Here is a 115343-nt window from a genome sequence, read left to right as displayed (position 1 = left end):
TGCCCTGAATATAGCCCAGAATGTCGCTACCAAAACGAATGAAAACATTGCGATTTTCAGTCTTGAGATGGGTGCAGAGCAGCTTGTCATGCGTATGCTCTGCGCTGAAGGCAATATTGACGCCCAAAGGCTCCGGACCGGCTCCCTGACAGATGATGACTGGGGCAAGCTGACGATGGCGATGGGAAGCCTCTCCAACGCAGGAATCTTCATCGATGACACGCCGGGTGTAAGGATCACCGAAATCCGTTCCAAGTGCCGCCGCCTGAAGCAGGAGCATGGCCTTGGCATGATCCTGATCGACTATTTGCAGCTGATCTTAGGAAGCGGCCGCTCCGGCGAGAACCGCCAGCAGGAAGTATCGGAAATCTCCCGTTCCCTGAAGGCGCTCGCGCGTGAGCTCCAGGTTCCCGTCATCGCCCTGTCCCAGCTCTCCCGTGGAGTGGAGCAGCGCCAGGACAAGCGCCCGATGATGTCCGACATCCGTGAATCCGGAAGCATCGAGCAGGATGCCGATATCGTGGCATTCCTGTACCGTGACGATTATTATGATAAAGAATCAGAAGACAAGAACATCATTGAAATTATCATCGCCAAGCAGCGTAACGGCCCGGTCGGGACCGTCCAGCTGGCGTTCGTGAAGGAATATAATAAATTCGTCAATCTCGAGAAAAGATTTGATGACTCAGGCATGCCGCCTGGTGCATAAAGCCGCAGTTCTGTACTGCGGCTTTTTTCTGTGGAAAAAAGAGTAGGACCTTCCCCGATCTGAATAAGGGAATCAGTGACAGGCTGAAAAATAAGCGGAAAAATTCCCCCTAACTTCGAAAAAACCCAAAAAATAGCTCAAATAAACGGAGAAATTCCGACTATCGACTCAAAAAATCGGAAAATGGGCGACTTTGTTCCACTTTACCGGAAATTCTCCGCTTATTTTTACCCACCCGTGCCATATTCAGCAGCCTAACCGGAAAAGCTCCGCTTATTTTTGGGCGTGCTGGTCACTCAGTTAAGGACAAGACTTCCTGTTTCTTTAAACCATCATTATTCTGCACCGTTAGCTGAATCAGCCTCTCGTTTGAAATACCATAAGAGTTGTATTAATTAAAAGCAATAATCTTTACGAAAAGAGCCTCTGAAAAAAGAATAGGACCTTCCTCATAAGCAGAAACTAAGTAAAGATTTCTTTGGTTTGTTTTACGAACATATTTTTATGTTTTCTTTAAAAATGTTCGTGTTTTATTGACTTTTATCGCTTTCCCTTGGTAAAATTAGAGTTGTTTGAAGAACGGATACATATTTAACACTCTTTGGAGGTGCTTTGTAAATGTCATCAGTCGTTGTAGTTGGAACTCAATGGGGAGATGAAGGAAAAGGAAAGATTACAGACTTCCTTTCAGAAAATGCTGAAGTGATTGCCCGCTACCAGGGAGGAAATAATGCCGGCCATACAATTAAGTTTGGCGGCGAGACATATAAGCTTCATTTGATTCCGTCCGGAATTTTTTATAAAGAGAAAGTTTGTGTCATCGGAAACGGCATGGTTGTGGATCCGAAGGCTTTGCTCAAGGAGCTTGCGTATCTGCATGAGAGAAATGTCACAACCGATAATCTGCGCATCTCAAACCGAGCGCATGTGATCCTGCCTTACCATCTGAAGCTTGATGAAGTGGAAGAGGAAAGAAAAGGCGCCAACAAGATCGGTACCACCAAGAAGGGCATCGGGCCTGCGTACATGGATAAGGCTGCCCGCAACGGCATCCGCATCGCCGATCTTCTTGACCGCGAAGTGTTCGAAGAGAAGCTGCAGCGCAATCTTGAAGAAAAGAACCGCCTGCTGGAGCGCTTCTACGAAACAGATGGCTTCAAGCTTGAGGATATTCTTGAAGAGTATTATGAGTATGGACAGCAGATCAAGCAGTATGTGTGCGACACGTCTGTCGTGCTGAACGATGCGCTTGATGAAGGCCGCCGTGTCCTGTTTGAAGGTGCACAGGGCGTTATGCTAGACATCGACCAGGGGACATACCCGTTTGTTACTTCTTCCAACCCGGTTGCGGGCGGCGTAACGATCGGTTCAGGCGTCGGCCCTACGAAAATCAAGCATGTTGTCGGTGTTTCAAAGGCCTATACAACGCGTGTCGGCGACGGCCCGTTCCCGACTGAGCTTGATAATGAGATCGGCAGCCAGATCCGTGAGGTCGGCCGTGAGTATGGCACAACCACAGGCCGTGCACGCCGCGTCGGCTGGTTCGACAGCGTTGTTGTCCGCCACGCCCGCAGGGTCAGCGGCATCACAGACCTGTCACTGAATTCTATTGATGTTCTGACAGGGATTGAATCGCTGAAAATCTGTGTTGCTTACCGCTACAAAGGCGAAGTGATTGAAGAGTTCCCGGCGAGCCTGAAGGTGCTTGCTGAATGTGAGCCTGTGTATGAAGAGCTCCCAGGCTGGACTGAGGATATCACTGGCTGCAAGTCGCTGGATGAGCTTCCGGCCAATGCCCGCCATTACCTTGAAAGAGTTGCCCAGCTGACAGGCATTCCATTGTCCATCTTCTCTGTCGGCCCGGACCGCTCACAGACAAATGTTGTCATGAGCCCTTGGCGCCAGAATTAATAGGTTGAAGCCCTCGCTATGGGGGCTTTTTTTATTTGAAAAATTTCACAAGGATTGGGCGGCATTATGGGCTGTTAATTTCCGTTCCAGGCACTTCGCTTTCCGCGGGGTGGCGCTGAGCCTCCTCCGAGCAAGCTCTTGCGGGGTCTCAGCATTGCCGCTGCTTTCCCGCAGGAGTCTACGTGCCTTGCACTCCAATTAACAGGGTTTTTATACACTATGGGGCTTGGGATCATTCACAGAACTCACATATAGCCCCTTAATATCTATCCCTTTTGACGAACCAATCCATTTTCCCCTATGATTAGCATACATAAGGAGATTTTTGTCAGGGGGGATAGTATGAACATTCTGGTTGTGGAGGATGACCGGACGATTGCGGCGGGACTGGAATATTCTTTGCAGAATGAAAAGTACGGTACATTTGTATGCCATGATGCCGCAGGGGCGCGGGAATTGATTCGGACGAAGCTGGATGAGATTGACCTTTGCCTGTTTGATCTGGGGCTGCCTGATGGAAGCGGGTATGATTTGTGCTCGCTTGTGAAAAAGCAGAGCGATCTGCCTGTCATTTTCCTGACGGCCATGGACGAGGAAGTGAATGTCGTGATGGGGCTGGATATGGGGGCGGATGATTATATCACGAAGCCATTCCGTGTCCGTGAGCTGCTGTCGCGCATCCGGTCAGTGCTGCGCCGCTATGATAAACAGGACAGGCAGATTGTCACCTTCCAGTCCATCACGGTCCATACCGGCGAAGGGAAGGTCTATAAGCACGGGGAAGAGATTCAGCTGACAGCCCTGGAGTACCGCCTCCTCCTGATTTTTGCGAACCATAAGGGACAGGTGCTGACGAGGAGCCAGCTGCTGGATAAAATCTGGGACGTTGCAGGAGATTTTGTGAACGATAATACACTTACGGTCTACATAAAGCGCCTAAGGGAAAAACTCGAGGACGATCCGCAGAAGCCTTCCATCATCAAGACTGTCCGCGGACTCGGCTACAAGGCAGGCGACTGATATGCTGCGGAATAAAGAATACCTGACTTTTTTGTTGATAGCCGTCGGTCTTGCAGTACTATGTGTGATGCTATCCTTCCTTTTATCCTGGCAGGCAGCCCTGGCAGCTGGAACAGCTTCTATCCTTCTTTTAGCTGCCTTCCTGATTTTCACCTCCTGGCGCTACCGTGAAATTGAAAAGCTATCACGCTATTTAAGGAAGATAAGCAGCGGGGATTATATGCTCGATGTCCGGGATAATCATGAGGGAGAACTCAGCATCCTGAAATCGGAAATTTATAAGGTCACCATCAGGCTCTCAGAGCAAAGCGCCCTCCTTCAGGAAGATAAAACGAAGCTGACAGACGCCATCTCGGATATTTCCCACCAATTGAAGACGCCTCTTACTTCCATGATGGTCATGTCTGACTTATTGAGCGACCAGTCACTGGAGGTTGGTAAGCGGAAGGAATTCAACCGCCGCATTCAGGTGCAGCTTGAACGGATTGAATGGCTTGTTTCCTCCCTCCTGAAGCTTTCTAAGATCGACGCAGGAACAGCTCTTTTTAAAACCGAAAAGGTAGATGTACAGCAGCTGATCAAGGAGGCCGCTGAGCCTTTGCTGATTCCGATGGAGCTTAAAGAACTGGAACTCAATGTCAGAGGCGGGGAAGGGACATTTTTTACAGGGGACCATAATTGGACGAAGGAAGCATTGATCAATATCATCAAAAACAGCGTTGAGCATTCCAGTGAAAAAGGAAGTATCAGCATCAGCTGCAGCCAAAATCCGCTCCTCACTGAAATTATCATTGAAGATGATGGCAAGGGGATCCCTAAAGAAGAACTCCCCTATATTTTCAAGCGCTTTTACCGTGGAAAAAATGCCTCGGAGGATAGCGTCGGCATCGGCCTCGCCATGGCATACGGAATCATGAAAAGGCAGGGCGGAGATATTGAAGTGGCCAGTAAACAGGGGATCGGGACAAGATTCACACTGAAGTTTTATCACCAGGTCATTTAGCAGATGACTAAATTGTCACTTTGGAGTCACGCTAGAGTCATTTTCGCCAGATATACTGAACCTATCAAAACATTGGAGGCTCTAGCATGGAAATCTTGAAGATCGAGAATCTGTCTAAAGTGTACGGAAGCGGAGATACCGCTGTTAAGGCATTGGATGATGTATCTTTTACTGTCAATAAAGGAGAATTTGTTGCCATCATCGGCCCATCAGGATCCGGGAAATCGACTCTCCTGCATATGCTTGGCGGGGTGGACCGCCCTACCGGCGGGCGTGTGCTGGTCGATAACACTGATATTTACAAACTGAATGAAACGCAGCTGGCCATCTTCAGGAGAAGGCAGATCGGGCTGATCTACCAATTTTACAATCTGATCCCGATTTTGAGCGTAGAGGAAAATATTACGCTCCCGATGCTGCTTGACGGGCAGAAGGTCGACCAGGGGCAGCTTAATGAAATTGTCGGGATTCTTGGACTGCAGAACCGCCTGTCCCATCTGCCAAACCAGCTGTCAGGCGGGCAGCAGCAGCGCGTATCCATCGGCCGTGCTCTCGTCAGCCGTCCCGCCATCATGCTTGCTGACGAACCGACCGGGAATCTGGACAGCCGCAATAGCGGTGAAATCATGGAGCTTTTGAAAATGTTCAATAAAACCTATAAGCAGACACTGATTGTCATCACCCATGATGAGCGGATCGCGATGCAGGCTGACCGGGTCATTTCCATAGAAGACGGTAAGGTTGCTAAGAATGAGGTCATCCGGCCATGAATATCATGAACAAGCTGACATTGCGGCATTTGAAAAAGAACAGAAGAAGGACGCTTGTCACGATTATTGGTGTCATCATATCGGTCGCCATGGTTTCAGCGGTTTCGACACTGTTTGTCTCATTCCTGGGGATGATGAAGCAGGATGCGGTCCAGTATTCGGGGGATTGGCATGTCATCTATCATGATGTTTCAGAAAGCCAGATGGATGCGATCAGGAAGGATGAGCAGACGGAAACGCTGTTTCTCACAAAGGACAGGGGATATGCACCGATTGAAAGCCCCTCTAATAAAAGCAGGCCATACTTGTTCATAAAGGAATTCGATGCACAGGGGTTTGAGCAGTTCCCGGTTGAATTAATCGAAGGGCGCCTTCCGAAAAAAGAAAGCGAAGTCCTTTTTCCAAAAGAAGTTTTGGATAAGCAGAACCGCCAAATAGGCGATGAAATCACCCTTGAAATTGGGGAGCGGCATGTCCCCGATGATGACCGCTCTTTTGGCCAGGGAGATTCATTGTTCCTGCTTATGGAAGATGATGAAACAAAGGTCATTGAAACATTAAACAAAAAAGAGGAAGCCGCCTTTACAATCGTTGGGTCGATCAAGCGTCCGGAATGGGAGCCATATTCCGCACCCGGCTATACGATGATCAGCTTAATGGAACAGGATATTTTTGATAGCGGTGCTGCTGACATAGGCGTAACGGTGAAAAAGGTGAACCGGTCCCTCTACGAGCATGCTGAGGAGCTTGCCGAAAAGAATGGGATCGAAAAAGTCAGCTTTAATAATGAGCTATTGCGGTACTATGGGGTGACCAATGATGATAACTTGAATGTTACGCTGTATTCCCTTGCAGCCATCATTATGCTGGTCATCATGATTGGATCTGTATCCCTGATCTATAATGCCTTTGCAATCAGCGTGTCCGAGCGGGCCCGGCACCTCGGCATGCTTTCAAGTGTTGGTGCAACTAAAACACAGAAACGCAATTCAGTCTTTTTTGAAGGGACGGTAGTCGGGTTAATATCGATTCCAATTGGCCTGCTGGCAGGAATCGGCGGCATCCTGGCAACCTTTTGGGTGATGAATAGGACGTTTGAAGATGTGCTCGGGATAGACACGGGGCTGGCTTTAACAGTGACGCCGATGTCCGTCCTGCTCTCTTGTGCAATTTCAATTCTTACCATCTTCATCTCCACCTATATGCCGGCACGGAAGGCATCAAAGGTCTCTGCCATTGATGCCATCAGGCAAAGCCAGGATGTGAAGCTGACAGGCAAAGCGGTTAAGACATCCAAACTGGTCAGGAAGATCTTCGGCCTCGAGGCTGAAATCGGCTTGAAGAATCTGAAACGGAATAAAAGGAGATACCAGGTGACGGTATTCTCGCTGGTCATCACGATTGTTCTTTTTCTGGCAGTGTCCTATTTTACTGCAAACCTGAAGCAGTCGATTACGATGACACAGGTGAACTATAATTATGATGTACAGATATACAGTTTAGATGATAATCCTGCAGATCTTGAGCCTTTAAGGAATCTCGACCATGTGAGTGAAGCATCTTTAATGGAGCAGGCACATTATTCGACATGGATAGCTGAATCAAAGCTGCCGGATGATGTGAAGGCACAGAATGGTTATGAAGAAATGATCCAGGATGGAAAGCACCCTTATTCTTTAAGCCTTCATGGAATGGATGATAAAAGTTTCAAAAGATATGCAGATCAAATCGGAGCCAATGTAAATGAGCTTCAGGATAAAGCGATTATCCTCAATAAATTCATGTATGAAGATGGACAGACTCGCAAAAAGATAGAAACGAATGGAATCAATGGAAAGCCGGGGGATATGCTTGAGCTCTATCTCTCAGAAAATGAGAGTCCAATCGGGTCTGTTGAAATTGGTTATGCTTCTGAAGAGGCGCCGATGGGCGTAATGCCGCTCGGCAATTATGAGGTCCATCTTTTGATGCCGCAGAAAATGATCGATCAGCTAAAGCAGGATGGAGTGGAAACATCTTACAATTTATTCTTGGACAGCTCAAAGCCTGAAGCTATCCAAGAACAGCTTGATAAGATTGAATCGGAAAATCTCATGATATATAATGTTCAACAAATCCGGGAACGGGATGAGCAGATGGTTGCATTCATGTCTGTCTTTACTTATGGCTTCATTGCACTGATTTCCGCCATTTCAATCGCCAATATCTTTAACACCATATCAACCAGCATTGCACTCCGGGGCCGTGAATTCGCTATGCTGAGATCAATCGGGATGACACCGAAGGGCTTTAATAAAATGATTAACTATGAAAGCATTTTTTATGGAATCAAGGCCCTGCTGTACGGACTTCCTATCTCGCTCGGCGTCATGCTGCTCATGTACTGGTCATTGCAGAATACATTCCAATATTCATTTGCCGTACCATGGATAAGCGTTCTGATCGCCATCGCTGCGATTTTCATTATCGTGAGCGCCGCCATGCTTTATTCCATTCAAAAGGTGAAAAAGCAGAACATCATTGATGGCCTGAAGCAGGAAAATATCTAAAAAACATAGGCCTCTCCAGTGCAAAAAGGAGAGGCATATGTTTGCTTTTAGCTGAGGATGGTATACAGATAGAGGCAGCATTCTAGCTTGCAAAATATTTTTTGAAAAATAAGTTGCAATAGTTTTAGAATCTATGATATTATAAAAAGCGTCGTCACAAGAGACAACATAATGCGAGCCATTAGCTCAGTCGGTAGAGCATCTGACTTTTAATCAGAGGGTCGAAGGTTCGAGTCCTTCATGGCTCACCATTTTACTCCAATGGCCCCTTGGTCAAGCGGTTAAGACACCGCCCTTTCACGGCGGTAACACGGGTTCGAATCCCGTAGGGGTCATCGGCATTTGGCTGGTCGGCAAATAGCTGGCAAGGACGGCTTCCTTGCTGACTGCCATATACATATTTTTGTTTTTTTTCTTGAAATAGTAATTTCCTTTTTAGAGTGGTCCCGTGGTGTAGCGACGAGCGAAGCTTCTGTGAAAAATCAGCGAGTTGTCTCGACGCATCAGCTTCTCTGCCTAAGCTTTCAGAGGAAGAGACAGGACAGCGCAAACAACGAGCATAGATAATTTCCTTTTTAGAGTGGTCCCGTGGTGTAGCGGTTAACATGCCTGCCTGTCACGCAGGAGATCGCGGGTTCGATTCCCGTCGGGACCGCCATTTATATAGATTCTTTTTAAAATTTAATATGGCTCAGTAGCTCAGTCGGTAGAGCAAAGGACTGAAAATCCTTGTGTCGGCGGTTCGATTCCGTCCTGAGCCATCCCTGGAAGAGAGAGTATACCTGGTATACTCTCTCTTCTTTTTTGTTACGGTTTTGTAATATACCCCGCCCCCTTTTATAGTAGGAAAAAGACAAACAGCGGACAGAAAGCTTGAGAATATAGGGAAATTTGCTCATTTGCGGAAAAAAGGTGATTTTGTAATAAACTGTAAGATTTTATACAGTTTTATTACAATGTTAAGACAAGTCCAGGCCCCGGCGCGTTTTATGGTACATTATAGTGGCGTCAAAAATAGTACAAAACGAACAATGGTAGATACATAGAACTATGAATATAGATTTGTTTGTTTCCGAAGTCTAGGGGGATCCATTTTACGATGAAGAACTGGGGAAATAGGTTAACAGCATTATCAGGTGCTATGAAAGCCAAAGTGAATAAAGGCAGAAAGTCAGCAATTGCATTGACAGCAGCAGCCGTTTTGGCCGCAGGAGGCACACATCCTGCCGCTGCAAACAATGAGCAGCTGACGACGGTCTATTATGTATATATCGACGGGAACTACGCCGGCACGGTCCTGGATAAGGAGAGTATTCAATCCAAGGTCACTCAGCAGGTGGAGAAAGCCCAGGAATCTTATGACTATGAATTGTCTGCAGGGGCTGATATTAGCTACATCCCTGAACAGGTATTCAATACAAATATCAAGACAGAAGAAAGCCAGGTGCTTGCGGAAGTGGCGGAAGTCGGCGTCAGCACAGAGGCGGCGGGCATCGTGATTGATGGAGAGACAGCCGTTTATCTGGAAACGAAGGAAGAAGCAGAAGCTGTCCTTGAGAAATTCAAACTTCAATATGCCAGCGAGAAAGAGCTGGATGGATTAGAAGCTTATAAACAAGCAGAAGCAAGCAAAGAAACCCTTCCTCCGCTTGAGAAGAATGAAGAGCGGCTGACAATGGCCGGCATGGCTGAAGAAGTGAAGGCAGAGGAAATGAAGGCTGATCCGAAGCTGATCCTGTCAGAAGAAGAGGCACTGAAGCTTTTAAATAAAGGAACACTTGAAGAGAAGAAATATACAGTCCAGGAAGGCGATGTGCTCGGCAAGATTGCGGCGAAGCATGATTTAGATCTCGATAAGCTTCTTGCATTGAACCCGGGGATGAAAGAAGACAGCATCGTCAAAGTCGGACAGGAAGTCAATGTAACGGTCCTTGAGCCGATGATCCACGCGGTTGTGGTGAAAGAGCTCTATAAGAAGGAAAAGATTGCTTTCGAAAAAGAGGTCATTGAAGACAGCTCGATGTTCAAGGGTGATACCAAGTTGAAGCAGGAAGGCAAAGGTGGCGTTAAAGGAGTCACATACAAGATCACCGAGAAAAACGGTGTGCCTGTCCAAAAGGCGGCGGTTTCTGAAAAGGTGCTTGAAGAGCCTGTTAAAGAGATTGTCATCAAGGGCACGAAGGTGATTCCATCCCGCGGCGACGGCAGCTTTGCGTGGCCTGCGGACGGCGGCTATATTTCCAGCAAGCTCGGCTACCGCTGGGGCAAGATGCACAAAGGAATCGATATTGCGCGGCCGAGCAGCCGGACGATCAGTGCAGCCGACAACGGAAAAGTCGTATCAGCCGGCAACAGCGGAGATGGGTATGGGAACAAAGTCATCATCGACCACCAAAATGGATACAGGACGCTATATGCCCACCTTAATTCAATCGATGTGAAGGCAGGGCAGACTGTCCCTAAAGGCACTAAGATTGGCATGATGGGTTCAACTGGCGATTCTACCGGCGTGCATCTTCATTTTGAAGTATATAAGAACGGAAGCCTGCTGGATCCATTAAAGTATGTGAACCGGTAAGAGGAAAGTCTCTAGTGCGATGCTAGAGACTTTTTCTATAGGGGAGCAGCAACTTCCAAAAATTGCATAACCTAGGAACAACCCATCCATCGCTATTAGATGAATTCCGGCGCATAACATGGTAAAGTAAAATAGAGAACTTATGTTTTGATGAACAGTGAAAAATATTAGATATATGATAGATAATCTGCTTCTTAAAGGAGAATGGGTATGGATAAGAAGATATTGGTTGTAGACGATGAAAAACCGATTGCGGATATACTGCAGTTCAATTTGAAAAAGGAAGGCTATGAGGTGCATTGCGCTTATGACGGCAATGAGGCGCTGGAGAAGGTGGAAGAAGTGAAGCCTGACCTGATACTGCTTGACATCATGCTGCCGCAGCGCGACGGCATGGAGGTCTGCCGCGAGGTGCGGAAGAAATATGAGATGCCGATCATTATGCTGACGGCGAAGGATTCAGAGATCGATAAAGTACTCGGCCTGGAGCTTGGCGCAGATGATTATGTGACAAAGCCATTTTCGAACCGCGAGCTTATTGCCCGGGTGAAGGCTAACTTGAGAAGGCATCAGCAGATTGCAGCGAAAGCAGGCGAAGAGGAAGAGACAAATGAAATCGCGATCGGGTCCCTTGTCATCCACCCGGATGCCTATGTGGTTTCAAAGCGCGGAGATACGATCGAGCTGACGCACCGTGAGTTTGAACTGCTGCACTACCTGGCCAAGCATATTGGACAGGTCATGACACGTGAGCATCTGCTCCAGACCGTATGGGGCTATGACTATTATGGGGATGTGCGTACAGTCGACGTTACGGTGAGGCGCCTGCGCGAAAAGATTGAAGACAACCCGAGCCATCCGACCTGGATTGTGACAAGAAGGGGAGTAGGCTATTATTTGAGGAATCCGGAACAGGAGTAATCAGCGAATATGAAAAAAGTCGGTTTTTTCCGCTCGATCCATCTGAAGTTTGTTTTAATTTATGTGCTGCTGATCATCATTGCCATGCAGATCATCGGAGTGTATTTTGTCGGCCAGCTTGAGAAGACGCTGCGAAGCAATTTCCAGACAGCGATCGAGGAAAGAGTCGACCTGCTATCAGTCTATTTGGAAGAAATCATCACCAAGGACCGTCCTGCCGGCGAGGACCTGCCGACGAAGGAAGAAGAGGTCCAGCGCATTCTGCGTGACTACACATCCAAGGATATCATCGAGATCCGGGTCATTGACGGTGAAACGCAGAAAGTCCTTGGTTCCAATAAAGATGGATATGTAAATCAGAAGGCTGTAGATGCACTCACGACTTCAGCCTTGGCCACTCGGGCCCCCAAAAGCGATGAGTTTACAGATGTGAGCCTTGGGAACCGCAGGGTCTGGATCCTTGCTTCGCCGGTAAAATCGGCCAATGAAGAAGTCGTCGGTGTGGTATATGTAAAGGCAGACATTGAAAATGTCTTTGAACAGAAGAACCAGATCAACAGCATTTTTGCATCCGGCATCATCATCGCCCTTGCGATCACGGCTTTGCTCGGCATCCTGCTGGCACAGACGATCACAAGGCCGCTTTCCGATATGAGGAGGCAGGCTCTGGCGATGGCAAAGGGTAACTTTTCCCGCAAAGTAAAAGTATATGGCTATGATGAGATCGGCCAGCTGGCCATCACATTCAACAGCCTGACGAAGAAGCTGCAGGAAGCCCAGGCTACGACAGAAGGCGAGCGGCGCAAGCTGTCTTCAGTCCTTTCCTATATGACCGACGGCGTTATTGCGACCGATAGGCGGGGGAGGGTCATTCTGATCAATGAACCTGCTGCAAAGATGCTCAATGTTCCACGTGAAACAGTGCTGTCGAGCCCGATTGTGAATCTGCTCGGCCTTGAGGAAGATTATACATTTGAAGAGCTGCTTGCCGAAAGGGATTCCGTCATCCTGGATTATAGTACAGACACAACTCCTTACGTGCTCCGCGCCAATTTTTCTGTCATACAAAAAGAGACAGGCTTTGTTAATGGACTTATTACCGTTTTGCATGATATTACCGAACAGGAAAAAATTGATTTGGAGCGCCGGGAGTTTGTGGCAAACGTTTCCCATGAATTGCGGACACCGCTGACGACGATGAGGAGCTATCTTGAAGCACTGGCGGACGGGGCTATGTATGATGAAGATATCGCACCCCAATTCCTTAATGTGACAAGGACAGAAACAGAACGGATGATCCGGATGGTCAACGATCTCCTTCAGCTTTCAAAGCTTGACAGCAAGGATTACCGCATGAAGAAGGAATGGATCAATTTCGTCGATTTCTTTAACCGGATTATCGACAGGTTCGATTTTTCGAAAGAGCAAAATGTGACTTTCCGGCGCAATCTGCCGGAACATGCAGCATTTGTGGAAATCGATGAGGACAAGCTTACACAGGTGGTCGATAACATCATTTCCAATGCGCTGAAATATTCTCCTGAGGGCGGCAGGGTCTCTTTTGACATTGTCGAGCAGGAGGAGCAGCTGCTCATCAGGATTTCCGACCAGGGAGTCGGGATTCCGAAGGACAATCTTGATAAAGTGTTCGAGCGTTTTTACAGAGTGGATAAAGCAAGAACGAGAAAGCTTGGCGGCACCGGCCTCGGGCTTGCCATCGCCAAAGAAGTGGTGGAAGCCCATGACGGCAAGATATGGGCAGAAAGTACAGAAGGAAAAGGCACAACCATTTCCTTTACGCTTCCTTTCGTTCGTTCTGATGAGGATGATTGGGAATGACCTATGAAGATATTAAATCAATAATATTGGCAGTTCTTGTGTCAGGGAGCATCCTGCTGACATGGAGCCTCTGGACATATCAGCCCACTTCCGAGCAGCTTGGCGAGGACAATACCGTCCAGGAAGTCGAGCTGGAGGCAAAGAAGGATGTCGGCGATCTTATCGAGCCAGATATGGCTCTGTTCCATTATGATGACAGCCAGCATCTTGGCACGGTTTCCACAGAGGAAACGGAAAGGCTTCTTACTGATATTAAAAAGTGGAGCTTTGACGATTTTTCAGATATAACAGACGAAGTCGAAAATATTGGCCTCTTTGTGCAGGAAGCGGGCCATGCTGAAATCATGTACCCTGGAATAACGCCGATGAATCTATATAAAGAAATCCTTCAGATCAAGGACAGGCGGCTGGAGAACATCTATTTCAATAAGATGGTCATAAATATGCAAACTGAACAAAAAAGCGGAATCGTCTACTTTGTCAACACGGAAAGCGGAAGGGTGTACAAGACGAGTGTCGGGCTTTCGAATATCCAGAATTTCAACAGTAAATTCTACAGGCTGCCGATTTCCTCAACCAATCCTGATTATGCCCGCTATACTTCATTTGACACCGGGAAGAATTTGATTTTCATCCCGCAGAACGGAGTGAAGATGCCGAGATACAGCTTCTTATCGGAAGAATATGATTCCGAAAGGTTTAAAGAGGCATTGTTTCAGGACCTGGATTCTGTCCAGAAAAGCTATCTCGGGACCGGTGAGGAGTTCACGAATGAATCCAGCCTGCTAAGGATCGACCAGAATAAGGTTGAATTCAAGAACCCTGCCCCTGAGGACAATATAAGCCTCAGCCCGGACGAACTCCTGAAGAAAAGCATCAATTATGTGAATGCCCATGGCGGCTGGACTGATAATTACCGCTATGTCCGGATGGACGAAAATAAACACCAGGTGTTTTTCCGGATTTACCGCAATAATTATCCGGTTTTCAGCGAGGATCTGAATCTGTCAGAAATCCAGCTCCGCTGGGGAGGCAGTGAAATCCTGGCCTATTTCCGCAATAACTTCAAACTGGCAAATCTGATAAGCTCTGCTGATGTGTCTCTGAGATCGGGCACGGAAATCCTCGACTATCTGCAGAAGAAAGAGGATTTTGAAGCCGGGAAGCTGGAGGAAATCACGCTCGGCTATCAGCTTGATAAGAAGTCTAAAACGGAGCTGATCCAGCTGGAGCCTTCCTGGTATTATAAATACGAAGGAAAGTGGCAGCAGATCAGCACATTTGAACCAGGGGGGAAAGAGTATGGATTGGAGCAGAATTAAAACGATCTTTATCCTGACCTTCCTCATCCTGGATATTTACCTGGTCTATGAATACTCCCAGCTTCGCATGGATGGCAGCCAGACGCTTCCGCAGGAAAAGCTGGAGAACAGCTTCAAGAGCGCGAGCATCAAAGTTGAAGCAGACATGCCCAAGGGAGAAGTGCGGGACGGAAACCTGACCGCAGTTTCGAAGAATTTTGCGGAAGAGAATCTGGAAAAGCTGAAGGAAACAACACTGAAGGACCAGGATATTTCCACCCTTGAGGAAAATGCCCTGAATTCCACCTTGAATAAGCCTTTTAAGGTAGGCAAAGATTTCAATCAGGCTGAGCTTGATAAATTTGTCAGGCAAAACATCTATGAAGGCGATCAGTACGGCTTCTGGGAAAAAAGTGATGACAGCAATAAGATTACCTATTACCAAAAGTTTGAGGGGAAATTCCTCTACAAGAATGTGAATGGGGAGCTCACCTTTTATTTGAATGCCGATCAGGAAATCGTTTCCTACAGACAGACGCTGTTTGAAAAAGTACAGTATCTGAAGGGCGATAAAAAGAAGCTGATCGATCCGACAGAAGCGATTGAATACCTTTATAGAAATGAAAGTTTAAAAGAAGGCAGCAGGATCACAGACGTGGAACAAGGATATTATTCCAATATCCAGGATGACTCTTCCACCTGGGTGCTGAGCCCTGCCTGGAGAGTTGTCGTGGATGACAAGGAGAACTTGTTCGTCAATGCCTTTAAAGGCCAGGTCCTCAGTCTCGACAGCGAGAAGAAAGACCTGGGAGAAGATTCGGAAGAAAAAACTGAAATAGTGGAGTGATAATATGTCTTTGCATTTTAGTGTTCTCGCCAGTGGGAGTACGGGAAATGCGATTTATGTCGAAGCGGGCGGGCAGTCCTTTATCGTGGATGCAGGCCTGAGCGGCAAGCAGATGGAGGCACTGATCAAGCAGATCGACCGCAGCCTCGGCAATCTGTCCGGAATATTGGTCACCCATGAGCACAGCGACCATATCAAGGGCGTCGGCATTGTCGCCCGAAAATACGGCCTTCCTGTCTATGCGAATGAAAAGACATGGCAGGCGATGAACGGCCTGATCGGGGAAGTGCCGCTCGACCAGAAATTCACCTTTGATATGGAAACGGTGAAAAGCTTCGGCTCGCTTGATATAGAATCATTCGGCGTGTCCCATGATGCGGCAGAGCCGATGTTCTATATTTTCCATCATGAAGGCAAGAAGCTTGCCCTCATCACCGACACAGGGTATGTGAGCGACCGGATGAAGGGAATCATCAGGAATGCCGATGCCTTTGTATTCGAAAGCAACCATGATGTCCAGATGCTCCGCATGGGGCGCTATCCGTGGAATATCAAGCGGAGGATACTCGGCGATTTCGGACACGTTTCCAATGAAGATGCGGCGCTCGCGATGAGTGAGGTGGCCGGCGACAATACAAAGAGCATTTACCTGGCCCACTTAAGCCAGGATAACAATATAAAAGATCTGGCGCGGATGTCTGTCAGCCAGACGCTGGAATCGCGCGGAATCCTTGTCGGGGAACAGTTCAGCCTGTACGATACCGACCCGAAGGCTCCGACCCCGCTGACAGCGGTGTAAGGTTTACCAGCGGAATAAATAGGAAAAAAGAATGGTACAAGCATGCTGCCATTCTTTTTTTTGCGCTTTTTTCGAAGCCTTCGGCAACGCTCCAGCCTCACTTTTTGATCAGTATCAGACGAAATTATGAACAAAATCGTAAGATTCCTGCAGGCAGTTTGTTTTGCTTAGAAATTCCCGGCCCGGCGAGTATAATATTGGATAGAAGGAAGAATAACTCTTAGCAGCTTTGAGAGAAAGGATTGGTCGAACTTGGGTTATTATGATCAGGATTATGAAAACCGCTATAAAAAGCAAAAAGGAAACAAGGGCGGCTATTTCTTGGCCAGCCTTATCGGCATCATCCTTGGCGCCATACTGGTCATTGTCGCGGTCCCTAAACTGATTGACTATGATGTGCTCCCTTATTCAGCAGATGAGGATGCAGGACAGGCGAATACAGGCGGCAGCAATAATAATGTCGCCACCAGTAATGTCTCGCTCAATGTCGAGTCAGATATAACGAAGGCTGTCGATAAGGCCGGTGATGCGGTTGTCGGCATCGATAACATCCAGAATGCGAGCATGTGGTCAGGCGGCGGTGCAGAGGGTGAGGGTGACGGCCAGACAGCCGGAACAGGCTCAGGCGTCATTTATAAAAAAGAAGGCGGCAAAGCCTATGTCGTTACGAACCATCACGTGGTTGAGGGAGCTTCACGGATTGAAGTGACACTTGCAGACGGGACAAAAATCCCGGCCAAGCTGCGCGGCAGCGATATTTGGACGGACCTTGCCGTGTTGGAGGTCGACGGGGAAAAAATTGAAAAGGTCGCAGAATTCGGTGATTCAGATGCATTGAAGATCGGCGAGCCGGTCATCGCCATCGGGAATCCGCTCGGTCCGACCTTCTCAGGCTCGGTTACCCAGGGCATTGTCTCAGGGCTTGAGCGCGCCATCCCGGTCGATATCAACCAGGACGGAACAGTAGACTGGCAGGCAGAAGTCCTGCAGACAGATGCCGCCATCAACCCGGGGAACAGCGGCGGCGCCCTCATCAATATCAGTGGACAGGTCATCGGTATCAACTCCATGAAGATCGCCCAGGAAACGGTTGAAGGAATCGGGTTATCAATCCCGGTCAACTCAGCCCAGCCGGTCATCAGCGACCTGGAGAAGTTCGGAGAAGTAAAAAGACCATACATGGGCGTCGAGCTCCGCTCTGTCAATGAAATCCCGGCCTACTACCAGCAGGAAGCCCTGAAGCTGCCGGAGGATGTGACAAACGGTGTTGCAGTCATCCGTGTATCACCTAACTCACCGGCCGACCAGGCAGGATTGCAGGAATTCGACGTTATCGTCGAAATGGACGGCGAACAGATCAATGATGTCATCGATCTCAGAAAGCATCTGTACAATAATAAGCAGGTAGGAGATCAGATGAAAGTGAAATTTTACCGAGGCGGCAAGGTACAGGAAACAACCTTGAAGCTTTCAGGTGAAACCATCTAATCAAAGGATCAAAACAGGAAGGCCAAGAGGCTTTCCTGTTTTTTCTTTTGGTGTTACGATGGAATGTGGATAAGTATTTCGACAAATGCAAGAATGAAATTTATCCACAATTCTTATAATAAAAAGAAAAACTGATAGGAGTGCCAAAATGATCTACAGCTGCGAAGAACACATTGATATAGCCATTGACACCGTGGTGGACGAGTATGAAACGTTCCCTGTTATGAATAAAATCGAAGACAGCGAGTTATCAACAACCTGTGAATATTGTCGAAATAAGGCAGTATATATGGTGGCGAACAAGTGATTCCATACAAGATGTGGATATAAATTGTGGATATGTGGATAACTTTTGTGGATATCTTGTTTGTAAGCTGTTTGTAATTAAATTGTAAAGGATTGTGAATAGTGAATATCTCAATCATCACCGTCGGAAAGCTAAAAGAAAAGTACTTAAAACAGGGCATCGACGAATACCTCAAGCGCCTGTCCGCCTATGCCAAAATGGACATCATCGAAGTCCCGGACGAAAAAGCCCCCGAAGAACTGAGCGACATCGAAATGATCCAGGTCAAACAAAAAGAAGGCGAAAGAATCCTCGCCAAAATTCACCCGGATGCCCATGTCATCGCCCTGGCCATCGAAGGAAAGATGAAATCATCAGAGGAACTTGCTGATACGATCGATAAATTGGCTACGTACGGAAAAAGTAAAATTGCCTTTGTTATTGGAGGATCACTTGGCTTGAGCCAGGAAGTTTTGCAGCGGGCGGATGAGAAGCTGTCGTTTTCGAAGATGACATTTCCGCATCAGTTGATGAAATTGGTTTTGCTGGAGCAGGTTTATCGGGCGTTTAGGATAAATCGGGGGGAACCTTATCATAAGTGAGTGAGGTTTTAGAGTCCTTGCTGCAAAAGTAGAGATTTTTTAAAGTGCCGTGAGGTTCAGTGCATATTATGCTATGAAATAAATGATTAATAAATCAATGCAAAAAGGATGCCTCGTAACTGGCATCCTTTTATAGTTTTAAAAATGTTGAAGCTCACGGACTGAGCAGGTTTCCCGACTCTGATTTAGTACTTATAGAACAGTTTTAATCATATTCTTATAAAAGAATAGACCAGGAGGAGGCCAAGGTGGTTGAAAAATGTAAAAGTTAGATTACAGCCTATTGTGAGCAGGATCAATTTACCCTCTGTTTTGAAAACAACGATCCTTCCAGGAGACTCAATGGAAAGGTTATTTATGGCAACCCAGGCAGGGGAGATCTTTTATATAGGAAACGGAAAAATCAGGACTTTTTTAGATATTCGTTCACGGATCATAAAACTGGGCACTTCAAATGGCGGGTATGATGAACGGGGATTGCTGGGACTGGCTTTTCACCCCAGCTTTTATTATAACGGTCTTTTCTATCTTCATTATTCAGCAGCTGGAACACAAGGTCCGGGTGCTTATTCTGAGAATTTTAAACCTGACCCATGTAATCCTGAAACTTTAAACCTGAAGTGGATGAACAGGGAAACTCAATATGATCATATTGATACAGTTGAAGAGTGGACTCTGCAATCGAATGGACAGACTCAAAGACTGCGGACATTACTTAACTTAAGAAGACCATTTTCAAATCATAATGGTGTAAACAGTTTAAACTTTTCGCCTGAAACAGGAAAACTTGTATTATCAACCGGAGATGGCGGGGCAGGCTATGATCCGTTTAACTTAAGCCAGGATGATTTAGAAATCGCCGGTAAAATAATTGAAATTGATGTAAGCAGGAATACATCCATCAATAATCCACCCATTGTCACCCGTTTTAATGAACTGCCTTCAACTATCCAGGATACACTCACAGTAATGGCCAAAGGGGTTCGCAATATACCGGGCATTTCATTTCAAAGGCTCAATCATCAGTATATTAAATATGCGGGAAGTGTCGGACAGGATTTGGTCGAATCGATTTTTTCATTCGTTCGTTATAAACCCATACCGGTTAAACAGCTTGTCCAAGCTTCTGTGATGAAATCTGAGCTTGACCAGGAAAGATTTATTAACTTTGGCTGGCGGGGTTGGGAAGGTGCTTTTCCTACTTCGGTCATTGGCGGCTGCACTAATAATCCGGATTTAGATGAGAAAACCATTGCTTATTACAATGAAGCAGCAGCCCTTACAGGGAGCCGTCTTCAGCCATTAACCAGCTATTTTCATAGTGATGCCAGACCCGATAAGTTTGAAGGAACGGCACTTACAGGAGTTCAGCCATATATGGGAGGTGGAATCCCTGGTTTAACAGGAAGCGTTGTGTTTACCGATCTTGCCCGGAAAGGATCTCAGCCTCAGGCTAGAGGGGCTTTAGCTTATACACGTATGAAACAAAACGGTAAACAGAATGATTTTGGCCTGATTCAAATCGATTATGATTTTGGACCTCAATCAGCCTATTATGTCAGTTTGGGAACAAATCTGAATCAGACCAGATTATATTTAGGGGTTTATGGATCAACGAAAGTGACTGATTTTAATCAGGGCACTGTTTTTGAAGTTGTTCAATGAATGTGAAATAGATGCCAGGCTTATTGCAGTACAATCCTTAAGTGTTAAATAGAATTTTGTGTAATGTAATCCGTTACATTTCATACAATATATTAATCACTAGATTAAATGGAATATAGGCAATGTAAAATAACAGATTGTCACAACTACATGAATGTAATCGATTTCATTGGGGGTTTGCAATGATATCTATTAAGAAAGCAGGAAAGTAAAAATGGCAAACATCCAACAGGTAGCTATACAAGCAGGAGTTTCTGTTGCCACAGTTTCAAGAGTCCTTAACGGGCAAAACACTGTATCCTCGGAAACAAGAAGGAAAGTCGAAGAGACGATAAAAAAATTAAATTATGAACCTAGTATGCTGGGGAGGAATTTAAGAAATTCTGAAAGCCGGCTTCTTTTGATTCTGATCCCCACGATTTCAAATCCTTTTTATCTGGAGATTATTAAAGGGATTGAAACGTTTGCGATTAGTCAGAGCTATAATATTCTCTTGTGTGAAACCGATTCTGACCCGAATAAAGAGAATATTTACTTCGATTTGGTCAGAAAAAAGATGGCTGATGGAATTATTTCGATGGATCCTGCAGTCAATGCAGAAACACTGAAAAAGCTTTCGGAGAAATATGCAATCATTCAATGCAGCGAATATGAAGCAGGCAATGGAATCCCTTATGTGACGATTGATAATGAAGAAGCTTCCTACCGGGCCGTTAAGCATCTGATCCAAATCGGCCACAGAAAAATAGCCCTAATGAATTCCGACGACAAATATCTGTATGCAAGGCAGCGGAAAATGGGCTATAAACGGGCTCTGGAAGAGAACGGAATTGCTGTTAATGAAGATTATGTTATTCATACCCAGCATTTAGGATTCGAGAATGGCCAGTATGCAATGAGAAAAATATTGAATTTACAAGACCGGCCGACTGCAGTATTCGCTGTATCCGATCTTCTGGCTATCGGCGCCCTCAAAGAAATAAATGCTTCCGGATTGGATGTACCCAATGATCTGGCGGTAGTAGGCTTTGATAAGATTGATTTTTCAAATATGACAAACCCGACTCTTACTACGATTGCCCAGCCTATGAATAAGATGGGTACCACTGCAGCGAGAATGTTAATTAAAAAGATTAAAGGTGAAGACGTAGAGAGTATAGTTTTAGATCACGAATTAGTGATACGTGAGTCCACATCAGGGTGATCATCTAAGGTCAGCGCTCTGTTATTAAAATATGTTTGATAAGTTAATAGCGGATCGCTGACCTTAGGTGTAAATGTAATCGTTTACAGTGAGGGAGAGCCTTATACAAAAAAGGGGTGAATGGTTTTGAAGAAATTTCTGGTCTTAATTTTATCATTAGTGACAGTGTTTAGTTTGGCAGCATGCAGCAGTGACACAGGAAGTTCCGATGGCAAAAAAGACGATGATACGCTGAAGATCGGCATTTCCCTGCCTTCTGCCACACATGGCTGGATGGGGGCTTTAATTGATAGCGCGGAAGAGCAGGCAAAGGACCTTAAGAGTGAGGGCATAGAATATGTCATGACGAATGCTGCTGATCCAAACAAGCAGGCGAACGATGTCGATGATTTAATTGCCCAAGGTGTGGATGTCATTGTCATGCTTCCAATTGAATCTGCGGCGCTTTCTCCTGTCGGGCAAAAAATTAAAGATGCAGGCATCCCTTTAGTCATTGTGGACCGTGAGCTTGAAAACGATGCAGCGACTGTCGTCGTAAAAGGCGACAATGAAGGCATCGGTGTGAATGCCGGAAAATACTTTGTAGAAAAGTTAAATGGAAAAGGCAAGGTCGTTGAAATCACCGGACCGCCAAGCTCTGTTACGGAGCAGCGCGGGGCAGGCTTCAAAGAAGCAATGGAGAGCTCGGATATTGAAGTGATTGCTTCACAAAGCGGTGATTTCTCAACTGAAAAGTCATTAGAAGTTATGCAGAATATCTTGCAGGCACACCCAGAAATCGATGCTGTGTTCACACAGGATGATGGGATGGCTCTAGGTGTACTGCAGGCTATCAAGGAAGCGGGCCGGACAGATATTCAATTCGTAACTGGCGCTGGCGGCGGCAAGGCTGTGTTTGACGACATTAAGGCAGATGGCTTAATTACTGCCACCTTCTTATACTCTCCGACAATGGTCAAGGATGCAGTCAAAATTGCGGCAGATATCGCAAAGGGCAATGACCCGGCTGAAGCAATGGTAGTCAAGGAAGCTACCCAGGTCACAAAAGATAATGTGGATGAGTTCTATGATCCAGAGTCGAAGTTCTAAATGATTTTTAGGGGATGCAATAGTTGTTTTAACAGTTATTGCATCCCCTTCCTATTGAGGAGGGATGATAAGCGCCATGACTGCCAATCCTATAATGACGATGGACAATATTGAAAAATCCTTCAACGGTGTGCCTATCTTGAAAAAGGCTTCTCTAAATGTTGAACAGGGGGAAATCCATGCTCTGTTAGGTGAAAATGGCGCCGGGAAATCTACTTTAATGAACATTTTAGGCGGCATCCATCAGCCTGATAACGGCTCGATTCACATAAATGGCATGGAAGTCAAAATGACCAATCCAAGAGTGTCGCAGGAGCAGGGAATCAGCTTTATCCATCAGGAACTTAATGTAGTTTCCGACCTCAGAGTCTACGAAAACATGTTTCTGGGGTCTGAACTGCGAAATAAATTTGGATTCTTGAAAATAGAAGAAATGTGCCGACAAACAAATGAAATATTAGCGCAGCTTGGCGTTGATATCAATCCGAAGGAATATGTCAGAAATCTAGAAACCTCCTACAAGCAATTAATTGAAATATCTAAAGCACTGCTGCATAAATCCAAGCTCATCATTATGGATGAACCCACTACATCTTTAGCTGAACATGAAGTTAAACGATTGTTTGAACTCATGAGAAACCTGCAGAAATCAGGCGTGTCCATTATTTACATCTCTCATAAGCTAAAGGAGATCAAGGAAATCTGCAGCCGTTATACGGTGCTGCGCGATGGAGAAGTTGTCGGGACCGGGAGTGCTGAACAAGAGGACTTAGAGACAATCACCAGGCTGATGGTCGGTAAATCTATTTCTCAAGATCGATTAGCCCATAACCATACACTTGGTCCAGTGGTATTGGATGTAACCAGCCTATCATGCCCGGGATTGTATAAAGACATTAGCTTCACCCTTAGAAAAGGTGAAATAGCAGGATTTACCGGCTTAGCCGGCGATGGCAGAACAGAGCTGTTTGAGAGCTTATTTGGTTATCGGAAACAGCACAGCGGTGAAGTCAGAATTAATAACCGGCTGGTAAAGATAAATCATCCCCGAAAAGCGTTAAAGTCAGGATTAGGACTTGTTCCAAAGGACCGAAAAGAGAATGCCATCATTAAAGATTTAAGCGTTATTCATAATATGAGTTTGTCTTCTATCGGGCATTTCGAGAAAGCTGGATTGATCCGTGAAAAAAAGGAAAAGGAGAAGTTTGAATTTTATAAGGAACAGCTGAATATCAAAGTACACAACCCCAGCATTACCATCGACAAATTAAGCGGAGGCAATCAGCAGAAAGTTATTATTGCCAAATGGCTTGAGGCAGATACTGATATCATTGTGTTTGATAATCCAACGCAAGGGATTGATGTTGGAGCGAAGCAGGAGATTTATCATCAGATTGTATCATTAGCACAACAAGGAAAAGCCGTGATTGTTTTATCCTCAGAAGCGCCGGAAGTGCTTAAGGTCTGTCATCATATTTATGTGATGTACCAGGGAGAGATTACAGCATGCTTTGAGGGAGAAGAAGTATCGGAGGATGAGATTATGAGCTATGCAACCGGCTCAAAAAGGGAGGGTGAAAAAATTGGCTGATATCAATGTCATGAAAGAGAAGAATCCGCAAAATTCAGCTCTAAAAAGCCGCCTCTCCTGGCTATGGTCGGAGTACAGCGTCATCATTGCCTTCTTAATTATTTTTATTGCAGCCTCCTTTATGAGCCCCAGATTCCTGGATCTCAATAACCAGCTCAATATCATGATGCAGGTCTCCATTATAGGGATTGTGGCTTTAGGTATGACCGTGGTCATGCTGTCAGGCGGCATTGACCTTTCCGTTGGTTCTGTCCTCGCCTTTGTCGGCGTCATGACGGTTTTGGTTTTAAACGCAACTGGAAGCATGATTGCAGCCATTTTAGCTGCCTTATTAGTTGGTTCTTTTACAGGATTATTAAATGGATTGATGGTTGCGAAAGGAAGGATCGCCTCCTTTATTGCTACTTTAGGAATGATGGCAGCGGCGCGTTCCATGGCACTTTATATAGCAGAAGGCGGAAGCATTTCAGGAGAGGTACAGGGATTCACAGCTATTGCGAATAGTGATTTATGGATTTTCGATTTTCCAGTTATCATTTTCTTCGTTATGACAGCACTTGTTTTTATACTCATGCATAAAACTCGTTTTGGACGTTATGTATATGCACTGGGAAGCAATGAAAAAGCCGCCCTGCTTTCAGCGATTCGGGTGGATCGGGTAAAAATTGCTGTCTACAGCTTGGCCGGCCTGCTGGTCAGTGTGGCAGCGATCATTGAAACATCCCGACTGAATTCTATTTCTTCATCAAGTTCAGGTGTTCAATATGAACTGGATGCAATTGCTGCAGTCATCATTGGCGGTACGAGAATGACGGGAGGCCGCGGTAAAATCATAGGAACATTTTTTGGTGTACTGATCTTAGGGATTTTGAATAACATGATGAACTTAATGAATGTTTCTCCACACCTCCAGGGATTTGTTAAGGGATTAATCATTATTATTGCAGTCGTATTCCAAAAGAGAGAGTAGGGGGAATTCTTTGGTGATAAAAGTGGGAATTATCGGCTGTGGTTCGATCACTAAATTAAGGCATGCACCAGAATATAAAGCCAATCCATATGTGGATGGGATTGTTTTTTATGACAGGAATCCAGAACGGGCAGCAGAATTAGCAAATATGTTTGGCGGCAGTACAGCCCGTACCGCTGATGAGCTGATGGAGGATCCTGAAATCCAGGTGATCAGCGATTGCTCATCAAATGAATATCATCATATCTTTTCTAGGAAGGCATTATTAAGCGGAAAACATGTCTTATGTGAAAAGCCTATTTCTCTTACCGTTGAACATGCGAAAGAAATAGTTGATGCCCAAAGGCAGTCCGGGAAAAAATTAATGGTCGATCATAATCAGCGGTTTACTGCTGCTCATCAAAAAGCAAAAGAAATCATAGAGAACAAAGAACTTGGAAAAGTGCTAACCTTTAAAACGGCGTTTGGACACTCAGGTCCAGAACAGTGGGGCGTCAATAAATCGAATTCGACCTGGTTTTTTAAAAAGGAACGCTCAGGTCTTGGTGTTGCCGGAGATTTGGGGATTCACAAAGTGGATTTGATCCATTACTTATTAGATGACGAAATTGAGCAGGTCAGCGCATTCCAGGGGACCCTCGATAAAACCAATGAAAAGGGCGAGCCGATTGAAGTGCCCGATAACATCGTATGCAATTTAAAAACGAGAAAAGGACGTCTGGGCACTGCTTCTTTTTCCTGGACCTATTACGGAGAAGAAGATAACAGTACAATCATTTATTGTGAAAAGGGCATTCTAAAAATCTATCATAGCGATCAGTGCCAATTAGAAGTAATCACAAAGGATGGCATGAATGTCCGTTACAGGCTTGGAAGCATCCAAACGAATGATAACCAGACGAATAGCGGTGTTATTGATGCCTTTATTGACTGTGTGCGTCTGGATCAGTCTCCGCCAGTTACAGGGGAGGATGCGATCTCTTCTCTTAAAGTTATATTGGGAATTATGGAGGCGGCGGAGGCGGGCAGGGTTGTGAGTATTCTCTGAGGTGGGTGTTAATTGAAAAACAGGTGCCTGATCCACATGTGTGTGGGGTCGGGCACTATTCTATGAAAAGGCAAATTTGTATCTACCCTGATGATTATACGCTCTTAATTACCAATTAGAAGCAATTATTGGATATTTTGTTATATACTATGAGTGGATTAATCAAGTGATAAGAAATTTATTAGTTACTTTATAGAATTGGGTGCGGTATGGATATACAAAAATTGGAATCACTACAACAACAGGTAAATTTACTTAGAGCCGAGGGAAAATACAAGGAAGCAATCGAGGAAAGCTATAATCTCCTTCATCATGGAATGGAACTAAATGACCATAAATCTTTGTTGATAGCAAACTTAGTAATGGCCGCCTCCTTCTATTGTATCGGAGATATTGAAGAAGCCTTTCATAGCATCGATGCTTACAGTGAAGTTTGTAATCAATATGGGGATGAAGCAGATTGGGTAAACTTATATAATGTATTGTTTTTACTTTATGAGTTTAAAAAGGATTTTGAAAAAGCGAAAGAAACACTTAGACTCAGCATTGAATTAGGAAAAAAGACTAATAAGTACAATATTGTTAGCAATGGTTATAGCAACCTTAGTCATATATATTTAGAAGAGGAAAACTTTGAAAAGGCTTTGCAAATGGCTGAATATGGTCTTGAAATGGCTAAATTACATAAACCTGAAAGTTTGATTTTAGAAATAAGAGTTAAATTGAACCTGGCAAAATCTTACATAGCTCTTGAAGATTTTGATTCATCCAAAACCTTAATGAATGAAATAGAAAATGCACCAATTTTAGATTCGTTTATAAGAGAAAAATCTCAGTACTTCGATTTATTAGGAGCATGGTATGCTAAACAGAATATATTTAGGGAAGCATATGAATCCTTTACTATTGCAAAACAACTAGTAGAAACCTATAACGATGTGTATTTATTAAAAACAATACAAGAAGAACGGATGAGATTGTGTGATCTAACGAATGATATTCATTTAGGATATATTGTTCAAAAAGAATATATAGCACTACTGAAAGATATTAACGATCGAGAATTATCATTAACAGCTTTAAAGCTAGAAATTAAGCATAGTATTTCAGCTATTGAAAAGAAAGCAAATATTGACTTTTTAACAGGGGCATACAATAGAAACTATTTTGAAAAGGCTATTAATGACTGGTTAAACCAAGCTTCAGCAATAGAAGAAAATATTGTATGTATTGTATTTGATATTGATAATTTTAAATATTTTAATGATGAACATGGTCATTTATTTGGCGATGAAGTGATAAAACAAGTAAGTAAAGCTTGTTTAAGTATTCTTCAAGAAGGCGAAATAATTGGACGTTTTGGTGGAGATGAATTTATTGTTACCTTAAGAGGCGTGCCAATGGAAATTGGACGAAAAAGAGCCAAACAAATTGAAGAAGCCATAGGTAACTTAAAGATTAATAAAGATGAAAATTTAGTTTCAATACAAGTAAGTATTGGAGTTGCAGATAATAAATGTGGTACAGTGACGTCATTTCTAGATTTGTTTCATCTTGCAGATGCTGCACTTTATAAAGCGAAAAAGAGTGGGAAAAATCAAATTTGTGTAAATCACTGAATAGCCTTTAAATAGGTGCCTGACTCCACATTGGTTTAAGTGTGTGAGGTCAGGCACCTGTTTTTGTTCTAATTAAAAATGAGAGGAAAAGTAAATGCAACGAAAGCTGCCCAAAGGCCGTAGACCGGTAAATACTTAGTAACGGCATCCTGGATGGTGGAAGATCCGGTTTTGTTTTTTAGAAAACGCATATAGGAGACCATAATCCAAATCAGATTTCCCCAGATAAGTATATTTACTCCTAAAACAGCAAGTCTGTTTGGCGTGATCCCATAAGAAGAAAGCCTGAACACTATGGCTGACAGAGCCACACTATCAATGATAAGAGCAAGAACAATCAGGGCAAAATTTATATAGTCAGAAATGGTCTTTTTCTTGTCTGTGCTGCTTTCTGTTATTGAAAAAATGGTAACAGCCAATACCACAAGCAGTATTCCGTTAAAGACGATCAGGAAATTTCTGTCCAGGAATGGATTTTTTCCGACCGAGATAACCGTCATCAGATAAGTCAATAATGTGGCCAGGACAAGAGGGCTAAAAATTTTGGCTATATAGGGTGTAATATTTTTGGCAAGTTTAAGATTCATTGATACAAGGTAGGCAGCCACAATAGCGAGAGCGGCAGCGCCAAATAATACGACATTTCTAAAATAGAAGTCCTCTATATCCAAGTCAACAAAGCTGAATAATTGCATAGTTAATGCTGCCAGCAGCATTCCGCTAATGGCCATACTGGCATAAAGTATGCAAAATTCTACATTAAATTTTAGATATGCCAATCTTGTGCAGCCTTTTGAATATTCATTTCCAGTAAATGCAAGACCGCTCAATCCCCATAAGAATATGGGAAGGTGTAAATAAACAAGAATAATACTGTCATTATTATTTAATGGCAGCAAATTAAGATAAACCACCGAGATTAGGAACAACGATGCAAGGGTGTAAAGAATACTTTTCTTGGGCGTATTATTATAGACAAAATAGGCGGCAATAAAGGGAAGAATGCCGAAAGCAAGATTAATGGGAGCAATTGCTTGCTGTTCGACATAATGGAATATGATCCTGGTGCTGAGCCCGGCCAGAACGGCTAAAATGCCCATGAATAAGAAACCTTTCTGAAGCAAGGGAGCTTTTTCTATGTGTGCCGTCTCCTTGAAATGCAATCTCTCATACCAAACGGCAAGAACCTGGGAATCATTATTTTGTTCCCTTGCATGTAAGAGTGACTCTTTGAAAGCTTTGGGATCTTTTCTATATAGTCTCTCCAGCTCATGGGGGTCAGCGATGTTTTCAATAATCAAATTTTCATTTTCCATGGTTATACCTCCCTTAATCATTGTCATCTTTACATCACAATGTTAAAACTAAATTTTATAATCTAAATGTCTTTATTATTTATTAGATAATAACACCTTATTTATTGATTAACAATAAATTTTTATTAATTATAGAAGTATTTTTGTTGTTTTATTTCTTTCAATATGAGCCCTGAAAAGGACATATTGGTGTATGTCCCCAGTATGGTAAAGTATATTAACGTAATGGAGGTCAGCCGCCTTTCAAAGTATGGTATGGTCCATTTAGAGAGGTATACATCAACCACAAAGCCAAATCAATAGCTTTGTGTTTTTTCTTCCCCTAAAATAGCATTATCCTCAACTTTCCAACAAATAATGATAAGAATACAAAATACCTCATCTATTTCATGAATTTATTTATAAGTACTTTTGCACCAAGGAGGCCACACACCATTATGTACGCTTCATCTGAGTTAGAAATGCTCATTCGGCTGATCGAGCGGGCGGCGCTTTTGCTGATTACGTTGTTTTTTATGGCAAGGGTGCCGAAGTTTAAGGAGATTTTGCAGAGGGATCATCATTCCCCGGTAGAGCTGTCGCTGCTGACGGGGATTTTCTGTGTGTTTGCCCTTTTTGGGACGTATTCGGGGATTGAAGTGGAAGGCTCGATTATTAATATCCGGACGATTGCAATTGTCTCCGGGGGAATTCTGTTTGGGCCGTGGGTCGGCATTGTAACAGGGATTATTTCCGGGGTGCACCGCTATTTGATTGATATTGGCGGAGCCACGTCTGTTCCGTGTTTGATTACGAGTATCCTGGCAGGGTTTATCGCTGGCTATATACATGTTTATATGAAAAAAAGCAGGCGGTGGATTTATGGGATTATCGCCGGGATGTTCTGCGAGACCCTGACAATGATTCTTATTTTAGCAATGGCTGATTCCTTTGAACTGGGCGTGGCAATTGTATCGAAGATCGGAATTCCAATGATTTTGGGGCAGGTCAGCATCGGTTTGATCATCCTGATGATTGCAAGTGTGGAAGGAGAGAAAGAGCGGATTGCGGCACAGCAGTCCCAACTGGCTCTTAATATCGCCAATAAGACTTTGCCATATTTCCGATCCATTAACGGAGAATCTCTGCGGACGATTTGCAGGATCATCCAAGAGGATATCAAGGCAGATGCCGTTGCGATCACGGATACAAAGGATGTTCTTGCTTATGTCGGGTATGGGGAAGAGAAGTACAGGATTGGGCAGGAGATCATCAGTGATTTGACCAAAGAAACGATTCGCAATGGGCAGATTACGATCAGGAACAATATTGCCGATCATCATACACCGCAGATTCATTGCCTGCTGATTATTCCCCTGTCGGAGCGGGGCATTATAACAGGGACATTGAAGATATACTACCGCAAGGCTTATACGATCACAAATACGCTGCAGACGATGGCTATTGGATTGGCGCAGATCATCTCTACCTTGATGGAAGTTTCAAGAGTGGAGCAGATTAAGGAAGAAGCCAATAAAGCGGAGATAAGGGCTTTGCAGTCAAAAATCAATCCTCACTTCTTGTTCAACGCCCTTAACGCGATTGCTTCAACGACAAGGCGTGACCCTGAGAAAGCAAGGGAACTGATCATCAGTCTGTCTGGATATATGCGCTATAATTTGGAAGTCGGCGAAGAACTGATTGATGTTCAAACGGCACTTGAGCAGGTGAGAAATTATATTAAAATAGAAAAAGCGAGGTTTGGTGAACGTCTTCAGGTTGTTTATGATATAGACGATCTCCATTTGAAACTGCCGAGCCTGCTGATCCAGCCTTTAGTGGAAAATGCCGTGGTCCATGGCATTTTAAAACAGAAAGGGCCTGGCAGTGTGACGATTTCCATTAAAGAATTTGAAGATAAAATTCGAGTGAGTGTCCGGGATACAGGAAAGGGAATTGACCAGGAAGTGATTGACCGATTGCATAAAGGGGAGGTTTCTTCCAAGCAGATTGGCCTTTTTAATGTGCATCAGCGGGTGAAATTAATTTATGGGACCGAGCTGGTGATTCACAGGCTGAATCCGGGCACGGAGGTTTATTTTGATATAAGTAAGGAGCCATCATGAGAGCGATCATAGTAGAAGATGAAATTCCGGCGAAGGAAGAGCTGGAATATTTAGTGGATACTCATAGCAATATCGAGATTGTGGCCACTTTTGAAGATGGACTGGATGTGCTGAAGTTTCTTCAGGAGGAAGAGGTGGATGCCATCTTCCTGGATATCAATATTCCCTCATTGGATGGGATGCTGCTGGCGGGAAGCATCAGCAAGTTTGCGAAGAAGCCATATATCATTTTTACGACAGCTTATAAGGAGCATGCGGCACAGGCATTCGAGCTGGAGGCTTTTGATTATATTTTAAAGCCTTATGAGGAAAAAAGGATTGCGGCTATGCTGTCAAAACTGGAAGCGGCTTTCCAGAAGGGCAGACAAACGCAGGAAGAGATTCCGCAGGACCGCAATCGCCGTATTAATCTCAGGAAAAATGAAAATATCATCGTGACGGATGTAAATGAGATTTATTATGCAGAAGCAAGTGAGAAAATCACCCTTGTTTACACAGAATCGGAAGAGTATACGATGCCGATGTCGATTACAGAATTCCATGACAGCCTGCCTCAGGATCTCTTTTTCAGATGCCACCGCTCTTACAGTGTGAATCTATCCAAGATCCATGAGATTGTGCCATGGTTCAATAATACGTATGTGCTGAAGCTGAAGGGTGTAAAGGCGGAAATACCGGTCAGCAGAAGCAAGTCCAAAGCGTTCCGGCAGATTATGAATTTGTAGATGCCGTTTATTCCGAATATCAGGCATTTCGTTCTGAAAGCGATTTAATTCTCTTTTTCAGCGGTAGAATTCAAGTATAGAAACCACTACTTAAGATTTTGAAACCGCTTAGAAAAGAGGAGATTCGAATGAAAGAACGTAATCCCAATCGACTTCTTATCATCATTGGTACGATTATCGTACAGATGGGTTTAGGAACTATTTATACTTGGAGCCTGTTCAATCAGCCTCTAGTTGACAAATTTGGCTGGGAATTGAGTGCAACAGCCGTTACTTTTTCCATAACAAGCTTTGCTTTAGCATTTGCGACCCTGTTCTCAGGGAAGCTGCAGGATAGATGGGGCCTTCGCCGTTTGGTGGCCGCAGCGGGTATTTTACTCGGCGTAGGGTTAATCCTCAGCTCACAGGTATCCTCATTATGGATGCTGTACGCCGTAGCAGGAGTGATTGTAGGATTCGCAGATGGTACAGCTTATATCACAACATTAAGCAATCTGATCAAATGGTTCCCGGAGAAAAAAGGCTTGATCTCAGGGATTTCCGTTGGGGCATTTGGGACAGGCAGCCTCATCTTTAAATATGTGAATGCCAGCTTTATTGCATCATTCGGTGTTTCCACTGCCTTCCTCTTATGGGGAACGATTGTCCTGGTCATGGTCGTTGGCGGGTCATTTTTACTGAAAGAAGCTAAAGACACGGCAGACAGCACTGCGAAGGCAACATCAAAGCAAAAAGATTATACAGTAAAAGAAATGCTGAAAACGAAGCAGGCATACATGCTGTTTGTGATCTTCTTCACAGCATGTATGAGCGGGTTATACCTGGTCGGGATTGTCAAAGACATTGGAGTCAGTCTAGCCGGGCTTAATGCAGCTACAGCAGCGAATGCAGTCGCGCTGGTGGCGATCTTTAATACAACAGGCCGAATCGTTCTGGGTGCACTGTCAGATAAAATTGGCCGGATGGAAGTCATTTCCGGAACACTTCTGGTCACTGCCATTGCAGTCGCAGTCTTAAGCTTTGTTCCATTGAACTTCCCAATCTTCTTCGCCTGTGTGGCAGCAATCGCCTTCTGCTTTGGCGGAAACATCACCGTATTCCCAGCCATCGTGGCAGACTTCTTCGGACTGAAGAACCAAAGCAAGAACTATGGCGTGATCTACCAGGGCTTCGGAATCGGTGCTTTGGCGGGCTCGATCGTAGCCGCTGTACTTGGTGGATTCCAGGCAACGTTTACGGTTATTGGAGCGCTATGCATCGTCTCCCTGGTGATCGCATTGACCATTAAGCCGCCTAGTGAGGGCAAGAAGCGTAAGGAACAGGGGAAAATGAAGTTGGAGGCTCATTCTAGAGTTGGATAAAATAGTGTCAAAATCGGTGCCTGATTCACAATACGTTAGTGTATTAATGTGCTGTGGTTGGGTATCATTCTAAAAAAGAGCCAAGGGACCTGTCCCCTTGGCTTTTTTGTTTTACAGAAGCCGTTTTAGGGCAAAAGCAATAAAAAAGCACTTAAGAAAGGGGGAGGGGATTGTTTAAGCAGTTCTTATTTAAGATTAAGGAAGGTACATGGTTCATTCCCGCTGTTTATACGATTGCGGCTTTGGTTCTTGCAATTGTTGTCGTATATGTTGATTACTATTTGAACGCATTTTATCCAGAGATCTTTCTGGTGGGGCTGGATTTGGGAAAAACGATTCTTGGGACTATTGCCGGTTCGTTATTGACCATGACCACCATTACTTTTTCTACCACCATGGTTGTGTTAACTACATATTCTTCTCAATTTTCGCCAAGGACGCTGGAAAACTTTATTCAGGACCCGGTGACGATGAGGGTGCTGGGGGTCTTTATTGGCGGATTTGTTTATTGTATATTTACGCTGCTGTTTATAAGGGAATCTGTTGGGAATTCGGTGGCATCTGCTTCTATTGGTGTAATCATTGCATTTATATGCCTCGCCTTCTTCGCCTATTTCATCTACCATGTTGCCACATCCATCCAGGTCGGCAAGCTGATTAAAAGGCTTGCGGATGATGCATTGGATATGATCAAGCAGGAAAAAGAAAATTTTGAGGAAGATGACCATATTTCCCTCCTGCAGGTCCGTCCGTCGGTTGTCATTGAAGCAAAAGCTGTAAAGGCCAAACGATTTGGCTATATTCAGTATATTGATGAAGACAAGCTGATGCAGCATGCTGCTGAACAGGGCAGTGTCATTGAAGTCCTCAAGCCAATCGGCCATTTTGTCACGGAAAAGCATGATCTGCTTTGTGTCCACAATCAGGGGAAAATTCCGGAAGGCCTTGAGGATGCTGTTATTGTAGGGACAGAGAGGACCACCTATAGTGATGTGGAATTTGGTCTGCAGAAGATTGCTGAGGTGGCCTTGAGGGCGGTATCTCCGGGAATCAATGATCCCAATACAGCCATCCAGTGCATCAATTACTTAAGTGTATGCCTGTCTGCAGCCAGCCGTTTAAATGGGGAAGTTAAAGCCATTTCTGATGATGAAGGAAGAATGAAGGTCATCATTCCGCATTGGTCATTTGAAAACCTTTTGAATACTTCCTTCAGACAGATCAGCCACTACGCGAAAGATGATTTTTCAGTCATGCATGCGATTTTCAAGGCGCTTGAAGAAATTGGCACAGGCAGCGGCCCGGCAATACGCAAGAGCCTTGATAAGTTCGCAGATTATCTGAAAGAACAAGTAGAAACTGCTGCACTTACCGTATCCGAAAAGGATGAATTGGATAAAGCCTCCCTTGTTGAAGAATGAGGGAGGATAAAGTAAAGAACCCCGCTTATAAGGCCGGGTTCTTTACTTGTTACTTTTTTTCCGAAGCTCCATTGCTGCTGTATTTTTCCCCGATATCTTTTTCATATATAAAAAGTTCCGTACTTTCTTTATAGTAGCCCTTTTTAATATGGAAAAAAAAGGTGGCTGCTACATTCATTTGATATAATTGAGTGTATAGCATTTTTTATGCCAGATTACCTGGTCCGCCAGATAGTTTTATAGTAAATAGCAAAAAAAGTTAGATTATCAATGCATTTATGAGAAGGGTTGGTTTATATGAATTCATTGCTTCAGATGGGAGCAAATGCCGTTTTGAGTTCTCCAAAGGGGACTGTTACTGTCAGCTGCGAAATGTCCAATACGATAGATGTTTCCTTAACTGCTTTTCTGTTGACTGATTCAGACAAGGTACAAGGAGACAGCGGGATTATATTTTATAATCAGCCAAAAAGTATTTCCGGAGCGGCTGAGCTGCTGCCGCCTGTGAATATGGGCCATACAAAGGTACATAAAATTGATTTTGACATGAGTAAACTCCCGGCAGGCATTACTAAAATAGCGATTACGCTTACCGAGGATCATCATACCGGCTTTTCTAATGTAAAGAATTTAAGAGCAGAGATCAGTGCAGGTGCTGATGTGATTCAATTTGTCCCATCTGTTTTTAAAAATGAAAATGGAATAGTAGTACTAGAATTATATGTAAGGAATGGCCAGACAAAGGCAAAATCAGTGTGGCGGGGATTTGATTCCGGCCTTGAAGGTTTATGCAAAAATTACGGTGTTGAGGTTGATCCTGAGGAGCAAGTACAGCCTGCTGAACCTAAAGCAATTAATAAACAAGCTCTAAAAGAACCTGCTACAACACAATCAGTCCCTGAAAAGAAAAGCAGCTCAAATTCCCTGCCGCCGGTAAGCCTTGAAAAAGCTAAAGGGAAAATAAATCTGGATAAAGGCCAAAAGCCGGTTTTAATTGAGAAAACACCGGAAATTACGGCGACAGTATCCTGGAAGACAGGGACAGATTATGATATATATGCTTTAGTTTATACAAGGAATGGCAAGCAGGTAGATGTAGCTATGTTTGGGGCTCAGGGAACACCGCCTCTAAGCCGGTTTGGCAATGGAGCAGTGGAACATATGGGGGATGTCGGGAGATTCAGCGGATCCACAAAGAAAGAAATCATTAAACTAAGGCTGACGAATGATATCCTGGCAGTGGTGCCTGTTGTTTACTCTGCTCAGTCAAACGGGACAGGGTCATTCTACAGATACAAGGTATCCATGAGTATTGATAATCACAGCGGAACTTCAGTTACCATTTCCTCCAAGAATGCGAATAATAATGATACTATTTATACCTGTGTACCAGGAATACTCCATAATACCGAAGATGGAGTGATGATAAGTCCCTTAGAGCTTTATAGTGCACCCAACTCAGAGTTCAGACCTAAACTTAAGATGGGGCCTTCAAATATGGTAGAGGTACTGATGGATCAGGGACCGATCAATGATTACAAATAGAGATAGCTGCTGAATACACAAAAGAGCCAAGGGGTCTGTCCCCTTGGCTCTTATTTAATCGCCTTGCTGACCTTCAATTTCTTCCCCTTAACCGTCGCATTCTCCATAGCCTGCAGAACAAGCGAGCCTTTTCCATTCAGGATATCAACATAAGACATCTGATCATGGATAGTGATGATGCCGATATCGTCTGCTGTGACGCCAGGAATTTTGGCGATGGTTCCGACAAAATCGACGGCGCGGATTTTCTTCTTTTTACCGCCGCTGAAATGAAGCTTTATGATATCCTGGTTGATTCGGGCTGTTTTATTGTTTCTGACGACCTGTCTGCCATTGATTTTTTCTTCGAAGGCAGCTTTCCCGGCAGCCACATCCTGCTGGCTGGGCGCTTCTATGACAGGAATTTCGAAGCCGATGTACCTTTCAATCGCACTTATGAATTTACCTTCAAAAGGTGTTGCAAACGTAATGGCTTTTCCTTTGTTGCCGGCACGGCCGGTTCTCCCGGTGCGGTGGACATAGCTTTCTTTTTCCATCGGAACATCATAGTTGATGACAAGGCTCACATTGTCAATGTCGATTCCTCTGGCAGCTACATCGGTGGCAACCAGGTAGCGGAAGTTCCCCATTTTAAAGCCTTCCATAACAGAGAAACGGTCTTCCTGCTCCAGTCCGCCATGGAGCCTCTCACAAGAATAGCCTGCAGCATCCAGTTCAGTGTACACTGTATCAACATGTTCTTTGGTCCGGCAGAAAATGAGGCAGCTGTCCGGATTCTCTGTAACCGTGATGTCTTTAAGGAGTGAAATCTTATCTTCCTGTTTCACTTCTATTAAAGAATGTTCAATGGTATCGGCCGTTACCCCGGTTGATTCAATCTCAATATGCTTAGGATCATTCATATATTTATGGCAAAGAGCCTCAACATCTTTAGGCAGGGTAGCAGAAAACACCATGGTCACACGGTCTGAAGGGAGCTCTTTAATGATGGCTTCCACTTCATCGATGAACCCTCGGTTAAGCATCTCATCCGCTTCATCAATGATCAGATACTCTATTTTATCCAATACGAGCGTTTCCCGATCGATATGGTCCATGACCCGTCCAGGCGTACCAACGACAACATGCGTTTTTTGCTTCAATTCTTCTTTTTGCTTAGAAAAAGGTTCTTTTCCGTAGACGGCCGCAGCTTTAATGCGTTTGAACCGTCCGATATTCGTGATATCTTCCCGGACCTGAACGGCGAGCTCCCTTGTTGGGGTAAGAATCAAGGCCTGCGGGCTTTTTTCCTCCCATTCCAGCATATCGCAGACCGGGATGCCGAAGGAGGCAGTCTTCCCGCTTCCGGTTTGAGCCTTCACCACAAGATCCTGCTTTTCCATCGCCAATGGAATGACCTTGCTTTGTACCTCTGTTGGAGTTTCGTATTTTAACACACCCAGTGCCCTTTGTATTTCTTCGCTTAAATGATACTCCGCAAAACTTTTACTCATTATTTAACCCCGTTTTTTTGTTTTTTCGTCATATGGATAGAATTCTCTTTAAGAAATATTGTATGCATGATCTGATATGGTTCATTATACTTGAAAATGGCTGGACAAGATATAAGAGTCCAGCCCCCTCACCTTTTCATCTGTATCCGCTGTGCAGATCATCATTGGTTAAAGACTATAAAATTAGGATCTTATGCATTATTAACTTCTTGGATTACTCCTTTAAGGTTAAAACCGAAAATTACATTTAAAAACCGCTGATGGTTGGAGCGGAAGACACGCAGACTCCTGCGGGATCGCAGCGGAAGTGTTGAGACCCCACAGCGCGCAAGCGCGAGGAGGCTCAACTCCGCCCCGCGGAAAGCGAAGTGTCTGGAGCAGAAACCATCAGCCCTCAACGAATAGAGGAACCAGCAGAGTCATCGTTTACCTAAAGATACTTTAAAGACAGTATCCCCTGTAAAAAAGTTCAAGAACTATTCGCAAATCGAAGAATCTATGATAAAATTAAAAAGTTATAGAGGATGAAAAGTTCATTGATGTTAGTTAATTAACATTGACTGTACATCCTGATCTTTCATTGCGTATGAAGCGGGAAGGTTTGCTGGTATTACATAATGCTGAGCTTTCAGCCCACTGTAAAATGGTACATGCAAAAGCATGGGGCCTTTTTATAGTGGGCTTTTTTTGTGTTCCCGGTCATATGCCTTTTAAAACGGCAGGCTGATTCTAGAGAGATGGTCCTAAGAGACAGCCTTATTGCCTTTTGTATTGTGGACCATAAAGACAATAATTGGGGGAAGAAATATGGCATTTCATAGTTCACAGCAGATCGCCGAAATGGCGGTTGAAGCTGGGGTGAAGAAGGCTGCCATGCGGCCGGCGCACACACTCATTTTAGGATTTTTAGGTGGAGCTTTTATTTCTTTAGGTTTCTTATTATATATCCGGGTTGTTGCCGACCTGCCGCATGAATGGGGCACTTTAAGCTCGCTGATTGGCGGGGCTGTGTTCCCGGTCGGCTTGATGCTGATCATTATTGCCGGCGGAGAATTGCTGACAGGCAATATGATGGCACTGCCGCTGGCTGTACTGGCAAAGCGTGCGACGTTCAAGCAGCTGGGCAAAAACTGGCTGCTGGTTTTATTGAGTAATTTCATTGGGGCAATCTTTGTTGCTTATTTATTTGGGCATGTAGTTGGAATGACGGAAACAGGTGCATTTCTGACTAAAACGGTTGCTGTTGCGGGAGCGAAAATAGACCAGGCATTCTGGCCGACTCTAATTTCCGCTGTAGGCTGTAACTGGCTCGTTTGTTTAGGCATCTGGCTTGCTTTTGGAGCAGATGATATCGGCGGCAAGATTCTTGCGATCTGGTTCCCGATCATGGCGTTTGTTGCCATCGGCTTCCAGCACGTTGTAGCCAATATGTTCATCATTCCTGCAGCCATCTTTGCAGGGAGTTTCACATGGGCTGATTATGCAGCCAACTTTGTTCCGGTTGCCATTGGAAACGCAATTGGCGGAGGAGTCTTTGTAGCCCTGGCTTATTGGATGGTTCACAAGGATTCTCTTTCAGCAGTGACAGCAAGATCAAGTATTAAGAAAGCCAGCTGACCATTACTCTTGTTTTTTGGATAGATTTGATTTTTTTAGGGAGGCTTTACGGTGGGAGAAAAAGTGAATGTTCTGATTAACGGAACAGCACATCAGGTTGAAGAAGGAACCCGTATTTTAGATTATTTGATGCAGCAGGAAATCGAACATCCGCATATATGCTATTCCGAGGTTCTCGGTCCGGTGCAGAGCTGTGATACATGTATGTGTGAAGTGAATGGCAATCTGATGCGTGCGTGCTCTACAGTGGTGGAAGACGGCATGGACATTGCCACCTCTTCTGAAATCGCCAAAGGCGCCCAAGAGGAAGCAATGGACCGCATTTTAGAAAATCATCTCCTATACTGCACGGTTTGTGATAACAACAATGGCAATTGCCGTGTACATAATACAGCAGAAATGATGGGGATTGAACACCAGACACGGCCGCATCGCTCTAAGGGCTATGAAGTCGATATGTCCCATCCGTTTTACCGCTATGATCCTGACCAATGCATCCTGTGCGGCCGCTGTGTGGAAACCTGCCAGGATCTCCAGGTGAATGAAACGCTGACCATTGATTGGGAAACAGGGCAGCCGCGCGTATTATGGGACGGAGGAAAAAGCATCAACGAATCCTCTTGTGTATCCTGCGGACAATGTGTATCCGTATGCCCATGCAATGCTTTGATGGAAAAATCAATGCTTGGCAACGCAGGCTTCATGACAAGCATGTCTGATGACCTGCTTACACCAATGATCGACCTTGTTAAAGCAGTTGAACCGGATTATCAAACCATCATGGCCGTTTCAGAAGTAGAAGCAGCGATGCGTGAAACGAAAATCGAGAAAACGAAAACAGTTTGTACTTTCTGCGGTGTCGGCTGTTCATTTGAAGTTTGGACAAAAGACCGTGAAATCCTTAAAATTGAACCATCAGAGAATGCGCCGGTCAACAGCGTTTCTACTTGTGTAAAAGGCAAGTTTGGCTGGGACTTTGTCAATTCCCAGGAACGCATCACTACACCATTGATCCGTAAAGGCGATGTCTTTGTTGAAGCAAGCTGGGATGAAGCTCTTTCTCATGTGGCCAAGAATCTTGGAGAGATCAAAGATACTTACGGAAGTGATGCATTAGGTTTCATTTCATCTTCTAAAATCACGAATGAAGAAAACTATCTGATCCAGAAGCTGGCCCGCCAGGTGTTCGGCACACATAATGTCGACAACTGCTCCCGCTACTGCCAGTCGCCTGCATCATGGGGACTGCAGCAAACAGGAGGCATCGGCGGCGACTCTGGAACAATCAAGGATATTGCAGGTGCAGGGCTTGTCATCCTGGTAGGCTGTGCTCCGGCAGAAGGACATCCAGTCCTTGCAACACGCATCAAGCGTGCGCAGAAGCTTCACGGCCAGAAATTGATCACCGTGGATGTGCGCAGGCATGAAATGGGTGACCGTGCAGACTTGTTTGTACGTCCAAAGCAAGGTACTGACTTTGTATGGCTTTCTGCTATCACAAAGTATATGATTGACCAGGGCTGGCATGATGCGAAATTCATTACAGAACATGTGAATCAGTATGATGAGTTCTTGAGCATGATTGAGTCTTATACGCTTGAAGAAGCTGAAAGCATTACAGGCATTTCTGTTGCAACATTAAAAGAAATGGCTGAAATGATCCGTGACGCAGACGGAACAGTCGTCTGCTGGGGAATGGGCGTTACACAGAATATCGCTGGCTCCCACACTTCAGTTGCGATTGCGAACATGCTTCTTGCCACTGGAAACATGATGCGTCCGAACGCCGGCGCTTACCCGCTGCGCGGACATAATAATGTTCAGGGTGCTGCCGATATGGGAACGATGCCTAATATCTTCCCGGGCTATCAGTCTGTGACAAATAAAGAATTACGTGAAAAATTCGAGAAAGCCTGGGGCGTAGAACTGCCTGAAAACCCAGGGCTTGATAATATTGAAATGCTTGGAGAAGTAGATAAAGGCAATCTGAAGGCGATGTTTGTTGCCGGTGAGGATATGGCATGGGTGGATGCTGACTCGAACCATACACAGGCCATGCTTGAGAAGCTGGATTTCCTTGTAGTGCAGGAAATTTTCTTAACTACAACCGCCCAATTTGCTGATGTCATTCTGCCAGGTGCTCCTTCTCTTGAAAAAGATGGGACATTTACAAATACAGAACGCCGCGTTCAGCGCTTATACAAAGCATTAGAGCCGCTGGGCAACAGCAAACCGGACTGGTGGATTCTTACTCAGCTGGCTAAAAAGATGGGCTATGAGTGGAATTACAGTCATCCAAGCGAGATTTTTGATGAAATGGCAAACCTGACACCGTTCTTCAGCCAGTGCAGCTATGATGTTCTTGAAGGCTGGAACAGCTTCCACTGGGGATCACAGGATGGCTCGAACACACCGCTTCTTTTCCAGGACGGCTTTAATTTCCCTGATAAAAAAGCACGCTTCGGATTGTTCGATTATGTACCGCCAATGGTGTTCCCGGATGAATTTGATCTATCATTGGATAATGGACGATTGCTTGAACATTTCCATGAAGGAAACATGACTCATAAATCAGAGGGGCTGAACTATAAATTCCCTAAAGTGTTCGTGGAGGTATCTCCGGAGCTTGCAAAAGAACGCGGCGTAGAGGATGGTTCACTTGTCCGCCTGATCTCGCCATATGGTGCGATCAAGCTGCCGGTCCTTGTAACCGATCGCGTTGTTGGAAAAACGGTCTATGTGCCGATGCACTCCTCAAGCCATGAAAGTGCAGTCAACCTCCTGACTGGCGGTGCGGTTGACGTTGTCACACATACACCTGCCTACAAGCAAGTGAAGGTGCGGATGGAGATCCTCCAGCTGAATGGAGAGAATCCTCTTCCGAAGTACAATCCCCGCTATGCGGAACGCACACCGCAAATGGGTCTTGAAATTTACCGCAAGTGGGAACGCGGAGATTATGTTCCGATTGCGAGTGTCAACGAACATATCAGTCCTGGTACCTATGACAGGAGGAATGCCTGATGGCAAAACCGATAAGCGTCATTCAAAAGACAGAACTGACAGAAGAACAATTGAAGCAGCAATCCCTGGAGAATCTTCTCTCAGGGATTGCGGAAAATAAAGATTCGCTGCTTGAGACATTGGCTCTCCTGCAGGAATTGCATGACAGCGGGATCCTGGATGCTGCAGGAAGCCTTTTAAAAGCAAAAGAGAAAGCAGCACATGCTGCAATCGGCCAGCTGACACGCGAGCCTGTTACGAACATGATCAATAACGCGATGGCAGCAGGAGGCATCCTCACCCAGCTTGATCCAGAGACAACAGCCAAGCTGTCAAAAAGCTTGATAGCAGGAATGAAAAAGGCTGAGCAGGGATTAAAAGAGGATAGCAAAATCGGAGTCTTTGACTTAATGAAGGCCTTGAAAGATCCTGATATCAATCGTGTGGTAGGGTTTGGATTCAATCTATTAAAAGGTATGGGAGAAGGCTTAAAAGACTAAGCCTGGATCCTGGCCCATTCATTATAAAAAATGAATGGGTTTCCTTTTTTAAAACAAACTAATGTGCATCAATAGGAGGGGCAGATCATGGCAAAGAATCTGGAACATCAATTCAGTATGCTTGTCCGTGAAATCCGAAAAGAATACGTTGGGAATGGACCCAAAGAAATCAGTACCAAGTTCATTGGTTCCTGGGCTGTCAGTGAAATGAGAGGAAATTTGACCAATGTCGAGAAATTCATGATCACTTCGGCACAAGGGGAAGATATGGTCCATGAAACAAGGACAAGATTTGTAAAGGAAATCTATAAAAAGCCGGAAGTGCTTTTGAAATTCGAAAACCTGATGGATGCCAGAGTGATCAGGCTGTTTTCCGATATCAATATTAAAGAAGACATTGCGATGACTGTATTTGTATTTGACCGGCCGATTGAGGGGAAACAGCTGTAAGAGAAAAATCAGGTCATGCCGCCTTCGGATAGATGATAAACAGGAAGCCGCTTCTCTGGGGATTCACTGGATACAAGGTATTAAAATTAAGTTTATACAGAGGTTTTTGGATGAAAATAAAAAGAAGATGCAAAGCTTAGAGGCTTTCCTATTGTTGAGCAGACATTGGGGAAGCCTCTTTTTATTATGCTGTTTTGGGTTATATCGGGGTCTTGGCTGCATTATTTTTTGAAAATGTGATTGATTATTATATCGACAGCTGATATATTTATATCAACAGCTGATATAACGTTTGCCGATAGGTGGTGTCATGATGGACGATCAATCTCCTTTGACAGAAGGTGTTTATTATATTCTTCTATCCCTGTATGAGCCAAGACATGGATATGGAATAATGCAATTTGTTTCAGATCTTAGCAATGGCCGTGTGGAACTCGGGCCGGGAACGATTTATGGCGCGATTAAAACATTGGTGAAGCGCAAGTGGATCGTTTCTGTAGAGGAAGATGGACGGAAAAAGGAATATGTGATTACAGATGCCGGGAAAAAGATGGTTGAATCTGAAATGAACCGGCTTAATGAACTGCATCAAAATGGGTTACTCATTGTGAAGGGAGAGAACTGACTGTGAAGAAAGCAAGATACCGCTTTTATTTGGATGCTGAAAAAGAAGAAAAGTGGATCAATGAGATGGCTCAAGGTGGCTGGAACCTTAAGAGCTTCACGCTGGGCTGGTTCACCTTTACAAAGGGAGAGCCGGGTGCATTTATCTACCGCAATGAATTTATCACAGGATTATCCGGGGATGAAAAGGAAGAGTACTTTGAAATCCTTAAGGACAGCGGTGTCACAATTGTTCATGAATTTGGCGGCTGGGTATATATGCAAAAGGCAGCAGCTGAAGGGCCATTTGAAATCTATACAGATACATCATCGAAGATCGACTATTACAAACGCATGCTGAATATGTTTCTTTTGCTCTTCTTTATCAATGCATGGATGGGGATTATGAATGTCAGCGTTTTTGGCGACAAAGCAATGACAGAAATCATAACTTCAGCTGCTGGCATTTTGAATATAGCAGCTGCTTTGCTTATAGCTGTCCCGATTATAAAAATCATCAGGCAGATAAGGGATAAAAAGGGGAAACAGCAGTTTTTTGAATAAAGCAGCACCATGAGAGGACATCCAAAAGCCGGTTAAGGGCCAGAGGGAATGCCTCTTTTTTTGAAATTTTATGATAGAGCTGTAATTTAGGATATTCTTATCTCTTTCTTAAAAAAATCTTTAATTCTCCCGGATACAATCGACCCGTAAGCAAAAGTTTGCTTGCGAAAAACGATAGGAGCGGAGAGGATGTTGAAAATGGGCAGAAACAAAGCAGGCACGAAGGTTTTCAGGGGCATGGGAAAAAGGATTATGGCTGGTGCCGTCATTTTAGTGATCGGTACTTCAACGACTGTGGCTGCGTCTCAGGAAAAAGGTTATTTCAGCGATTTTTTTGGATATGCAGCAAATAGCTTTGGAGCAGATGCAGATAACCAGGCGGTTGTGAAATCCGGGGTAAAAATGAGAGTAGAAGAAAGTATGAGCGGCGGAAAAAGTTCGCTCATCATTGTATCTTTTGAAAAAGAAGATGGAACCGGATTCCCTGAGGGAGCTGCCATTTCAAATCTGGAGCTGGATGTACGCCATGGAGCAAGCTTTATGGTTGAACAGAAATTGACAGAAGACCGCAAGAAGATGATTGCCATGTTTGATGTAGATACATCAAGCAGCCTGGAAGGCAAAATCGTACGGATTAAAGCTGATGATATTGTGAGTGGCGATACAGGAAAGATCCTCGCTGAGGGCCCTTTTAAAACTAAGTTTACAGCACATGACCGCTCGGATAAAATTGATGTTGATTTAACCCTCAAGCAGCAAAACGAAGAAGTTGAGCTGAAAACACTGTACGTTTCGGCTATTGGACTGGGGATTGAAGGCAGCAGGATAGATGGCCAGTCAGAATACTTACCAGCAATCAGCCCTAACGTTAAGGTAATGACAAATGACGGTAAAACCATTGAATTAAATGCAGGCTCAACAAGTACAACCAGCATGGGATTCAAATGGCAATATAGCCTGGATTCAGAAGGAAACCGGGTATTTTTAGATAAGTCTTCAATTACAAGCATCCTCATCAATGATCAAACGATTATGATAAATTAAGCAGGAATAGCTGCAGGCGGGGATCATCCTATCACTCGCCTGTTTTTGTTTTATTTTAAAGAATAATTGTGCAGAATTCGGCCTGATAATGGGGGTGGATGGTAAAATGGAGCTATGCAGAATCATATCTGGGAAGGAAGTGCGAAAGATGGATTTCGAAACAGTCATGCAGGAGCTTGAAGCCCTTGGCAAGGAACGGACAAAGAAAATATACCTATCCAATGGCGCCCATGAGCCTCTTTTTGGCGTCGCAACTGGTGCCATGAAGCCGATGGCGAAGAAAATAAAGATCGATCAAGTTTTAGCTGAGCAGCTCTATGCGACAGGCAATTATGATGCCATGTATTTTGCCGGCATCATTGCAGATCCGAATGGTATGTCGGAGGCTGATTATGACCGCTGGATCGAATCTGCGTACTTTTATATGATCTCAGACTATGTAGTGGCAGTCACTTTGTCAGAGTCAGATATCGCTCAGGAGGTTGCAGACAAATGGATTGCCAGCGGTGACGAGCTGAAGATGTCGGCAGGCTGGAGCTGCTACTGCTGGCTGCTCGGGAACCGGAAGGACCATGAATTTGAGGAAGAGAAGATCTCCGGTATGCTTGATCTTGCGAAAAAGTCTATCCATAACGCGCCGGAAAGAACGAAATCTTCTATGAGCAACTTCATATACACTGTCGGGCTTTCCTATTTGCCGAAGCATGAAAAGGCGCTCGGGACCGCACAGGAAGTTGGTGTGGTAGAGATGAAGCGGGAAAATAAAAAGAACAGTCTGCTGAATCCATACGAAAATCTGCAGAAAGAAGTAGATAGAGGCCGGCTTGGTTTTAAGAGGAGATATGTCAGGTGTTAGGCTATTGCTAAATCCTGCCCAAACCCGCAGAATGTACCTAACAGACTTCTACTAACACAAACTGGATGTGATCGATTGTTAACTGGCATAATCCCGGCTATTCGGAATATGAAGGATTTTGAGCATGTATTGAAGAGGGATCATGAGCATATCATTCTTCTGGAGACGCGCCTGTCGCAGATTGAAAGTGTGGTCAGGTATGCGAAGCAGAGCGGGAAAAAGGTGTTTGTGCATGCCGATCTCGTTCAAGGGCTGAAGGTGGACGAGTATGGGATTGAATATCTGATCAATAATGTGAAGGTGGATGGCATTGTATCTACAAGAGTCAATGTGATTTCCTTGGCGAAAAAGCATCATGTGATTGCGATTCAAAGGCTGTTTGCCCTGGACAGCCATGTGCTGGAGCATAATGTCAGGATCAGCCGGAAGGTCAAACCGGATTATATTGAGGTTCTGCCGGGCATCATCCCGGGCATCATGGAAGAAATCCACGAGAAAACAGATATTCCGCTGATTGCAGGGGGACTCATCCGTACTGAAGAGGATATTCAAAGCGCATTGAATAATGGCGCTTCTGCTGTCACGACCTCGAATCGGGATTTATGGTGACAGGGCCTGTTCCATATTTTAAAATAGAACACTCTTCAGAAAATTGTCGATTTATGTTGACAACGTTTTCATTTGAATTTACACTATGGATAAGTTAATAGCCCGTGACGAGATGAGGAGACACATTAAATGCCTTGAATTCAGGATTTCAGGGGTATTTAATGTGTCTTTTTTGTCTTCTGATCTGGTTATTTAGGCAATATATCTTGAATAACAATAGGTTAAAAGGGGGATATGAGATGAATAGAGTAAAGAAGCCGGTCGTCTTGTTAGTAATTTCTTTGCTGTTAATTCTAGCTGGAAGCTTTGGGGCTTCCCGGTTTAATAGTTCGAGCGGGGATGTGGATGTCTCACGCATTTATTTTGATACACCAAGAGGGGAGCTTTCAGGCCTCTTGTATAAGCCGGATGGCGCTGACCAGGAAGCAAGACCAACGATCGTGGCCACACACGGCTACCTGAACTCTGCAGAAATGCAGGATGCCCAGGCCATCGAAATGTCAAAGAGAGGATATGTTGTGCTCGCCTTGGACCAGTATGACCATGGCCACTCAACAGGAACGATGGAAAAGCCTGTTCCGTTCTTCTCCTTCTGGCCGCATGCGATTTATGATGCTGTCCAGTATATGTATGACCAGGATTATGTTCTGAAAGATGAAAACGGCAATGGGATCATTGCGGTTTCCGGCCATAGTATGGGCGGTTTCTCTTCTACCCATGCTGTTATGCTCGATGAAGCAGATTTCCAGGAAAGCGGCGTCAGGAAGATCTACAGCTCCCTGACAATGGGATCTGACTATCAATGGCTGAAGTCTCTCGGCTATAGTATTGAAGATATCAACAACTCATACGGGCCAAGGCCTTCCGGAAAAATCGCCGGACAATATGATGAATTCTTCTTTGATGCAGAAGCATCTGCTGCGGGAACACCTGTTGTGAAGAAAAACTATGCTGGCACCGAAGAAGGCCAAAGCTTCCTGGGCAATCCGGAGAAAGCTGAAGCCGGCAAGGTGTATGAAGTGAATGGCGGAGAAAGAATCATTTATCAGCCAAATGAGACACACCCTTGGAATCATTTCTCCAAAACGTCTACAGGAGATGCCATCGATTTTTACGATATGGCATTTGCAGACTATAATGGTTCATTAACAGTGGATAGTGATGGGCAGACATGGATGTTTAAAGAGTGGTTCTCTTTTGTTGCCCTGATCGGTTTCTTCCTGCTGTTTGTACCAGTTGTGTCATTATTATCGAGGCTGCCTTTCCTTAACAGCATTTACACAGGAAGGCCTGAGCCGCTTCCTGCTCCAAAGACAAACGGCGCGAAGCTGGCAGGCTTGATCTTGATTGTTGTTGGCGGGCTCTTCCCTGCCTTGTTCTTCTCCGCACTATATGGAGGAGATGTCTACGGAATGAGATTACTGAGGCAGATCAGCATGATCTTCATTGCCCTGTCTGCCATTGTCCTGATTTCTTCTTTTGTGAAAAAGTCAGAACGCAGCATCAAAACTGTTTCGTCTATCATGCTCGTTTTAAGTGTGATTCAATATATCTATCTGAGGGTGCAGGATAAAATGCTTGCCACAACAGAGCTTTTTGGCGCCCCGACTGTGAATCCAGTTCTTTATTGGGCGATCAATGTGGCAATCATCACACTAATGATGATGGTCGGTTACCATTATGTTGCGAAAAAGCCTGAAGGTGCTACGATTAAGAACTATGGCGTGAAAGCAAGCGTTAAGTCGGTCATTGCATCACTTGTAACTGCTGTTGCAGCCGTTGCGATCGGCTATGGAGTCCTTTATCTGATGGATGCTCTGTTCCAGGTCGACTTCCGCATCTGGACGGTCGCTGTGAAAACATTTGAAGGCCAGCATCTTGTGGCATTGCTGAAATATGCACCATTATTCCTGATCTATTACTTTATTGTCGGACTGTCTGTCAATATGAATACAGCGACTGTGAAGTATGATGGATTCAAGGGCTATCTGATTTCTGTCTTCCACTTCGTAGGAGGCCTTGTGCTTTACCTTGGCTATCATTATGGCCTATTGTTTACGACTGGAACTGCCGGCTATCCTGGAGAATCGCTTTCTTCCATCATCGTGATCGGCCTTGTGCCATCACTTCTCGTAGCGGCGCTGTTTAACCGCTACTTCTATAGAAAAACAGGAAACGTCTATGTGGGTGCATTCATCAATACTTTGCTGATGACACTGATCACACTGGCAAACACAGCGCTTTACACGATCTTTTAATAGTCTGCAAAACGCATAGAGAGCAAGGGGGCCAGTTCGGCCTCCAGCTCTTTTTTATCTAGTGAGGGGAGGAAGATTTATGGGAAAATATATCTTGGCACTTGATCAGGGCACAACCAGCTCCCGTGCTATCCTGTTCAATAAAAGCGGGGAAATCGTAGAAACCGCCCAGCAGGAATTTGAGCAGTTTTTTCCGAAGCCGGGCTGGGTTGAGCATGATGCCAGTGAAATCTGGACTTCGATTCTTGCCTGTATGGCATCTGTTCTGCGGAAGGCTGATGTGGAACCGGAAGAAATAGCAGGCATAGGCATCACGAATCAGCGTGAAACCGCGGTTGTGTGGGATAAAAACACCGGCAAGCCCGTTTACCATGCCATCGTCTGGCAGTCACGCCAAACCGAAGCTATTTGCCGCGATTTGCGGGAAAAAGGATATAATGACCTGTTCAACAGCAAAACCGGCCTTCTGCTGGATCCTTATTTTTCAGGCACGAAGGTGAAATGGATCCTTGATAATGTGGAAGGTGCAAGAGAGAAGGCAGAAAACGGCGATCTGCTGTTTGGCACCATTGATACCTGGCTGGTGTATAAGCTTTCCGGCGGGAAGGTCCATGTGACCGATTACTCCAATGCCTCCCGGACCTTGATGTACAATATATATGATTTGAAGTGGGATGATGAGCTTCTTGAACTTCTAACAGTGCCAAAAAGCATGCTTCCTGAAGTCCGTCCATCTTCTGAAGTCTACGCCCATACGGTGGATTATCACTTCTTCGGCCATAATGTCCCGATTGCGGGCATTGCCGGCGACCAGCAGGCAGCTCTTTTCGGCCAGGCATGCTTTGAAGAAGGGATGGCGAAGAACACTTACGGAACCGGCTGCTTTATGCTGATGAATACCGGTGAAGAACCTGTCAAATCGAGCCATGGGCTGCTTACGACGCTTGCCTGGGGTGTGGACGGGAAGGTTGAATATGCACTTGAAGGCAGCATCTTTGTAGCAGGTTCGGCCATTCAATGGCTGCGCGATGGCATGAGGATGATCGACAATGCTTCAGCAAGTGAGCAGTATGCACTGAGAGTTGATTCTACAGATGGCGTCTATGTGGTCCCTGCCTTTGTCGGGCTGGGTACGCCGTATTGGGACAGCGATGCCCGCGGAGCGGTTTTCGGCCTTACCCGGGGGACAACAAAAGAGCATTTTATCCGGGCGACCCTTGAATCGCTTGCTTACCAGACAAGAGATGTGCTGGACAGCATGGCGGCAGATTCCGGTATAGAGGTGAAATCTCTGCGCGTAGACGGCGGCGTGGTCAAAAACAACTTCCTGATGCAATTCCAGAGCGATATTCTCGGTGTCCCAGTTGACCGTCCGGTTGTCAATGAAACGACTGCACTGGGCGCCGCTTTCCTCGCCGGCCTGGCTGTCGGCTACTGGTCAAAAAAAGAGGAAATCACACAGCAATGGAAAAAAGATCTCACATTTACGGCTGATATGGCAGAAGAGAAGCGGGAAGAGCTTTATAAAGGCTGGAAAAAAGCTGTGAATGCAACACGTGAATACAAATGAGGATGAATTCCATAAAGTGGAATAGACCGGGTAAAAATCTTTCAATGCCAACGGTATCATGATATACTAATTACAAGTTAATATATTTGGATGGAGAACTCGAGAGACCGCATCGCTCTATTTTTCGGCAACGAAAAGCAGGGCTGATTTGTGGTCTCTTTTTTTGTTTTTCGGGTATGGACATATAGGATGCAAGAAAAACAAGGCAGCTCCTCATAGCTGGAGCCGGGATGATACATGAATATGATGATCGCGAAGGGACTGATCTTATGAAATTCACCAACACATTAAGACATGATATAAAAGGAAAAATCCAGAAGGGGCCATTGGACCTTCTTGTCATCGGCGGCGGGATTACAGGCGCCGGAATCGCGCTGGACGCTGCCCTGAGAGGGATGAAGGTGGCTGTTGTTGAGATGCAGGACTTTGCTGCCGGTACATCCAGCAGAAGCACAAAGCTTGTCCACGGCGGACTGCGCTACCTGAAGCAATTTGAAGTCGGAGTCGTCGCGGAAGTCGGCAAAGAGCGGGCCATCGTTTATGAAAACGGGCCGCATGTCACTACGCCGGAATGGATGCTGCTTCCGTTCTACAAAGGAGGCACATTCGGCCCCTTCACGACGAATATCGGCCTGAGGGTTTATGACTTCCTGGCCGGTGTCAAAAAGGACGAAAGAAGAAAAATGATGAAGCCGGAAGAAGCCCTGAAGCGGGAGCCTTTGTTAAAGCGCGAGGGGATGAACGGCGCCGGCTATTATGTTGAATACAAAACCGATGATGCCCGCCTGACCCTTGAAGTGATGAAAAAGGCTGTTGAAAAAGGGGCGCTTGCACTCAATTATATAAAAGTCACTGATCTTGTCTATGAAAACAGCATGATTGCAGGTGTGAAAGCGGAAGACCTGACCGATGGAACGGTGCAGGAAATACGGGCGAAGAAAATCGTCAATGCGGCAGGCCCCTGGGTCGACACACTGCGGGAAATCGACCACAGCAAAAAAGGCAAATCGCTGCAGCTGACAAAGGGGATCCACCTTGTGTTCGACGGCAAAAGATTCCCGCTGAAGCAGGCTGTTTATTTTGATACACCTGACGGACGCATGGTCTTTGCCATCCCGCGTGAAGGCAAGACTTATGTCGGCACGACCGATACGGTCTACAAAGGGAATATCGCCCACCCAAGAATGACGGTGGCAGACAGGGATTATGTATTGGGTGCGATCGACTTTATGTTCCCTGATGTGAAGATTACGGCTGAAGATGTGGAATCCAGCTGGTCCGGATTAAGGCCGCTGATTCATGAAGACGGAAAATCGCCTTCCGAAATCTCCCGCAAGGACGAAATCTTTGTGTCGCATTCCGGATTCATTTCCATCGCCGGCGGCAAACTGACAGGCTACCGGAAAATGGCGGAAAGCATCGTTGACTTGGTGTCAAAGCAGCTGGGCGATGAAGAAGGAACAGATTATCCTAAAACTGCAACCATGCACCTGCCTATATCCGGCGGAGATGTGGGCGGTTCTGAAGGCTTTAAAACATTCATGAAAAACAAAACGGAAGAAGGAAAAGAGCTGGGCTTGACCGAAGAAGCAGCGAAGAAGCTTGTCCAGCGCTATGGCTCTAACGTGGACATCGTATTTGATATCTATAAAAACGGCAAAGAAAAGGCTTTGGCAGAAAATCTTGATCCGGTTGTTTACGCGGGCTTAAGATACAGCATTGACTATGAAATGGCCTACAAGCCAGTCGACTTCTTCATCAGAAGGACAGGAGCCCTTTTCTTTGATATCGGGTGGGTCCGGGAACATAAGGACGCTGTCATCATGTTCATGAAAAAAGAATTCAGCTGGTCAGAGGAGCAGGCAGAAGCATACACAGAAGAGCTGGATGTGCTGATTTATGAAGCTTCACATCCGATTGAAAAGGAAGATTTTTAAATAGATATCCAAAAAGGGTCTGGTCCCGCTTGATCTAAAGCTGGGGCCAGACCCTTATGTTTTATCCGCAAAATCAGTTATAGGCAAATTCCCTTTTTACATGATGGCGCCCTATAGGCACTACAGAGGGGCATCCTGCAACAGGGTCTTCTACAACCGTACAGTGAAGACCGAAAATATCCTCAATCAATCTGCTTGTAATCACTTCTGACGGTGTTCCCTCTGCCACAAGCTTCCCTTTATCAAGAGCAAAAATATGATCTGCATAGCGGGCAGACAGATTGATATCATGAAGGACCATGACAATCGTCGTTCCGTGCTTGCGGTTAAGGTCTGTCAGCAGGTCGAGGATTTCGACCTGGTAGGTGATATCCAAATAGGTTGTCGGCTCATCAAGGAACAGTATGTCAGTCTGCTGTGCCAGCGCCATGGCAATCCACACCCGCTGTCTTTGGCCGCCTGAAAGTTCATCGATATGCCGGTCGGCAAACTCAGTGATTTTCATCAGTTCCATTGCTTCAGCTACCGCTTCATAGTCTTTTTTCGTCCAGCCTTTCAGAAAAGACTGGTGCGGAAATCTTCCCCGTCCAACCAGGTCTGCAACTGTTATCCCTTCAGGTACGATTGGAGTTTGAGGAAGAAGCCCGAGGACGCGGGCCAGCTGTTTTGGCGGAATTTTATGAATAGGCTTCCCCCCGAGGGTGACCTGTCCGGAATCAGGTTTGATCAGCCTTGCCATTGTTTTGAGCAGGGTGGATTTGCCGCAGCCGTTGGCACCGATGATGATGCTTATTTTGCTGCTCGGAATGCTGATGCTAATATCATGAAGGATGGCTTTCTGATCATATCCGGCAGTGACTCCTTCAGCCCGAAAATCATGTGTCGGTTTCATTATAAATCACCCTTTCGATTCATTCGGATCAACAAGTAGATCAGGTATGGAGCGCCGATGATGCCTGTGATCACACCTACAGGATATCTGGCAGCGAAAGCGAACTGTCCGATAAGATCTCCTGCCAGTACTAAAATGATGCCGACAAGGCCTGCAGGGACGATGCTTGAGAATCCAACCCCAACCAGCCTCTTGGCGATGGGACCTGAAAGGAACGCGATGAATGCGATCGGTCCTGTGGCCGCGGTGGCTAATGCAATGATAAGCACTGAACTGATGATGAGCATCAACCGAGTTCTATTGGTATCCACCCCAAGTGAGGTGGCTGCCTGTTCCCCAAGCTCCAGCATATCCAGCCGTTTACCGAGCACAATGATGATGGGAGCAAAGATCAGGACCGCAATCATGAGAGGATTAAGCTCCTCTATTTTCGCACCGTTCAGGCTGCCGGTCAGCCATCTCATGGCAGCAGGGAGGTCATTCTGCTGGCCGATAAGCAGTAAGTAGGACACAGCAGCATCAAGCATGGCCTGGATGCCGATTCCGATCAGTATTAATCTGCCGGTTGAGAAAGAAGAACTTTTTGATAATAGAAAAATAACAGCCACTGCAGAAAGCCCGCCGATAATGGATGCGATGGAAACAAAGGTATCGCTCGCATGAAGGACGGTGATGCAGAAAACAGCAGCGGCGCTTGAACCGGCTGTTATGCCAATCACATTCGGATTTGCCAGGGGATTGCGGAGCATCGTCTGAAACACATGCCCGGCAGCGCCAAAAGCAAACCCGGCAAAAACACCTGCAAGCATTCTCGGGAATCGTATGGTGCCCACTGCAAATGATGCGCCTTTTACTTTCTCGCCCATCAGGACGCTTATGACATCAGAAACAGGATAAATGGTGTTTCCGAGCATAAGCATGGTTCCGCACAGAGCGAAAGTGATCATGGCAAGAAGCGAAGTGACAATGATAAACCGGCGTCGTCTCTTTAGTCTGCCCTGCATAATAAGATTCATGGATTCATTCATCATAAAGCACGCATTTTCGCTTTCATAGTTATTAAAATCAATATTGGAGCCCCGATAAATGCTGTAACAACACCGACTTCAAGCTCTCCGGGACTTCCCAGCACCCGGCCGCACACATCCGATAAGGTTAAGATGGCGGCGCCTGAGAGAGCAGACATCGGGATGACAAAACGCAGATCCGGGCCGATGACGAGCCGGACGAGATGTGTGGACAATAGGCCGATAAAGCCGATGGGGCCTGCCAGTGCCGTCGCCGCACCGCATAGCAGGACACCGCCAAAGGCAGCGGAAAGCCTCAGGGTCCCTGTCCGCACTCCCAGTCCCTTGGCTGCTTCATCGCCTAATGCCAGTGCATTCAATGCCGGAGCTGTAAAGACGGCGATCAGCAGCCCGATTATAAGAAAGGGGATGAAAATGGAGACAGAGTTCCAATTGCCTGCCCCGACACTGCCCACCTGCCAGAATCTGAATTGATCCATCACGTTTGTGCGGGGGATCATAACCGCCATTACAAGAGATGATAATGCAGCACTTGTGGCAGCACCCGCTAAAACGAGTTTAAGGGGCGTGGCACCGCCACTCCCCATTGAACCAATTCCGAATACAAAAATGGCAGTTATGAATGCCCCCGCCAATGCAAGCCAGATATACTGGCTTGCACTGCCTATATCCAAAAAGGAAATCCCGCAGACGACGAATAATGCTGCCCCTGTGTTGACTCCCAATATGCTCGGATCTGCAATAGGATTGCGGGTGACCGACTGCATGAGGGCTCCGGAAACGCCTAAAGCGGCTCCGCACATAAAGCTGAATACAGTCCTGGCAATCCTTTGGCGCACCACATTCGCCCCATGGCTCTCTGCTTCCGGATGGAACAGCCCATCCATCAGGTCATTCCATCCAACGATGCGGGAACCGAAAGCAAGTGAAGCCAATATGCATAAGCCGAGCAGAACAATTGTAAGGATAAGCACCTTAATGAAATGTCTCGGCAGATGCAGCTGCTTATTTTCTGAAACGGAAGTATGATTCATGTTACTGGACTTTGCCTGCAGCTTCTGAGAGTAATGTCAGGTACTCGTCAATGGAATATTCAATTGAGAGAGGGCTCGGCGTTCCTGCTGCTGCAAGCGGAGTGTTATCTCCGATAATGACGACAGAGCCTCTTTCTACTGCAGGAATTTTTCCAAGGATAGGATCCGCCTGCAGGGCTGCAAGTGTTTCATCATTTCCATATGAAACGATAATTTCAGCATCGTTCAGCATATCTGCATTTTCAGCACTTACTTCTATATAGAAGCTGTTTGGATCAGTCATTTGGCTTGTGAGGCTTTCAGGATATTCCATCTCCAGCTCAGAAAGGAATGCACCGCGCGGATCTGCTGGAGAGTAGATATAGAACTTGGACAAATCGGAAGCGTCCAGGCTTACGAACGCAGCCGTCTTCCCTTTGATTTCCGGATGTTCACTGACTTTATCTGCAATCAGTTTCTCTGTATCGGCAATAAGCTTCTTGCCTTCTTCTTCCATGCCGATGCCCATTGAATTGTAGGTTACCTGCTCGCGCCATGAAGCCACCCAAGGGCTGGTCTGATAAGCAACAACTGGAGCGATTTCGCTTAGTGTATCATATTCTTCCTGAGTGATGCCTGAGTATGCTGCAAGAATCACATCAGGGCTGACATCAGCAATGGCTTCGAAATCGAGCCCGTCAGTATCCTGGAAAATAACCGGGGTTTCTGCATCCAGTTCTTTCAGTGCATCTGCAGTCCAGGGCAGCATCCCGCTGTCATCCTGAACACCATAGTTTGCGGCAGAAAAGCCCACAGGCACAACGCCAAGAGCAAGGGCGACGTCATGGTTCGACCATGCAATCGTAGCAACGCGTTCAGGTTTTTCTTCTATAGTAGTTTCGCCAAAGGCATGTTTGATCACGATCGGATATTCAGCAGAAGCTTCATCAGCCCCTGCATCGTCCGTAACGGACTCTTTCGCGGGTTCAGATCCTTCATTTGATTCACCTGAACAGCCAGCCAATGCAAAAGTAAGCAAAGCGATCAGGAATGTTGTAAAAATAGAAAATCTTCGTTTGGCATTCATCTTGTTTATCCTTCCTTCTCTGAACGTAATTGATAATAATTATCACTATCATTAATGTATATGGTAAGGAAGTCGATGTCAATAGAATATTTAGAATTCAGAAAACTGGGAGAAAAATGTATACCAGGGAACAGTTCATTCTGAATCCTATGTTCCTGCGGTCACTTTAAGCCATTCTTCCAAGAGAATCATGCACCCATATTATGCACAGTCTAGCTTCGTGTTATTATGCAGGAAATGCAGGAAGCAAAATCGGCGGTTGGTGCCGGACTTATATCTTCTAATGAAATGGATGAAGTTTTTGCCGATAGTATGAGAGAGGACAAAATATTAGAAATCAGCAGATTTTCATTTTTTTGATGATCATTTTTTTGATGATCATTTTTTTATAGAGAAATTGGAAAGGGTGGCAGGCAAGCTTATTAAAGGAAGAGTGCCTTCTACTTGAAGCTGACAGAAGAGGGTAAATTGTTATGAAAAAGTGGATTGCAGTGATGATGCTATTCCTGGTTTTTTTGGCTATCGGAATGTTCATCCATGAAGCGGGGACAGTAACTTCCTTGAATAAAGCACTCTATGTTTCGCCGAGTGGCAGCGACAAAAATGCAGGAAGCAAACATAAGCCTTTTAAAACCATACAAAAGGCAGCAGAATCAGCAAGGCCGGGAACTGTCGTCTATGTAAGAAAAGGTATCTATAAGGAACAGGTTGTTATCAAGGAATCCGGAACGAAAAACGCTCCAATTATTTTTAAGTCATATAATAAAGAGAAGGCAGTATTGGACGGAACAAGCCTTAAGGCCAATTGGGACCATCAGGGGCTTATATCCATTCATAATAAAAGCTACATTACAATTGACGGATTTGAAGTCAGGAATTACAAGACAACGGAAGAAGATCCCGTGCCGATTGGCATCTCTGTGAGCGGCAGCGGAAAAGGAATCCGCATCCTGCGGAATCATGTCCACCACATAGAAACGGCACATGAGAACGGGAATGCCCATGGGATTGCTGTATACGGAACAAAGACGCCGCAAGCAATTGAAGATATAGAGATTTCTGAGAACCTGGTAGAAGATTTAAAGCTTGGCTGGAGTGAAGCGGTTGTATTAAACGGGAATGTGAGCCATTTTAAAGTGACCCGAAATATTGTCAGACAGAGCGATAACATAGGAATTGATATAATTGGATTTGAAGGGACATCTCCCCAGCAATCTTATGACCAGGCAAGGAATGGAACGATCAGCGATAACACTGTCTATCAAATATCAAGCTATGGAAACCCTGCATACGGGAAACATTATACAGCTGGCGGCATTTATGTAGATGGAGGTAAAGATATTACAATTGAGCAAAACCGAGTCTACCACAATGACATCGGCATCGAAGCAGCCAGTGAACATAAAGGGAAGTCGACAAGCGGCATAACGATCAGAAAAAATACAATATATGAAAATAGAAGTGCCGGTATTGCCATAGGCGGTTATGACCAGGAAAGAGGCAGTACGGTTAAATCCATCATTACCGATAATGTGCTATATAAGAATGACACAAAAATTCAAGATGGCGGGCAATTGCTCATCCAATACAATGCAAAAAACAATACAATCCAAAATAATATAATGGTCGCGGGCGAATCAAGACTCTTGATCAGCAGCCCTTTCAGGAAAAATGAAAGCAATAGCATAAACAATAATATGTATTATTTAACCGATGGGAAGAAGAAAACACGGTGGATCTGGGAGGAAGCAGAAATCACAGGATTCAGTGATTATCGAAAGAAAAGCCGGCAAGACAGAAAAAGCGTGTTTCAGAAACCGGAATTTATAAATGAAGGAAAGAAGGACTTCCGACTGGCAAAATAGGAACCTGCAGCACTGCAGGTTTTTTATTATGCTTCTAAAGCAGAGATGCGCAGCACCTATGCAATCACCAATCATCTGTGCACCCGGCAAGAATGGCTGCGGACACCCTGGCGTTATGTTCCCCAGCATCCTGGACGAAGGAAACAGCAGCAAAGGTCCATGAAATCATGGCGCAAGAACGGGCAAGGAAGGAAGCCAGGGAAGAAGGACAAGCAAGATGGAGAAGAAGGATCCTGTAAGCCAGGACCCGTGGTTAGGGTGTGGCGCGTATATATGCTAAAATGCTGATATAAGGTTATTTTCATACATGAAACAGTTCAAGGATTGCTAATAGCAGAAATAGGGGGAATTTGAAATGAGCCAGGATCAATTCTTGCTTTATGATCATAAACAACAGATCAGTTTAAAGGCAGAGCGGGTTTCATTCTATCTGCAAGGACAGGTAATCGAAGCGTTCAGTGAAAAAAATGAAGCTTATTATCTTATCTTTTATAAATATCATTTCCTGACAGCCGTGAAAACCACCAGACTCCGCCGCCAATCTTACATCGAGCACGCCTTTAAGAAAGGCATGGTCTTCGAAAGCCCCCACCCGTTTATCAACATACTGCTTTCTTCTAATCATCCTTGCAGATGCATCAGCTATAATCAGCTCCTGAAAAAGCTGGAAAGGCAATATACCCCGCACGAAAAATCATTTATACTTACCTTCTTCGAATCACTGATACCCAAAAGAGACCTGTTCAATGAAATTAAATCCGTCTATTATGAGTACCGCCGCAACGGAGACTATTTTTCAGGCTATCAGATAATCCGCCTGGTAATGGATTTTGCTCCAAAGACGAGTCTGGCTGTTTCACACAGCAATGATATGATTTTCAGTAAATATGCCTGGCAGTACAGCGAAAAGCCTGAGCAGATGTATGCCAAAGACCCGATCTTTGCAGAAAGAACACTTTATTCCCAGAGGGATGACGAAGAAAGCTTCCGGCAGCTTGCAGACCGGCTGGAAAAAGAGTCCCGCTGGATGGAACTTATCGCCTTGTCTATACACAGACTCATAGCTGCCCCTTCACCTGAAAATTATGCCCATTTTTTAAAATTGCTTGCTCAGCATGCAGAAGAAGATTCCCTCCAATTTCAAGAAGCATTATCTTGCCAATTGCCCGCCTTCCTTCCATTACATAAGGATTTATTTGATAAGTATATACAAAACCATTCTGTTGACAGAGTTCTCAGTCTGATGGAAAGCCAAGGTTTCCTGCCGGATGATTCACAGACATATGCCATTGGAGAAATGCTGGAGGAGTGGGATCCGGACCGGCCCCTGCAGCCTGAAATCCTATATCCCCTTATCATGCAGTATATAAATCGGTTCCCTGAAAAAGCTGAAATACTTCTTAAGAAGTTTGTCATCTCGCTGCTGAATACCCACGAGCTGTCATATATCCAAAACTGGCTGAAGCCATTAAAAGACAAGCATAAGAGCCTTGCGATAGTCGGGAAAATTGATGTGATGAAAAAGCTTTTTGAAGAACCTAACGATATGCAGCAGCTTGGGGAGCTGTATTTTGAACTGAGCCAGCTGGATAAAGCCGTCGAATGCTTCAGCTGGGAAATGGAGCTGAAGCCCGCTGACCCCAAACCTCTGCAATGGCTGGCGAAAACCTACCATGAAAAAGGGATGGACAGCGAATCAGACGCTTATCGGCAGCTGTGTATCCAGCTTCAGAAGAGGGCTTGAGCCAGCTGTTGCCCTGCCCAGTGATCTTTTCTCCCTGCCCCCCCTACTGCAAAAAGGTGCCTGTCCCATTAGTGGGCAGGCACCTTTTTGGAATGCATCTAGTTTTCCTTTTGTTCATTCTCAGCTTTTGTCAGTTCAAAGATCTCCTTTGATTCAAAAAGATCAATGACTTTGTCGAGCCAGGTATAGTATTCGATGGCATAGGTGATCTTTTGAAGATCGTTCTCGGCTTTTTTCACCGTTTCTTCATCTTCTGTATGTGATAAGACTTCTTCCAGATCCTTAAGAGATGTAAGCGAGGCATCCAGGTTCATTTGTGTCCCTTTTCTCCATTGTGTACAAAAGCGATCGATGAAATTCTGGTACCAATCCCCTTTGACCTGGTACAGATCTTTTCGTTCTCCTTTTCGCCAGACCTTTTCAACCATATTCAATTCCAGTAAGGTCCTGACACCGGTGGACATACTGGTTTTGCTCATTTTAAGCTCTTCCTTCAATTCATCCAATGTCATGGGTTCTTTTTCAAAATAGAGGGTTCCATAGATGCGCCCGATAGAGGGGGTAACCCCGTATAAATGCATGTTTCTCGCGACAGATTCAATAACTCTCTCCCGTGCTTGTGCGGCCAATTCTTCGTTATGCATGCTACACCACCATTCTAGTCACAAATGAGAAGAGAATTATGGCAAATCCTCTCATATTGATTCATTTTAAAGTTTGGTTTCACTAAAGTAAAGCAAATGCAAGGTGAGGAAAAGGGAGCATATTAGAAGAAATCTAAGAATAAGATAATTTAGTACGTACAGTTTATACTGTACGTACTTTATTGCTGGAATTTGCTGGTTTACCGAGTTTGTTGCCCCCTACTAAAGTCCCTTATACTTTTAAAGTACGCTAGAAAAACAGCTCGATTAGACAGAGATCGTCTTGTATAAACAAAGTTTAGAGGTGGATTTATGGCTGAAAAGAAAATAAGCGTTCAAAATGTTACAAAAGTATTTGGAAAATCGCCCCAGCAGGGAATCAAGCTCCTGAACGAGGGTAAATCAAAGCGGGAAATACTTGAAAAGACCGGGATGACCGTCGGAGTCAATAAAGCGAGCTTTGATGTGTATGCCGGGGAAATATTCGTGATTATGGGATTATCCGGGAGCGGAAAATCCACACTGGTCAGGATGCTGAACAGGCTGATCGATCCAACCGATGGAGAAGTACATATTGATGGAAAGAACATCGTTAAGCTCAACCCTCAAGAGCTGCGGGAAGTAAGACGGAAGAAACTGAGCATGGTATTCCAACGCTTCGCATTATTCCCTCACCGAACTGTTCTCGAAAATACTGAATACGGCCTTGAAATCCAAGGAGCAGAAAAGTCCACAGCCAGGCAGACGGCTATTGAATCCTTAGAGCTTGTCGGACTTAAAGGTTATGAAAACAGCTATCCGAGCGAACTGAGCGGCGGTATGCAGCAGCGTGTCGGCCTGGCGCGCGCCCTAGCGAACGACCCTGATATCCTGCTGATGGATGAAGCTTTCAGTGCGCTGGATCCATTGATCCGCAAAGATATGCAGAACGAATTGCTTGAACTGCAGGAAAAGATGGAAAAAACGATCGTCTTCATTACCCATGATCTTGATGAAGCCCTTCGCATCGGCGACCGCATCGCTTTGATGAAAGATGGGAACATTGTTCAGATCGGGACGCCAGAAGAGATTATGATGAACCCTGCCAATGAATATGTGGAGCGGTTTGTTGAGGATGTTGATCTCTCGAAGGTCCTTACAGCAGAGCATGTCATGAAACGGCCTGAAATGGTGCGCATCGACCGTGGTCCGCGTGTGGCTGTAAAGGTCATGAAGAACGAAGGGATTTCCCATCTGTTCGTTGTGGACAGTAAGCAGAAGCTTCTTGGCGCCGTCACGATCGAAGCTGCATCAGCTGCCGTCAAGAATCAGCAGACACTTGAAGATATCCTGATTACCGAACTTGATTCCATTAGACCGGAAACCCTTCTGGTTGATCTGTTCGAACAGGTGGCAACAGCTTCCCTGCCATTGCCGGTCATCAACGAAGAAGGTCGGCTTAAGGGAGTTATTGTGAGGGGAGCCGTCCTTGGCGCACTTGCCGGGCTTGAAACGGACCTGAATGCAGAAGCTGAAGGAAATGAGGTGGAGAGCATATGACATTCTTGCCGAAGCTTCCGTTAGCCAGCTGGGTGGATAGTGCTGTCAGCTGGATTAAAGACATACTGGGTCCGTTCTTTGACGTTATGACTGATGCAATTGGTGCGGTTGTCCAATTCTTTGTCATGATCCTGGAATCGATCCCGACTTTATTGCTGATTTTAATATTTGCTGCCCTGGCATGGTGGGTCAGCCGCTGGACGATAGCGTTGTTTACTGCTATTGGGTTATTGCTGATTGATAATCTCGGCTACTGGGATGGTACGATCGATACGCTTGCGCTTGTTTTGGCATCGGTCATTATATCCATTCTCATAGGGGTCCCGATTGGAATCTGGATTTCACAAAGCGATCGCGCACAGAAAATCATCACGCCGATTCTGGACTTTATGCAGACGATGCCTGCCTTTGTTTATTTGATACCGGCCATCATCTTCTTTGGGATAGGGGTTGTACCGGGAATCATCGCTTCCGTCATCTTCTCGATGCCGCCAACGATCCGATTGACTAATCTCGGAATCAGGCAGGTGCCGGAGGATCTTGTAGAAGCATCAGATGCCTTTGGCTCAACGCCAAGCCAGAAACTATTCAAGGTCCAGCTGCCGCTGGCAATGAATACAATCATGGCCGGGATCAACCAAAGCATCATGCTTGCTCTATCCATGGTTGTTATCGCATCCCTTGTAGGTGCGCCGGGATTGGGTGCAGATGTGTACCGTGCCGTGACTCAATTAAAAGTTGGTGTAGGTTTTGAAGCTGGTCTTGTCATTGTCATCCTGGCAATTATCCTTGACCGGATTTCTCAAAATATAAGAATCACTAAAAACTAAGGGGGAAGAAACATGAAAAAATTGCGTATAGCCGGGTTGGCTTCAATCCTTGCATTATCTGTCGGATTGGCTGCCTGCGGGAATGAGTCTGACGATTCAAAGGAAAGCAGCACAATCGGTGATGGTGTGGATTACAAAATCACGGGCATCGAGCCTGGTGCCGGAATCATGTCCGCTACTAATAAAGCACTGGAAGAGTATGATAATTTGAAAGATTACACACTGGTTGAGTCATCTTCAGCTGCCATGGCCGCTGAGCTGGACAATGCCATTAAAGATGAAGAGCCTATCATTGTAACTGGCTGGACGCCGCACTGGATGTTCGCCAAGTATGACCTGAAATACCTGGAAGATCCTAAAGGGGTCTACGGTGAGGCCGAGAAGATTGAAACCTTTACACGCAAAGGCCTGGAAGCTGACCAGCCAAGTGCCTACAAAGTGCTTGACCAGTTCTTCTGGACGAATGATGATATCGGTAAAGTCATGGTTGAAATTCAAGAGGGAACAGACCCTGCGGAAGCGGCTGACAACTGGGTGAAAGACAATAGCGATAAAGTAGCCGAGTGGACAAAAGGTGCAGAAGAAGTAAGCGGAGAAGACATTTCCCTTTCATATGTAGCCTGGGATTCTGAGATTGCCAGTACCAATGTTGTGGCGAAAGTGCTGGAAAGCATCGGATATAATGTAGAAATGGTCCAATTGGATGCCGGTCCAATGTTCACGGCTGTGGCCAATGGTGATGCAGATGCGACCGTTGCTGCCTGGCTGCCGCTGACACATAAAGATTATCTTGATCAGTATGGCGACGATATGGAACGCCTTGGTGAAAACCTTGAAGGTGCAAAAACAGGACTTGTCGTTCCTTCTTATGTGGAAGCTGATTCAATCGAAGACTTAGATTAATGAGGCAAGAGCCGGGGATGATCCCGGCTCTTTTTCTGTCTGCGTCACTTAAAAAGTTTTGAGGGCTTCACTGCTTTACGGGCACAATGCAATGGAAGTTAACAGATTGAAAGTGAATGTACATAATGGCAGCTTCCTGCGTCGTTCAAGTCATGTGCCATCCTCATGTCTTTGTCAGGATGCCTGCCGGCTGGACAGCGGAGCTGCCTGATCCGGAGGATGTTTTTTTAGAGATGAAGAGGTTTTAGAAAAAGGCCTGCCTGTCCGATGGGAAAATCATGCCTGACATAATGCCCGGGACGAAGGATTGACAGATGAATTATATAATTGTAGACTATTAGAGAAAATTAAATAAGACCTCACTTTACTGGTGAGGTAGAGGCGCGGTGTTTAACAGTCTTTAGCGGAGCTTGAGAAGCGATGATGCTAGGGAGAAGGAAATATCGCCGAAGCGGGCATATATATCTCAGTATTGCCTGCTGGGTCTGCAGTTAAGAGCTGCAGGACTGTCTCAATGAGCTTCCCGGCTTGTTGAGTTGTGCTATCTCATTTAGGGAAATAAAGAGGACTTATGGGCATATGTATATAACGACCTAAGTTAATCTTAGGTCGTTTTTATTTTGTTCTCATCATACAAATATAGGGGGAGAAAACATGAAAAAAGCTTCATTATTTTTAGTATTTATGCTTTCGGCAGTCCTTTTGCTGGCCGGCTGCGGATCAAGCACAAGTTCAGGTTCAGATTCATCAGAAAGCGATACGTTCAAGGTTGGCCTGGAGGCTGGCTATGCTCCGTTCAACTGGACGCAGAAAGATGATGCCAATGGCGGTGTGAAAATCAAAGGCTCTGCTGAATATGCAGGCGGTTATGATGTTGAAATCGCAAAGAAGATTGCTGATGGGCTTGGAAAGGAATTAGAAATCGTTAAGACAGAATGGGACGGCCTTGTGCCGGCGCTGACGTCAGGGAAAATCGATGCCATCATTGCAGGGATGTCGCCAACGGCAGAACGAAAAGAGACAATCGACTTCTCAGACAACTATTATAATTCCCAGCTTGTTATGGTTGTAAAAAAAGGCGGGGATTACGAAAACGCTACTAGCCTCAAAGACTTTAAAGATGCTAAAATCACAGCTCAATTGAATACATTCCACTATTCTGTGATCGACCAGATTGATGGTGTATCCAAAGAAACAGCGATGGACAATTTCCCGGCGATGAGGGTTGCCCTTGAATCAGGAATCATTGATGGATACGTATCCGAACGTCCTGAAGCAGTCAGTGCTTCTGCTGCGAACGACAACTTTGCAATGGTTGATTTTGAAGAAGGATTCGAAACGTCAGAGGATGATACAGCAATCGCTGTCGGGCTTGAAAAAGGCAGTGAACTGACAGAGAAAATCAACGAGATCCTAAAAGGCATTTCAGAAGAAGACCGCACGACTATCATGGATGAAGCGATCCAGAATCAACCAGCTGCACAATAAGACTGCATAAAACCGGCTGTACGCTTACAGTCGGTTTTATGATGAATACAGAGGGGGAGAAAGATGAGCTTCGAATGGATCGTTAGAATCGTCTCGGAAAACTGGCCAATGTTCCTTCGCGGAGCGGGGATAACACTTCTTATTTCCCTGATCGGCACCATTATCGGCGCCGGCATCGGCTTGCTGGCAGGAGTGGTCCGCACCATTCCTGCACCAGAGCGCGGGCCTAAGAAAATCATGCTGAAGGTGATTAATTTCATCCTTTCGGTATATATCGAATTTTTCCGCGGGACACCGATGATCGTCCAGGCGATGGTCATTTATTATGGCTCCGCTTTGGCATTTGGCATTGATATCAATGTCCTGGCCGCAGCCATCATTGTTGTATCGATCAATACGGGGGCCTATATGGCAGAAATCGTCCGCGGCGGAATCGTCTCCATTGATAAAGGGCAGTTTGAGGCAGCCCAGGCAATCGGGATGAACCATTACCAGACGATGTGGAATGTCGTGCTCCCGCAGGTCATCCGCAATATCTTGCCGGCAACAGGCAACCACTTTGTCATCAATATCAAGGACACTTCCGTCCTGAACGTCATTTCCGTATCGGAATTATATTTCATGACCAAATCAGTCGCGGGGAATAATTTCAGGTATTTCGAGTCATTCTTTGTGGCATGCGTCATTTATTTTGTGATGACGTTCATCGTTACGAGAATCCTGCGTTATTTTGAGCGGAAATTAGACGGGCCTGACAATTTCGATCTGCTGGGCAAAGGTGAAAACAATCTGTAAGGGAAGGGGGAGCGAACATGGAAAAAGTCATTGAAGTTCAGCACTTAAGCAAATCCTTCGGCACGAATCTTGTATTGAAGGACATCGATTTTTCGGTAAAGAAAGGAGAGGTGGTCACGATCATCGGCTCCTCGGGATCCGGGAAATCGACCCTCCTTCGCTGCATCAACCTGCTGGAAAAGCCGAGCGGCGGCCAGATCATTTATAATGGCGAAAATATCCTGGACGACAAGCATGACATTTTTGCTTACCGCCAGAACTTAGGAATGGTATTCCAGCAGTTCAACCTCTTCAACAATCATAATGTCTTGAACAATTGTGTAGTTGGCCAGGTTAAGGTACTGAAACGCTCTAAGGAAGAGGCAGAAAAAGTCGCCCTGAAATATTTGAAAGTGGTGGGCATGGATCAATATATCAATGCCAAACCAAGGCAGCTGTCAGGGGGCCAGAAGCAGCGCGTCGCCATTGCGAGGGCACTGTCCATGGAGCCTGATGTGATGCTTTTCGATGAGCCGACATCAGCTCTTGACCCGGAAATGGTCGGGGAAGTACTGAAAGTGATGAAGGAGCTGGCCGGTTCAGGCCAAACGATGCTGATCGTCACCCATGAGATGGAATTCGCGAAAGAAGTATCTGACCGCGTCGTCTTCATGGACAAAGGCGTCATCGCGGAAGAAGGCAGCCCGGAGCAAATCTTCAATAGCCCGGTGCAGGAACGGACGAGGGAATTTTTGAAGCGGACTTTGAAATAAGCCAGAGGGACAGGTCCCCTGGCCCAGTTTGGGCCAAGGGACCTGTCCCCATGGCTTTTTTTTATAGCAGGATTTCCATCACAGAGCGGTGAATATACAGAAGATGCCAATCAGAAAGGTGCAGTGTTATGGGATATGAAATCATCAAAGCAGGAGAGGGGCATAAGGAAGCGCTCCAGAATTTATTGCAGTTTTATATTTATGACTTTTCCGAGTTCATCGATGCGCATGTCGAGGAGAATGGGAGATTCAGAGATTATCCGCTGGGCGGCTACTGGACGGAAGAGGGCCATTTTCCATATATGATCAAGCTGGATGGGCGCTATGCCGGTTTTGTGCTGGTGACAGAAGACAGCGAATCTCTTTCCATCAACGAGTTTTTTATTATGAAAAAATATCGCCGTGAAGGACTTGGGAAGAGGGTGGCTAAAGAGATTTTCGGTCTGCATAGAGGCAGATGGGAGATCTTCCAGATCGAGAAAAACAAACCGGCTCAAGCTTTTTGGCGGAGTGTGATAAAAGAATATACTGGCGGGGAATTTACGGAGCGGGAGGATGAACATAAGCGGGTTATACAAGAGTTTGTCAGCGGAACGAAGCAAAATACATAGATGCAGGGGGATCCTATGATATCTTTAAAAGAAGTAGACAGACATAATTTTTATGATGTAATCGATTTGAAGGTTGCGGAAGGGCAGAAAGCGTTCGTCGCGACGAATCTATTTTCGCTTGCACAGGCGAAGGCCTATCCAGAGTGTCAGTGCCTGGCAATTTACCATGAGGAAGAGCTGGTTGGATTTATGATGTACTGCATTGATTTTGACGATGGTGAATATTGGATCTACCGATTGATGATTGACGCCAAATATCAGTCCAAAGGCTACGGGAAAGCGGCGATGGAGAAGCTGATCGAGCGGATCAAGGAGGATAAGGACCACCAGGCGATCTATTTAAGCTTCGAGCCGGAGAATGACCGGGCGAAGGAAATGTATGAAAAGCTTGGATTTGAGGCTGACGGCCGGGTGATTGACGGGGAGATTGTTTATAGGCTGGGTTATTAAGACGAAGTTGGGCTGGTGGTGGGCCAGAGGACCTGTCCCCTCGGCCTTTGAAAGGTGGAGAATCAAGCATGGACAGGCGTAAGGGTATGATCCTTGTGATAACAGGGGCTATGTTTTGGGGAATTGGCGGCACCGCGGCAAAGAAGCTTTTTCAGGATTATCAGGTTGATGTGGATTGGCTGGTGACCGTAAGGCTGCTCATTGCGGGTTTTTTGCTTTTGGCCGTCCAGTTTTTTGCCAAGAACCGTGCCCAGATATTTGGTGTGTGGAAAACGAAGAGCACAGCTGTGCGATTGGTCATCTTCGGGCTGGTCGGCATGCTTGCTGTCCAATACACCTATATGGCTTCCATTGAGCATGGAAATGCCGCGGTGGCAACACTATTACAGTACTTGGCTCCTGTGATGATCATCTTATACCTGGTCCTCCGGAAACAAACAGCACTGACACGGGGCGATTTGCTGACCATTGCCCTCGCTTTATTCGGAAGCTTTTTCTTATTGACCAACGGTTCCATCTCGCAATTATCGGTGCCGGTGCCGGCGGTCGTCTGGGGAGTTCTGTCCGGCGCAGCTTTGGCATTTTATACGCTGTATGCCATACCGCTGCTTAAGGAATACGATTCCCTGGTCATAGTCGGGTGGGCGATGGTGATTGGCGGGCTTGCGCTGAGCTTTGTTCATCCACCCTGGCGAATGGACTTCCAGAGCTTAACGGGAGAAGCTTACCTGTATTTGGCCTTTGTGGTCCTTTTTGGAACGATGATTGCCTTTTGGTTTTATATAGAAAGCCTGCAAAGCCTTCTGCCGAAGGAAACCAGCCTACTGGGCAGCGTTGAGCCGCTTGCTGCTGTTCTGACAACCGTATTTTGGCTGAAGGAGCCTTTTGGTGTTTTTCAGTGGGCGGGCACTGCCAGCATCATTGTGATGATTTTATTTATCGCGTTGAAGAAGGAGCCTGCTTCGGGGATGGGGCAGCCGGGTGGAAAAGAGGAGCCGCTGAGAGTAAGCTAGGGGAATCTTACTGATCCTCAAAAAGGGAAAGTTGCAAATATACTTTAAAACTCACAAATAAAATCGGAAACTCGCAAATATATCAAAAAAGCCGCAAATATGCCCGGAAAGCCTGCAAATATAGGCCAAGGGACCTGTCCCTCCGGCCCATTTCTGACTTATAGTGTTTATCTTCTATAAATGCAGGGTATAATTAAATGTTTTTATTCATATAGCACATGGTAGGGGGATGGAGTAATGATTGTCAAACGAATTTTAAAAGATGAGTTAGTGAATTACATCAACAATTACGGGGAAGAATTCGAAAACAAACTGCTATCTGAAGCTGTGAATGTTTCGGGGAAGATCAATGAAATCTTGAATAAAGGGAACATTGACTTATTAAAGAATGCCCGAAAATTAATTTACTTTATTGTCGACCGCCAAGAAGCAGATCTAATTGCATTTGCGCAAGAAGAGGGAGCTGCCTGGGCAGGGCATTCATTGACTCTTTCTTTGAAACTGGAGTGGGTTCAGGCTATCCGCAGAACGATATGGCAGATAATCGGCAGCCTTAATGAAGAAAGAGATGAAGAACTTCCATCCTCTGATTTTTTTGAGCTGGAACAAGTAGTGAATGACCAGATTGACCAATTTCTTAACAATTTCTTCTTAAGCTACTCAAAATATAAAGATACAATGCTTCTTAAACAGAGGGAAATGGTAGAGCACTTATCTGTACCCATTATTCCGGTCAGCGAAACGGTTTCAGTCTTGCCTTTGATTGGCTCAATCGACACCTACAGAGTTGAGATAATAGAAGAGAAGGTGCTGAACGAGATCGCTGCCACAAGGATTCAGACACTTGTTATAGACCTGTCGGGTGTCGCGATGATGGAGAAAGATGTAATAGATGATTTTGAGAAGGTCCTGGCTGGGGTGGGCATGATGGGTTCCAAAGCCGTCCTCACCGGGCTAAGGCCTGACCTTGTCAAACAGATGGTCCGTGCCGGCGTCCGCTTTGAGAAGGATGCAGAAACAAAGGGCACCCTTCAGGATACATTGAAGGCATATTTGAAATAAGTGGAAAAGCAAGGCTGCTGTGGCGGTCTTGCTTTTCTTTTGACACAGGGGCTTTCAGTGTCAGAACACAAATTGAGGGACGCAGGGGTGGGTCTGGGCCACGGGACCTGTCCCTCTGGCTTGTTTTTTGATAAACTTTCCGGTATAGATGAGATTGTACCTATTCTAGAAGAAGGTGATTTAGATTCAACCAGAAATTACACTAACCAGCATCGTGGTTGTCATTGTACTCGGTATGTTTTCTCAGTGGCTGGCGTGGCGGATTCAGTGGCCATCCATTGTGATCATGACGGTTGCCGGCCTATTGATTGGCCCTGTACTGGGTCTGATCAATCCGCAGGAAGGGCTGGGGGAGCTTTACAGCCCGATCATCTCTCTTGCCGTTGCATTGATATTATTTGAAGGCAGCAACAGCCTTGATATCCGGGAGCTGAAAGGCATTTCCAAGTCCGTTTTCCGCATCGTGACCCTTGGCGCCCTTTTGGCGTGGATCGGGGGTTCGTTGGCAGCGCATTATATTGCCGGGCTTGATCTTGAAATATCCTTTATTATTGGGGGATTATTTGTGGTGACCGGCCCGACGGTCATCATCCCATTGCTCAGGCAGGCAAAATTATCAGCGCGGGTTTCTTCTGTACTGAAGTGGGAAGGCATCATTGTCGACCCGATTGGCCCTTTGCTGGCCTTATTTGCTTATGAAATCATTAAGATAACCTTGGATAAGCCTGTTTCTATCAGTGATTTCGTTCCATTCTTCGTCGATTCACTGTTTGCCATAGCAGTCGGCTACGCGATTGGCATACTGGTCAGCCTTTTAGTGGGGAAAGGGTGGCTGCCTGAATACTTGAAGTCCCCGATCATCTTCTGCTTTGTGCTGATTTGCTTTGTACTTGGCGAAGCGATCATGCATGAGGTGGGGATGCTGGCCGTGACAGTCATGGGGCTGACACTGGCCCGGACGAAGAAATATGTTCATTCAATCGGAAGCATAGGCCACTTCATGGAAAATATATCGGTGATGCTGACTTCGACCATCTTCATTCTGCTGACGGCATCGCTGACAAGAGAAACAATCTTGGACGTTTTCACTTGGCCGATCATTTTATTTGTCATCATCATGCTATTCCTTGTCCGTCCATTATCCATTTGGATCTCAACGGCTGGCACAGAACTGACACTGCAGGAAAAAACTCTTGTGAGCTGGATAGCGCCTAGAGGGATTGTGGCATTGACGGTTTCGGGATATTTTGCGGGGATATTGATCGAAGATGGCTATGCAAATGCCTCGATCTTGACGCCGCTGACACTGGCCCTTGTTTTTATCACTGTATGTGTCCATGGTTTTTCCATCGGCCCTATTGCCCGGAGGCTGAAATTGGCGAACGCGGATTCATCAGGTGTCCTGATGGTGGGGGCCAGCAGCTTTGCGATCGCATTTGCACAGCATTTGAAGGAGATGGGCATTCCAACCCTGATTACGGATACTTCCTTTGACCGGCTGTACCGTGCCAGGCAGCTGGGGGTTGCGACCTATCATGGAGAAATCCTTTCAGAGCACAGCGAATTCGAAATCGACAAGGGCCCTTATAACAATCTCCTGGCCATGAAAGGGGATGCTGCGTATAATGCGCTGGTCTGCCAAACTTATATTCCTGAGTTCGGCTATAACAACACATTTTCCCTGCCGATAACAGCGAGGCAATCAGAGCGCCGGGAGATTTCACCTGCGCTCAAGGCGCATCTGTTATTTGGAGAAGATGCGACATTCACCGAGCTGAATAAAAAGGTCAACATCGGCTATACGATGAGGACAATTGAGATCGAAGGCAAGCAAACGCTGGTAAAAGAAGAACTGGAGCCAAATGGAACACCTCTGTGCGTAAAACGGAAAAACGGCGATCTTGCGTTTGTCACATTTAAAGAAAAGCTGATGCTGAATGCAGGGGATCAGCTCGTGGTATTGGAGCCGGGGAAATAAAAAAGTAAAAACAGGTGCCTAGCCCCGCGTTTAGCCGTAAAGCTGCGGGTACAGGCACCTGTATTATTTCCTTTTCTTAAGGTAGAAGGCAATAGCAGCGGCAGCCGCCAGCAATAAAAGGGTGAGCAGGATATATGGAACCGCATCCTTCCAATGAAAAGGTGCTTCATGGGCAAAAACTGCTTTTTGCCATTCATTGCCCGCAATTTCAACGGCTATGGTTTCACCGGCCGGCAGATCTTTTATTGCGAAATACTTCGTGCCGATAGGATACTCATTGGAAGCATTCCCGGAGTAGTCTCCCGTCATGTCATCGGGTATCGTCTCACCTCACCGATGCTTTCTCCGATTTGGCTCTCCGGCACCTGTTCTTCTGTAACTTCATAAACATTCCCGTCCCAGACGACAAACGGGTAGGCCCAGCTTAATGCCTGCGCGGAAACTGCAGAAATAATCAGTATGATTGGAAGAAGCAGCAGCGTTTTTTTCATCATGAGGTCCTCACATCTGCGGCGCTTCCATCCCCATCATCGCCCATTCCTCTTTGGCGGGGCCGTAAACACCCGGGACGGACAATCCTGCCTGGCGCATAAGGATGGTCATTTGCCCCCGGTGGTGGGTTTGGTGCTGAATGATGAATAATAACAGCTGGCCGTTTGACATCCTTTGGCCGAAGAAGTCTTTTTCTTCGCTGAGGGTCATGTCTGTCCATTGCTCCTTTATGGCCTGGGCCAGTCTGCTGCTTGCTTTCTGATAGATGTCAGAGATGAATTTGGCTGACTGGGGAACCGGATAATCCTTGGAGGGAGCCTCAAAGGCAAGGCCTGTCTGTGAGGCGATCACGCCGATAGCAGTTGCTGTATGCCAGGCGATCCTTCCCAAATTCCAATTCTGAGGGGTGGTTTCCTGGGAAAGGGATTCATCTGTCAGCTGGTCAAGGATCTTCTTGGTTGTATATGCTTCAAAGTTCCATATTTTTAAAAAACCGTCCAATGTCTGAAACATCTTCATTCCTCCTCGCTTCAATCCTTCACAAATATATTCCCTGCGCGCGGACAATTACCTGTTTTTTCAAGAAAATACTTTTGCTGTATCTGAAATGCTGCTGATGATGGACTTTTTTACCTCGTTGTAAAACGGTTTGCCCGCCCTGTAGAGATAATTCGGATGATAGGTGCGAAAGGCTTGTCCTGGCATGGAGTCACTCTTTAGCTCCGCCAGTTTCCTGGCAGGTTCCTGAGTGAGTTGATGAAAGGTTAAACCAGGCCACTCGGCTTTTATGTATGGGTCATATCTCGGTCCTGTGAAAAATAGAATCACGTCTGGCCTTAAGATCTCCAATTCTTCCTGAATCACAGGGAATGCTTCCTTCTGCATATCTATCAGACTCTTTCCCGGAGCGCCTTTGCTATTTTCCTTTCCGAGCTTGATGATATTATTCCAGACGAATCCGACGCTTTTGTCCGGGTTTGCCTCTTCGATGCCTGCGACATAGTCTTTTACTGTATTCCAAAACGGGCCGCCATAACGGAAGCATCTCCCTCCGCCAAAAAACCTTGAGTATGTGCCCAGCAGCTCTTCTATGCTTTTGGAGCCCAGCGCGCCTTCCCATGTATTTGTTTCCTGGCCAACGAACATTATCTTCAAGCCGGCATTTTGATATTGTTCCTCATTGTTTATTGTAAGAAGGAGAGGGTTGCTGAGATTGTTTCCTTCAAGAGACGAGAGCATGCCTGGATAATATTTTTCGTATAAGTCATAAAGCTGTTGATTCATCCTTATCCCCCTTCTTTTTTCATCATATATGGATGATTTTACCACAAATTTAGGGCGGGCGGCGGGTTGGATAAGCCTCCTGCCTGGAGGGAACATAATTTTAAAGAGTTATGAGAATCATCAGACACTGCATCTTCCGGTCAGAGACTGAGCAATTTTCCCTGATAAAATTATCATTTTGACAAAGGATAAAACATGCCATATGGTCTATTTCCTGTAATTTACAATCACTTAACATAACATCACATGAAAATTAATACATCCTCATTATGCTGATAATTAGAAACTATCAATTCAAGGGGGATTTGAAATGAAGAATCATTTGAGGAATAAGGTTGCCGGAATTTCTGTAGCTGCCGCTGTTGCGTTTTCTTCTTTAGGGTTTGCGGTGAACAATCACCTGGCTGAGGCAAAGGACAACAAGAAAGAGCCTGCCAATGTCATCATGATGGTCATGGATGGGACAAGCGCCGGGGCGACTAACCTGGCGAGATGGTATAAAGGCGGGAATCTGGCAATGGACGAGATCCTTATCGGGGGAGTGCGCACCCATTCTGCTGAGTCTGCAATTACGGATTCTGCACCTGCTGCAACGGCTTTAGCAACGGGAAATAAAAGCAATGACAAGGTGATCGGGCTTCTGCCTGCACTGGTGAATACTCCAGGCGTCGCTCCGGTCAGCGCGAAGGATGCCCACAGGCCGGTTGCCAATGTCCTCGAGGGGGCAAAGCTGGCTGGAAAGTCGACAGGAATCATTTCCACATCTGAAATTCAGCATGCAACGCCTGCAGGATTCTCTTCCCATGCCGCACACCGCAGCAATTATCAGGACATTGCCGAACAGCAGGTCTATCAAGGCATTGACGTTGTCCTTGGCGGAGGCAAAGAATCGCTGGCACCAGGAACAACGAAGAATGCCCGCGTTGATGGCGAGAATCTATTGAATGTAATCAGCCAAAACGGCTACCAGTTTGTCGAGACAAGGGACGCACTCTTAAAATCGAAATCAAACAAAATCTGGGGCTCATTTGCTCCTTCAGCCATGGCCTATGACTTCGACCGGAAAGCTGCAAAAATCAGCCAGCCTTCCCTGGCAGATATGACGAAAAAAGCGATCACTACGCTGGATAAAAATAAAAACGGCTTCTTCCTGTTTGTGGAAGGAAGCAAGGTGGACTGGGCAGCGCATGCGAATGACACTGTCGGGATCCTTAGTGATGTGCTGGCATTTGATGATGCGGTGAAAGAAGCGCTTGATTTTGCGAAAAAAGACGGCAACACAATGGTCATCGCAGTCAGTGACCATGGAAACAGCGGAATCACGATGGGGAACATCAACACAAACAGCAATTACCCTGAAATTCCTGTTTCAGCTTATATCGACCCGCTGAAAAAAGCATCCATGACACTGGAAGGTGCTTTAGGCCAATTGAAAGCAGACCGCTCGAACATGGAAAAAGTGGCCGGCCTGTACGGATTAGATAATCTGACAAAAGAAGAAATCGACAAGCTGAAGGCGTCCGCCAGCCTGCAGTCCGACATGGCCAAAATGCTCGCAAACCGCGCGAATATAGGCTTCTCCACTGGCGGGCATACCGGCGAGGATGTCTTCCTGTACGCATATGGACCATCAAGGCCTTTCGGATTGATCGATAACACAGACGTCGCTAAAGCAATGGCAAAACATATGGGCTTCAACCTCAAATCCGTGACAGACAAGCTGTTCGTCAATGCGAAAGAGTCGTTCGAGAAAAAAGGCTACAAGACCCGCATTGATGTTACAGATGCGAATAACCCGGTATTTATCGCAGAAAAAAGTAAAACAAAGATCGAGCTGCCTGTGAATAAAAATATCGCTCATGTTGTGCAGAATAACAGGGTCGTCACGAAAAAGCTTGATGGCGTCACAGTTTTTAACGGAAAAGAATTCTTTGTTTCTGAAAAAGCGTTGAATCTGTCTAAATAAGAGTATGAAAAGGTGCTTCCCCGCGGAGCGCCTTTTCATTTTTCAGCACGCGCTGATTTAAAGATTGTGCAGGAGTATGATATAAAGAAAGGGCAGCCGGCAGGGTAGAAAGTTGGCAAAGGAAATTGGACGAAAAAGAAACGCCCATCTACTTTGTGAATGGCTATTAGAGTTAGGGCAAAGGAGGATGGAGATGGCGAAAAAGAGATGGCTGGTGATCCTGGTGCTTCTATTAGTCGCAGCAGGCGTATTGGATATCCTATTTGAAGGGCTGGTCTTTCAGATGCTGCCTGACTCAATTCAAACGAACTTAAGAGATCTTTTTTAAGAGGGGAGGGTGAGGATGTTGCTGAAGGAAGTGTGTGTTGAGAATCTGACTTTGATTCCTGAGAAAATTAGCAGAGGCGCTGCCCGGGTGGAGCTGTGCGATAATCTCTCGGTTGGCGGGACAACCGTCAGCCATGGTGTTGCGGTGAGAGCAATTGACTATTGCCGCAGGCAGAACGTGGAGATAATGGCGATGGTGAGGCCGAGGGGCGGGAACTTTGTCTATAGCTTGGAAGAGATTGAAATTATGAAAGAAGACATTATCCATCTTAAGCAGCTCGGCGCAGATGGCGTGGTGTTCGGCTGCCTGACGGAGGATGGCTGGATTGATGAGCGAGCTATGAGTGCTCTGCTGGAGGTTGCAGAAGGGCTCGAGCTTGTCTTTCATATGGCATTCGACCATATCCGGCCGGAGAGGCAGCTGCAGGCAATCGACTGGCTGGCAGATCACGGTGTGGAGCGGATCCTGACACATGGCGGGCCGGCTGATTCTGGCATCCTGGAGAATCTGCCGCGTCTTCAGGAATACATTGATTATGCTGCCGGCCGGATCACAATCATGCCGGGCGGCGGGATTACGGATGGAAATCTGCCTGAGATTGCGGCAGAGCTGGATGTTCGGGAGGTTCATGGGACTAGGATTGTTGGGTGAGTGTGAATTAGTGGGAGGGGAGGCCGTGCTGGGAACGGTCTCTTTTTTTGTGCCCGCAAGATGGGCAGGTCGCAAACATATCGGGAAAGTCGCAAGTAAAAATGTAAAGTCGCAAATATATATTCCATGAGTCGCAAATGTCTTCCGAAACTCGCAAATAAGCACCTGGAAACCCCTGCTGCCAGCTGAAAAAAATCCTCTCATAAACAGAAAACGACCTATCCCGGCACTTCCTCTTGAACAATGTTGACAAAACGTCAACACTCTTTGTAATATTGATAGAAGTGATATAGCAAGAAAGGAAAGAGAGCATGGCAGAGAATAGCAAGGAAATTGGCGGGCTTCTGAAGGGGCTGCTAAAAGAGCGGTCACTGTCGATGAGGAAGCTGGGCCAGATGGCGGGGATTGATCCGGCGGTGATCTCGAAGATTGTCAACGGAAAGCGCAAGGCGACTCCTGAGCATCTGCAGCGGTTTGCCGAGCATTTGAGCGTTCCGATTTCCAGATTATATGAGGCTGCAGGCTATCCGGTCGGCCCTCCGCCAGAGCGCAATGACTCGATTGGCCAGATCCATGATATCCTTGAAACGGCCCATCTGATGGACGGGGAGTTCCGCCTCGAAGATGTGAAAGAAGAGCTGGCAAAATATGAAGAGCTTTCTCAGACAGGGGAAGGGGCCGGCACGATCCTCAGCCAGTTTGATGAGAAGGTCAAAAAAGTGGCAGGCATGGGACCCTTCATCCAGCAGCTGCAGGACATGTACGAGAAGTTCTCCCTGAAAAAAGGGACAAAGACGGAGCTTGCCCTCATGGGAGGCTCTCTGCTCTACTTCATTGCCGCCGTCGACTGCATCCCGGATTACCTCTTTCCGGTCGGATATTTAGACGATGCCGTGGTGATCCATTGGGCCATGAACGCCCTACCGATGAAAAAAACAAAGACCATATAAAGGATTGGAGATATCATGAGCAGATTAGTACGCAATAAAAAGAAAAAACGCGGGTGGAAGTTTGTTACAGTCCTGCTGCTGCTGGTTGTGGCAGCCGGCGGCTACTTCGTCTATCAATACCAGGCTGGTATCAACATGGCCGATCCGGTGAAGGCGAAGCAAAAAGAAGAGGAAATTGAGTTCAACGGAGTAAAAAGCCTCGATGACAAGATCAATGTCCTCCTGCTGGGAGTCGATGCACGTCCGGATGAAGAAAAGTCCCGCACAGATTCCATCATGGTCGCTCAATATGACCCAAAGGAAGGAACGGCAAAGGTCATTTCGATGATGAGGGATATCTACACAGAAATCCCGGGCTATAAAAATTACAAACTCAATACCGCGTTCTACCTGGGCGGGCCTGACCTGCTCCGCGAAACGCTGAAAAATGATTTTGATCTGGATATTGAATATTATGCCCTAATTGACTTTAAAGGATTTGAAAAAGTGGTCGACGCCCTTGCTCCTGAAGGCATTGAAATCGATGTAGAGAAACAGATGTCCGCTAATATCGGTGTCTCACTCGAGCCTGGGCTCCAGCGGTTGAATGGGCAGGAACTACTTGGGTATGCCCGCTTCCGCAAAGATGCAGAAGCTGATTTCGGACGGGTGCGCCGCCAGCAGCAGGTCCTCAATGCGATGAAGGACCAGCTCTTGAGCGCAAACGGTGTCCTCAAGCTGCCGAAGATGCTCGGCACCGTGCAGCCGTATATCCAGACCAATCTCCAGGGAACAGACCTCCTCGGCCTGATGAAGAGCCTTGCCCTGAAACAGCCGGAAACGGTGGAAACTTTGACTATTCCAGTCGAGAATTCTTATACAGACCAAAGATATGACGAAATCGGACTGGCGCTCGATATCGACTTTGAACAAAACACAGAAGCCATCCAGGCGTTCCTGGATGGAGAACCAGCCAGTGTTGAAACCGGCGTAACAGCCGATAGCGAATGAAGAAAGAGCTGCAGGCTTCCTGGGGGAAGTGCTGCAGCTTTTTTTGCCATTACGGCTAATCATTGCGATTTCCAGCATGATATGCTATGTATGAAGGATATAAAAGAACGGGTGATGGAAATGAGTATGAGGATATTATTTATTGCCCCCTATCAGGCCATGTCGTATTTGATTGAGCAGTGCAGGGTGGAAGCGGGGGTAGATGTGGATGTAAAGGTGGCGAACCTTGAGGAGGCGGTCCCGATCGCTGCGAAGGCAGAGCGGGATGGATATCATGTCATCATCAGCCGCGGAGGGACAGCCAAGAAGATCGAGAGATACACAAATCTCCCGGTCATTGATGTACATATTTCCGGCTACGATATGCTCAGGGTGCTGACGCTCGCCAATGATTTTCCAGGGAAGAAAGCGATTGTGGGCTTTTCAAATATCACCCTCGGGGCGAAGACGATTACGGATATCCTGGAGATTCCGACAGAGGTGTATACAGTTGAGCAGGCAGAGGAAGTCGACCTGCTCGTCCCTCAATTAAAGGATCAGGGCTTCAGGGTGATCATGGGGGATGTGGTCACCGTCAATGTGGCCGATCAGCATGGCCTGGAAGGAATCCTTATCCAGTCCGGGAGGGAGGCCATCTTTGATGCTTTCCAAAGGGCAGGCAGTGTCACGGCGCTATTCCAAAAGAAGCAGGCGGAAATAGAAATGCTCAAAGCAGCACTTGGAAAAATGGGCACCGACCTCCTTATCGTGGATGAGGATAAGAAGATTGTGTTTGAACAATGGGAAACAATTGATAGTTCGTCCTTCCGGTTCGATCCCCAGTCCATCTCATCCCAGCAGCGTGATGGAGAAGTCAGCTCCACGATCATGGAAGATGAAGACGGGGGAAAAATAAAGATGCAGTCTGCGCCATTGCAGATACAAGGGGCACGGTATGAGCTCCTCTTATTCAGCAAGCTCCAAAGCGAACGGCCGGATAGCTCCGGCTGGCTGGAATCTGTCTCCCAGCCCCCTTTGATCATCCATGAAAGCAAGCCTATGGGGACTTGTCTGCAGGATGTGGCGAATCATATCAAGAAGAATAAATGGAATCTGATCGGCGAAAGAGGGACAGGCAAACGGGATATGGCCCGCTATATCCATCATCAGAAACAGCAGGGGCAAGGCCTGCTGCTGATGGTTGATGCGGCAGAAGCGGCCCTCGGGAATGTCCAGCTTGATGAGGATATTACTACCATCTATATGACAGACACCAAGGATGCAGATCCTTCCCAGGTGAAGAACCTTATTGAACAGGCTGAGGTCTGGAGCGAGAGCGGGAAGAGCGTCATTGTTGCCCATGAAGGCGAGGATCCTCTTTTTCATAGCTGGTTATTTGATGAAAAAAGTGCCCGGATCCATCTGCCGGCACTCAGGAACCGCAAGGAGGATATCAGGGCGATTACGGCTTATTTCATTGCAGAGTCACACCAGGAGCGTGGCACATCTCCGATTAAGATAAAGGAAGACGCCTTCCAGCTGCTCGAAACCTACAGCTGGCCAGGCAATATTTCTGAGCTGAAAAGTGTGGTTTTCGATGCAGCGGGGAACGAAAGCGGCTATGTGCTGCAAAAAGAAACAATTAGTGGCCTATTGGAAAAGAAACAGCAGGAAGGTACCATCCTTCCGGAGGATTTCCTCGAAGGCACATTAGTACAAATCGAAAAAAGAATCATCCAGGAGTGCATGGTTCAGGAAAATTTTAACCAGACTAAGGTGGCAAAACGGCTCGGAATCAACCGTTCCACCTTATGGCGCAGGCTTAAGGATTAATTAAGCCTGTTTTTTTATATATTAATGTTTAAAAATACAACGATATTTAACCAGATACGAAAAAAGCAACAATTTTTACATGAAAACCATTGCAAAATACAATGAAAACGATTACTATAAGTTTGTAACCGATTACAGGTTGTTTTAAATTTCAACAACGGCAAAGGGGATGTTATACTATGAGAATAAAGGCAGGTTTAGAAAGAATTCCCGGCGGCATGATGGTTGTTCCACTGTTGCTTGCTGCCACTATAAATACATTTGCTCCAAATTTACTAAGAATCGGCAACTTTACTGAAGCATTATTTGTAAACGGTGCCAGCACACTGATCGCTTTGTTCCTTTTATGTACAGGAGCCCAGATCAATGTAAAGTCCTTCGGGGTTTCCGTCGGAAAAGGTGCCACACTGCTTGCAACCAAATGGGCAGTCGGTGCGGTCGCAGGTTTAATTGCTTATATGTTTGCCGGTGATAACGGATTGTTCCTTGGTCTTGCTCCAATTGCTGTCATCGCCGCGATGACAAACAGCAACGGCGGATTATTCGTTGCTCTTGTAGGACAGTACGGCAGCAAAGAAGACCGTGCGGCATACTCACTTTTGGCTTTAAATGATGGTCCTTTCCTGACAATGGTTGCACTATCGATTTTCGGCGCTATGGGCTTTGTAAACGGAATGTTCTCTTTCCAATCTTTCATCGCCGTTCTTCTTCCGATCGTGGTCGGAATGGTGCTTGGAAATCTGGATGATGAAATGCGCACCTTCCTTGATAAAGGCAGTTCTATGCTGATCCCTTTCTTCGCCTTTGCGCTTGGTATGGGAATCGACTTCGGCGCTATCGTCAATGGCGGTCTGACAGGTGTTGTGCTTGGCTTCCTGACTGTGTTTGTAACAGGTACTGCCGGCTATTTCGTATTTAAAGCATTGAAATGGAACCCAATCGTTGGGGCAGCAGAAGGCTCAACAGCAGGGAATGCGGTGGCAACACCGGCAGCGATTGCCGCGGCAAGCGCAAGCTTTTCCCAATATGCTGATCTGGCGACTGTCCAGGTTGCAGCTTCTACAGTAACAACCGCGATCCTTCTGCCATTATATATCGCCTTCCTCGTGAAGCGAATGGAGAAAAAAGGGTACGATTTCAGCAAAGAAGTTAACCGATAAAATTTTCGATTCTATATAGAAGAAATTCCAGCAACTAAGGGTGTGACTGCAATGCAAACAAAAATGGGAATTATCGCTGATGATCTGACCGGCTCAAACGATTCAGGCGTCCAATTGGCGAAAAAAGGGTTCAACTCCACCGTAGTCATGGATATCGACACCAATGTCCACTCTCATACAGATGTGCTGATTGTCGATACCGACAGCCGCGGGAAGACGGAAGCAGCCGCATACGAAGCAGTGTCAAAAGCTGCTTCTCTTCTTTTTCAGCAAGGGTATGATCATGTCTATAAAAAGGTCGACTCTACGCTAAGGGGAAATATTGCGGCTGAGCTGGCGTCGTTGGTCGATGTGTACCAGCCGGAAGCCGTAGTGGTTGCCCCGGCTTTCCCGAAGCTGAACCGTACGACGCTTAATGGGAAACATTATGTAAACGGAGAGCTGATCACAGAAACGGAGTTCGGGCGCGATCCGAAGACGCCTGTAACAGAAAGCTATATACCGGACCTTCTAAAGGGAACCGTCAAGGAAAAGATCGCCCTGCTGGATGCTTCCCTTTTGAGAGGGCCTAAGGAAGATATCGTTTCTTTTGTTAAAAAAGAACTCAGCTCAGGAAATGCCTGGTTTGTCTGCGATGCAGAGACAGAGGCAGACCTAAAGCAAATCGCCGGAATCTTTGCCGGCTTAGAGAAGAAAACTGTCTGGGCAGGCTCAGGCGGGCTGATTGACTATCTTCCGGAAGCATTGAAGCTTGATCCAGCAGCTGGGCAGCAAAGGGAAGAGATTTCCGTCCGGCAGACATTGATTGTCTCAGGAAGCCTTTCCAAAGTGACGAAAAGCCAGCTTGAGAATCTCCAGCGGGCAGAGCAGAGCTATTTTATCGAAGTAAATCCCGTTGATTTGGTGAATGATAGTCTTGATGTAGACAGCCTGCTGAAAGAGGCTGGGAGTGCGGAAGAAGACAGCCAGTTTATCCTGTACGTCGATTCATCGGAAGAAAATCGGATACTGGCGAAGGATGCGGGAGCTGCGAAGAATCTTACCCCTAACCAGGTCAGTGAGAGGATTGCCACAGGGCTAGGCAAGGCAGCTCGCATCTTTTTGGAAAAAACAGACAAAGTTGACGGTCTTATTTTAACCGGCGGGGATACAGCGAAAGCCGTATGCCAGGAGCTGGGTGTGAGTGAAATGGAGCTTCTTTCCGAAGTGGAGCCGGGACTGCCGTTTGGCAGGATCAAGAGCGGTGCCCGTAATTACTGGGCTGTAACGAAGGCCGGCGGATTCGGCAAGGAAGATTCGCTGACGAATGCGGTAAACTATATGATTGAAAGGGTTGAGAAATGTGAATCAAAATAAACCAACAGTAGGGATCACAATGGGAGACGCAGCGGGAGTCGGACCGGAAATTATTTTAAAAACGCTTGCGGATCAAGAAATCTATCAGATCTGCAACCCGCTTGTCATCGGGGACCGCAAAATCCTTGAACGCGCGAAAGGCTTCGTGGACAGCAAGTTGACGATCGAAACAGTGAATGAACAGGGCCTGGATCAACTTGAATACCAGCTGGGCACTGTCTATTGCCTGGATCTGGATTTATTGCCGGCAGACCTTCCTGTCGGGCAGGTATCTCCGGAAGCGGGACATGCAGCGTTTGAATTCGTCCGCACGGCGATCGAGCTGGCCGAGCAGAAGAAAATTGCTGCCATCTGTACGGCTCCTTTGAACAAGGAAGCAATGCAAAAAGGCGGCCATAAATACCCTGGCCACACTGAAATCCTGGCAGACCTTACGAACACTCAGGATTACTCTATGATGCTTTCCGCACCGAACCTGAAGGTCATCCATGTCACAACGCATGTCGGCATACTGGATGCGGTGAAAATGATTAATCCTGAGCGTGTGTACCACGTCATCAAGCTTGCACATGAGACGCTGACAAAGGCGGGCATCGAGTCACCAAAGATCGCCGTTTGCGGAATCAACCCGCATGCTGGTGAAAATGGACTGTTCGGCTATGGGGAAGAAGAAGAAAAGGTCATTCCTGGTGTTGAAAAAGCACAGGCAGAAGGAATTAACGCCATTGGCCCGCTTCCTGCCGATACCCTGTTCTTCCGTGCCGTCCGCGGTGACTTTGACATTGTCGTTGCCATGTACCACGACCAGGGACACGGTCCAGTGAAGGTGCTTGGCCTGGATGCAGGAGTGAACATCACAGTCGGACTGCCGATCATCCGGACAAGCGTCGACCATGGCACAGCCTTCGACATCGCCGGCAAAGGGATTGCTGACGAGAAGAGCCTGGTGGAAGCTATGAGACAGGCAGTGGAATTGGCGCCGAAATAATAGAAAAAAGCTGGATGCGATGGCATCCAGCCTTTTTTCATATCACGTGCTTTTTAGCAGAAGGGGCACCAGCAATAGTGCAGACAGGCCATTTTATTTTAATATCCTCCCAGCAAACCCCCATCTCCAAATCCCAAACCCTATCAAAGCCCCAAGTATATTAAGAATATAATCATCAATATCAAAGCTTCCTCTTCTTGTAATAACTTGTATGATTTCAATTGTTATTAGCATGGCCGTCATGGAGGCTATAAAGAGGATTGTGCTAATCATTTTCCTTGTAAAAAAAGGGAGATAAACACCCATTGGCATAAATAAAACAAAATTGCCAAGGAGATTTTTAATAGGTATAACCATGTTCATTCTTCCATCCGCTAAGGCTTGAAGATACATACTGATTGTTTTTAAGGGAATGAAATTTGAAGACTGCCTTATATAGTCTGTTAATGACATGCCATCCCAGGCAATTCCCCTTGAGCCTAAGAATAAGATGGATGCTAATACAAATAAGTAAACTATGAAGCTTAGGCCAAAAACAATCTTGATTGCTTTTTTCATTTTTTCCTCCGATGATACCTTATTACATTCTCACACTATTAGACGAAAGAAAGTGCTGGCAGGTTTTCAGCTTCTTCTGAGATGACTAAATTGAAATGAAAAAGCCTTAGGAGGCTTGAGGTCTCCTAGGGCTTTTGTTGTCGGGCACATTCAAAGTTTTTGATAATGGTAAAAGCAGGATTAGCCAGCTAATTGTCCGGGAGCCGTATTTTTCCGGTTCGCCATCCTCCGGTAAACCAGCGCCACAATCAGCGAAGGCACCGTACACACCAGCATCCCGAGGAATGCATATCTCGGCTCGATCTCATACAAGTATCCGCCAAAGATGGTGAACACCGCCGTGCTCCAGCTGAGGGCGAGGGCGGAGTAAATGCCCTGGGCGATCGGGACATCCTTCGGCGGGATGTACTGGATCATGTATTTCATGAACGCATAATGCCCCATGGCGAACGAGAGGGCGTGCAGGACCTGCGACACTGAGAACATTGCCACATTCGGGAAGGCGAATACAAGGATCCAGCGCACCGTGCTGCCGAGCGCCGCCAGCGCCAGCAGGGAGCCTGGCGATACATTGCGGAAGACACGGTCGGCAATCAGGAAGAACAGGATTTCGGCAATGACGCCGATGTTCAGGATTGCCCCGATCAGGTATTTCGGCGCGTCGATTTCCTGCAGAAAGATATAGCCGTAGTTGTAATAAGAAGCATGTGCGGCCTGCAGCAGGATGACGATCACGAGCACAACCCCAAAATGCTGGGCTTTAAATGGCCTCAGCAGAGAGCCTCTGCTCTGGGAGTCTGCCTTTGGCTTCTGTGACAGCACATCAGGTGCCTGCATCATCCCCAGGCAGATCAGCATAAAGACGCCGAACAGCAATCCCCAAAGAATGAAGCCGTCCCCAAACCGGCTCGTGAACATTGTCAGGATCAGCCCGCTGATAATGAATCCTAAAGATCCCCATGAGCGGTCTTTTCCATAATTCTTCAGCTGCTTATGCTGCACAAGGACACCGGCAGCCGTGTCCATTGCAGGCATCAAAGTCGGATAAAAGAAGTGCAGGAACAGGACCGCAGCCAGCAAGGTCGTATATGAATCAGCCGGGATGCAAAGCAGCAGAATGACGAACGTCCCGATGCCCATCCCATTAATCAGTACCTTGCTGCTGAATTTCCCTGACAGATAAGGGAAGGCGAACAATGTCGACAAGCCGCGCACCACAAGCCCAAGGCTCATGATCAGGCTCGCCTGCCCGACCGTCATCCCCTTTGTATGAATCATCCACCCGGTCCAATACGGCAGGAAAACCCCCCAAGTGAAAAAGAAACTAAAAAATTGTCTACTCATCCAGCGTTGTGAATTCATCGTTCATTCCTCCAATGATTGCATCATACCAAGAGGAAAAGTAAAATAATATGAGATATCTCACATTTTGAACCTGTTTTGAAGAAAAAGGAAAGAAGCGTGAATCATATGAAAAAGCTGCAGCAGAGAGAAAGGCTACAATATCTCGAAGAGCACAGCATCGCCCAGCTCTTCTCCTTCCCGATCGAAGAAGGCATCGAAATCCACGAATACCAGCGCGACGAGTGGATCATCCGCGAAGGCATGCGCCCCGACTATCTTTTCTATGTCATCGAAGGGAAAGCCAAAATTTACATCACCTACCAAAACGGGAAGGTCTCCCTCATCAACTTCATCAACAAACATGACTATATAGGCGAAATGGAGCTCTTGCATGAGGTCTACTACACCAAAGGCATCCAGGCCTCCACCCGCACCATCTGCTTCGCCATTCCTCTGAGCCAATACCGGAACCAATTGCTCGAGGACACCCTGTTCCTGCGCGAACTCACCAAATTTCTCAGTCTCAAAGCCACCAACATGGCATCCAAATACTCCCAAAGCCTCGCCTTCCCGCTCGAAAACCGGCTCGCAGACTTCATCCTGCAGACCGCTGATGGCGATGTATATAAAGAGAAACATGTCACCGTCTGTGACTTCCTTGGGGTTTCTTATAGGCACTTGCTTCATGTACTATCTCAGTTTTGTAAAGAGGGGTACTTGCGGAAGGAAGGGGTGAGGTATTTGGTGGAGGAGCGGGGGCGGCTGGAGGAGTTGGCGGGAGTTTTGAGGAATGGGTAGGGAGCCAAGGGGACAGGTCCCTTGGCTCTTTTTAAGAAATGGGCCATGGGACCTGTCCCTGCGGCTTTATCTGGAGGACATATATATGCCAACCTACAATAAATTAGTCCGAGATAAGATTCCGCAAATTTTCGAGCAAAGCGGAAAGAGGTTTTCGGCAAAGATACTAAATGATCAGGATTATATTGAGTATCTGCAGCAGAAAAGCTATGAAGAGTTGGATGAGTACTGTGCGGCAGAAACCAGCGAAGAAGCAATCGAAGAGCTCGCAGACTTTTTAGAGATTATTCACTCATTAGCTCATCATCACGGTTCTTTCATTGAAGGGGTAGAGAGGGTACGGGAGAAGAAAGCAGAAAAGCGCGGAGGGTTTGAAGAGAAAACTTTCCTGATTGAGGTTGAAGATTGATGGGGAAACTGGCTTTTTCAGTTTTTAGTTAAGGATAAAAATGTATTAAAAGTCAGAAATATTTAATGACCTTTGTTAGAGAAGTGCAGCATTCTAATAGGTTTTCTTGTTTAGATAGATTTAAGATTTGTTTCATGTGAAACAATCCTTCTGGCATAGTACTCAGGGCGTGAAAACCTGCTAAGGAAAAGCGTCCCTGTCTCTCCGGACAAGGAATATGTTCACTAGTCTCTTTCTGAATGGATTTTTTCTTCTCATCTGGATATCTTAAAAGGAAAGAATTGCCCAGGATGAGGTGAAGTTCATATATGCTAACAAAGAGACATGTCATATTTAATCTTACAATGATCATCGTCCCTTGGTTTTCGCTGCTTTTTATCGGTAAGCGGAGCTTCAAGCGGTATGGGATTGCGGGTGCCATCATCAGCGGGTTTGAGATCCTGAATCATCTTTATGGCCGCCACAAAAAGTGGTGGAGGTTTTATGACCAGCCGAAATCTTTTATAAGGGATGAACTGCCTTTTGATATAGGTCCATACATGCCCGTTTCTCTATGGATTCTTAAAGCTTCATATGGGAACTTCAAAAAATTCATTTTGCTTAATGCTATTTTTCATGCGATTTTCGCCGGGCTGTTTCTGCCCTTTCTCAAGAAACTGAAAATTGTTCGTTTAACCCGCATAAACTATTTTCAGTTTTTTCTCTATATCCACTATAAAGCCTACTTATTGTATGCTGCTCAGAGTGCAGTGGAAAAGGTGCGGTACAGCCGATAAATCAGAAATGCCTGTCCGCGTGGGGGCAGGCATTTCTGATTGGAAGGGAATCATGCTGGCTTGGAAGCATGATTGAAAACAGGCTGTGGCAATAGCCAGCTTCTGCTGTTTTTAGAAGGCTTTCTTACTCTCAAGAAAAGGGTAAGTGTTATAATTCACCTAAACAACAGCATTCAAGGGGGGAAGAAGCAATGATCAATTATGATGGGCGTTCTTTTGTTTCGGTTGAGAATACTGAGAATGGAGAGGTATCCGCAAAAACTTTCTTTGTCTATAGGCAGGAGGGGCACATCATCTCGGCAGCATACGGCGGAGGTGAAATCGTGCAGGGAACTTTAATTGGACTTGTGAAGGAAGACAGTTCCCTGGAGTTTCGCTACAATCACGTAAATACCAGGAATGAAATCAGAGGCGGAAAATGTGTTTCTGCTCCTGAACTCCTGCCGGATGGCAGAATTAGATTGCATGAAAAATGGCAATGGCTTGACGATGAAAGCACTGTGGGAAGTTCCATTATTGAAGAAGTTGTTGTGTGACAGGGAGATGATTGCAATACGCAAAATCCTTGGTTGAAAAATTAATTTTCATGGAGAAAGAAATGAAATTCAGAAATGATTTAAGCATTTATACAGAAATGATCAGCCAGCTTTTTTTAACGCTGCTGCCTGTTTTAATTTTCAGCAAAGGATTGCCAAATCTCCTGCCGGTTTTAAGGGTGGCAGGTTCCTCTGTATTCCTGTTTATCTTGATAGTGTCAATATTGGCTTTCGCTACCGGAAAAAGGCGCTTTATCAATGTAATGAAGGTAATCGCACTATTAAGCTTTTTGGTTGTTTTCGTGATGTTCCTCACTTTTTATATCAGCAGTTTTCTTGTGCTGACTGATGCCATTGGCTTTGAAAATTTACTGAAACAGCATATCTCGACGGCCATCTATATTTATTTTGCTATCTGTATTGCACAGCCGATCATTCTGCCTTTGCCGGAAATGGTCACAGTGGTTGCAGCCAGCTCGGTACTAGGCCCTTTTACAGCTTTTACGGTAGGCTTCTTTGGAACCATTCTGGGGATTGCTGCGATGTTTTTTGGTACCCGGATTGGCGGCATGAAGCTGGTGAAAAAACTTGTTAATGAGAAGCATCTGGTGCAATATCACCGCTATGTACAAAAAAATGAGCTGCTGATTCTTGCGTTGCTTTTCATCATTCCCATTCTCCCCGATGAAATTATCTGTGTGGGTGCCGGAGTGAGTGGTGTCAGGGTGAAAAGGTTTCTAAGCGTCGCCATCTTTTCCAAGCTGATTACCTCGTTCTCACTTGCCTATTCGGTTGAACTCGCTTCAGCTCTTTCCTTAACAACCTCCCAGCTGATGATCTTTGTATCAGCCGCTGCTTTGCTACTGTTCGGGATAGGGTTGATAGTCAAGAGATTTTTGAATAGATGACCAAGGGGACAGGTACCGTGGCTCAGGTATGACGTGGAAGAGGGCCGAGGGGACAGGTCCCATGGCTCAGGTGTAACGTTAAACATTTAATGAAAAAGTTCATTTCAAGTTCGTGGATTACCCTGGTTATGGGGCTGGCAGTTTTCTTTTTCACTAAAATGATAGTTAACAAAAAATCTCAGGCTGGTGAATAGCTTGGGATTTTTATTATTGTCTTCCTTGGAGCACTGGGACCCATTCTGAGTTTCACCCAAGTACTTTGCAGCCTTTGGGCCAAGGGGTCTGTCCCCATGGCTCAGAAATGGTATGATTATGGTAAAAACCAGGGGTGCGGCATGGGGCTATGTGCTTTTAGTATTAAGGAACGGATGGATCATTATCAGGTGAAGGGGCTGAGCCTGGCGCTGATTGGAGATGGGCAGATTGCCAGGCTGGAGCAGTATGGGCTGATGGAAGCGGGAACCGACATTTCTGTGCAGGCAGAATCCGTTTTTAATGCCTGCTCAATAAGCAAGTTCCTGACAGGGCTGCTTGTAATGTTATTAGCGGAGGATGGGGTTATTGATTTAGATGAGGACGTCAATCACAGGCTTCAAAGCTGGAAGATTCCTGATAATAGGTTCACCGTGGAAAAAAAGGTCACCTTGCAGCAGCTGCTCAGCCATCAATCAGGGGTGGTGGATCCGGCGGGGAGTTTTATGGAGCTGAATTCGAAAAACGAAGCACCCTCAATGGCTGAACTGCTGGGAGGAAAAACAGCATATTGCAGTGTCCCCATAGAGGTTGCATATGAGCCAGGGAGTGAATTTCATTATTCAGATGCCGGCTATTGCATCGTGCAGCTGCTGATTGAAGATGTGACCGGAAGATCTTTTGAGGAACTCGCATATGAGTTGATCTTTAAGCCTTTAAAGATGGAGAACAGCTCTTTTCCAAGAATGATTTCCGGTAAGAAACATGCTTGCGGACATGACAAAAATGGACAGTTGATTGAGGATAAGTACTCTGTCTATCCATATCCAGCAGCTTCGGGGCTATGGACAACCCCTGATGAATTAGCGGGGCTGGTTATTGAATTGATGAAAGCTTTAAATGGCGACAGTAAAATAGGTCTCTCTGCAGAGAAAGCAAAGGAAATAATCCAGCAGCAAGGCAAAGACTGGGCAGGTCTGGGTGTGTTTTTAGACGGATCGGAAAAAGAGCTTGAAATCTCCTCTATTGGATGGGGAACCGGCTTTCAATGTATGATGGCCGCTCATCCTTATAAGGGCACGGGCCTTGTCATCATGACGAATACGGACTTGGGGGTTCATCAGTTGAAAGGGGTTATTGGGGAGATTTATCAGTCTATGGGTTTTTAGTTCAGTAAGATGTGGGCCAAGGGACCTGACCCCTTGGCTCGAAAGGATATAGGTGGAATTAGATGGCTAAAATGGATCAGATGATGCAGATTCTCTGGATGCTGAGTTCAGGGAGGAAGGCTACTGCCAAGCAGATGGCTGAAAAGCTGGAGGTTAATATCAGAACGGTTTACCGGTATATTGATGCTCTTTGTGCCAGTGGTGTGCCGATTATCGCGGAGGCTGGCCATCATGGCGGATATACGCTTTTACACCAATTCGTTGAAAGTCCTCTCTTGTTTAGTGAGGAGGAGCAGACAGCCCTGCTTCAGGCAGCTGCTTTGGCGAAAGAGGCGGGGTATTTTTCAGGGGAGTTACTGGACAGCGCAGCATCAAAGCTGTCCATGTACTCAACGCCTGAGCAGGAAAGCATGGTCAGGCGGCGTGTGGAGGGGCTTGATGTGATCGGTTCTGCTGCCGGTCTGCCTGAGGATTCGATATTGAAGGAGCTCGAGCAGGGGGTCATCAACCAGGTTTCTGTGGAAATTGACTATTATACGGTTCGTGAAGATCAGCCTAAGCGGAGGCAGATTGACCCTTATGGAATCATCTATTGGAACGGCCGCTGGTATGTGGCGGCATACTGCCATCTGAGGAACGAAATCCGCAGTTTCAGGGTCGATAGGATTGCCGGTATGTCTGAAACCGGAACCAGCTTTAACCGTCCGGCAGGTTTTTCAGCCAGCGGTTTTTTTATGAAGAACCTGCTTCCGGAGAAAGAACAAACGCAGGAATTCGTGCCTTTTGTTGTCAGCGGCAGAACTGGCGCACTGGATGATTTATGCAGGCATTGGTTTTTAGGTCATCATCTGGCAGAGCGCACTTCAGCACGGGCGGTGTTCCTTTTGGAAAAAGTAGCCTTGCATACTTATGTGGCGCCTCTGCTCCTGCCTTATGGCAAGTCGCTTCAAATTCTGGAACCGGCCAGCATGAAGAAGAAAATGCTGGAGGTACTGTATGAATTGGCTGATCACTATCAGAAATGAAACTTTACTGGCGTTGGCTGTCAGTGAAGTTTTTTTATAATGGGCCTCTAATGACTGGAAGAGGAGACCTGATGATGCACAAAAGAAAAGCTTATCTTTATGTTTTTGATACGATGTCAGACTGGGAAGCGGGGTATTTGATTGCCGAACTGAATTCGGGCAGGTATTTCAGGAAAGGGGTGGCGCCTATAGAGGTGATGACCGTAGGTGCGGACAGAAACCCTGTAAAAACAATGGGTGGGGTGGCCATACAGCCTGATTTATCTATGAAAGAGTGCAGCTTGAGCAGCCATGATCTCCTGATTCTTCCGGGCGGGGATACCTGGCTTGAACCCATTCACGAGCCCATGCTGGAAGAAGCCTCTAACGGGCTGCAGAGGGGGACCCTTGTTGCCGCCATCTGCGGTGCAACCATGGGCCTGGCAAATAAGGGGCTGCTGGACACAAGAAGGCACACAAGCAATGATCGGGACTATTTGAAAGCCGTCTGCCCGCTTTATGCCGGTGAACAGCTGTATCAATTAGAGCCCGCAGCAGCAGAGGGGAACCTGATTACCGCTTCAGGCATAGCTCCTTTGGAATTTGCGCTGGAGGTCCTGAAGGTGCTTGACGTTTGCAAGCCGGAAACATTGCAGGCATGGTTCAAGCTTAATAAGACCCACGAGCCGCGATACTTCTATGAGCTCATGGAAACTGTACAATGAAGAAAGGGGGCGGGCCGGCTTGATTTGGGCCCTTTCCATGGGCCGGGGGGACAGACCCCCCGGCTCTTTTTGAGTTTGGGCCAAGGGACGGGTTCTTTTAATTCAGTGGCTCCAGGAAGGAAAACACCTTTGTCCTGCCGAACCATAGAGCATAGAGCAGAAAATGAAAGTGAGGATCTGACAATGCTTGAAGAACATAATCGCTTAGACGAATTCACCAAAATGCATGATGAATTCATTCGCGATTGGAGCCATGCCATGAAGTCAGGAGATACATCCCTGGTAGAAAGGATGGCCGAAGATTATTATGTGGCCTTTTTTAATGATGGAAATGAAAAACCAGTTCTTTTCACGAAGCAAGAAGCTGTAGATGGCATGGGACAATTGGTCAGGCATTTTCTGGGTGCGGAGAAGAGGTTTGAAAACAGAGTCATCAGACTAAGAAATAACGAAAATACTGCCGTGTTTTATGAACAGTTGATTGTGAAGGGTGGGGAGGTACTGGCAAGATTGTTTACCATTGAAAATTGGGGAGTGATTAACGGGAGATGGATGGTTATAAGGGAGATAGAAGAAGCAGTTAATTAGCCGGCAGCGACAACAGCATTTTAAACCTGAAAGGGGAAATCATTTTGAAGCAGACATTATTGGTGATCGATGCCCAGCAGGCATTGATTGATGGAAGTCATGGCGAGAGCAGTCCGGTTTTTAATAAAGAGCAGCTGATCAAGAATATTAATCTGGTGATTGAAAAAGCAAGAGAACTGAATGTTCCGGCTGTTTTTGTCAGGGACCTTGATATTGCGGGAGGAGAAGGCGAAGGGTTTCAGGTCCATAACGGGATTCATGTCCCTGAGGATGCAGTGTTTTTCAATAAGAAGGCCACAAATTCTTTTCATGGGACAGGGCTGCTCGATCATCTGCGTTCTCAAGAAATTGAACACCTTGTGATCATGGGCTGTGCTACGCAGTACTGCATCGACACAGCCGTCAGGACAGCCACCGTCAGCGGCTTTAATGTCACTTTAGTAGGAGATGGCCACTCAACAGCAGACAGTGATGTGCTTCCGGCTGAACAGATCATCAAGCATCATAACAGGACCCTGCACGGCCATTATAACGTCGAGCACTTCTCTGTTGTCAGGAATACAGAGGAGGATTTATTTAGCCCTATTCATGACTCGCATAGGTAAGGGCCAAGGGGACAGGTTCCCCGGCGCAGGTGTGAACCAAAAAGTCTCAGGCTGATCGTTGGCCTGGGATTTTTTAATATTGGCTTACTTGCAGCAGTGTACCCGGTAGTAACGAACGAAGGAGGTGATTGGTTGAAAAAATTAAATGATTTCTCAACATTTCAATGGATTGTCAATGAAACAGAGCGAATTGATTTTGATCATTGGAAGGGAAGCAGGGTAGAAAATTTTATCCCAAAAAGGTTCACTCATTTCGCTAAACTGATGCACCCTGTTTATCCTGATATTAATATTAAGGATACTCAGTTGTTTTGGAGTGATTGTGACCCTGATGAAGATGTACCTTTTCATTATGGAAAGCGAATTTTGCTGGGAGAACTGGCTGAAAACTATGGGTTAGAGTACACAAAAGAGTTTAGTTTTGATGCAATTGCTAATTTCCTAGGTGGTTATCCCAGATATTTAATCGGACCAGTAGAAGATAGTATAGACGAAAAAATGGTTCCGGAAGTAATAAAAGTACTAAAGCCATTTACAAGAAGAGCATGTTTCTTTCAGTATGATTTGATGAAGGTGAAAAAATATAAGGAAAATCACGGCTATGGTTATTTGTATCATGGTGATTTAACAAAAGTTGAAGAGCTGGCTGCTAAAGGAGAACTAATTGATTATCCAACCTATTGGTGGCCTGAGGACAAGAGCTGGTGTCTTTTCACCGGAATAGACTTCAATTTCACCTTATTCGGAGGATCTAAAAAGATGATGGAAGCATTCCAATCAAATGGTGAACTAGAATGCATAGAAGTCGATAAGGATACGAGGGTAGATAAGGCCAAGGGGATGTGAGCCAAGGGGACAGGTCCCTTGGCTCTTTTTGAGGTGGGGCCGCGGGACCTGACCCCTTGGCCCAAACAAGGAATTCGGCGTCTAATTGTAGAAGGATAGAGGAGGTTAAAGAAGACAGGTGGTGTCAGCTCTTTGCAAAAATGTAAGAAGTGCCATGCTCCATTCGGCTGGCGTAAGATTTATCGCATTTTATGGAAAGAAGTAAACGAACCAGTATTATGTGATAATTGTGGCTCCGAACACTATGTAACATTATGGGGAAGGCTGGTAAATACTTTTCTGGTAATAGGGCCTTTGTTTATTTTCGCTAGCATCATAGCTCCTTTTGACAACATTTATTTAGATCTTAGCCGTGGAGTCCTGCTTGCCTTTTTAGGTTCTCTGCTGGTTCCGTATCTTACGGTGTTAAAAGCTGAGGGGGAAGGTTTGTATTCAGACTAAGGGAAATGTGTTAGGTGATGAAGAGTTTTTTCGGCAGCTTTTTCTTTAATAAATAAAGGCAACGATTAGATAAAGGAGTGGTTGTTTGGCCAAAAAGCTTAGCCTTTTGTCATTTTTAGTGGTTTTCGTATTGTCTGGTTGTTCTAGCTTCAAAAATGCAGTCGGCGGATGTCCGGATGCAGAGATATCCTGGGTAGATGTAGTGATGATAAATGGTATTAAATATGAAGGTGATGACGAAGGTTTATCGGAAGGAGAAGCGCAGGAAAAGGGTAAAAAAATTGGTGAGGTTGCATACACATTAGCGGATAATGCCTGCTTAGGCCATAAATTGAAAAATGGGGATGCTGCCTTTCTGCCTGTTGGAACAGAGATCTATGAAATTGCCGGGTACAGATCCGATTTCAGAGTTCTTGCCGGTAATAAAGTTTATCAAGTAAGTGAAAACAAGAAAGCAAAGACACTCTCAGATCTATTAGATATAGAAGGCAAGGTGGAGAAAATGAGCCTTGAAAGCGACTATGATGTCAGCCATATCTCCGATTTTACAGAGAAGGAAACAGCGGATTTTATGGAAGACTTTCTGGAGCTGGAGTATGTGGGTTTTGATAAAGTTCACAAGAAAATAAACAGTGAAAATAGAGTGTTTTTGAGGATCCACCTTATGGATGGTTCGTCTTTTAGCTTCGTTTATTGGCCGGAAGAAAACGTATTGAATTTGGGTGCTTTTGGAACAGAGGAAATGAAAGAAATTGTGCTTGATAGGTAATGGAGCCATGGGGAGAGCCATAGGGACAGGTCCCTTGGCTCTTTTTGAAACTCGGCCATGGGGTCTGTCCCCCTGGCTCACCGAATCAATCCCCGGCTCCCCGCCTGCTTCACCCACTCCGGATACTCCTGCATCAGCAGATCGTATAGCTCTTCATCCGCAATCGCCTTCGGGTCTTCGACGCTGAAGAAATCGGCGTTGTCGAGATAGCGTCCGTCCATGTTGTCCAGTTCTTCGAGGAAGGTGAAATCAGATTGAAACAGGGCCTGGAAGAATCCGCGGCGGCCTTTCTTTTTGCTTGCGTCCCGGTTGGATTTGCCGATGGCCATGAATTGCCAGAAAATCGGCTCGTAGGAAGAATTCCGGATGTGGCCCCGCGTTTCACTTTCATCAAAGGTGGCGCCGTCTGTTACAAACATGACGTATACAGGCGTATGACCGGCTTCCGGACTGGTGCGTTTCCCGGCAGATCCGAAATAATGCTTTCGAAGTTTTTTCATTGCCTTGCCGTAATAGGTTCCGCCTTCGAGCGGATAAGCCTGGTTCAGCCTGTTGACAAAGCCATCAAAATTATCGATGGTCAATTCGTCGGCATGATGGGCATTTTTCCCGAACAAGAAGATATCAATTGAGCCATCGTCATCGAATCTTGTGCCCAGTGCCAGGATCCGCTCGGCAAATTCCTGTATCTTCCCGGAACGGTACAGGCCTGACATAGAACCGGAAATATCGAGGCATAATGCCACCTTGGCGCTATGGTCCTGAAGGCCTGCCTTTTCGAGGGACACCTTCACTTTTTTCGAAAGGTCGAGAATTTTTGGCGCCTTCTGTTCCATCTTCTTTTCCAGCATGACTTTTTTGCTGTTGGCAGGCTGCTGTGCCGGAGTTGACTGGGAAGGCGCCGCTTGTTCGACGGGAGACTGGGTTGTGATTGCTTCCGGAACAGGCTGCTGCACCGGATGGCTCTCATCTTCGGCCGCTTCTCCGCCAAAATGCTGAAGCAGGGCGGCAAGGCCTCCATCAAATCCTTTACCCACTGAAGAAATCCGCCAACTATCCTTCAGGTAGACCTCACTGACGATAATCGCTTTTTCATTTTGAAAATCGCTGCCTGTGAAGCTGTACTGCAAAATGGGCTGCCCGCCAGCTTTCACAGTGAGGGTACCGGATGAGACCATCGACATGTTTCCCGCTCCGTCAATTGCCGCCGTAAATACAAGGTTTTTCACAGAGGGAGGCAGCTTGTCCAGATCGATTTGATAGGTGCCCGCGCCGCTGCTATGGGCCTTCATGCTGATCTCCCCGGCCGGCGACTGAAGCTGATTATAAAAAATCATATATCTGTCATCTGAAAGCTTTTTATCTCCATCCAGACCGAAGCAAGTCACATCAACTTCCATCCCAGACTGGACCTCCACCGCAACCTCCAGCTGCCTGGAAGAATGAAAATCATTAAGCTTAGCTCTTTCACCGCGCACTAATAGTCTCATAGAAATACTCCTTTTAATCTCTTTTTCTGTATTTTACACATTGTGGCAGTTCATTTCCAATGTGAACCAGGGGGACAGGTCCCTTGGCTCTTTTTGAAGCGGGCCAAGGGACCTGTCCCTGCGGCCCTTTGAAAAGTAAGTCTGAATAGTTAGCGGGCAATCATACAATAAAAGGAACTTTCAATTAAATAAGGTCTTAAAATATATTATGGAGGTAATGTGGGTGAGAGCAGCGGTTTATAGAACTTATGGTCCCCCGGAAGTTATTCGTATAACCGATGTCGAACAGCCTTCCATTCTAGAACAAGATAGAGTGTTGATTCGTGTACACAGTGCATCGGTCAATACATTAGACTACTTGTACAGAAAGGGCTATTTACCATCAAGGATGGATAATGGATTAACAAAACCCAAGAGTCCTGTACTAGGCATAGATGTTGCCGGGACTATTGAGGCTGTTGGTGAAAATGTTCAGAAATTTAAAGTGGGTGATCACGTTTTCGGGAGCTGCTTCGGATCTCATTCTGAATATGTCGCTCCACGTGAGATTTTCCTAAGTCATAAGCCGGGAAACATAACCTTTGAGGAAGCGGCTGCTATACCGTGTGCTGCTCAAACTGCATTACAAGCGCTGCGGGAGGTAGCACAGGTAAAGCAGGGCCAAAGAGTCTTAATATATGGAGCTTCTGGCGGAGTAGGGCATTTTGCTGTTCAACTTGCAAATTACTTTGGGGCGGAGGTAACGGCTGTTTGCAGTACATCGAATCTTGAGTGGGTTAAAGCACTTGGGGCACATCATGTTATTGATTATACCCGGGAAGATTTCACAAATAATAAAAGTAAGTACGATATTATTCTGGATGCAGTTGGCAAGCGAACCTTTTTCAGCTGTTTAAGCTCTTTAACAGAAAAAGGTGTTTATATTACGGAACACTTATTTTACCCTAAATACCACCCAGCTCAATTGATGCTAGGTTCATTAATGGGACGCAAAAAGGCAAAAATCCATTTTACAAAACCAAACGATAGAGATTTGGGCTTCTTAAGTGGTCTTGCGGAGGAAGGAAAAATAAGGCCTATTATTGAGAAATCTTTCCCTTTGGAACAGATTGCAGAAGCACACCGGCACATCGAAAGCGGACGTACAAAGGGAAAGATTATTATTAAAGTCATATAAAGAGCCAAGGGGACAGGTCCCTTGGCTCTTTTTTTGAGAGTGAGCCATGGGACCTGTCCCCCTGGCTTCAAAAAATAAAGGGAATTTAACCCAGTGTCGAGAATAAAACAGGTTAAGCGTTATAAAGGGGGATTACATATGTATTAATATTTCAATGGGGTGGTCATAAGAGAAGGCACTGAGGGTGTTCCAGCTGATCAGGTTGAAGCCCTTTTTGAAGATGCTGGATGGGCAAGGAATACGCCATCCTGGCAGAAAGAAAAGTTCACTTTGATTTTCCAGAATTCAACGTGGGCATTTACAGTTTGGGATGAGAACAGAATGATTGCTATGGTACGTGTGATTTCCGACCAAATCATGGCTGCAAATATAATGGATTTGGCTGTTTTAACAGAATATCGAGGAAGGGGCATAGGAAAAAAACTTGTTGAACTATGTGTACAGAAACTTCCCCATGGTGATTGGTTCGCTCATACTTCAGTAGACAATTTTAAATTCTATGAGACCTGCGGTTTTGAAGTGAAAGACTTATCCCGGAATGGCACCAGTGCTTATTATGGGTATATACAGGCCCGTAAAGAAGGGCATAGGTAAGAACCAAGGGGACAGGTACCCTGGCTCTTTTTGAGTTTGGGCCATGGGACCTGTCCCTGTGGCTACCTGTGGCTAAGATGGAAATCCAGCCAGAGAATAAGAGGGACAATGTTTCTTAACAGGGACTTCTAACTATTGTTAAAGCTGGTATAGGAAACAGGAGGAGATTTTTTGAGAAACAAATCAGGTTTGTTTTCAACTATATTATTTTTAATCGGATTTTTATCATATACTGCTGTTCTGTTTGGCTATGATAACTTGCTCTTAGTCGGAGTGATATTTTCTGGAATAGGATTTATTTTTGGTTTATTCGCCGATAAAGGGCGGTACAGGAAGATTGGTTTAGCTGGTAACGCAAGTATTATTGTCATTGCTGTTATTATTCCTTTTATTGTAACGAGTTTCTTTTGGAATAGACCTTAATGCGTCTATCTCGGAGGGGATTCGCAGAATAGGTGCAGCTGGCAAAAGCCGGCTTTTTCAGAAGAGGTTATGTTAGTTATGGGTGAGCGATATTGACCAGGGCCACAATCATTAACTTCTATTGAATGTATGTAAAGCAGGTGAGAATTTGACATTTGGGAAACTGATTCACTTCCTTAACAGGATGAAGCACATGGACATCTTCGGGGACAGGGATGAAGATTTGTCTGATCAGGAAAGAGAATATATTGGGCAAATTAAAGGGCAAAATCCGTATGGGATTATCGGGCTGATTATAGGGGGCGTCGCGTTTGCTATTGGCCCTCAATACGGGTTAATCCCCGTTATAAATATTATCTTTTGCCTCATAACCTTTTTTACTTTTGATAAAGCGAAAGAAGATAACCGCTGGACGTTTTATCTGGGAATCATACTATCTATATTTGGGTTATATATGTTTGTTACAGGGCAAACCCATGAATTGATATTCTAAAAGACAAACCATGGGGACAGGTCCCTTGGCTCGTTTTGAGAAAGAGCCACGGTACCTGTCCCTGTGGCCGCTGGCTATTCTTATACCACAAAAGGCATAATGCCATTTAGAAAATTATGGAGAGGTAAAAAGATATGGATATACATATTCGAAATGCTGCCTTTATTTAGGCAGGTTCATGATTTCCATGTTTGTGTAAGACCAGACTTGTACAAAGAAAATGCCACGCCGGTCGAACGAGAGTTTTTTGAAAGCCAATTAATTGATGGCAAACATTATATTTTTGTGGCTGCTATAGCTGATGATATAACCGGCGTTATCGTGGCAAAGGAAGAAGAAGTAACTGAAAATACTTTCGTTAAATCGAGGAAGGTATTGTATATAAAGAGTTTATGTGTTGCTGAAACACATAGAAAGAAAGGCATAGGAAAAAACCTGACTAAATACGTTTTTGATTTAGGAAGGCGCCTCCAGGTTGATAGCGTTGAATTGGGAGTATTAGAGGAAAACGCATCTGCCATTGAGTTTTATAGGTCAATCGGAATGACAACGAAAAGCAGAAAAATGGAGATTATATTGTGAACCATGGGGACAGGTCCCATGGCTCTTGTTTTGAGAGTGAGCCACGGTACCTGTCCCTGTGGCTTATTTTGCAAATGATGCTGTATAATAATTCCTATCATAACTACCACAGATAGGGGTGCGTTATAAGTGGAGACTAAAAAATCAATCAAAGTTGGCGGGATAGAGTTAAATTGGGATTTGGAGACAGGGAAGGTTTTGTTTGATGGCGGAGATGTTGTGTTCTTTTGGGTATCTGCCATGAAAACATTTTTTGACACGATAAGGGAAATCTCCGGCGTAGAAGCCACACACCTCGTTTTGGAGACCACTGGATTCCGGCAGGGCATTATCGTCGGGGAAGGTTACAAAAAAATTGCGGGTATTGATAAGAACAATGTGATTCAATGGCTATCGAATACCTATGCACCAGCTGGCTGGGGCAAAGCGGTCATTCACGATATGGATGGAGAGAGCGGCTCCTTTACTCTTCACTTACAGGATGATTGGGAATACAAAATGAACAGGATTGATGAAACACAGCCTGAAGGCGTCTTTGTACCTGCCCATTATGCCGTTGTTTTTACCGGCCTGTTCGGCCAGAATTATTGGTATAAAATCATTCAGCACCAAAATGAAGATAATCCATATAGTATCGTCGAATATTTTGTTTCTGATATTACGGTCCAGCAAAATATTTTAGAAATGACACGCAGGCAGGATGCCAAACAAATTAAAGAACTTGAAGAACTGGTTGAGGACAAAACAAAAACATTGCAGGAACTGATTATGGAGCTTTCATCTCCTCTTATTCCTGTACTCGAAGGCATTATTGTGGTTCCCTTAATCGGGACATATGATGAACAGCGGGGTGAGGACCTCCTTCAGAGCACACTCGCTAAATTGCCTGCCCATAAAACAAGGTATCTTTTACTGGATTTGACAGGCCTCCAGGGTAATATAAACACTTATACTGCAAATTTGATTGATAAACTTGGCGCTGCTGCCAGATTGCTGGGAACCGAAGTCATCCTGGTTGGCATATCTGCTGATTTAGCCATGAAAATATCAAACAGCCTCATAAACTTAAGGAAATTTGAATGTCTTCAATCTCTTCAACATGGCATCTATTATGCATTGGGCAAGAGCGGGAAAAGGATTGTTTGAACCGAGGGGACAGGTCCCTTGGCTCTTTTTTAGATTGGGCCAAGGGACCTGTCCCTGCGCCTTCCTGCGGCCTCATAAAAAGTACAAAAAAATGAAGGAGAGGGTTTTATTGGAAACGATCTTTGCCATTATACCTTTACTTATCGGGGTTGTTATTTATTTCATCCCAAGCATTATAGCGAAAAGAAAAAATAAGTATAACAGAGTATTAATATACTTTATAAATCTATTTTTAGGATGGAGTTTGATTGGCTGGTTTGCAGCATTATTTTTAGCTGTCAGGAAGGATCAACGGGATCAAGCTTTGGGAAGGTAGAGTCAGCGGGAGCCAAGGGGAGCCAAGGGGACAGGTCCCTTGGCTCTTTTTAAGGCTGGGCCAAGGGACCTGTCCCCCTGGCTCATCCTTTATGCTATAGTATTCTGGTATTCAAAAGGAACGGAGTGATCATCTGAATTCGACAGCAAAAGAAATTACATTGATTATTATCGGATCCCTGTTCTTCGCACTTGGGGTAAATCTGTTCGCGATCCCGAATGAGCTTGGTGAGGGCGGCGTGACGGGAATCTCTATGACTCTCTATTATGTATTGGACTGGTCTCCGGGTTACACAAACTTTGTGATGAACGGGATCCTGCTTGCCATCGGCTATAAAGTGCTCAACAAGCGGGTGACGTGGTACACCTTGCTTGCAATCTTCTTTACGTCCGTATTCCTGCACTTCACAGAAGGTATGGGACGTTCGCTGGATATCATGCTCGGTACGGTTTTCGCTGGTGTGTTCATTGGCATCGGCCTCGGAATCGTGCTCCGCTCCGGCGGTACGACGGGCGGGTCAACCATCGTCGCCCGCATGCTCAATCAGCGATTTGGCTGGGCCGTGAGCACGACCATGTTCGTGTTCGACATCCTCGTCGTCCTCGGATCGGCCTTTGTAATTGGAATCGAAAATACGATGTACACTGGAATCTCCATCTACATCAGCACCAAAATTCTTGATTACCTGATCGACGGCTTTGACACGCGGAAGGCCGTCACCATCATCTCCCCCTTTACCGAGAGCATCGCCGAAAGAGTCAGTGCTGAAATGGACCGGGGGGCCACCATTATCAACGCACGGGGCCACTACTCTAAGGAATCCAAAGACATCCTTTACGTGGTCATCAACAAGCAGGAACTCTTCCTTCTCAAGAAAATGATCCAGCAGATCGATGAAAAAGCCTTCGTCGTAGTCCATGACGTGCGGGATGTGTTCGGAGAAGGATTTACATTTCCGAAGACATGAGCCAAGGGGACAGGTCCCTTGGCTCTTTTTGAGATTGGGCCACGGGACCTGTCCCCCTGGCTCATTGAATCAGGCTTTTTTCGATCACAAGATACATGCTGTCGGATATCTGCCGGTAAGTAGTGTCATTCGGGTGGAATACATCGCTGGAAAGATCGCGTTTGGCATCGGTGACCAGGTTGAAGGTATCCACGATTTGAATATTGTATTTCAATCCTAGTGTGCGGGCAGCTTCATTCCATTTTTGGATGACAGAATCGAATGATTTTCCGTCCGGTGATTGCTTGAATGGATTATACAGTCCCATATAGAGGACGAGGGCATCCGGGTTGTTTTCACGGATGTTTTTAAATGTTTTTTCCAAGTTGGGAATTTCGGTTTCCAGGATAGCAAGGGCGGTTTTCTCTGAATAATTGCTGAAGATTTCCCCGCTGTTAAACAGGTTGTTTCCCCCGATGGTGATGGTGATGATTTTTGCCTCTTCAAGCGTTCTCAGGACTTCCTTTTGTTCGAGCTGCAGCAGCAGGTCTTCGATTCTGGCGCCTCTAATGCCAAGATTCTGGTAGCGTTCAACCAGATTATTTTCTTTGAGCTCTTTCCCGGTCAGCGAGACAAAGCCTTCACCTTTTGATGATCCAACACCCCTTGTTAATGAATCCCCGAGTGCGATATAAGTGTCGCCCGGGGTGGCAGGCGCTTCTTCTGATTTTGCCAATGTCTGAGCTTGGGGTGGATTGGTAACATCCATGTAGGCACTGACAAGGCCATATCCGAATAGAACTGTCAGCCCAAGGGATAGTGTGATAAACAGCGGCCATATCCATTTTTTCATCGTTTGACCTCTCCTTCTAACGTGATTGTATCAATCTTTCCTTTTCTTGAGTATTCAAAAGAGTCATTGTCCCTTTTTTTCGATAAAATAGAACCAGGGTGATGCTATGAGCGTAAAGCCAACTGTTAAATTGGAAAATGTGACGAAAATCATAGGAAAGAAAACGATTATTGATCAAATATCATTTGAGATTTACCCGGGAGAAGTATTTGGGTTCCTGGGTCCGAACGGCGCCGGAAAAACGACTACCATCCGGATGCTTGTCGGACTCATTAAGCCAACGGCCGGCAAGATTGAGATTTGCGGCTTTGATGTCAGAAAGCAATTTGTCCAAGCGATGCAGCGACTGGGCTCCATTGTTGAAAATCCAGAGTTATATAAGTATTTGAGCGGCCGTGAAAATCTGCAGATTTTTGCACGGATGCTTCCAGATGTGGACGAAGAACGGATACAGGAAGTCATTGATCTGGTGGATCTTACCGCAAGGGTGGATGACCAGGTGAGGACCTATTCACTCGGAATGCGCCAGCGGCTTGGTATTGCACAAGCCTTGCTGGGCCGTCCTGACGTGCTTATCCTGGATGAGCCTACAAATGGACTGGACCCTATGGGAATAAAAGATCTTCGCACATTCATCAGGAAGCTGGTCGATGAAACGGGTCTTTCCGTGCTCGTATCGAGCCATATTTTAAGTGAAATTGAACTGCTGGCCGATCGCGTGGCCATTATGAGCCACGGGAAAATCGTGACAACCGGAAGTGTAAGTGACCTGGTCAATTCCCTATCATCTGGTATCGATTGGAGAGTCAGCGATTCTTTCCGCGCTCTCTCCATTTTAAATGAATCCCCATATGTCCAGGCTGCAGAACTGTACGATGACCATACAATACACACGCTTATGGATGAAAGTAAAACTTTCATTCTGAATGAAGCCTTATTGAAGGCAGGTATTGAGGTATGGACGATTGAAAGGAAAGTGCAGACATTGGAAGACTTATTTATCAGTTTGACAGGAGGCGATCATATTGTCTAATCCGAATATGGCTGGCCTGATACGTAATGAAGTCATGAAGATAGGCTCCAAGAAACGCTTGCCGGTTGTCATACTTATTCTAGTCATTCTGGTTTCTATGTTTACATATGCACAATACCGGGAGATACAAGAGAAAATTGAAAAGCAGGGCACACTGGACTGGAGGGTGGATCTGCAGCAGGAGATTGTCGATCGGCAAAACCGGCTCGCTTCGAGCGGAATCCAGGACGAGTTCAGGCAGTTCCTTGAATTTGATCTGAAGCAAAAGCAATATTATCTCGACAATGATATCAACCCGAACTATCCCGGGGCCCCTACGTTTATCCGAATCTTCTTCTCGCAGGGACTCACACTTGTCCTGCCATTATTCATTATTATCATCATGGCTGATATTGTGAGCGGAGAATACAATGACGGGACCATCAAAACCTTGCTGTCCCGGCCGGTAAAAAGGTGGAAGATCCTGATGGCCAAATGGCTGACAGTATTGCTTTACACATCCTTGCTGATGGCAGCAACAGTGATTGCCTGCTATGCGGTCTCAGGAATTGTGCTCGGATATGACGGCTGGACCGCCCCTATTTTGACCGGATTTCAAGCCTCCGCAACTGGCGAATTTTCAACAGAATTCATCCATACCCTGCCGATGTGGGAATACTTGCTCATGTCAGTCGGGCTTGCCTGGGCAGTAACTGCCGTGGTTGGAACCATCAGCCTAATGATCTCGGTTCTTGTGAAAAATACAGCAACTGGAATAGGTGCCATGATGGCAGTCCTCATCGCCGGCACCCTGCTGAGTTCCATCGGGTCGAGCTGGACAAGCTCCAAGTACCTGGTGAATCTGAACTTCGATCTAATCAACTACCTCGAAGGCCAGGCGCCGCCGATCGAAGGAATGTCACTGCCATTTTCACTAACCATCCTTGCCGTATGGACCGCCGCCTGCCTTGCTGTAGCATTTTGGAATTTCACCCAGAAGGACATATATTAACAGTGAGCCAAGGGGACAGGTACCTTGGCTCTTTTTGAGCCATGGGACCTGTCCCCTTGGCCCGTTTTGAAGCTGAGCCATGGGGGCCTATCCCTGTGGCATTACAAACGCTGCCATCCTGGCGGCTTTTTTTGCTGCTTTAAGACTGGTGCGGTTGAAGGGACACTCAAGAAGTAATCATCTAAAATTTGGAAACTTTTGTCGGTTACATCCGTATTAGTTAGTTAAGTAAAAAAAGGCGGGTGAAACTATGGAAGTGATACATCAAAAAGATTTGGGGCCGAGATTTTTTGCCCTTTTCCTGGTATTAGCAGTCAGTTGTTTGCCAATCAGTGTTTTGGCCGTTAATGCAATTCAGAAGTTTTATTTTCAGCCTGATTATCATCTGTTTTTCAGTACCCCTAAGATAGCCTACCTCTTGTTTATCATCGGATATTCCATCCTGTTTGCCATTCTTGCTGTATTTTTATATATGGCCGATTCAAAGGTTAAACCTCTATTGTTTTTATCAAATATCCTCTTATCTGCCATTGCAGTGGTCCTATTCTGGCAGTCCTTTCAAACCCATTCCTATCTGATCGAGGAAGGATTAAAGGTCAAGTCGCCTTTTGTCCGCGAAAAGAACTTTGAATGGGATAGCATTCAAAAAGTTACGCAAATAAGCAAACATGGAGTTCCCTACAGATTAGAGTTTCATATAAAAGATGCTGGGACATATAAGTTTGATCTGCAAAGTGATTTTATTGTGAAAAGAAGCGCCTTTTATTCTCTGCTGGCTGAACAGAATGTTGAAATTGAAAGCCGGCAGCCGGATTGAGAAGCAGCATAAGGGGTTAATGGCAGCGGCTGGGCCACAAGGTGAAAACCGCAATTTCCTCCCGGCCGGGCAGCTTAAGGAAAAGAAGTTAGAAACAAAATGGAGGGATCATAAATGGAAAAAATCTTAGTGAAAACAGGAGTCTATTCATTTATCGTGCCATTTTTTATCTTGGTGGCTTTTATGAAGAGGGTAGACGAGATAACTAATACTGAGGGGTTTACTTCAAGCTATGCAACGCCATACGCAGAATATTTCTTTACCATATTCCGCTATTCTGCGATTGCTTCCCTTCTCGCGGTCGGCGTGGCGTTTGCTTACTTGATGTCAGAAAAGAAAAGAGGAGATGAAGAGGAGCAAGGGGAGTGACTGTTCATCTTATCCACTATTTAAGAAGGACTTATTAACTTTTTGGTGAAATTCTATATTCGAATCAACCTATAAAAGGGGGAAGATCGAAATGGATCGAACTGAATTTCTGTTAAAGATGCTTAATACAACATTCGACAAGGAGAGCTGGTACGCGCCATTAAAGCCTGCCATAGAAGGGCTTTCTGCTGAACAGGCAAGCTGGAAGCCAGAAGGTGCTGCAGCAAACTCCATTTGGGAGAATGTGAATCATCTTATCTATTATAAAGAAAGACTTTCTGCGGAATTAGAGGGACGAGAGTGGACCCGAAATCTTGATGGTGATGAAACTTTCTCTTTCACCGAACAAGTAAATGATGAAAAGGTATGGAAAGCTGTTGTAGAACGCACAGAAAAGGCTCAGCACAGCTTAAAGAAAGCAGTCAGCCAGATTACGCCTGAAAGAATTGAAGAAAATGCCCTTGAAGAAAAGCTCTTAGACATCATGCTGCACGATGCCTACCATACCGGGCAGATTATTCAAATAAGGAAGATGCAAGGTTCCTGGCCATCGCAGCGCTGATAAATAAGGAAACAAGCTTTGTTAAAGTAGGAGGAGTAATTTGGAATTCAATACTGAAAGATTATCCATTAGGCCGTTTAAGAGTGCCGACTTACAAGATGTATTTAATATTTATAAAGATGAGGATATATGCCGATTTCTCCTGCATGATAAATGGACCTATGAAAATAGAGGCGAGAAGTTTAATAAGAAGCTGGAAAATAGGGCGCTCACTAAAGAAACAACTTTAAATTTAGCAGTAGTACACCGCAGTCTAGTAATTGGTGATTTATCTGTATGGTATACAGATATGAAAGATACTGTTGAAATGGGCTATAGTTTTGCTAAAGAAGCTTCGGGGAAGGGGTATGCCACGGAAGCTGTCAGCCATCTGGTCAGGAAGCTGTTTGCCGAGTTTCGTGTACACCGGATCCAAGCCGTCCTTGATGCAAGAAATACTTCTTCACAAAAGTTGTGTGAACGTATCGGTATGAGAAAAGAAGCTCATTACAGACAGGATTTTTGGAATAAGGGCGAATGGTCAGATACTATCGTCTATGGATTGCTGCAGTCAGAGAACCGGGGGTGAACCAGGGGGACAGGTACCTTGGCTCTTTTTTGAGACTTGGCCAGAGGACCTGTTCCCTGCAGTCTTAAGGCTGGACCAGGGGGTCTGTCCCTCTGGTATCAAAAAAAGTTGTTGACTTCCATTCCCAATATATGATAAATTTATCTCGAATTAAAGATAATTTATTTCGGAATAAACATCACAGCTTATTTTTTTGACAACATGTCTCGAATTCGAGATAAATGATAATTTACAATTTGGAGGAGATTTTAAATGGCAAAGTGGACAGTAGATCAATCGCATTCAGCAGTAGGTTTTGAAGTGAAACACATGATGGTTTCAAAGGTGAAGGGTTCTTTTGATTCTTATACAGCAGATGTCGAAGCAGCAGATTTAACAGATCTGACAACAGCACAAGTTGCATTTACATTTGATGTTGCAAGCATTAATACGCGCAGTGAGGACCGTGAAAACCACCTGAAGTCAGCGGATTTCTTTGATGTTGAAAACCACCCGACGATTGACTTCAAATCAACTAACATCGCAAAAGACGGTGATGATTATAAAGTAACAGGCGACCTGACAATCAAGGGTGTGACAAAGCCGGTCACTTTTGAAGTAGAATACGGCGGCAAAGGAACAAATCCTTGGGGCGTTGAAGTGTACGGTTTCGAGGCAGCAGCAAAAATTAACCGTGAAGAATTCGGCCTGACTTGGAACGCAGCGCTTGAAACTGGCGGAGTGCTTGTAGGCAAGGATATTAAAATCAAAGTGGAACTAGAAGTAAATCCAGCAGCATAACTTATAGTTTGAAGGGCTGCCGGTTAAAGGAGAAAAACGTATGAATGAGAAGTTGAAAGCTGTAACGGTCATACTTCGTGCTTCCCAAGCCATACAAGAAGCGATTCGCAAAGATGCAGCCAACTACGACTTGAATCCTACGGAATTCTCTGTCCTTGAGCTCTTATACCATAAGGGTGATCAGCCTATTCAGGTGATTGGCAGGAAAGTTTTGATCTCGAGCAGCAGCATCACCTATGTGGTGGATAAGTTAGAGCAGAAAAAGTATGTAAGGCGCCAGGGGTGCCCAGAAGACCGCCGGGTCATTTATGCGGTGCTGACAGCTGAGGGGAAGGCTTTGATGGATCAAGTCTTCCCCTTGCATGAAAGCAAAATGGGTGAAGTGTTCGATGAGTTAAGTACGGAAGAAGTTTATCAAACGATTGATTTAATGAAAAAGATCGGCTGCAGGGCAGAACGAATTTGATTTTTTTTGAAAATATATCTCGAATTCGAGATATATTGAGCCGAGGGGACAGGTACCTTGGCCCGAATGGGCCGCGGTACCTGTCCCCCCGGCTCTGGAGATATGTTGGAGAGGAGTTATTCTATGGGTTTTCTAAATAAACTTTTTGGAGCAAAAAAAGAGGAGGAAGAAACAATGACTAAATTAAATATAGGTATTATCCTGGGTTCTACACGTGAGGGACGGGTAAGTCCGCAAGTTGGTGCGTGGGTGAAAGAAGTAGCTGACAAGCGCGGTGACGCGAACTATACAATCATTGATATCGCTGACTACAAGCTTCCATTGCTTGGCGAAGCGGGCGCAGATGCTTCAGGGGCTGCTGGATGGTCAGAAATCGTCGCTGCCCAGGATGGATTCATTTTCATTGTGCAGGAGTACAACCACTCTATCACAGGCGCATTGAAAAATGCATTGGATTACCTGCGTGTTGAGTGGAACAATAAAGCAGCCGGAATTGTTTCTTACGGTTCAGTAGGCGGGGCGCGTGCTGCAGAACACTTGCGCGGCATTCTTGGAGAATTGTCAGTCGCTGACGTCCGCGTACACCCTGCACTGTCTTTATTCACAGACTTTGAAAATGGCAATCAATTCAAACCAAAAGAAGTACAAGAGGATTCAGTCAATCAAATGCTGGATCAATTGATCCCTTGGTCAACAGCTCTATCCACCATCCGCTAAGCGGCAGTGTAATTAAATACAGGTGCAGACTCCTGCACCTGTAAATATATTCAATTCAAAAAGGGTATAAAGGTTGAGCAGAGCCTATCAAGACGATTGATTGATGTGCTCAGAAGTTATACGGCGAAAGAGCCAGGGGGACAGGTTCATTGGCCCAAATGGACCGAGGGACCTGTCCCCCTGGCTCTTAGTTACAAATGAAGCTGACGAAAGAAGGAAAAATAAGATCTTCAAAAGAATTATTAACCATACAGATTCCAAAGGTGGTATACAGTCGGCAATGTGGAGAGATTATTTAAGCGGTTTTTATAATGAATGTGAGTTTAAAGCCCCTGCATCGGAAGCGGAGATTGCCTCGATTAAAGAGGAACTGAATGTCGGCCTGCCAGCCAAGCTGGCCGGTTTATATAATGAAACCAATGGTGTTTATGGCAATTATGGAACTTCTTTTATCTGGTCCACAGAACAGATGGTCAGAGAAAACTTATTTTTTCGGACTCTTCATGAATACAGGAATCTTATAAAACCTTTAGACACATTTTTATTCTTTTCTGATGCAGGAAATGGAGACTTGTTTGGTTATGCAATAGAAGATGGAATGATCCAGAGTGAGGAAATATATGTGTGGAACCATGAAGATGATGGTCGCAGTGTCATCGCATCATCGTTAGAAGAGTTCATCAAAGGCTGGATTATGGGCGAAATCTCTGTCTAGAACAGCCAAGGGGACAGGTCCCTTGGCCCCAAATGAGCCAAGGGACCTGTCCCCCTGGCTCAGAGAAGAGAACTACATTAACTCGCAAAGGAATGATTCAAATGCTTTCCATTGATCCTGTCAGCCTGCCGGAAAGAGAAAATTACAAATTTCTCATCGGCAGCATCATCCCGAGGCCCATTGCTTTTGTGACTACCATCTCAAAGGATGGTGTGGTGAACGGTGCACCATTCAGCTATTTCAATATCGTTTCTGCCAACCCGCCCATGATTTCCCTATCCATCCAGCGTGCGCAGGGAAGGCAGAAGGATACAGCCCGAAACATTCTCGAATCAAAGGAATTTGTGGTTCACATCGTTGATGAGCACAATGTCGAAAAGGTTAATCAAACAGCGGCCAGCCTTCCTCCTGAACAAAGCGAAATAGAGGCAGCGGGTTTTACAACAGAGGCAAGTAAAAAAATAGCAGTACCCGGCGTAAAGGAAGCGAAAATCCGGATGGAATGCGTGTTGGAACATGCCCTGGAGTTAGGTGGGACAGACTCACCTGGTACCGACTTTATCATCGGGAAGGTTGTACAATTCCATATAGAAGAAGATCTATATGACAAGGGACGTATCGACCAGAAGGGGCTTGCTGCCGTCAGCAGACTGGCTGGGAATGATTATGCTAAGATTGGGGAAGTTTTTACGATTGAGCGGCCAGAATAATAAAAATGATCAGGACCCTAGCTTCCTATTAGGGTCCTGGATTTTTTTGCTAAAAATGCTGTGACGTCAATTTGGATGAAGCAATTTCCGAACGGAAATAGCGACAATGGAACTTCATTTAAAAAATCTCATTAGTTATCTAAAGATTTCCTCTTTTCCTCCAACACGAACGTGCATTCGTGTATAATTGATAAAAAAGAAGAGGCGGCTTTAGTATGAATTCAATCGATTTAATCATTATAAACTTAAATGAAGTCAGAAGAAGAAGCATTAAAGTCTGGACAACTATTCCTGATGCAAAGCTCTTTTGGAAGCCCGATAATGAAGCAATGAATTGTCTGGAAATGATCCGGCACGTATTAGAAAGTGAACATTACTATCATTTGGCTATTCGAAATAGAGGGAGTTTGACCGTTTATAATTCGCCGTACGAAAATCGTCCGTTCATATCGGTACAAAATGAATTGGATTTTGCAGAAACTCACAGAAGAGAATTTATAGACACTATAAAATCATTTTCTGAGGAAGACTTGGAAAATATTAAGATTGACCGCTCCGAGTCAGGATATATAAGAGGTTTAGGTGACATGCTATTGCGGGTAGCTTATCACGAATCCGTTCATACTGGGCAGTTATTGGATTATTTAAGAACCGCAGGGGTCCCAAGAACCCGGATCTGGGACTAACCCTACATTGGTGCTGATGCACCTTTAACTTTTGTGGAGGAAAGGTGGCTGACTCCGAATTTCTTAAAGCTTTACCAAATGTGGAGTCAGGTACCTATTTCGCTGCAGGTTTATATCGTAAAGGAGTTAGATCTTAAATTTGCTGACTAACTCTTTCAAATCGTCCGCCAGATTAGACAATGATGTAGCGGATGCAGCTATTTCTTCCATTGATGCTAGCTGTTCCTCTGCTGACGCAGCTACATTTTGTGAATGCATTGAGGTTTTTTCAGATATGTTGATAATCCCTGACACTGTTGCCGACACTTCTTGTGTACTTGCTGAGATTTGTTCAGATGTTGCTGCCATATCATTGGTTTGTTCTGTTAATCTTCCCATATAATCAAGGATTTCCTTAAAGTTTTCACTGGTTTGGTTAACAATGGCTAATCCTTCTTTTACATCAACAGAGACTTGTTCTATGGACTCGTTGGACTGCTCCATGTCTTCTTGTATTGTCTTAATGAGCGCTGAAATTTGCGAAGAAGACTGCTGGGATTGTTCAGCCAGCTTTCTTACTTCATCTGCTACAACGGCAAAGCCTTTTCCATGCTCTCCCGCCCTGGCTGCTTCTATTGCTGCGTTTAATGCCAGTAAGTTAGTTTGATTCGCAATATCTGTAATTGCTTTCGTTATTTTTTCTATTTCCTGAGATCTGTGTTCTAGTGATTTTATGATTTCTCCACTAGCTGCAACAGAGCGATTAATTCTATTTATCTGCTTAACCGTATTGCTGACAAACACTTCGCCTTCTTGAGCCTTTTCAACTGCCCGACTGCTTACTTCGGAAACCACAGAAGCATTTTCGGCAATGGAGTGAATTCCTTTAGCGACTTCATCCAGTGCCAATGAGCTCTCTTGCACACTTGTTGTAGAATGTTCCGCGCCGTTAGCTACCTGCTGAATCGATTCTGTTATGGTCTCTGTTGCGATACTTGTTTGTTCAGAGCTTGCAGTCAGCTGTTCAGATGAAGATGCCAGCTGTTCAGTCGTAAAAATAACCTCATGAACCATTGTTTTAAGATTTTCAGACATGTGGTTGTAGCTCGCAGATAAAGAGCCGAGTTCATCTCTTGAGCGGTCATTAATCTTCGCAGTAAACTCGCCATTGCCCGCCATTTCAAGGGCATTTGCAATATTGGCAAGTCTCTTTTTCATCTTATGGGTGAACCAATAGACAATCATAGAAGCTAAAACAGCCATAGCCAGTAAAGCAAATATGAGCTTTGACAAAACAGAAGAAAGTATTTCATTTATTTTTTCTTCAGAGGCACCAACATAGAAAATTCCGATAACTTCCCCTGAAGCGGTCTGTAAAGGCATATAAGCTGTTTGATACATATTACCGGCAACATTTGCCTGGCCGTAGTAATTTGACTTATTTTTAATGACAGTATTAACCACTTCAGTGGACGCTTTTGTTCCAATGGCACGTTTGCCATCTATCATCACATTTGTTGTTATACGGGTATCTCCGAGGAATATTGTTACGGTATCTCCCGTATCTTCCGCAATCTCATCTACTATTTCGTAGTTATCATTTAATAAAGCAGAACCTTTATAAAGTTTATTTCCCCTAACTTCCCAATCACCAGGATGCAATTTATTGATATACCTATAAGCTAACCTCAGATCCCCTTTTGCTTTCTCAGTTGCAAATTCTTGGACTCCTTTTGTAACTTCCTGTTTTACAACAAATCCGATAACTGCAGATAAAACAATTATAATGGATATGACAATTAGGTTTATTTTTGTCCCTAATTTAAATTCGAATTTTTTCATTCTCCCCAAATGTACCTTCCCCTTATTCAATCTCAATTTTAGAAAATAACAAATATCCTAAAGGTACTATCGGTCCATAAATATTATTTTTAATAAGAAATATTTGGATGGAAAAAATATAACTGGATTTAGTGGAGTCGGTTGACTAGCAATAAAAAGGAGTTCTGAGGAAATTGTAAAGTATTAAAATAGTTAAAGCCGGGGACTTACAAATGAAAGTTATTAATATGGCTGAATCTATTGTTTCTTTTTATAAGCGTGAAAACAAAAATGGACATGATTAGAATAATAACTGATAAACAATTCAATCTGAACCCAAATCTTGTCCCTAAAAAATATCCATAAATAAAGTAACCAGATAACTGCTGTTGCTCCGTAAATGTTTTTTTATGTCGGGGGCCAATCTTATTAAAGGCACCGAAACTCTCTGCTGACAAATGGATAGGTATATACCCAGCCAAATGAGGCGCCCTTTTCTGTTTTTTTAAAATATGTACCTCGTACTGATTAGCCTCTATCCCCATTCTGCTCCCCCTTTAAACAGCCGGGCCCGGCTCACCGGAATTGAGCTTATCTTTTCTAACAGAGATGTCCTCTCCAGGGTATCTTTGGCACCTTCGCGGTAACCACGACTCGGAGAGGACATTGATAAATGACTTCTAAAAATAAATGCTGCTCACAAAATATGTTTACACACCTTCCCGTAATATAAGGTGTCTATGGTGAGACGGGTTCCTCTCGGCTCCCGGCTTTTATTGAAAATAAATGCTCCCACCTAAGTTATCCTTCGTATTTTCCCGCAATGATGAGGTATCTATACTGCGACCTTCCCTGCTGTAGTGAAAATCGATCAATTTTCCCAGACCCAAGAAAAAGGCTCCAATTGCCAGCAATAATATCCATAAAGGCATTACGCCCACCTCCTTTTTCTATATATTAACATTTATTGCCTGCATATACTTC

Annotated in this window: 112 protein-coding genes, 4 tRNA genes and 1 riboswitch (1 of these 117 cut by a window edge); of the genes, 99 read left to right on the top strand and 17 right to left on the bottom strand. The window is 45.4% G+C overall.

The window, feature by feature from the left end:
- From dnaB to AC4E8B_RS24935, 26 genes are all read left to right on the top strand, one after another.
- A protein-coding gene (gene dnaB, locus AC4E8B_RS25060; RefSeq protein WP_490216252.1) for a replicative DNA helicase crosses the window boundary here: on the top strand, positions 1–709 show its 3' portion. The gene continues 656 nt to the left of window position 1, outside the view; only the last 709 of its 1365 coding nucleotides appear in the window; its start codon lies beyond the left edge, outside the window; the stop codon is at positions 707–709.
- 618 nt (positions 710–1327) lie between these two features.
- Positions 1328–2620, top strand: a complete 1293-nt coding sequence (locus tag AC4E8B_RS25055) for an adenylosuccinate synthase (RefSeq protein ID WP_490216251.1) — start codon at positions 1328–1330, stop codon at positions 2618–2620.
- A 342-nt stretch (positions 2621–2962) separates the two neighbouring features.
- Positions 2963–3640: a response regulator transcription factor gene (locus tag AC4E8B_RS25050; protein WP_490216250.1), complete on the top strand. Its 678-nt coding sequence runs from the start codon at positions 2963–2965 to the stop codon at positions 3638–3640.
- 1 nt (position 3641) lies between these two features.
- Positions 3642–4643: a sensor histidine kinase gene (locus AC4E8B_RS25045; protein WP_490216249.1), complete on the top strand. Its 1002-nt coding sequence runs from the start codon at positions 3642–3644 to the stop codon at positions 4641–4643.
- An 86-nt stretch (positions 4644–4729) separates the two neighbouring features.
- Positions 4730–5413, top strand: a complete 684-nt coding sequence (locus AC4E8B_RS25040) for an ABC transporter ATP-binding protein (protein WP_490216248.1) — start codon at positions 4730–4732, stop codon at positions 5411–5413.
- Positions 5410–7962 (top strand): FtsX-like permease family protein, encoded by a 2553-nt coding sequence (locus AC4E8B_RS25035; RefSeq protein ID WP_490216247.1) that lies wholly within the window; start codon positions 5410–5412, stop codon positions 7960–7962. Before AC4E8B_RS25040 ends, AC4E8B_RS25035 begins: the two co-directional genes overlap by 4 nt.
- A gap of 175 nt (positions 7963–8137) precedes the next feature.
- Positions 8138–8213: transfer RNA gene (locus AC4E8B_RS25030), tRNA-Lys, on the top strand.
- Positions 8214–8225: 12 nt separating this feature from the next.
- Positions 8226–8297: transfer RNA gene (locus AC4E8B_RS25025), tRNA-Glu, on the top strand.
- Between the two features lie 247 nt (positions 8298–8544).
- A tRNA-Asp gene (locus tag AC4E8B_RS25020) sits at positions 8545–8620 on the top strand.
- 30 nt (positions 8621–8650) lie between these two features.
- Positions 8651–8723 (top strand) — tRNA-Phe (locus AC4E8B_RS25015).
- 338 nt (positions 8724–9061) lie between these two features.
- Positions 9062–10540 carry a peptidoglycan DD-metalloendopeptidase family protein gene (locus AC4E8B_RS25010; RefSeq protein WP_490216246.1) on the top strand — a complete coding sequence of 493 codons (1479 nt, stop codon included), beginning with the start codon at positions 9062–9064 and terminating at the stop codon, positions 10538–10540.
- Positions 10541–10750: 210 nt separating this feature from the next.
- Positions 10751–11461 carry a response regulator YycF gene (yycF, locus tag AC4E8B_RS25005; RefSeq protein ID WP_490216245.1) on the top strand — a complete coding sequence of 237 codons (711 nt, stop codon included), beginning with the start codon at positions 10751–10753 and terminating at the stop codon, positions 11459–11461.
- Between the two features lie 9 nt (positions 11462–11470).
- Entirely contained in the window at positions 11471–13300 is a 1830-nt protein-coding gene (gene walK, locus AC4E8B_RS25000) for a cell wall metabolism sensor histidine kinase WalK (protein WP_490216244.1), read from the top strand.
- Complete coding sequence (locus AC4E8B_RS24995; RefSeq protein ID WP_490216243.1) at positions 13297–14622, top strand: YycH family regulatory protein; 1326 nt, start codon at positions 13297–13299, stop codon at positions 14620–14622. Before walK ends, AC4E8B_RS24995 begins: the two co-directional genes overlap by 4 nt.
- Positions 14603–15448 carry a two-component system regulatory protein YycI gene (locus tag AC4E8B_RS24990; protein WP_490216242.1) on the top strand — a complete coding sequence of 282 codons (846 nt, stop codon included), beginning with the start codon at positions 14603–14605 and terminating at the stop codon, positions 15446–15448. Before AC4E8B_RS24995 ends, AC4E8B_RS24990 begins: the two co-directional genes overlap by 20 nt.
- Positions 15449–15452: 4 nt before the next feature.
- Entirely contained in the window at positions 15453–16247 is a 795-nt protein-coding gene (locus AC4E8B_RS24985; RefSeq protein WP_490216241.1) for an MBL fold metallo-hydrolase, read from the top strand.
- 252 nt (positions 16248–16499) lie between these two features.
- On the top strand, positions 16500–17735 hold the full coding sequence (locus AC4E8B_RS24980; protein ID WP_490216240.1) for a S1C family serine protease: 1236 nt from the start codon (positions 16500–16502) through the stop codon (positions 17733–17735).
- Positions 17736–17883: 148 nt separating this feature from the next.
- Positions 17884–18042 carry a CxxH/CxxC protein gene (locus AC4E8B_RS24975; protein WP_224906118.1) on the top strand — a complete coding sequence of 53 codons (159 nt, stop codon included), beginning with the start codon at positions 17884–17886 and terminating at the stop codon, positions 18040–18042.
- 101 nt (positions 18043–18143) lie between these two features.
- Positions 18144–18623 (top strand): 23S rRNA (pseudouridine(1915)-N(3))-methyltransferase RlmH, encoded by a 480-nt coding sequence (gene rlmH / locus AC4E8B_RS24970; protein WP_129613052.1) that lies wholly within the window; start codon positions 18144–18146, stop codon positions 18621–18623.
- Positions 18624–18875: 252 nt separating this feature from the next.
- Positions 18876–20288, top strand: a complete 1413-nt coding sequence (locus AC4E8B_RS24965) for a PQQ-dependent sugar dehydrogenase (protein ID WP_490216239.1) — start codon at positions 18876–18878, stop codon at positions 20286–20288.
- Positions 20289–20502: 214 nt separating this feature from the next.
- On the top strand, positions 20503–21492 hold the full coding sequence (locus AC4E8B_RS24960; RefSeq protein WP_490216238.1) for a LacI family DNA-binding transcriptional regulator: 990 nt from the start codon (positions 20503–20505) through the stop codon (positions 21490–21492).
- Positions 21493–21618: 126 nt separating this feature from the next.
- Positions 21619–22581, top strand: coding sequence for a substrate-binding domain-containing protein (locus tag AC4E8B_RS24955; protein WP_490216237.1), 963 nt, complete (start codon positions 21619–21621; stop codon positions 22579–22581).
- Between the two features lie 100 nt (positions 22582–22681).
- Positions 22682–24172, top strand: a complete 1491-nt coding sequence (locus AC4E8B_RS24950) for a sugar ABC transporter ATP-binding protein (protein WP_490216236.1) — start codon at positions 22682–22684, stop codon at positions 24170–24172.
- Positions 24165–25142: an ABC transporter permease gene (locus AC4E8B_RS24945; protein WP_490216235.1), complete on the top strand. Its 978-nt coding sequence runs from the start codon at positions 24165–24167 to the stop codon at positions 25140–25142. The genes AC4E8B_RS24950 and AC4E8B_RS24945 overlap by 8 nt, the downstream gene beginning before the upstream one ends.
- A 10-nt stretch (positions 25143–25152) precedes the next feature.
- Positions 25153–26190, top strand: coding sequence for a Gfo/Idh/MocA family protein (locus AC4E8B_RS24940; RefSeq protein ID WP_490216234.1), 1038 nt, complete (start codon positions 25153–25155; stop codon positions 26188–26190).
- A 317-nt stretch (positions 26191–26507) separates the two neighbouring features.
- On the top strand, positions 26508–27809 hold the full coding sequence (locus tag AC4E8B_RS24935; protein WP_490216233.1) for a GGDEF domain-containing protein: 1302 nt from the start codon (positions 26508–26510) through the stop codon (positions 27807–27809).
- Between the two features lie 68 nt (positions 27810–27877).
- Here the strand turns inward: AC4E8B_RS24935 and AC4E8B_RS24930 are convergent, their stop codons facing one another.
- Positions 27878–29125 (bottom strand): DUF4153 domain-containing protein, encoded by a 1248-nt coding sequence (locus tag AC4E8B_RS24930; RefSeq protein WP_490216232.1) that lies wholly within the window; start codon positions 29123–29125, stop codon positions 27878–27880.
- A gap of 437 nt (positions 29126–29562) precedes the next feature.
- On the opposite strand from AC4E8B_RS24930, the gene AC4E8B_RS24925 reads away from it, so the two are divergent.
- The 5 genes from AC4E8B_RS24925 to AC4E8B_RS24905 all read left to right on the top strand — a co-directional run bounded on the left by AC4E8B_RS24925 (position 29563) and on the right by AC4E8B_RS24905 (position 36282).
- Positions 29563–31230, top strand: a complete 1668-nt coding sequence (locus tag AC4E8B_RS24925) for a LytS/YhcK type 5TM receptor domain-containing protein (RefSeq protein ID WP_490216231.1) — start codon at positions 29563–29565, stop codon at positions 31228–31230.
- Positions 31227–31955, top strand: a complete 729-nt coding sequence (locus AC4E8B_RS24920) for a LytR/AlgR family response regulator transcription factor (protein ID WP_490216230.1) — start codon at positions 31227–31229, stop codon at positions 31953–31955. The genes AC4E8B_RS24925 and AC4E8B_RS24920 overlap by 4 nt, the downstream gene beginning before the upstream one ends.
- Positions 31956–32083: 128 nt before the next feature.
- Positions 32084–33316: an L-lactate MFS transporter gene (locus AC4E8B_RS24915; RefSeq protein WP_490216229.1), complete on the top strand. Its 1233-nt coding sequence runs from the start codon at positions 32084–32086 to the stop codon at positions 33314–33316.
- 170 nt (positions 33317–33486) lie between these two features.
- On the top strand, positions 33487–34737 hold the full coding sequence (locus AC4E8B_RS24910) for a DUF2254 domain-containing protein (RefSeq protein ID WP_490216228.1): 1251 nt from the start codon (positions 33487–33489) through the stop codon (positions 34735–34737).
- A gap of 297 nt (positions 34738–35034) precedes the next feature.
- A complete protein-coding gene (locus tag AC4E8B_RS24905; protein ID WP_490216227.1) occupies positions 35035–36282 on the top strand; it encodes a TerD family protein in 1248 nt (415 codons plus the stop codon).
- 50 nt (positions 36283–36332) lie between these two features.
- On the opposite strand, the gene AC4E8B_RS24900 is transcribed toward AC4E8B_RS24905, so the two are convergent.
- Entirely contained in the window at positions 36333–37775 is a 1443-nt protein-coding gene (locus tag AC4E8B_RS24900; RefSeq protein ID WP_490216226.1) for a DEAD/DEAH box helicase, read from the bottom strand.
- Between the two features lie 807 nt (positions 37776–38582).
- On the opposite strand from AC4E8B_RS24900, the gene AC4E8B_RS24895 reads away from it, so the two are divergent.
- The 12 genes from AC4E8B_RS24895 (at position 38583) to AC4E8B_RS24840 (ending at position 52786) form a co-directional block, all read left to right on the top strand.
- A complete protein-coding gene (locus AC4E8B_RS24895; RefSeq protein ID WP_490216225.1) occupies positions 38583–39392 on the top strand; it encodes a formate/nitrite transporter family protein in 810 nt (269 codons plus the stop codon).
- Between the two features lie 51 nt (positions 39393–39443).
- Positions 39444–42416 carry a formate dehydrogenase subunit alpha gene (fdhF, locus tag AC4E8B_RS24890; protein ID WP_490216224.1) on the top strand — a complete coding sequence of 991 codons (2973 nt, stop codon included), beginning with the start codon at positions 39444–39446 and terminating at the stop codon, positions 42414–42416.
- A complete protein-coding gene (locus AC4E8B_RS24885; protein ID WP_490216223.1) occupies positions 42416–42895 on the top strand; it encodes a helical membrane plugin domain-containing protein in 480 nt (159 codons plus the stop codon). The genes fdhF and AC4E8B_RS24885 overlap by 1 nt, the downstream gene beginning before the upstream one ends.
- An 87-nt stretch (positions 42896–42982) precedes the next feature.
- Positions 42983–43345, top strand: a complete 363-nt coding sequence (locus AC4E8B_RS24880; RefSeq protein WP_490216222.1) for a Na-translocating system protein MpsC family protein — start codon at positions 42983–42985, stop codon at positions 43343–43345.
- Between the two features lie 310 nt (positions 43346–43655).
- Positions 43656–43970 (top strand): PadR family transcriptional regulator, encoded by a 315-nt coding sequence (locus tag AC4E8B_RS24875; RefSeq protein ID WP_490216221.1) that lies wholly within the window; start codon positions 43656–43658, stop codon positions 43968–43970.
- Positions 43971–43972: 2 nt separating this feature from the next.
- Positions 43973–44512: a DUF2812 domain-containing protein gene (locus AC4E8B_RS24870; RefSeq protein ID WP_490216220.1), complete on the top strand. Its 540-nt coding sequence runs from the start codon at positions 43973–43975 to the stop codon at positions 44510–44512.
- 198 nt (positions 44513–44710) lie between these two features.
- Positions 44711–45556 (top strand): hypothetical protein, encoded by an 846-nt coding sequence (locus tag AC4E8B_RS24865; protein ID WP_490216219.1) that lies wholly within the window; start codon positions 44711–44713, stop codon positions 45554–45556.
- A gap of 148 nt (positions 45557–45704) precedes the next feature.
- Complete coding sequence (locus tag AC4E8B_RS24860) at positions 45705–46412, top strand: DNA alkylation repair protein (protein WP_490216218.1); 708 nt, start codon at positions 45705–45707, stop codon at positions 46410–46412.
- 75 nt (positions 46413–46487) lie between these two features.
- Complete coding sequence (locus tag AC4E8B_RS24855; RefSeq protein WP_490216217.1) at positions 46488–47021, top strand: glycerol-3-phosphate responsive antiterminator; 534 nt, start codon at positions 46488–46490, stop codon at positions 47019–47021.
- Between the two features lie 239 nt (positions 47022–47260).
- Positions 47261–49279, top strand: coding sequence for an alpha/beta fold hydrolase (locus AC4E8B_RS24850; RefSeq protein ID WP_490216216.1), 2019 nt, complete (start codon positions 47261–47263; stop codon positions 49277–49279).
- 79 nt (positions 49280–49358) lie between these two features.
- The gene (gene glpK / locus AC4E8B_RS24845; RefSeq protein ID WP_490216215.1) at positions 49359–50849 is read left to right on the top strand and encodes a glycerol kinase GlpK; all 1491 of its coding nucleotides are present in this window, start codon (positions 49359–49361) and stop codon (positions 50847–50849) included.
- Between the two features lie 269 nt (positions 50850–51118).
- Positions 51119–52786: a glycerol-3-phosphate dehydrogenase/oxidase gene (locus AC4E8B_RS24840; protein ID WP_490219889.1), complete on the top strand. Its 1668-nt coding sequence runs from the start codon at positions 51119–51121 to the stop codon at positions 52784–52786.
- A 73-nt stretch (positions 52787–52859) separates the two neighbouring features.
- Here the strand turns inward: AC4E8B_RS24840 and AC4E8B_RS24835 are convergent, their stop codons facing one another.
- From AC4E8B_RS24835 to AC4E8B_RS24820, 4 genes are read right to left on the bottom strand one after another with little or no spacing between them, the layout of a single operon-like run.
- The gene (locus tag AC4E8B_RS24835) at positions 52860–53678 is read right to left on the bottom strand and encodes an ABC transporter ATP-binding protein (protein WP_490216214.1); all 819 of its coding nucleotides are present in this window, start codon (positions 53676–53678) and stop codon (positions 52860–52862) included.
- On the bottom strand, positions 53678–54709 hold the full coding sequence (locus tag AC4E8B_RS24830; protein ID WP_490216213.1) for a FecCD family ABC transporter permease: 1032 nt from the start codon (positions 54707–54709) through the stop codon (positions 53678–53680). The genes AC4E8B_RS24835 and AC4E8B_RS24830 overlap by 1 nt, the downstream gene beginning before the upstream one ends.
- The gene (locus AC4E8B_RS24825) at positions 54706–55740 is read right to left on the bottom strand and encodes a FecCD family ABC transporter permease (RefSeq protein WP_490216212.1); all 1035 of its coding nucleotides are present in this window, start codon (positions 55738–55740) and stop codon (positions 54706–54708) included. Before AC4E8B_RS24825 ends, AC4E8B_RS24830 begins: the two co-directional genes overlap by 4 nt.
- Position 55741: 1 nt before the next feature.
- Positions 55742–56806: an iron-siderophore ABC transporter substrate-binding protein gene (locus AC4E8B_RS24820; RefSeq protein ID WP_490216211.1), complete on the bottom strand. Its 1065-nt coding sequence runs from the start codon at positions 56804–56806 to the stop codon at positions 55742–55744.
- A gap of 473 nt (positions 56807–57279) precedes the next feature.
- Between AC4E8B_RS24820 and AC4E8B_RS24815 the strand changes: the two genes are divergently transcribed.
- The 3 genes from AC4E8B_RS24815 to AC4E8B_RS24805 all read left to right on the top strand — a co-directional run bounded on the left by AC4E8B_RS24815 (position 57280) and on the right by AC4E8B_RS24805 (position 60415).
- The gene (locus AC4E8B_RS24815) at positions 57280–58671 is read left to right on the top strand and encodes a right-handed parallel beta-helix repeat-containing protein (protein ID WP_490216210.1); all 1392 of its coding nucleotides are present in this window, start codon (positions 57280–57282) and stop codon (positions 58669–58671) included.
- A gap of 77 nt (positions 58672–58748) precedes the next feature.
- Entirely contained in the window at positions 58749–58910 is a 162-nt protein-coding gene (locus tag AC4E8B_RS24810) for a hypothetical protein (protein WP_490216209.1), read from the top strand.
- Positions 58911–59026: 116 nt separating this feature from the next.
- A complete protein-coding gene (locus AC4E8B_RS24805; RefSeq protein WP_490216208.1) occupies positions 59027–60415 on the top strand; it encodes a hypothetical protein in 1389 nt (462 codons plus the stop codon).
- A 98-nt stretch (positions 60416–60513) separates the two neighbouring features.
- Here AC4E8B_RS24805 and AC4E8B_RS24800 read toward each other — a convergent pair whose 3' ends face one another.
- On the bottom strand, positions 60514–61059 hold the full coding sequence (locus AC4E8B_RS24800) for a GbsR/MarR family transcriptional regulator (protein ID WP_490216207.1): 546 nt from the start codon (positions 61057–61059) through the stop codon (positions 60514–60516).
- Between the two features lie 312 nt (positions 61060–61371).
- Between AC4E8B_RS24800 and proV the strand changes: the two genes are divergently transcribed.
- The 11 genes from proV to AC4E8B_RS24745 all read left to right on the top strand — a co-directional run bounded on the left by proV (position 61372) and on the right by AC4E8B_RS24745 (position 72480).
- Positions 61372–62598, top strand: coding sequence for a glycine betaine/L-proline ABC transporter ATP-binding protein ProV (gene proV / locus AC4E8B_RS24795; RefSeq protein ID WP_490216206.1), 1227 nt, complete (start codon positions 61372–61374; stop codon positions 62596–62598).
- Positions 62595–63428: an ABC transporter permease gene (locus AC4E8B_RS24790; RefSeq protein WP_490216205.1), complete on the top strand. Its 834-nt coding sequence runs from the start codon at positions 62595–62597 to the stop codon at positions 63426–63428. The genes proV and AC4E8B_RS24790 overlap by 4 nt, the downstream gene beginning before the upstream one ends.
- 12 nt (positions 63429–63440) lie before the next feature.
- Positions 63441–64331: a glycine betaine ABC transporter substrate-binding protein gene (locus tag AC4E8B_RS24785; RefSeq protein ID WP_490216204.1), complete on the top strand. Its 891-nt coding sequence runs from the start codon at positions 63441–63443 to the stop codon at positions 64329–64331.
- 368 nt (positions 64332–64699) lie between these two features.
- Positions 64700–64883, top strand: a riboswitch (Lysine riboswitch).
- Between the two features lie 102 nt (positions 64884–64985).
- Positions 64986–65819, top strand: coding sequence for a transporter substrate-binding domain-containing protein (locus AC4E8B_RS24780; protein WP_490216203.1), 834 nt, complete (start codon positions 64986–64988; stop codon positions 65817–65819).
- Between the two features lie 63 nt (positions 65820–65882).
- Positions 65883–66614 carry an amino acid ABC transporter permease gene (locus AC4E8B_RS24775; protein ID WP_490216202.1) on the top strand — a complete coding sequence of 244 codons (732 nt, stop codon included), beginning with the start codon at positions 65883–65885 and terminating at the stop codon, positions 66612–66614.
- 17 nt (positions 66615–66631) lie between these two features.
- Positions 66632–67366 carry an amino acid ABC transporter ATP-binding protein gene (locus tag AC4E8B_RS24770; RefSeq protein WP_490216201.1) on the top strand — a complete coding sequence of 245 codons (735 nt, stop codon included), beginning with the start codon at positions 66632–66634 and terminating at the stop codon, positions 67364–67366.
- 128 nt (positions 67367–67494) lie between these two features.
- Complete coding sequence (locus tag AC4E8B_RS24765; RefSeq protein ID WP_490216200.1) at positions 67495–67977, top strand: GNAT family N-acetyltransferase; 483 nt, start codon at positions 67495–67497, stop codon at positions 67975–67977.
- A gap of 15 nt (positions 67978–67992) precedes the next feature.
- On the top strand, positions 67993–68427 hold the full coding sequence (locus AC4E8B_RS24760) for a GNAT family N-acetyltransferase (RefSeq protein WP_490216199.1): 435 nt from the start codon (positions 67993–67995) through the stop codon (positions 68425–68427).
- 68 nt (positions 68428–68495) lie between these two features.
- Positions 68496–69440, top strand: a complete 945-nt coding sequence (locus tag AC4E8B_RS24755) for a DMT family transporter (protein ID WP_490216198.1) — start codon at positions 68496–68498, stop codon at positions 69438–69440.
- A gap of 237 nt (positions 69441–69677) precedes the next feature.
- Positions 69678–70502, top strand: coding sequence for an STAS domain-containing protein (locus tag AC4E8B_RS24750; protein ID WP_490216197.1), 825 nt, complete (start codon positions 69678–69680; stop codon positions 70500–70502).
- Positions 70503–70737: 235 nt separating this feature from the next.
- The gene (locus AC4E8B_RS24745; protein WP_490219888.1) at positions 70738–72480 is read left to right on the top strand and encodes a cation:proton antiporter; all 1743 of its coding nucleotides are present in this window, start codon (positions 70738–70740) and stop codon (positions 72478–72480) included.
- A gap of 63 nt (positions 72481–72543) precedes the next feature.
- Here AC4E8B_RS24745 and AC4E8B_RS24740 read toward each other — a convergent pair whose 3' ends face one another.
- From AC4E8B_RS24740 to AC4E8B_RS24725, 4 genes are all read right to left on the bottom strand, one after another.
- The gene (locus tag AC4E8B_RS24740) at positions 72544–72789 is read right to left on the bottom strand and encodes a hypothetical protein (protein WP_490216196.1); all 246 of its coding nucleotides are present in this window, start codon (positions 72787–72789) and stop codon (positions 72544–72546) included.
- Entirely contained in the window at positions 72786–72974 is a 189-nt protein-coding gene (locus AC4E8B_RS24735; protein ID WP_490216195.1) for a hypothetical protein, read from the bottom strand. The genes AC4E8B_RS24740 and AC4E8B_RS24735 overlap by 4 nt, the downstream gene beginning before the upstream one ends.
- A gap of 7 nt (positions 72975–72981) precedes the next feature.
- Positions 72982–73485 carry a DinB family protein gene (locus tag AC4E8B_RS24730; RefSeq protein ID WP_490216194.1) on the bottom strand — a complete coding sequence of 168 codons (504 nt, stop codon included), beginning with the start codon at positions 73483–73485 and terminating at the stop codon, positions 72982–72984.
- Positions 73486–73551: 66 nt separating this feature from the next.
- Positions 73552–74256 (bottom strand): uracil-DNA glycosylase family protein, encoded by a 705-nt coding sequence (locus tag AC4E8B_RS24725; protein WP_490216193.1) that lies wholly within the window; start codon positions 74254–74256, stop codon positions 73552–73554.
- 310 nt (positions 74257–74566) lie between these two features.
- Here AC4E8B_RS24725 and AC4E8B_RS24720 point away from each other — a divergent pair, with 310 nt between their 5' ends.
- The 9 genes from AC4E8B_RS24720 to pdxA all read left to right on the top strand — a co-directional run bounded on the left by AC4E8B_RS24720 (position 74567) and on the right by pdxA (position 84457).
- Positions 74567–76222, top strand: coding sequence for an alkaline phosphatase (locus AC4E8B_RS24720; RefSeq protein ID WP_490216192.1), 1656 nt, complete (start codon positions 74567–74569; stop codon positions 76220–76222).
- Positions 76223–76415: 193 nt separating this feature from the next.
- Positions 76416–76550 (top strand): hypothetical protein, encoded by a 135-nt coding sequence (locus AC4E8B_RS24715; RefSeq protein ID WP_490216191.1) that lies wholly within the window; start codon positions 76416–76418, stop codon positions 76548–76550.
- Between the two features lie 15 nt (positions 76551–76565).
- Positions 76566–77201 (top strand): copper homeostasis protein CutC, encoded by a 636-nt coding sequence (locus AC4E8B_RS24710; RefSeq protein ID WP_490216190.1) that lies wholly within the window; start codon positions 76566–76568, stop codon positions 77199–77201.
- Between the two features lie 311 nt (positions 77202–77512).
- Positions 77513–78151, top strand: coding sequence for a DUF1232 domain-containing protein (locus AC4E8B_RS24705; protein ID WP_490216189.1), 639 nt, complete (start codon positions 77513–77515; stop codon positions 78149–78151).
- 15 nt (positions 78152–78166) lie between these two features.
- Complete coding sequence (locus tag AC4E8B_RS24700; protein ID WP_490216188.1) at positions 78167–79141, top strand: LCP family protein; 975 nt, start codon at positions 78167–78169, stop codon at positions 79139–79141.
- A gap of 90 nt (positions 79142–79231) precedes the next feature.
- Positions 79232–80953 carry a PrpR N-terminal domain-containing protein gene (locus AC4E8B_RS24695; protein ID WP_490216187.1) on the top strand — a complete coding sequence of 574 codons (1722 nt, stop codon included), beginning with the start codon at positions 79232–79234 and terminating at the stop codon, positions 80951–80953.
- 179 nt (positions 80954–81132) lie between these two features.
- The gene (locus AC4E8B_RS24690) at positions 81133–82113 is read left to right on the top strand and encodes a 2-keto-3-deoxygluconate permease (RefSeq protein ID WP_009794638.1); all 981 of its coding nucleotides are present in this window, start codon (positions 81133–81135) and stop codon (positions 82111–82113) included.
- A 51-nt stretch (positions 82114–82164) separates the two neighbouring features.
- On the top strand, positions 82165–83469 hold the full coding sequence (locus AC4E8B_RS24685) for a four-carbon acid sugar kinase family protein (RefSeq protein ID WP_490216186.1): 1305 nt from the start codon (positions 82165–82167) through the stop codon (positions 83467–83469).
- Between the two features lie 19 nt (positions 83470–83488).
- Positions 83489–84457, top strand: a complete 969-nt coding sequence (gene pdxA / locus AC4E8B_RS24680) for a 4-hydroxythreonine-4-phosphate dehydrogenase PdxA (protein ID WP_490219887.1) — start codon at positions 83489–83491, stop codon at positions 84455–84457.
- Positions 84458–84550: 93 nt separating this feature from the next.
- Here pdxA and AC4E8B_RS24675 read toward each other — a convergent pair whose 3' ends face one another.
- Entirely contained in the window at positions 84551–85015 is a 465-nt protein-coding gene (locus tag AC4E8B_RS24675; protein WP_490216185.1) for a VanZ family protein, read from the bottom strand.
- A gap of 180 nt (positions 85016–85195) precedes the next feature.
- Positions 85196–86377, bottom strand: coding sequence for an MFS transporter (locus tag AC4E8B_RS24670; protein WP_490216184.1), 1182 nt, complete (start codon positions 86375–86377; stop codon positions 85196–85198).
- A gap of 108 nt (positions 86378–86485) precedes the next feature.
- Between AC4E8B_RS24670 and yeiL the strand changes: the two genes are divergently transcribed.
- The 13 genes from yeiL to AC4E8B_RS24605 all read left to right on the top strand — a co-directional run bounded on the left by yeiL (position 86486) and on the right by AC4E8B_RS24605 (position 96125).
- Positions 86486–87157, top strand: a complete 672-nt coding sequence (gene yeiL, locus AC4E8B_RS24665; RefSeq protein ID WP_490216183.1) for a transcriptional regulator YeiL — start codon at positions 86486–86488, stop codon at positions 87155–87157.
- Between the two features lie 85 nt (positions 87158–87242).
- A complete protein-coding gene (locus AC4E8B_RS24660; RefSeq protein ID WP_490216182.1) occupies positions 87243–87566 on the top strand; it encodes a nucleoside triphosphate pyrophosphohydrolase in 324 nt (107 codons plus the stop codon).
- Positions 87567–87874: 308 nt separating this feature from the next.
- The gene (locus AC4E8B_RS24655; RefSeq protein ID WP_490216181.1) at positions 87875–88342 is read left to right on the top strand and encodes a hypothetical protein; all 468 of its coding nucleotides are present in this window, start codon (positions 87875–87877) and stop codon (positions 88340–88342) included.
- Between the two features lie 191 nt (positions 88343–88533).
- Positions 88534–88878, top strand: a complete 345-nt coding sequence (locus tag AC4E8B_RS24650) for an avidin-fold protein (protein ID WP_490216180.1) — start codon at positions 88534–88536, stop codon at positions 88876–88878.
- 62 nt (positions 88879–88940) lie between these two features.
- Positions 88941–89786, top strand: coding sequence for a TVP38/TMEM64 family protein (locus AC4E8B_RS24645; RefSeq protein WP_490216179.1), 846 nt, complete (start codon positions 88941–88943; stop codon positions 89784–89786).
- 335 nt (positions 89787–90121) lie between these two features.
- Entirely contained in the window at positions 90122–91147 is a 1026-nt protein-coding gene (locus tag AC4E8B_RS24640) for a serine hydrolase domain-containing protein (protein WP_490219885.1), read from the top strand.
- A 62-nt stretch (positions 91148–91209) separates the two neighbouring features.
- Positions 91210–92172, top strand: a complete 963-nt coding sequence (locus AC4E8B_RS24635; protein WP_490216178.1) for a helix-turn-helix transcriptional regulator — start codon at positions 91210–91212, stop codon at positions 92170–92172.
- A 74-nt stretch (positions 92173–92246) separates the two neighbouring features.
- Positions 92247–92876 carry a type 1 glutamine amidotransferase family protein gene (locus AC4E8B_RS24630; RefSeq protein ID WP_490219884.1) on the top strand — a complete coding sequence of 210 codons (630 nt, stop codon included), beginning with the start codon at positions 92247–92249 and terminating at the stop codon, positions 92874–92876.
- A 183-nt stretch (positions 92877–93059) separates the two neighbouring features.
- Positions 93060–93464 (top strand): hypothetical protein, encoded by a 405-nt coding sequence (locus AC4E8B_RS24625; protein WP_490216177.1) that lies wholly within the window; start codon positions 93060–93062, stop codon positions 93462–93464.
- A 44-nt stretch (positions 93465–93508) separates the two neighbouring features.
- A complete protein-coding gene (locus tag AC4E8B_RS24620; protein WP_490216176.1) occupies positions 93509–94069 on the top strand; it encodes a cysteine hydrolase family protein in 561 nt (186 codons plus the stop codon).
- A gap of 132 nt (positions 94070–94201) precedes the next feature.
- Positions 94202–94915, top strand: coding sequence for a hypothetical protein (locus tag AC4E8B_RS24615; RefSeq protein WP_490216175.1), 714 nt, complete (start codon positions 94202–94204; stop codon positions 94913–94915).
- Between the two features lie 132 nt (positions 94916–95047).
- Positions 95048–95356 carry a TIGR04104 family putative zinc finger protein gene (locus AC4E8B_RS24610; protein WP_490216174.1) on the top strand — a complete coding sequence of 103 codons (309 nt, stop codon included), beginning with the start codon at positions 95048–95050 and terminating at the stop codon, positions 95354–95356.
- An 85-nt stretch (positions 95357–95441) separates the two neighbouring features.
- The gene (locus tag AC4E8B_RS24605) at positions 95442–96125 is read left to right on the top strand and encodes a hypothetical protein (protein ID WP_490216173.1); all 684 of its coding nucleotides are present in this window, start codon (positions 95442–95444) and stop codon (positions 96123–96125) included.
- Positions 96126–96202: 77 nt separating this feature from the next.
- On the opposite strand, the gene AC4E8B_RS24600 is transcribed toward AC4E8B_RS24605, so the two are convergent.
- On the bottom strand, positions 96203–97615 hold the full coding sequence (locus tag AC4E8B_RS24600) for a VWA domain-containing protein (RefSeq protein ID WP_490216172.1): 1413 nt from the start codon (positions 97613–97615) through the stop codon (positions 96203–96205).
- Between the two features lie 223 nt (positions 97616–97838).
- Here AC4E8B_RS24600 and AC4E8B_RS24595 point away from each other — a divergent pair, with 223 nt between their 5' ends.
- From AC4E8B_RS24595 to AC4E8B_RS24560, 8 genes are all read left to right on the top strand, one after another.
- A complete protein-coding gene (locus AC4E8B_RS24595; protein ID WP_490216171.1) occupies positions 97839–98792 on the top strand; it encodes an NAD(P)-dependent alcohol dehydrogenase in 954 nt (317 codons plus the stop codon).
- A 159-nt stretch (positions 98793–98951) separates the two neighbouring features.
- Positions 98952–99386 carry a GNAT family N-acetyltransferase gene (locus AC4E8B_RS24590; protein ID WP_490216170.1) on the top strand — a complete coding sequence of 145 codons (435 nt, stop codon included), beginning with the start codon at positions 98952–98954 and terminating at the stop codon, positions 99384–99386.
- Between the two features lie 171 nt (positions 99387–99557).
- Entirely contained in the window at positions 99558–99809 is a 252-nt protein-coding gene (locus AC4E8B_RS24585; RefSeq protein ID WP_490216169.1) for a hypothetical protein, read from the top strand.
- A 148-nt stretch (positions 99810–99957) separates the two neighbouring features.
- On the top strand, positions 99958–100302 hold the full coding sequence (locus tag AC4E8B_RS24580) for a cell division protein FtsK (protein WP_490216168.1): 345 nt from the start codon (positions 99958–99960) through the stop codon (positions 100300–100302).
- A gap of 99 nt (positions 100303–100401) precedes the next feature.
- Positions 100402–100884, top strand: a complete 483-nt coding sequence (locus AC4E8B_RS24575) for a GNAT family N-acetyltransferase (protein ID WP_490216167.1) — start codon at positions 100402–100404, stop codon at positions 100882–100884.
- A gap of 129 nt (positions 100885–101013) precedes the next feature.
- Positions 101014–102030, top strand: a complete 1017-nt coding sequence (locus AC4E8B_RS24570) for an STAS domain-containing protein (RefSeq protein WP_490216166.1) — start codon at positions 101014–101016, stop codon at positions 102028–102030.
- Entirely contained in the window at positions 101984–102346 is a 363-nt protein-coding gene (locus tag AC4E8B_RS24565; protein WP_490216165.1) for a superinfection immunity protein, read from the top strand. Before AC4E8B_RS24570 ends, AC4E8B_RS24565 begins: the two co-directional genes overlap by 47 nt.
- Before the next feature lie 133 nt (positions 102347–102479).
- Positions 102480–103313 (top strand): YitT family protein, encoded by an 834-nt coding sequence (locus tag AC4E8B_RS24560; protein WP_490219883.1) that lies wholly within the window; start codon positions 102480–102482, stop codon positions 103311–103313.
- Between the two features lie 61 nt (positions 103314–103374).
- Here AC4E8B_RS24560 and AC4E8B_RS24555 read toward each other — a convergent pair whose 3' ends face one another.
- On the bottom strand, positions 103375–104145 hold the full coding sequence (locus AC4E8B_RS24555) for an SGNH/GDSL hydrolase family protein (RefSeq protein WP_490216164.1): 771 nt from the start codon (positions 104143–104145) through the stop codon (positions 103375–103377).
- A gap of 106 nt (positions 104146–104251) precedes the next feature.
- Between AC4E8B_RS24555 and AC4E8B_RS24550 the strand changes: the two genes are divergently transcribed.
- From AC4E8B_RS24550 to AC4E8B_RS24495, 12 genes are all read left to right on the top strand, one after another.
- Positions 104252–105178 carry an ABC transporter ATP-binding protein gene (locus tag AC4E8B_RS24550; protein ID WP_490216163.1) on the top strand — a complete coding sequence of 309 codons (927 nt, stop codon included), beginning with the start codon at positions 104252–104254 and terminating at the stop codon, positions 105176–105178.
- Positions 105171–106169 (top strand): ABC transporter permease, encoded by a 999-nt coding sequence (locus AC4E8B_RS24545; RefSeq protein WP_490216162.1) that lies wholly within the window; start codon positions 105171–105173, stop codon positions 106167–106169. Before AC4E8B_RS24550 ends, AC4E8B_RS24545 begins: the two co-directional genes overlap by 8 nt.
- 250 nt (positions 106170–106419) lie before the next feature.
- Positions 106420–106986 (top strand): hypothetical protein, encoded by a 567-nt coding sequence (locus AC4E8B_RS24540; RefSeq protein ID WP_490216161.1) that lies wholly within the window; start codon positions 106420–106422, stop codon positions 106984–106986.
- Between the two features lie 114 nt (positions 106987–107100).
- Positions 107101–107355 carry a hypothetical protein gene (locus AC4E8B_RS24535; protein ID WP_490216160.1) on the top strand — a complete coding sequence of 85 codons (255 nt, stop codon included), beginning with the start codon at positions 107101–107103 and terminating at the stop codon, positions 107353–107355.
- A 91-nt stretch (positions 107356–107446) separates the two neighbouring features.
- Positions 107447–107917: a DinB family protein gene (locus AC4E8B_RS24530; RefSeq protein WP_490216159.1), complete on the top strand. Its 471-nt coding sequence runs from the start codon at positions 107447–107449 to the stop codon at positions 107915–107917.
- Between the two features lie 40 nt (positions 107918–107957).
- Complete coding sequence (locus AC4E8B_RS24525) at positions 107958–108485, top strand: GNAT family N-acetyltransferase (protein WP_490216158.1); 528 nt, start codon at positions 107958–107960, stop codon at positions 108483–108485.
- Positions 108486–108737: 252 nt separating this feature from the next.
- Complete coding sequence (locus tag AC4E8B_RS24520) at positions 108738–109265, top strand: YceI family protein (RefSeq protein ID WP_490216157.1); 528 nt, start codon at positions 108738–108740, stop codon at positions 109263–109265.
- A gap of 40 nt (positions 109266–109305) precedes the next feature.
- Positions 109306–109731: a MarR family winged helix-turn-helix transcriptional regulator gene (locus AC4E8B_RS24515; protein ID WP_490216156.1), complete on the top strand. Its 426-nt coding sequence runs from the start codon at positions 109306–109308 to the stop codon at positions 109729–109731.
- 123 nt (positions 109732–109854) lie between these two features.
- On the top strand, positions 109855–110448 hold the full coding sequence (locus AC4E8B_RS24510; RefSeq protein WP_490216155.1) for an NADPH-dependent FMN reductase: 594 nt from the start codon (positions 109855–109857) through the stop codon (positions 110446–110448).
- 280 nt (positions 110449–110728) lie between these two features.
- Positions 110729–111163, top strand: a complete 435-nt coding sequence (locus AC4E8B_RS24505) for an SMI1/KNR4 family protein (RefSeq protein ID WP_490216154.1) — start codon at positions 110729–110731, stop codon at positions 111161–111163.
- Between the two features lie 101 nt (positions 111164–111264).
- Entirely contained in the window at positions 111265–111873 is a 609-nt protein-coding gene (locus AC4E8B_RS24500) for a flavin reductase family protein (protein ID WP_490219881.1), read from the top strand.
- A 215-nt stretch (positions 111874–112088) separates the two neighbouring features.
- Positions 112089–112559: a DinB family protein gene (locus tag AC4E8B_RS24495; protein ID WP_094767860.1), complete on the top strand. Its 471-nt coding sequence runs from the start codon at positions 112089–112091 to the stop codon at positions 112557–112559.
- 126 nt (positions 112560–112685) lie between these two features.
- Here AC4E8B_RS24495 and AC4E8B_RS24490 read toward each other — a convergent pair whose 3' ends face one another.
- Entirely contained in the window at positions 112686–114380 is a 1695-nt protein-coding gene (locus AC4E8B_RS24490) for a methyl-accepting chemotaxis protein (RefSeq protein WP_490216153.1), read from the bottom strand.
- Positions 114381–115132: 752 nt separating this feature from the next.
- Positions 115133–115291, bottom strand: a complete 159-nt coding sequence (locus AC4E8B_RS24485) for a hypothetical protein (RefSeq protein WP_248138063.1) — start codon at positions 115289–115291, stop codon at positions 115133–115135.
- Positions 115292–115343 lie beyond the last annotated feature (52 nt).

This window comes from Bacillus sp. SRL543, from assembly GCF_984799205.1.
This window is presented reverse-complemented; position numbering and strand designations above follow the sequence as displayed.

Excerpts from the sequence above, each read along its gene's own strand:
- AC4E8B_RS24650 (WP_490216180.1), top strand. The coding sequence starts at position 88,534 with ATGATCAATTATGATGGGCGTTCTTTTGTTTCGGTTGAGAATACTGAG.
- AC4E8B_RS24815 (WP_490216210.1), top strand. The coding sequence starts at position 57,280 with ATGAAAAAGTGGATTGCAGTGATGATGCTATTCCTGGTTTTTTTGGCT.
- AC4E8B_RS24905 (WP_490216227.1), top strand. The coding sequence starts at position 35,035 with ATGAATTCATTGCTTCAGATGGGAGCAAATGCCGTTTTGAGTTCTCCA.
- AC4E8B_RS25050 (WP_490216250.1), top strand. The coding sequence starts at position 2,963 with ATGAACATTCTGGTTGTGGAGGATGACCGGACGATTGCGGCGGGACTG.
- AC4E8B_RS24745 (WP_490219888.1), top strand. The coding sequence starts at position 70,738 with ATGTTTTCTCAGTGGCTGGCGTGGCGGATTCAGTGGCCATCCATTGTG.
- AC4E8B_RS25055 (WP_490216251.1), top strand. The coding sequence starts at position 1,328 with ATGTCATCAGTCGTTGTAGTTGGAACTCAATGGGGAGATGAAGGAAAA.
- AC4E8B_RS25035 (WP_490216247.1), top strand. The coding sequence starts at position 5,410 with ATGAATATCATGAACAAGCTGACATTGCGGCATTTGAAAAAGAACAGA.
- AC4E8B_RS24505 (WP_490216154.1), top strand. The coding sequence starts at position 110,729 with ATGTGGAGAGATTATTTAAGCGGTTTTTATAATGAATGTGAGTTTAAA.
- AC4E8B_RS24740 (WP_490216196.1), bottom strand. The coding sequence starts at position 72,789 with ATGACGGGAGACTACTCCGGGAATGCTTCCAATGAGTATCCTATCGGC.
- AC4E8B_RS24715 (WP_490216191.1), top strand. The coding sequence starts at position 76,416 with ATGGCGAAAAAGAGATGGCTGGTGATCCTGGTGCTTCTATTAGTCGCA.
- AC4E8B_RS24600 (WP_490216172.1), bottom strand. The coding sequence starts at position 97,615 with ATGAGACTATTAGTGCGCGGTGAAAGAGCTAAGCTTAATGATTTTCAT.
- AC4E8B_RS24490 (WP_490216153.1), bottom strand. The coding sequence starts at position 114,380 with ATGAAAAAATTCGAATTTAAATTAGGGACAAAAATAAACCTAATTGTC.
- AC4E8B_RS24760 (WP_490216199.1), top strand. The coding sequence starts at position 67,993 with ATGATATCTTTAAAAGAAGTAGACAGACATAATTTTTATGATGTAATC.
- AC4E8B_RS25045 (WP_490216249.1), top strand. The coding sequence starts at position 3,642 with ATGCTGCGGAATAAAGAATACCTGACTTTTTTGTTGATAGCCGTCGGT.
- AC4E8B_RS24935 (WP_490216233.1), top strand. The coding sequence starts at position 26,508 with ATGGAACTAAATGACCATAAATCTTTGTTGATAGCAAACTTAGTAATG.
- AC4E8B_RS24750 (WP_490216197.1), top strand. The coding sequence starts at position 69,678 with ATGATTGTCAAACGAATTTTAAAAGATGAGTTAGTGAATTACATCAAC.
- AC4E8B_RS24995 (WP_490216243.1), top strand. The coding sequence starts at position 13,297 with ATGACCTATGAAGATATTAAATCAATAATATTGGCAGTTCTTGTGTCA.
- AC4E8B_RS24675 (WP_490216185.1), bottom strand. The coding sequence starts at position 85,015 with ATGAAAAAAGCAATCAAGATTGTTTTTGGCCTAAGCTTCATAGTTTAC.
- AC4E8B_RS24535 (WP_490216160.1), top strand. The coding sequence starts at position 107,101 with ATGGAAAAAATCTTAGTGAAAACAGGAGTCTATTCATTTATCGTGCCA.
- AC4E8B_RS24520 (WP_490216157.1), top strand. The coding sequence starts at position 108,738 with ATGGCAAAGTGGACAGTAGATCAATCGCATTCAGCAGTAGGTTTTGAA.
- AC4E8B_RS25040 (WP_490216248.1), top strand. The coding sequence starts at position 4,730 with ATGGAAATCTTGAAGATCGAGAATCTGTCTAAAGTGTACGGAAGCGGA.
- AC4E8B_RS24925 (WP_490216231.1), top strand. The coding sequence starts at position 29,563 with ATGTACGCTTCATCTGAGTTAGAAATGCTCATTCGGCTGATCGAGCGG.
- AC4E8B_RS24780 (WP_490216203.1), top strand. The coding sequence starts at position 64,986 with ATGAAAAAAGCTTCATTATTTTTAGTATTTATGCTTTCGGCAGTCCTT.
- AC4E8B_RS24830 (WP_490216213.1), bottom strand. The coding sequence starts at position 54,709 with ATGATGAATGAATCCATGAATCTTATTATGCAGGGCAGACTAAAGAGA.
- AC4E8B_RS24705 (WP_490216189.1), top strand. The coding sequence starts at position 77,513 with ATGGCAGAGAATAGCAAGGAAATTGGCGGGCTTCTGAAGGGGCTGCTA.
- AC4E8B_RS24775 (WP_490216202.1), top strand. The coding sequence starts at position 65,883 with ATGAGCTTCGAATGGATCGTTAGAATCGTCTCGGAAAACTGGCCAATG.
- AC4E8B_RS24990 (WP_490216242.1), top strand. The coding sequence starts at position 14,603 with ATGGATTGGAGCAGAATTAAAACGATCTTTATCCTGACCTTCCTCATC.
- yycF (WP_490216245.1), top strand. The coding sequence starts at position 10,751 with ATGGATAAGAAGATATTGGTTGTAGACGATGAAAAACCGATTGCGGAT.
- AC4E8B_RS24710 (WP_490216190.1), top strand. The coding sequence starts at position 76,566 with ATGTTGCTGAAGGAAGTGTGTGTTGAGAATCTGACTTTGATTCCTGAG.
- AC4E8B_RS24565 (WP_490216165.1), top strand. The coding sequence starts at position 101,984 with ATGGCATCTATTATGCATTGGGCAAGAGCGGGAAAAGGATTGTTTGAA.
- AC4E8B_RS24660 (WP_490216182.1), top strand. The coding sequence starts at position 87,243 with ATGCCAACCTACAATAAATTAGTCCGAGATAAGATTCCGCAAATTTTC.
- AC4E8B_RS24835 (WP_490216214.1), bottom strand. The coding sequence starts at position 53,678 with ATGAAACCGACACATGATTTTCGGGCTGAAGGAGTCACTGCCGGATAT.
- AC4E8B_RS24920 (WP_490216230.1), top strand. The coding sequence starts at position 31,227 with ATGAGAGCGATCATAGTAGAAGATGAAATTCCGGCGAAGGAAGAGCTG.
- AC4E8B_RS24825 (WP_490216212.1), bottom strand. The coding sequence starts at position 55,740 with ATGAATCATACTTCCGTTTCAGAAAATAAGCAGCTGCATCTGCCGAGA.
- AC4E8B_RS24930 (WP_490216232.1), bottom strand. The coding sequence starts at position 29,125 with ATGGAAAATGAAAATTTGATTATTGAAAACATCGCTGACCCCCATGAG.
- AC4E8B_RS24840 (WP_490219889.1), top strand. The coding sequence starts at position 51,119 with ATGAAATTCACCAACACATTAAGACATGATATAAAAGGAAAAATCCAG.
- AC4E8B_RS24895 (WP_490216225.1), top strand. The coding sequence starts at position 38,583 with ATGGCATTTCATAGTTCACAGCAGATCGCCGAAATGGCGGTTGAAGCT.
- AC4E8B_RS24900 (WP_490216226.1), bottom strand. The coding sequence starts at position 37,775 with ATGAGTAAAAGTTTTGCGGAGTATCATTTAAGCGAAGAAATACAAAGG.
- AC4E8B_RS24685 (WP_490216186.1), top strand. The coding sequence starts at position 82,165 with ATGCAAACAAAAATGGGAATTATCGCTGATGATCTGACCGGCTCAAAC.
- AC4E8B_RS24510 (WP_490216155.1), top strand. The coding sequence starts at position 109,855 with ATGGGTTTTCTAAATAAACTTTTTGGAGCAAAAAAAGAGGAGGAAGAA.
- AC4E8B_RS24960 (WP_490216238.1), top strand. The coding sequence starts at position 20,503 with ATGGCAAACATCCAACAGGTAGCTATACAAGCAGGAGTTTCTGTTGCC.
- AC4E8B_RS24645 (WP_490216179.1), top strand. The coding sequence starts at position 88,941 with ATGAAATTCAGAAATGATTTAAGCATTTATACAGAAATGATCAGCCAG.
- AC4E8B_RS24985 (WP_490216241.1), top strand. The coding sequence starts at position 15,453 with ATGTCTTTGCATTTTAGTGTTCTCGCCAGTGGGAGTACGGGAAATGCG.
- AC4E8B_RS24630 (WP_490219884.1), top strand. The coding sequence starts at position 92,247 with ATGCACAAAAGAAAAGCTTATCTTTATGTTTTTGATACGATGTCAGAC.
- glpK (WP_490216215.1), top strand. The coding sequence starts at position 49,359 with ATGGGAAAATATATCTTGGCACTTGATCAGGGCACAACCAGCTCCCGT.
- AC4E8B_RS24670 (WP_490216184.1), bottom strand. The coding sequence starts at position 86,377 with ATGAATTCACAACGCTGGATGAGTAGACAATTTTTTAGTTTCTTTTTC.
- AC4E8B_RS24550 (WP_490216163.1), top strand. The coding sequence starts at position 104,252 with ATGAGCGTAAAGCCAACTGTTAAATTGGAAAATGTGACGAAAATCATA.
- AC4E8B_RS24820 (WP_490216211.1), bottom strand. The coding sequence starts at position 56,806 with ATGAATGCCAAACGAAGATTTTCTATTTTTACAACATTCCTGATCGCT.
- AC4E8B_RS24495 (WP_094767860.1), top strand. The coding sequence starts at position 112,089 with ATGAATTCAATCGATTTAATCATTATAAACTTAAATGAAGTCAGAAGA.
- AC4E8B_RS24875 (WP_490216221.1), top strand. The coding sequence starts at position 43,656 with ATGATGGACGATCAATCTCCTTTGACAGAAGGTGTTTATTATATTCTT.
- AC4E8B_RS24500 (WP_490219881.1), top strand. The coding sequence starts at position 111,265 with ATGCTTTCCATTGATCCTGTCAGCCTGCCGGAAAGAGAAAATTACAAA.
- AC4E8B_RS24530 (WP_490216159.1), top strand. The coding sequence starts at position 107,447 with ATGGATCGAACTGAATTTCTGTTAAAGATGCTTAATACAACATTCGAC.
- AC4E8B_RS24785 (WP_490216204.1), top strand. The coding sequence starts at position 63,441 with ATGAAAAAATTGCGTATAGCCGGGTTGGCTTCAATCCTTGCATTATCT.
- AC4E8B_RS24690 (WP_009794638.1), top strand. The coding sequence starts at position 81,133 with ATGAGAATAAAGGCAGGTTTAGAAAGAATTCCCGGCGGCATGATGGTT.
- AC4E8B_RS24730 (WP_490216194.1), bottom strand. The coding sequence starts at position 73,485 with ATGTTTCAGACATTGGACGGTTTTTTAAAAATATGGAACTTTGAAGCA.
- AC4E8B_RS24770 (WP_490216201.1), top strand. The coding sequence starts at position 66,632 with ATGGAAAAAGTCATTGAAGTTCAGCACTTAAGCAAATCCTTCGGCACG.
- AC4E8B_RS24625 (WP_490216177.1), top strand. The coding sequence starts at position 93,060 with ATGCTTGAAGAACATAATCGCTTAGACGAATTCACCAAAATGCATGAT.
- pdxA (WP_490219887.1), top strand. The coding sequence starts at position 83,489 with ATGGGAGACGCAGCGGGAGTCGGACCGGAAATTATTTTAAAAACGCTT.
- AC4E8B_RS24805 (WP_490216208.1), top strand. The coding sequence starts at position 59,027 with ATGAGCCAGGATCAATTCTTGCTTTATGATCATAAACAACAGATCAGT.
- AC4E8B_RS24540 (WP_490216161.1), top strand. The coding sequence starts at position 106,420 with ATGGAAGTGATACATCAAAAAGATTTGGGGCCGAGATTTTTTGCCCTT.
- proV (WP_490216206.1), top strand. The coding sequence starts at position 61,372 with ATGGCTGAAAAGAAAATAAGCGTTCAAAATGTTACAAAAGTATTTGGA.
- AC4E8B_RS24850 (WP_490216216.1), top strand. The coding sequence starts at position 47,261 with ATGAATAGAGTAAAGAAGCCGGTCGTCTTGTTAGTAATTTCTTTGCTG.
- AC4E8B_RS24800 (WP_490216207.1), bottom strand. The coding sequence starts at position 61,059 with ATGCATAACGAAGAATTGGCCGCACAAGCACGGGAGAGAGTTATTGAA.
- AC4E8B_RS24735 (WP_490216195.1), bottom strand. The coding sequence starts at position 72,974 with ATGATGAAAAAAACGCTGCTGCTTCTTCCAATCATACTGATTATTTCT.
- yeiL (WP_490216183.1), top strand. The coding sequence starts at position 86,486 with ATGAAAAAGCTGCAGCAGAGAGAAAGGCTACAATATCTCGAAGAGCAC.
- AC4E8B_RS25010 (WP_490216246.1), top strand. The coding sequence starts at position 9,062 with ATGAAGAACTGGGGAAATAGGTTAACAGCATTATCAGGTGCTATGAAA.
- AC4E8B_RS24950 (WP_490216236.1), top strand. The coding sequence starts at position 22,682 with ATGGACAATATTGAAAAATCCTTCAACGGTGTGCCTATCTTGAAAAAG.
- AC4E8B_RS24515 (WP_490216156.1), top strand. The coding sequence starts at position 109,306 with ATGAATGAGAAGTTGAAAGCTGTAACGGTCATACTTCGTGCTTCCCAA.
- AC4E8B_RS24765 (WP_490216200.1), top strand. The coding sequence starts at position 67,495 with ATGGGATATGAAATCATCAAAGCAGGAGAGGGGCATAAGGAAGCGCTC.
- AC4E8B_RS24695 (WP_490216187.1), top strand. The coding sequence starts at position 79,232 with ATGAAGGATATAAAAGAACGGGTGATGGAAATGAGTATGAGGATATTA.
- AC4E8B_RS24485 (WP_248138063.1), bottom strand. The coding sequence starts at position 115,291 with ATGCCTTTATGGATATTATTGCTGGCAATTGGAGCCTTTTTCTTGGGT.
- AC4E8B_RS24915 (WP_490216229.1), top strand. The coding sequence starts at position 32,084 with ATGAAAGAACGTAATCCCAATCGACTTCTTATCATCATTGGTACGATT.
- AC4E8B_RS24555 (WP_490216164.1), bottom strand. The coding sequence starts at position 104,145 with ATGAAAAAATGGATATGGCCGCTGTTTATCACACTATCCCTTGGGCTG.
- AC4E8B_RS24640 (WP_490219885.1), top strand. The coding sequence starts at position 90,122 with ATGGGGCTATGTGCTTTTAGTATTAAGGAACGGATGGATCATTATCAG.
- AC4E8B_RS24975 (WP_224906118.1), top strand. The coding sequence starts at position 17,884 with ATGATCTACAGCTGCGAAGAACACATTGATATAGCCATTGACACCGTG.
- AC4E8B_RS24860 (WP_490216218.1), top strand. The coding sequence starts at position 45,705 with ATGGATTTCGAAACAGTCATGCAGGAGCTTGAAGCCCTTGGCAAGGAA.
- AC4E8B_RS24885 (WP_490216223.1), top strand. The coding sequence starts at position 42,416 with ATGGCAAAACCGATAAGCGTCATTCAAAAGACAGAACTGACAGAAGAA.
- AC4E8B_RS24880 (WP_490216222.1), top strand. The coding sequence starts at position 42,983 with ATGGCAAAGAATCTGGAACATCAATTCAGTATGCTTGTCCGTGAAATC.
- AC4E8B_RS24865 (WP_490216219.1), top strand. The coding sequence starts at position 44,711 with ATGGGCAGAAACAAAGCAGGCACGAAGGTTTTCAGGGGCATGGGAAAA.
- AC4E8B_RS24725 (WP_490216193.1), bottom strand. The coding sequence starts at position 74,256 with ATGAATCAACAGCTTTATGACTTATACGAAAAATATTATCCAGGCATG.
- walK (WP_490216244.1), top strand. The coding sequence starts at position 11,471 with ATGAAAAAAGTCGGTTTTTTCCGCTCGATCCATCTGAAGTTTGTTTTA.
- AC4E8B_RS24755 (WP_490216198.1), top strand. The coding sequence starts at position 68,496 with ATGGACAGGCGTAAGGGTATGATCCTTGTGATAACAGGGGCTATGTTT.
- AC4E8B_RS24700 (WP_490216188.1), top strand. The coding sequence starts at position 78,167 with ATGAGCAGATTAGTACGCAATAAAAAGAAAAAACGCGGGTGGAAGTTT.
- AC4E8B_RS24635 (WP_490216178.1), top strand. The coding sequence starts at position 91,210 with ATGGCTAAAATGGATCAGATGATGCAGATTCTCTGGATGCTGAGTTCA.
- AC4E8B_RS24720 (WP_490216192.1), top strand. The coding sequence starts at position 74,567 with ATGAAGAATCATTTGAGGAATAAGGTTGCCGGAATTTCTGTAGCTGCC.
- AC4E8B_RS24790 (WP_490216205.1), top strand. The coding sequence starts at position 62,595 with ATGACATTCTTGCCGAAGCTTCCGTTAGCCAGCTGGGTGGATAGTGCT.
- AC4E8B_RS24655 (WP_490216181.1), top strand. The coding sequence starts at position 87,875 with ATGCTAACAAAGAGACATGTCATATTTAATCTTACAATGATCATCGTC.
- AC4E8B_RS24575 (WP_490216167.1), top strand. The coding sequence starts at position 100,402 with ATGCCATTTAGAAAATTATGGAGAGGTAAAAAGATATGGATATACATA.